Annotated in this window: 102 protein-coding genes and 6 pseudogenes (2 of these 108 cut by a window edge); 60 read left to right on the top strand and 48 right to left on the bottom strand. The window is 41.0% G+C overall.

Annotated features, from left to right (window positions below; all coding sequences use genetic code 11):
- Window positions 1-627, top strand: the 3' portion of a protein-coding gene (locus ANSO36C_RS31485) for an IS630 family transposase (RefSeq protein WP_251957257.1). The gene continues 486 nt to the left of window position 1, outside the view; 627 of the gene's 1,113 nt are visible here — the last part of the coding sequence; its start codon lies off the left edge, out of view; the stop codon is at window positions 625-627.
- Between the two features lie 648 nt (window positions 628-1,275).
- Here the strand turns inward: ANSO36C_RS31485 and ANSO36C_RS31480 are convergent.
- Window positions 1,276-2,169, bottom strand: a complete 894-nt coding sequence (locus tag ANSO36C_RS31480; RefSeq protein ID WP_251960530.1) for a tyrosine-type recombinase/integrase — start codon at window positions 2,167-2,169, stop codon at window positions 1,276-1,278.
- A gap of 87 nt (window positions 2,170-2,256) precedes the next feature.
- Between ANSO36C_RS31480 and ANSO36C_RS31475 the strand changes: the two genes are divergently transcribed.
- The gene (locus ANSO36C_RS31475) at window positions 2,257-2,724 is read left to right on the top strand and encodes a double zinc ribbon domain-containing protein (RefSeq protein ID WP_012412872.1); all 468 of its coding nucleotides are present in this window, start codon (window positions 2,257-2,259) and stop codon (window positions 2,722-2,724) included.
- A 23-nt stretch (window positions 2,725-2,747) separates the two neighbouring features.
- Window positions 2,748-4,751 (top strand): Tn3 family transposase, encoded by a 2,004-nt coding sequence (locus ANSO36C_RS31470; protein ID WP_251960529.1) that lies wholly within the window; start codon window positions 2,748-2,750, stop codon window positions 4,749-4,751.
- A gap of 157 nt (window positions 4,752-4,908) precedes the next feature.
- Here ANSO36C_RS31470 and ANSO36C_RS31465 read toward each other — a convergent pair whose 3' ends face one another.
- The 4 genes from ANSO36C_RS31465 to ANSO36C_RS31450 form a co-directional block, all read right to left on the bottom strand.
- Entirely contained in the window at window positions 4,909-5,859 is a 951-nt protein-coding gene (locus tag ANSO36C_RS31465; RefSeq protein ID WP_251960528.1) for an RpoD/SigA family RNA polymerase sigma factor, read from the bottom strand.
- A gap of 92 nt (window positions 5,860-5,951) precedes the next feature.
- Window positions 5,952-8,195, bottom strand: a complete 2,244-nt coding sequence (gene recD2, locus ANSO36C_RS31460; protein ID WP_251960527.1) for an SF1B family DNA helicase RecD2 — start codon at window positions 8,193-8,195, stop codon at window positions 5,952-5,954.
- Window positions 8,196-8,525: 330 nt separating this feature from the next.
- Window positions 8,526-9,689, bottom strand: a complete 1,164-nt coding sequence (locus ANSO36C_RS31455) for a ParB/RepB/Spo0J family partition protein (RefSeq protein ID WP_251960526.1) — start codon at window positions 9,687-9,689, stop codon at window positions 8,526-8,528.
- On the bottom strand, window positions 9,689-10,552 hold the full coding sequence (locus ANSO36C_RS31450) for a ParA family protein (RefSeq protein WP_094331605.1): 864 nt from the start codon (window positions 10,550-10,552) through the stop codon (window positions 9,689-9,691). Before ANSO36C_RS31450 ends, ANSO36C_RS31455 begins: the two co-directional genes overlap by 1 nt.
- Window positions 10,553-11,398: 846 nt before the next feature.
- On the opposite strand from ANSO36C_RS31450, the gene ANSO36C_RS31445 reads away from it, so the two are divergent.
- Together ANSO36C_RS31445 and ANSO36C_RS31440 are read left to right on the top strand one after the other, a co-directional pair.
- Window positions 11,399-12,361, top strand: a complete 963-nt coding sequence (locus ANSO36C_RS31445; protein WP_251960525.1) for a ParM/StbA family protein — start codon at window positions 11,399-11,401, stop codon at window positions 12,359-12,361.
- A gap of 2 nt (window positions 12,362-12,363) precedes the next feature.
- Complete coding sequence (locus ANSO36C_RS31440; RefSeq protein ID WP_251960524.1) at window positions 12,364-12,654, top strand: hypothetical protein; 291 nt, start codon at window positions 12,364-12,366, stop codon at window positions 12,652-12,654.
- A gap of 407 nt (window positions 12,655-13,061) precedes the next feature.
- Here the strand turns inward: ANSO36C_RS31440 and ANSO36C_RS31435 are convergent.
- A pseudogene (locus ANSO36C_RS31435) lies at window positions 13,062-13,661 on the bottom strand (cryptochrome/photolyase family protein); the annotation flags it as partial.
- Between ANSO36C_RS31435 and ANSO36C_RS31430 the strand changes: the two are divergent.
- Together ANSO36C_RS31430 and ANSO36C_RS31425 are read left to right on the top strand one after the other, a co-directional pair.
- Window positions 13,654-14,268: an FAD-binding domain-containing protein gene (locus ANSO36C_RS31430; protein ID WP_323374634.1), complete on the top strand. Its 615-nt coding sequence runs from the start codon at window positions 13,654-13,656 to the stop codon at window positions 14,266-14,268. The pseudogene ANSO36C_RS31435 and the gene ANSO36C_RS31430 overlap by 8 nt on opposite strands.
- 88 nt (window positions 14,269-14,356) lie before the next feature.
- Entirely contained in the window at window positions 14,357-15,253 is an 897-nt protein-coding gene (locus ANSO36C_RS31425) for an alpha/beta fold hydrolase (protein ID WP_251960522.1), read from the top strand.
- A 173-nt stretch (window positions 15,254-15,426) separates the two neighbouring features.
- Here ANSO36C_RS31425 and ANSO36C_RS31420 read toward each other — a convergent pair whose 3' ends face one another.
- On the bottom strand, window positions 15,427-16,623 hold the full coding sequence (locus tag ANSO36C_RS31420) for an acyl-CoA dehydrogenase family protein (RefSeq protein WP_251960521.1): 1,197 nt from the start codon (window positions 16,621-16,623) through the stop codon (window positions 15,427-15,429).
- A 581-nt stretch (window positions 16,624-17,204) separates the two neighbouring features.
- On the opposite strand from ANSO36C_RS31420, the gene ANSO36C_RS31415 reads away from it, so the two are divergent.
- Window positions 17,205-17,468, top strand: coding sequence for a hypothetical protein (locus tag ANSO36C_RS31415; protein WP_251960520.1), 264 nt, complete (start codon window positions 17,205-17,207; stop codon window positions 17,466-17,468).
- Window positions 17,426-17,839 carry a hypothetical protein gene (locus ANSO36C_RS31410; protein WP_323374626.1) on the top strand — a complete coding sequence of 138 codons (414 nt, stop codon included), beginning with the start codon at window positions 17,426-17,428 and terminating at the stop codon, window positions 17,837-17,839. The genes ANSO36C_RS31415 and ANSO36C_RS31410 overlap by 43 nt, the downstream gene beginning before the upstream one ends.
- Before the next feature lie 15 nt (window positions 17,840-17,854).
- Here the strand turns inward: ANSO36C_RS31410 and ANSO36C_RS31405 are convergent, their stop codons facing one another.
- Both ANSO36C_RS31405 and ANSO36C_RS31400 read right to left on the bottom strand, forming a co-directional pair.
- Window positions 17,855-18,187, bottom strand: a complete 333-nt coding sequence (locus ANSO36C_RS31405; protein WP_251960519.1) for a hypothetical protein — start codon at window positions 18,185-18,187, stop codon at window positions 17,855-17,857.
- Between the two features lie 174 nt (window positions 18,188-18,361).
- A pseudogene (locus tag ANSO36C_RS31400) lies at window positions 18,362-18,526 on the bottom strand (HU family DNA-binding protein); the annotation flags it as partial.
- 52 nt (window positions 18,527-18,578) lie between these two features.
- Here ANSO36C_RS31400 and ANSO36C_RS31395 point away from each other — a divergent pair.
- Entirely contained in the window at window positions 18,579-19,088 is a 510-nt protein-coding gene (locus tag ANSO36C_RS31395) for a thiol-disulfide oxidoreductase DCC family protein (RefSeq protein ID WP_190937919.1), read from the top strand.
- 48 nt (window positions 19,089-19,136) lie between these two features.
- A complete protein-coding gene (locus ANSO36C_RS31390; protein WP_251960518.1) occupies window positions 19,137-19,304 on the top strand; it encodes a hypothetical protein in 168 nt (55 codons plus the stop codon).
- A gap of 59 nt (window positions 19,305-19,363) precedes the next feature.
- On the opposite strand, the gene ANSO36C_RS31385 is transcribed toward ANSO36C_RS31390, so the two are convergent.
- The 4 genes from ANSO36C_RS31385 to ANSO36C_RS31370 form a co-directional block, all read right to left on the bottom strand.
- The gene (locus ANSO36C_RS31385) at window positions 19,364-20,410 is read right to left on the bottom strand and encodes a mevalonate kinase family protein (protein ID WP_251960517.1); all 1,047 of its coding nucleotides are present in this window, start codon (window positions 20,408-20,410) and stop codon (window positions 19,364-19,366) included.
- Between the two features lie 562 nt (window positions 20,411-20,972).
- Complete coding sequence (gene infC / locus ANSO36C_RS31380; RefSeq protein ID WP_251960516.1) at window positions 20,973-21,323, bottom strand: translation initiation factor IF-3; 351 nt, start codon at window positions 21,321-21,323, stop codon at window positions 20,973-20,975.
- Window positions 21,316-22,370 (bottom strand): IS630 family transposase gene (locus ANSO36C_RS31375; RefSeq protein WP_251955754.1). Its coding sequence is split into 2 segments (ribosomal slippage): window positions 21,316-21,975 and window positions 21,978-22,370, totalling 1,053 coding nucleotides; the frame shifts between segments, so codons are not numbered across the junction. The genes infC and ANSO36C_RS31375 overlap by 8 nt, the downstream gene beginning before the upstream one ends.
- 76 nt (window positions 22,371-22,446) lie before the next feature.
- Window positions 22,447-22,602 carry a hypothetical protein gene (locus tag ANSO36C_RS31370; protein ID WP_267145381.1) on the bottom strand — a complete coding sequence of 52 codons (156 nt, stop codon included), beginning with the start codon at window positions 22,600-22,602 and terminating at the stop codon, window positions 22,447-22,449.
- Between the two features lie 309 nt (window positions 22,603-22,911).
- Between ANSO36C_RS31370 and ANSO36C_RS31365 the strand changes: the two genes are divergently transcribed.
- Together ANSO36C_RS31365 and ANSO36C_RS31360 are read left to right on the top strand one after the other, a co-directional pair.
- Entirely contained in the window at window positions 22,912-23,100 is a 189-nt protein-coding gene (locus ANSO36C_RS31365; protein ID WP_251960514.1) for a hypothetical protein, read from the top strand.
- 172 nt (window positions 23,101-23,272) lie between these two features.
- The gene (locus tag ANSO36C_RS31360; protein ID WP_251960513.1) at window positions 23,273-23,779 is read left to right on the top strand and encodes a hypothetical protein; all 507 of its coding nucleotides are present in this window, start codon (window positions 23,273-23,275) and stop codon (window positions 23,777-23,779) included.
- Window positions 23,780-23,824: 45 nt separating this feature from the next.
- Here the strand turns inward: ANSO36C_RS31360 and ANSO36C_RS31355 are convergent.
- The 3 genes and pseudogenes from ANSO36C_RS31355 to ANSO36C_RS31345 form a co-directional block, all read right to left on the bottom strand.
- A pseudogene (locus tag ANSO36C_RS31355) lies at window positions 23,825-25,020 on the bottom strand (family 10 glycosylhydrolase).
- A 795-nt stretch (window positions 25,021-25,815) separates the two neighbouring features.
- Window positions 25,816-28,398 carry a polynucleotide kinase-phosphatase gene (locus ANSO36C_RS31350; RefSeq protein WP_251960512.1) on the bottom strand — a complete coding sequence of 861 codons (2,583 nt, stop codon included), beginning with the start codon at window positions 28,396-28,398 and terminating at the stop codon, window positions 25,816-25,818.
- Between the two features lie 62 nt (window positions 28,399-28,460).
- Complete coding sequence (locus tag ANSO36C_RS31345; RefSeq protein WP_251960511.1) at window positions 28,461-29,849, bottom strand: 3' terminal RNA ribose 2'-O-methyltransferase Hen1; 1,389 nt, start codon at window positions 29,847-29,849, stop codon at window positions 28,461-28,463.
- A 433-nt stretch (window positions 29,850-30,282) separates the two neighbouring features.
- Here ANSO36C_RS31345 and ANSO36C_RS31340 point away from each other — a divergent pair, with 433 nt between their 5' ends.
- On the top strand, window positions 30,283-30,759 hold the full coding sequence (locus ANSO36C_RS31340) for an allene oxide cyclase barrel-like domain-containing protein (protein WP_251960510.1): 477 nt from the start codon (window positions 30,283-30,285) through the stop codon (window positions 30,757-30,759).
- Between the two features lie 15 nt (window positions 30,760-30,774).
- Here the strand turns inward: ANSO36C_RS31340 and ANSO36C_RS31335 are convergent, their stop codons facing one another.
- Window positions 30,775-31,170 carry a hypothetical protein gene (locus ANSO36C_RS31335; protein ID WP_251960509.1) on the bottom strand — a complete coding sequence of 132 codons (396 nt, stop codon included), beginning with the start codon at window positions 31,168-31,170 and terminating at the stop codon, window positions 30,775-30,777.
- A 358-nt stretch (window positions 31,171-31,528) separates the two neighbouring features.
- Here ANSO36C_RS31335 and ANSO36C_RS31330 point away from each other — a divergent pair.
- Window positions 31,529-33,121 (top strand): annotated as a pseudogene (locus ANSO36C_RS31330) (alkaline phosphatase D family protein).
- 1,028 nt (window positions 33,122-34,149) lie between these two features.
- Here the strand turns inward: ANSO36C_RS31330 and ANSO36C_RS31325 are convergent.
- Window positions 34,150-35,115 carry a hypothetical protein gene (locus ANSO36C_RS31325; protein WP_251960508.1) on the bottom strand — a complete coding sequence of 322 codons (966 nt, stop codon included), beginning with the start codon at window positions 35,113-35,115 and terminating at the stop codon, window positions 34,150-34,152.
- A 109-nt stretch (window positions 35,116-35,224) separates the two neighbouring features.
- The gene (locus ANSO36C_RS31320) at window positions 35,225-35,470 is read right to left on the bottom strand and encodes a helix-turn-helix domain-containing protein (protein WP_179076365.1); all 246 of its coding nucleotides are present in this window, start codon (window positions 35,468-35,470) and stop codon (window positions 35,225-35,227) included.
- A gap of 183 nt (window positions 35,471-35,653) precedes the next feature.
- Between ANSO36C_RS31320 and ANSO36C_RS31315 the strand changes: the two genes are divergently transcribed.
- From ANSO36C_RS31315 to ANSO36C_RS31270, 10 genes are all read left to right on the top strand, one after another.
- Complete coding sequence (locus ANSO36C_RS31315; RefSeq protein WP_251960748.1) at window positions 35,654-36,454, top strand: hypothetical protein; 801 nt, start codon at window positions 35,654-35,656, stop codon at window positions 36,452-36,454.
- Window positions 36,455-36,617: 163 nt separating this feature from the next.
- Window positions 36,618-36,944: a hypothetical protein gene (locus ANSO36C_RS31310; protein WP_251960747.1), complete on the top strand. Its 327-nt coding sequence runs from the start codon at window positions 36,618-36,620 to the stop codon at window positions 36,942-36,944.
- Window positions 36,937-37,140: a hypothetical protein gene (locus ANSO36C_RS31305; RefSeq protein WP_251960746.1), complete on the top strand. Its 204-nt coding sequence runs from the start codon at window positions 36,937-36,939 to the stop codon at window positions 37,138-37,140. The genes ANSO36C_RS31310 and ANSO36C_RS31305 overlap by 8 nt, the downstream gene beginning before the upstream one ends.
- A 27-nt stretch (window positions 37,141-37,167) precedes the next feature.
- Window positions 37,168-37,548, top strand: coding sequence for a hypothetical protein (locus tag ANSO36C_RS31300; RefSeq protein ID WP_251960745.1), 381 nt, complete (start codon window positions 37,168-37,170; stop codon window positions 37,546-37,548).
- The gene (locus tag ANSO36C_RS31295; RefSeq protein ID WP_251960744.1) at window positions 37,538-38,380 is read left to right on the top strand and encodes a hypothetical protein; all 843 of its coding nucleotides are present in this window, start codon (window positions 37,538-37,540) and stop codon (window positions 38,378-38,380) included. Before ANSO36C_RS31300 ends, ANSO36C_RS31295 begins: the two co-directional genes overlap by 11 nt.
- 66 nt (window positions 38,381-38,446) lie before the next feature.
- Entirely contained in the window at window positions 38,447-38,668 is a 222-nt protein-coding gene (locus tag ANSO36C_RS31290) for a hypothetical protein (RefSeq protein ID WP_251960743.1), read from the top strand.
- Window positions 38,661-39,119, top strand: coding sequence for a DUF1392 domain-containing protein (locus ANSO36C_RS31285; RefSeq protein ID WP_251960742.1), 459 nt, complete (start codon window positions 38,661-38,663; stop codon window positions 39,117-39,119). Before ANSO36C_RS31290 ends, ANSO36C_RS31285 begins: the two co-directional genes overlap by 8 nt.
- A gap of 43 nt (window positions 39,120-39,162) precedes the next feature.
- Entirely contained in the window at window positions 39,163-39,744 is a 582-nt protein-coding gene (locus ANSO36C_RS31280) for a hypothetical protein (RefSeq protein WP_251960741.1), read from the top strand.
- Window positions 39,734-39,961: an alpha-ketoglutarate-dependent dioxygenase AlkB gene (locus ANSO36C_RS31275; RefSeq protein ID WP_251960740.1), complete on the top strand. Its 228-nt coding sequence runs from the start codon at window positions 39,734-39,736 to the stop codon at window positions 39,959-39,961. The genes ANSO36C_RS31280 and ANSO36C_RS31275 overlap by 11 nt, the downstream gene beginning before the upstream one ends.
- A 227-nt stretch (window positions 39,962-40,188) precedes the next feature.
- Window positions 40,189-42,798, top strand: coding sequence for a plasmid replication protein, CyRepA1 family (locus ANSO36C_RS31270; protein ID WP_251960739.1), 2,610 nt, complete (start codon window positions 40,189-40,191; stop codon window positions 42,796-42,798).
- Here ANSO36C_RS31270 and ANSO36C_RS31265 read toward each other — a convergent pair.
- The gene (locus ANSO36C_RS31265) at window positions 42,706-44,547 is read right to left on the bottom strand and encodes a lipoxygenase family protein (protein ID WP_251960738.1); all 1,842 of its coding nucleotides are present in this window, start codon (window positions 44,545-44,547) and stop codon (window positions 42,706-42,708) included. The genes ANSO36C_RS31270 and ANSO36C_RS31265 overlap by 93 nt on opposite strands.
- A 405-nt stretch (window positions 44,548-44,952) precedes the next feature.
- Between ANSO36C_RS31265 and ANSO36C_RS31260 the strand changes: the two genes are divergently transcribed.
- Complete coding sequence (locus ANSO36C_RS31260; protein WP_251960737.1) at window positions 44,953-45,180, top strand: hypothetical protein; 228 nt, start codon at window positions 44,953-44,955, stop codon at window positions 45,178-45,180.
- Between the two features lie 219 nt (window positions 45,181-45,399).
- The gene (locus ANSO36C_RS31255) at window positions 45,400-45,810 is read left to right on the top strand and encodes a hypothetical protein (protein ID WP_251960736.1); all 411 of its coding nucleotides are present in this window, start codon (window positions 45,400-45,402) and stop codon (window positions 45,808-45,810) included.
- Window positions 45,811-45,939: 129 nt separating this feature from the next.
- Here the strand turns inward: ANSO36C_RS31255 and ANSO36C_RS31250 are convergent, their stop codons facing one another.
- Window positions 45,940-46,719 (bottom strand): hypothetical protein, encoded by a 780-nt coding sequence (locus ANSO36C_RS31250; RefSeq protein ID WP_251960735.1) that lies wholly within the window; start codon window positions 46,717-46,719, stop codon window positions 45,940-45,942.
- Window positions 46,720-46,789: 70 nt separating this feature from the next.
- Here ANSO36C_RS31250 and ANSO36C_RS31245 point away from each other — a divergent pair, with 70 nt between their 5' ends.
- The 3 genes from ANSO36C_RS31245 (at window position 46,790) to ANSO36C_RS31235 (ending at window position 51,979) form a co-directional block, all read left to right on the top strand.
- Window positions 46,790-46,939, top strand: a complete 150-nt coding sequence (locus tag ANSO36C_RS31245) for a hypothetical protein (RefSeq protein ID WP_251960734.1) — start codon at window positions 46,790-46,792, stop codon at window positions 46,937-46,939.
- Window positions 46,940-47,139: 200 nt separating this feature from the next.
- Window positions 47,140-47,625 (top strand): hypothetical protein, encoded by a 486-nt coding sequence (locus ANSO36C_RS31240; protein ID WP_251960733.1) that lies wholly within the window; start codon window positions 47,140-47,142, stop codon window positions 47,623-47,625.
- 106 nt (window positions 47,626-47,731) lie between these two features.
- Window positions 47,732-51,979, top strand: a complete 4,248-nt coding sequence (locus ANSO36C_RS31235) for a strawberry notch-like NTP hydrolase domain-containing protein (protein WP_251960732.1) — start codon at window positions 47,732-47,734, stop codon at window positions 51,977-51,979.
- A 63-nt stretch (window positions 51,980-52,042) separates the two neighbouring features.
- On the opposite strand, the gene ANSO36C_RS31230 is transcribed toward ANSO36C_RS31235, so the two are convergent.
- A complete protein-coding gene (locus tag ANSO36C_RS31230; protein ID WP_251960731.1) occupies window positions 52,043-56,830 on the bottom strand; it encodes a hypothetical protein in 4,788 nt (1,595 codons plus the stop codon).
- 46 nt (window positions 56,831-56,876) lie between these two features.
- Between ANSO36C_RS31230 and ANSO36C_RS31225 the strand changes: the two genes are divergently transcribed.
- The gene (locus ANSO36C_RS31225) at window positions 56,877-57,407 is read left to right on the top strand and encodes a hypothetical protein (protein WP_251960730.1); all 531 of its coding nucleotides are present in this window, start codon (window positions 56,877-56,879) and stop codon (window positions 57,405-57,407) included.
- Window positions 57,408-57,486: 79 nt separating this feature from the next.
- Here the strand turns inward: ANSO36C_RS31225 and ANSO36C_RS31220 are convergent, their stop codons facing one another.
- Both ANSO36C_RS31220 and ANSO36C_RS31215 read right to left on the bottom strand, forming a co-directional pair.
- The gene (locus tag ANSO36C_RS31220; protein ID WP_251960729.1) at window positions 57,487-57,846 is read right to left on the bottom strand and encodes a hypothetical protein; all 360 of its coding nucleotides are present in this window, start codon (window positions 57,844-57,846) and stop codon (window positions 57,487-57,489) included.
- A gap of 430 nt (window positions 57,847-58,276) precedes the next feature.
- Window positions 58,277-58,696 (bottom strand): hypothetical protein, encoded by a 420-nt coding sequence (locus tag ANSO36C_RS31215; RefSeq protein ID WP_251960728.1) that lies wholly within the window; start codon window positions 58,694-58,696, stop codon window positions 58,277-58,279.
- An 83-nt stretch (window positions 58,697-58,779) separates the two neighbouring features.
- On the opposite strand from ANSO36C_RS31215, the gene ANSO36C_RS31210 reads away from it, so the two are divergent.
- The gene (locus ANSO36C_RS31210) at window positions 58,780-59,586 is read left to right on the top strand and encodes a P63C domain-containing protein (protein ID WP_251960727.1); all 807 of its coding nucleotides are present in this window, start codon (window positions 58,780-58,782) and stop codon (window positions 59,584-59,586) included.
- Between the two features lie 67 nt (window positions 59,587-59,653).
- On the opposite strand, the gene ANSO36C_RS31205 is transcribed toward ANSO36C_RS31210, so the two are convergent.
- Window positions 59,654-60,898: a ParM/StbA family protein gene (locus ANSO36C_RS31205; protein WP_251960726.1), complete on the bottom strand. Its 1,245-nt coding sequence runs from the start codon at window positions 60,896-60,898 to the stop codon at window positions 59,654-59,656.
- 7 nt (window positions 60,899-60,905) lie between these two features.
- Window positions 60,906-61,400 carry a hypothetical protein gene (locus ANSO36C_RS31200; RefSeq protein WP_251960725.1) on the bottom strand — a complete coding sequence of 165 codons (495 nt, stop codon included), beginning with the start codon at window positions 61,398-61,400 and terminating at the stop codon, window positions 60,906-60,908.
- Window positions 61,401-61,587: 187 nt separating this feature from the next.
- Here ANSO36C_RS31200 and ANSO36C_RS31195 point away from each other — a divergent pair, with 187 nt between their 5' ends.
- From ANSO36C_RS31195 to ANSO36C_RS31110, 18 genes are all read left to right on the top strand, one after another.
- The gene (locus ANSO36C_RS31195; protein ID WP_251960724.1) at window positions 61,588-61,728 is read left to right on the top strand and encodes a hypothetical protein; all 141 of its coding nucleotides are present in this window, start codon (window positions 61,588-61,590) and stop codon (window positions 61,726-61,728) included.
- Between the two features lie 135 nt (window positions 61,729-61,863).
- A complete protein-coding gene (gene mobV / locus ANSO36C_RS31190; RefSeq protein ID WP_251960723.1) occupies window positions 61,864-63,588 on the top strand; it encodes a MobV family relaxase in 1,725 nt (574 codons plus the stop codon).
- 125 nt (window positions 63,589-63,713) lie between these two features.
- Window positions 63,714-65,462: an ATP-binding protein gene (locus tag ANSO36C_RS31185; RefSeq protein WP_251960722.1), complete on the top strand. Its 1,749-nt coding sequence runs from the start codon at window positions 63,714-63,716 to the stop codon at window positions 65,460-65,462.
- Between the two features lie 4 nt (window positions 65,463-65,466).
- On the top strand, window positions 65,467-65,982 hold the full coding sequence (locus ANSO36C_RS31180; protein ID WP_251960721.1) for a DUF192 domain-containing protein: 516 nt from the start codon (window positions 65,467-65,469) through the stop codon (window positions 65,980-65,982).
- A gap of 92 nt (window positions 65,983-66,074) precedes the next feature.
- The gene (locus ANSO36C_RS31175; RefSeq protein WP_251960720.1) at window positions 66,075-66,689 is read left to right on the top strand and encodes a hypothetical protein; all 615 of its coding nucleotides are present in this window, start codon (window positions 66,075-66,077) and stop codon (window positions 66,687-66,689) included.
- Between the two features lie 97 nt (window positions 66,690-66,786).
- Window positions 66,787-67,065, top strand: a complete 279-nt coding sequence (locus ANSO36C_RS31170) for a hypothetical protein (protein WP_251960719.1) — start codon at window positions 66,787-66,789, stop codon at window positions 67,063-67,065.
- Window positions 67,065-69,854 carry a hypothetical protein gene (locus ANSO36C_RS31165; RefSeq protein WP_251960718.1) on the top strand — a complete coding sequence of 930 codons (2,790 nt, stop codon included), beginning with the start codon at window positions 67,065-67,067 and terminating at the stop codon, window positions 69,852-69,854. Before ANSO36C_RS31170 ends, ANSO36C_RS31165 begins: the two co-directional genes overlap by 1 nt.
- Before the next feature lie 268 nt (window positions 69,855-70,122).
- Window positions 70,123-70,845, top strand: a complete 723-nt coding sequence (locus ANSO36C_RS31160; protein ID WP_251960717.1) for a hypothetical protein — start codon at window positions 70,123-70,125, stop codon at window positions 70,843-70,845.
- 45 nt (window positions 70,846-70,890) lie between these two features.
- Complete coding sequence (locus ANSO36C_RS31155; RefSeq protein WP_251960716.1) at window positions 70,891-71,991, top strand: hypothetical protein; 1,101 nt, start codon at window positions 70,891-70,893, stop codon at window positions 71,989-71,991.
- A 5-nt stretch (window positions 71,992-71,996) separates the two neighbouring features.
- Entirely contained in the window at window positions 71,997-72,764 is a 768-nt protein-coding gene (locus tag ANSO36C_RS31150; protein ID WP_251960715.1) for a hypothetical protein, read from the top strand.
- Between the two features lie 122 nt (window positions 72,765-72,886).
- Window positions 72,887-74,455, top strand: coding sequence for a TrbI/VirB10 family protein (locus ANSO36C_RS31145; RefSeq protein ID WP_251960714.1), 1,569 nt, complete (start codon window positions 72,887-72,889; stop codon window positions 74,453-74,455).
- On the top strand, window positions 74,452-75,204 hold the full coding sequence (locus tag ANSO36C_RS31140; RefSeq protein WP_251960713.1) for a hypothetical protein: 753 nt from the start codon (window positions 74,452-74,454) through the stop codon (window positions 75,202-75,204). The genes ANSO36C_RS31145 and ANSO36C_RS31140 overlap by 4 nt, the downstream gene beginning before the upstream one ends.
- The gene (locus tag ANSO36C_RS31135; RefSeq protein WP_251960712.1) at window positions 75,201-76,415 is read left to right on the top strand and encodes a hypothetical protein; all 1,215 of its coding nucleotides are present in this window, start codon (window positions 75,201-75,203) and stop codon (window positions 76,413-76,415) included. Before ANSO36C_RS31140 ends, ANSO36C_RS31135 begins: the two co-directional genes overlap by 4 nt.
- A gap of 165 nt (window positions 76,416-76,580) precedes the next feature.
- Window positions 76,581-78,407, top strand: coding sequence for a type IV secretory system conjugative DNA transfer family protein (locus tag ANSO36C_RS31130; protein ID WP_251960711.1), 1,827 nt, complete (start codon window positions 76,581-76,583; stop codon window positions 78,405-78,407).
- A gap of 40 nt (window positions 78,408-78,447) precedes the next feature.
- The gene (locus ANSO36C_RS31125) at window positions 78,448-78,969 is read left to right on the top strand and encodes a relaxase/mobilization nuclease domain-containing protein (RefSeq protein ID WP_251960710.1); all 522 of its coding nucleotides are present in this window, start codon (window positions 78,448-78,450) and stop codon (window positions 78,967-78,969) included.
- A gap of 25 nt (window positions 78,970-78,994) precedes the next feature.
- Entirely contained in the window at window positions 78,995-79,405 is a 411-nt protein-coding gene (locus ANSO36C_RS31120) for a hypothetical protein (RefSeq protein ID WP_251960709.1), read from the top strand.
- Window position 79,406: 1 nt separating this feature from the next.
- Window positions 79,407-82,031 carry a DUF3854 domain-containing protein gene (locus tag ANSO36C_RS31115; protein WP_251960708.1) on the top strand — a complete coding sequence of 875 codons (2,625 nt, stop codon included), beginning with the start codon at window positions 79,407-79,409 and terminating at the stop codon, window positions 82,029-82,031.
- Between the two features lie 2 nt (window positions 82,032-82,033).
- The gene (locus ANSO36C_RS31110) at window positions 82,034-82,849 is read left to right on the top strand and encodes a hypothetical protein (RefSeq protein ID WP_251960707.1); all 816 of its coding nucleotides are present in this window, start codon (window positions 82,034-82,036) and stop codon (window positions 82,847-82,849) included.
- Window positions 82,850-83,072: 223 nt separating this feature from the next.
- On the opposite strand, the gene ANSO36C_RS31105 is transcribed toward ANSO36C_RS31110, so the two are convergent.
- Window positions 83,073-83,846 (bottom strand): sensor histidine kinase, encoded by a 774-nt coding sequence (locus tag ANSO36C_RS31105; RefSeq protein WP_251960706.1) that lies wholly within the window; start codon window positions 83,844-83,846, stop codon window positions 83,073-83,075.
- Window positions 83,847-84,109: 263 nt separating this feature from the next.
- Between ANSO36C_RS31105 and ANSO36C_RS31100 the strand changes: the two genes are divergently transcribed.
- On the top strand, window positions 84,110-84,793 hold the full coding sequence (locus tag ANSO36C_RS31100) for a response regulator transcription factor (RefSeq protein ID WP_251960705.1): 684 nt from the start codon (window positions 84,110-84,112) through the stop codon (window positions 84,791-84,793).
- A 4-nt stretch (window positions 84,794-84,797) separates the two neighbouring features.
- On the opposite strand, the gene ANSO36C_RS31095 is transcribed toward ANSO36C_RS31100, so the two are convergent.
- The 4 genes from ANSO36C_RS31095 to ANSO36C_RS31080 are packed head-to-tail and all read right to left on the bottom strand — an operon-like array spanning window position 84,798 to window position 87,990.
- A complete protein-coding gene (locus ANSO36C_RS31095; protein ID WP_251960704.1) occupies window positions 84,798-85,442 on the bottom strand; it encodes a DUF6753 family protein in 645 nt (214 codons plus the stop codon).
- Window positions 85,408-86,151 carry a hypothetical protein gene (locus ANSO36C_RS31090; RefSeq protein ID WP_251960703.1) on the bottom strand — a complete coding sequence of 248 codons (744 nt, stop codon included), beginning with the start codon at window positions 86,149-86,151 and terminating at the stop codon, window positions 85,408-85,410. The genes ANSO36C_RS31095 and ANSO36C_RS31090 overlap by 35 nt, the downstream gene beginning before the upstream one ends.
- Window positions 86,135-87,115, bottom strand: a complete 981-nt coding sequence (locus ANSO36C_RS31085; RefSeq protein ID WP_251960702.1) for a nucleotide-binding protein — start codon at window positions 87,113-87,115, stop codon at window positions 86,135-86,137. Before ANSO36C_RS31085 ends, ANSO36C_RS31090 begins: the two co-directional genes overlap by 17 nt.
- 41 nt (window positions 87,116-87,156) lie before the next feature.
- Window positions 87,157-87,990, bottom strand: a complete 834-nt coding sequence (locus ANSO36C_RS31080; protein WP_251960701.1) for a hypothetical protein — start codon at window positions 87,988-87,990, stop codon at window positions 87,157-87,159.
- A 493-nt stretch (window positions 87,991-88,483) separates the two neighbouring features.
- Here ANSO36C_RS31080 and ANSO36C_RS31075 point away from each other — a divergent pair, with 493 nt between their 5' ends.
- From ANSO36C_RS31075 to ANSO36C_RS31065, 3 genes are all read left to right on the top strand, one after another.
- The gene (locus ANSO36C_RS31075) at window positions 88,484-89,137 is read left to right on the top strand and encodes a hypothetical protein (protein WP_251960700.1); all 654 of its coding nucleotides are present in this window, start codon (window positions 88,484-88,486) and stop codon (window positions 89,135-89,137) included.
- A 522-nt stretch (window positions 89,138-89,659) separates the two neighbouring features.
- The gene (recD2, locus tag ANSO36C_RS31070; RefSeq protein ID WP_251960699.1) at window positions 89,660-91,786 is read left to right on the top strand and encodes an SF1B family DNA helicase RecD2; all 2,127 of its coding nucleotides are present in this window, start codon (window positions 89,660-89,662) and stop codon (window positions 91,784-91,786) included.
- Between the two features lie 607 nt (window positions 91,787-92,393).
- Window positions 92,394-93,323 carry a tyrosine-type recombinase/integrase gene (locus ANSO36C_RS31065; RefSeq protein ID WP_251960698.1) on the top strand — a complete coding sequence of 310 codons (930 nt, stop codon included), beginning with the start codon at window positions 92,394-92,396 and terminating at the stop codon, window positions 93,321-93,323.
- 110 nt (window positions 93,324-93,433) lie between these two features.
- On the opposite strand, the gene ANSO36C_RS31060 is transcribed toward ANSO36C_RS31065, so the two are convergent.
- Complete coding sequence (locus ANSO36C_RS31060) at window positions 93,434-96,868, bottom strand: plasmid replication protein, CyRepA1 family (protein WP_251960697.1); 3,435 nt, start codon at window positions 96,866-96,868, stop codon at window positions 93,434-93,436.
- Window positions 96,865-97,041 (bottom strand): hypothetical protein, encoded by a 177-nt coding sequence (locus ANSO36C_RS31055; RefSeq protein ID WP_251960696.1) that lies wholly within the window; start codon window positions 97,039-97,041, stop codon window positions 96,865-96,867. Before ANSO36C_RS31055 ends, ANSO36C_RS31060 begins: the two co-directional genes overlap by 4 nt.
- Before the next feature lie 918 nt (window positions 97,042-97,959).
- Here ANSO36C_RS31055 and ANSO36C_RS31050 point away from each other — a divergent pair.
- The 4 genes from ANSO36C_RS31050 to ANSO36C_RS31035 all read left to right on the top strand — a co-directional run bounded on the left by ANSO36C_RS31050 (window position 97,960) and on the right by ANSO36C_RS31035 (window position 102,395).
- The gene (locus tag ANSO36C_RS31050) at window positions 97,960-98,349 is read left to right on the top strand and encodes a hypothetical protein (protein ID WP_251960695.1); all 390 of its coding nucleotides are present in this window, start codon (window positions 97,960-97,962) and stop codon (window positions 98,347-98,349) included.
- A complete protein-coding gene (locus ANSO36C_RS31045; RefSeq protein ID WP_251960694.1) occupies window positions 98,312-99,391 on the top strand; it encodes an NB-ARC domain-containing protein in 1,080 nt (359 codons plus the stop codon). The genes ANSO36C_RS31050 and ANSO36C_RS31045 overlap by 38 nt, the downstream gene beginning before the upstream one ends.
- On the top strand, window positions 99,388-101,274 hold the full coding sequence (locus ANSO36C_RS31040; RefSeq protein WP_251960693.1) for a protein kinase domain-containing protein: 1,887 nt from the start codon (window positions 99,388-99,390) through the stop codon (window positions 101,272-101,274). The genes ANSO36C_RS31045 and ANSO36C_RS31040 overlap by 4 nt, the downstream gene beginning before the upstream one ends.
- Window positions 101,275-101,369: 95 nt before the next feature.
- Window positions 101,370-102,395, top strand: a complete 1,026-nt coding sequence (locus ANSO36C_RS31035) for a hypothetical protein (protein ID WP_251960692.1) — start codon at window positions 101,370-101,372, stop codon at window positions 102,393-102,395.
- A 97-nt stretch (window positions 102,396-102,492) separates the two neighbouring features.
- On the opposite strand, the gene ANSO36C_RS31030 is transcribed toward ANSO36C_RS31035, so the two are convergent.
- The 3 genes from ANSO36C_RS31030 to ANSO36C_RS31020 form a co-directional block, all read right to left on the bottom strand.
- Window positions 102,493-104,955 carry a CHAT domain-containing protein gene (locus ANSO36C_RS31030; RefSeq protein WP_251960691.1) on the bottom strand — a complete coding sequence of 821 codons (2,463 nt, stop codon included), beginning with the start codon at window positions 104,953-104,955 and terminating at the stop codon, window positions 102,493-102,495.
- A gap of 43 nt (window positions 104,956-104,998) precedes the next feature.
- Window positions 104,999-106,783 carry an autotransporter outer membrane beta-barrel domain-containing protein gene (locus ANSO36C_RS31025; protein WP_251960690.1) on the bottom strand — a complete coding sequence of 595 codons (1,785 nt, stop codon included), beginning with the start codon at window positions 106,781-106,783 and terminating at the stop codon, window positions 104,999-105,001.
- Window positions 106,784-107,294: 511 nt separating this feature from the next.
- Window positions 107,295-107,768, bottom strand: a complete 474-nt coding sequence (locus ANSO36C_RS31020; protein WP_251960689.1) for a hypothetical protein — start codon at window positions 107,766-107,768, stop codon at window positions 107,295-107,297.
- Here ANSO36C_RS31020 and ANSO36C_RS31015 point away from each other — a divergent pair.
- Window positions 107,768-108,817 carry a hypothetical protein gene (locus ANSO36C_RS31015; protein ID WP_323374633.1) on the top strand — a complete coding sequence of 350 codons (1,050 nt, stop codon included), beginning with the start codon at window positions 107,768-107,770 and terminating at the stop codon, window positions 108,815-108,817. The two genes, ANSO36C_RS31020 and ANSO36C_RS31015, sit on opposite strands and share 1 nt — an antisense overlap.
- Before the next feature lie 41 nt (window positions 108,818-108,858).
- On the opposite strand, the gene ANSO36C_RS31010 is transcribed toward ANSO36C_RS31015, so the two are convergent.
- The 8 genes from ANSO36C_RS31010 to ANSO36C_RS30975 all read right to left on the bottom strand — a co-directional run bounded on the left by ANSO36C_RS31010 (window position 108,859) and on the right by ANSO36C_RS30975 (window position 113,815).
- Window positions 108,859-109,227, bottom strand: a complete 369-nt coding sequence (locus tag ANSO36C_RS31010; protein ID WP_251960688.1) for a DUF2839 domain-containing protein — start codon at window positions 109,225-109,227, stop codon at window positions 108,859-108,861.
- 312 nt (window positions 109,228-109,539) lie between these two features.
- Window positions 109,540-110,229 carry a hypothetical protein gene (locus tag ANSO36C_RS31005; protein WP_251960687.1) on the bottom strand — a complete coding sequence of 230 codons (690 nt, stop codon included), beginning with the start codon at window positions 110,227-110,229 and terminating at the stop codon, window positions 109,540-109,542.
- Window positions 110,230-110,231: 2 nt separating this feature from the next.
- Window positions 110,232-110,699: a hypothetical protein gene (locus ANSO36C_RS31000; protein WP_251960686.1), complete on the bottom strand. Its 468-nt coding sequence runs from the start codon at window positions 110,697-110,699 to the stop codon at window positions 110,232-110,234.
- Between the two features lie 2 nt (window positions 110,700-110,701).
- Window positions 110,702-111,715 carry a tyrosine-type recombinase/integrase gene (locus ANSO36C_RS30995; RefSeq protein ID WP_251960685.1) on the bottom strand — a complete coding sequence of 338 codons (1,014 nt, stop codon included), beginning with the start codon at window positions 111,713-111,715 and terminating at the stop codon, window positions 110,702-110,704.
- Window positions 111,716-111,769: 54 nt separating this feature from the next.
- Entirely contained in the window at window positions 111,770-112,084 is a 315-nt protein-coding gene (locus ANSO36C_RS30990; RefSeq protein ID WP_251960684.1) for a hypothetical protein, read from the bottom strand.
- A gap of 152 nt (window positions 112,085-112,236) precedes the next feature.
- Window positions 112,237-112,572 (bottom strand): XisI protein, encoded by a 336-nt coding sequence (locus tag ANSO36C_RS30985; protein WP_251960683.1) that lies wholly within the window; start codon window positions 112,570-112,572, stop codon window positions 112,237-112,239.
- Window positions 112,573-112,639: 67 nt separating this feature from the next.
- Complete coding sequence (locus ANSO36C_RS30980) at window positions 112,640-113,095, bottom strand: four helix bundle protein (protein ID WP_251960682.1); 456 nt, start codon at window positions 113,093-113,095, stop codon at window positions 112,640-112,642.
- Between the two features lie 429 nt (window positions 113,096-113,524).
- The gene (locus ANSO36C_RS30975; RefSeq protein ID WP_251960681.1) at window positions 113,525-113,815 is read right to left on the bottom strand and encodes a hypothetical protein; all 291 of its coding nucleotides are present in this window, start codon (window positions 113,813-113,815) and stop codon (window positions 113,525-113,527) included.
- 102 nt (window positions 113,816-113,917) lie between these two features.
- Between ANSO36C_RS30975 and ANSO36C_RS34035 the strand changes: the two genes are divergently transcribed.
- Window positions 113,918-114,049, top strand: coding sequence for a hypothetical protein (locus tag ANSO36C_RS34035; RefSeq protein WP_267145379.1), 132 nt, complete (start codon window positions 113,918-113,920; stop codon window positions 114,047-114,049).
- Window positions 114,050-114,354: 305 nt separating this feature from the next.
- Here the strand turns inward: ANSO36C_RS34035 and ANSO36C_RS35360 are convergent.
- The 4 genes and pseudogenes from ANSO36C_RS35360 to ANSO36C_RS30955 form a co-directional block, all read right to left on the bottom strand.
- Window positions 114,355-114,561: pseudogene (locus ANSO36C_RS35360) on the bottom strand (transposase); the annotation flags it as partial.
- A pseudogene (locus tag ANSO36C_RS30965) lies at window positions 114,552-114,812 on the bottom strand (alcohol dehydrogenase catalytic domain-containing protein); the annotation flags it as partial. The pseudogenes ANSO36C_RS30965 and ANSO36C_RS35360, both read right to left, overlap by 10 nt.
- Window positions 114,813-115,030: 218 nt before the next feature.
- Window positions 115,031-115,210, bottom strand: a complete 180-nt coding sequence (locus ANSO36C_RS30960; protein ID WP_251960680.1) for a hypothetical protein — start codon at window positions 115,208-115,210, stop codon at window positions 115,031-115,033.
- A protein-coding gene (locus ANSO36C_RS30955) for an SDR family oxidoreductase (RefSeq protein WP_251960679.1) crosses the window boundary here: on the bottom strand, window positions 115,191-115,343 show its 3' end. Its footprint extends 888 nt past the window's final position; the window shows 153 of its 1,041 coding nt (coding positions 889-1,041); its start codon lies off the right edge, out of view — the gene reads right to left on this strand; the stop codon is at window positions 115,191-115,193. Before ANSO36C_RS30955 ends, ANSO36C_RS30960 begins: the two co-directional genes overlap by 20 nt.

Raw genomic sequence — 115,343 nt, 5'->3', positions numbered from 1 at the left:
AAAGAAAAGTTTCAAAATTATTTATCAATAGTAAAAGAGAACCCAAAGCTTTATCAGATATGGTTTTGGGATGAGAGTGGTTTTAGTTTACGAGTGTTAAGAAGGAAAACTTGGGGTAAAAAAGGAAAAAGAAAAAAAGTTACTGGGAAACGTAGTAGAGGTCGAGTAAACATGATGGGAGGTTTAAGGCTATCTGATAAAAAGCGGATATGTTATTTTGTTGAAAGAGGAAATTCAGAAACTTTTTATGAGCAGCTCAAACAACTACACGAATTTGTACTAAAAGAATGGTTGTCTTTAGGGAATAGTCAAGAATGCTTTCACGAACATGGTCCAAAAATAATTATATTTTTAGATAATGCAAGTTACCATAAACGTAAAGATATATGCACCCAAATAGAAAAGAATCTACCGAATATTATTCTTGAATATCTCTCTGCTTATAGCCCTGACTTTAATCTAATTGAATTAGTTTGGCATTCATGTAAAGAATATATAGCTCATCGACTATTTCAATCAGTATGTGAACTAAAATCTACGTTAAATAAACTCTTAAATGATGGAGAGCTTATTATTAAATGGGGAAGAAAAATAAAAAATAAGGGAAATGCTGTTTGTGCAAATTAAAAGCACAACAGCTTAGATATACCTATAAATCCATAAATTTAATGATTCATCAAATAATAAATCCACAACATGACCACGCCAAAAATAGCTTTTGGTCGGAATCCGATTCGGAGTGTGAGGTAAAATCATTATTCAAAATTCCTCTTTTGCAACTTTCCTGATTCTTTTCAAATTTGCGAAATGCTCAGTTTGGCGAGTGCCATTCGCATACTCGATCAAACAATAAGGCAGATTTGCCGTGGTGTATTCAATGATTATGCAGGTCTGGTTTATTTTTTCGTTTAAATACATAATTCCTTTTTCGTAACTTGGCTAGTTTTGAGATTTAACAAACTCTTTGCAACACTCATAGCTATCTGAAATCAAAATAACGCTGTCATGACTGGTAACACTTCTTTTTATCTTGTATAAAAAGCATCTTAATTGATGGCAATATGTTTCAACTACGTAATATTCCATAATTCCCTTATCGTCACTTGATGGATAATCTTGTTTTATTGTTTTTCAGTGCGATGGCTGATGCTTTGTCTGAATGGTTAATTACCCTTATTTTGTTGGTGCAGAGTAGTATGTATTCCCTGCACCAACATGGTACGTTTTTACAAAAGTATTTTTTTATTATCACACTTAGTGAGTTATATGCTGAAATTATTCAGAAAAATTTGGTAGGTTTTTTAACGCCAATTGTGCCACAACTTCTGCACGTTGTGACGTTACTTTCTGATACCGTAATGTTGTCTGAATGCTTTCATGCCCCATGAGCGCCCTGAGTTCTTCAATCCCCATTAATCCCACTCGCTCTGTAGCAAAAGTGTGCCGTAGGTCATGAATACGAATTTCTTGGAGTTCAGGACTATCTCTGATGAGCTGAAACCAGGATTTATGCGCCATGCGGTAAGAAAGGCGGGATACTTCCAAAGTCTTTGGCTGTTGAGCAGTAAACAGGGCTGGATGCTTAGGATGTCTATAATATTCAATGTAGTGATTTAGACTCTTGAGTGCTACTTCACTGTAAAAACACCACCGTTGCTTGTTGCCTTTCCCAACAACCTGAAATTTCCGAGCTTCGAGGTCTATGTCATCTAAATTTAGAGCTAGCACTTCAGCAATCCTAGCGCCACTGGTATGCAACAAACGCACCAATGCAGACAAACGAACATCTTTTTTGATGGCACCATACAGGATACTTAATTGGTATGGAGTAAGGTAACGCACTGCCTCATCAGTAGCGTGTTCTCCTTGTTCTCGACTGGGTTTACGTCTTGTGAGCCCCGCAACCGGATTGGATTTGAGATATCCTATATCAACAGCAAAACTGAACAAAGCCGTGATTACAGCTTGATGACGGTGGTGGGTCGTATAGGAAACATCAGTTAAATGATTGAGATATTCCATCAAAACCTGTCTGTCGATGATTTCTATTGACCATCGACCGTACTCCTTGAGCAAGGGGATAATCGTAGACTGATATGAACGCAGAGTACTTTTGGCTAGTCCTGGACGTTCTAAAAACTTGGTGGCTAAAGCTGCTAAAGTCATCATCACTTTAGAAGAGCTTTTTACAATTTATTTAAATAAAGGTTTAGATATTAACTTATCATTAACAAATATATTTTCAGATATATTTTGATGATTGTAACAGAACATTCAACGCGACCATTGGGAGAAGAAGGGCTTGCTAATTACGTCCAGAGATTGCGAGGTCAGCTTTCTTTAACCCAAAAAGAGTTGAGTTTCAAAGCGGGAATACATATCCAGACCATCCGCAAAATTGAGGGTGGACAAACGAATAGACTCAATCAAAAGGCTAAAGGTGGTCTAGCTGCTGCGTTGGGAATACCACCGGAGTACCTAGATGCGGCAGCGAAGAAAGTCTCCCCAGAAACAATAACTACGTTAAAATTTTGTCCTAAATGTTGGACTCCAGGAACTACTCCTGACCAAATGTGGACAGACTTACGGTCGAAGTATTGCTTTGCTTGTGGTACAGCTTTACGGAATCGCTGTGTTAGTTGCAATGAACCAATTATGTCATTGAAATTTAAATTCTGCCCTTACTGTGGCGCGAATTATAAACAAAATCAAACTACTTCTTAAAAACTGAATATCCAGGTATCTAATTGGCAACGCGCGAACTTTTATCTCCGACACAACGACTTCAATTTACTGAAATCCCCGATTCTATCACGACAAGAGATATAGCTCGCTACTATACTTTTAGTAATGACGAACTCAAAGTTATCAAAGAGCGTCGTAGACCACACAATCGTCTTGGGTTCGCCGTACAGTTATCTTACCTACGCTTCCCCGGTCGTGTTTGGAGTCTAGGAGAAATAGTACCAGAATCTGTACTGTTTTATATTGCATCTCAATTAAAACTTGACCCGACAATCATTACCGAATATTCCCAAAGGGATACAACTCGACGCGAACATCTGGCAGAAATTCAAAATAATTTCGGATTTCATACTTTTAATATATCTACATACAAGCAATTCTCAAAATGGTTATTACCTTTTGCAATATCGTCAGATAAAGGGATGGCGCTTGTGGGAGCGTTGATTGATGAGATGCGCTTGCGCCAAATTATTATTCCAGCTATTTCTACGGTAGAACGTTTAGCCTGGGAGGTCAAACATCGCGCTCAAAAATTAGTATGTCTTGAGTTGACCAAAAGTTTGACAACATTACAAAAGACGGCGCTAGATAAGTTATTAATTGTAGAGCCTGATAAAAAACTGACTGATTTAATTTGGCTACGTCAACCACCAGGTCAGGCTAATCCAAGAAACTTTTTAAAGGTGGTGGAACGACTGGAGTTTATTCGCCATCTCAATCTCGACTCTGGATGCTTGAAACGAGTACACCAAAATCGTCTGCTGCAATTTACTCGAACTGGTGCGAAGTCTACACCTGCTCACCTATCTAGGTTGGATGAATTGAGACGCTATGCTATTTTAGTTGCTTTTCTCATTGAATGGAGTGCTTCATTGGTCGATTATGCTATTGGAATGCACGATAAAATGATGGGTAAATTGTTTAACAAGAGTGAGCATCAGCACGGCGATAAGTTTCAACGCGATGGTAAAGCAATTAATGAAAAAGTCCGATTGTATGCTCAAGTGGGCAAGGCATTAATTGCAGCTAGAGATGAGTCAAATGATGCCTATCAAGCGATTGAATCTGTATTGGATTGGGAGAAATTTATCAGTACTGTTGCTGAAGCTGAAAAACTAGCCAGACCCGCAGATTTTGATTATCTTGAACTGCTTGATAACCGTTATTCACAGTTACGACGGTATACGCCTAAATTGTTGGAAACCTTTGAATTTAAAGCTACATCTGCCAGTTTAGCAGTGATAAAAGCTTTGGAGGTCATTAAAGAATTAAATATATCAGGAGGTCGAAAAGTGCCGGAATCTACGGACACTAGTTTCGTTAAACCTCGTTGGTTAAAACACGTAATTAAGGACGATACTATTGACCGTCACTACTATGAGATGTGTGCTTTAGCTGAGTTACGTAGTGGTTTGCGTTCTAATGTGAAATTAATTCAGGAATCTTGGGATGAAATTCTACGCCTTGCTAGTTCAATTCGGACGGGGACGGTGACTGCTTCTTTGATGTTAAGGAAATTAGCTTCTTATCCTCGGCAGAATCGTTTAGCTTTAGCTTTGCGGGAGTTGGGAAGGATTGAGCGAACTGTGTTTACCTTGGAATGGTTGCAGAGTCCAGAACTGCGGCGACGGGCGACGGCTGGTCTAAACAAGGGTGAGGCGAAACATACTCTGAAAAGAGCGGTGTTTTTTAATCGGCTGGGGGAATTGCGCGTTCGCCCTTGGCGTTGGCGCAGCCATCGCTCTTATGAAGACCAGTTCTATCGGGCCAGTGGGTTAAATTTAGTGATTGCTGCTATTGTTCTGTGGAATACAGTGTACTTAGAAAAAGCCGTTGATTATTTGCAGAAACAGGGGATGGATATTCCTGAAGAATATTTGCAACATTTGTCACCGTTGGGTTGGGAGCATATCAATCTCACTGGCGATTATGTGTGGAATTTGAAGCAGGCGACCAGTTTTGACCAGTTGCGTCCTTTACGGGTTAAAGAAAATAAGTATCGCTGAAATGCTTATCTGATATAAGTTTCAGCCTTAGCGTACAATTTTCCCGTTTTGGCACGGTGATGCCTACTTGGTACTCCAACTCAGTGTGGGTAGTTCACTATAGTTTTTCGTCTTAGTTCTACAAGATCCGTGCATCATCTGACAAAAGTAATTCTACTTAATCAAATAAATACTCTTGCATGTCGTTTTGTCGATGGCGGAGAATACTTATAGCTTTTACCTGGATTTGACGAATCCGCTCTCGACTGAGGTTTAGCTGTTGGCCAATCTGAGCTAGATTGAAATGCTGCTCGTTCTCTAGCCCAAAGCTTAAAGTCAACACTTGACGTTGAATCGGTGTCAATGGTTCTAAGAATTTAGCTACGTCTTGCGATAGAAGTTCTTGGGTAAGCAGTTTTTCTGGTGAAGCGGCATCGCTGGCTAAAATTTCACCCAACTCTGTCTCTTTCTCATCTCCGACTTGTTTATTTAAAGAGATGGCTGTGCGAGAAGCGGTGAGATATTCTCGAAGTTTATCTGTGCTTATGTTTAATGAGGCAGCTATTTCTTCAGCTGTGGCATGACGACCGAGTTTTTGAAAGCTTTCTCGCTGCACCTTCTTAATTTTATTAAGTATTTCAGTGAGATGAATAGGTAATCGAATCGTGCGTGATTGTTCTGCGATCGCGCGCGTGATTTCCTGACGAATCCACCAGTATGCGTAAGTAGATAATTTATAGCCCCGGTTCGGGTCAAACTTTTCTATGCCCCTTTGTAAACCGATTGCTCCTTCTTGGATCAAATCGAGAAATTCTAAATTGCGGTTTTGGTATTTCTTGGCAACAGAAACTACCAGCCGCAAGTTAGCTGTCACCATTTTTTGTTTAGCTTTTTGACCAAGGTGTAGCGCTGCTCGGACTTGTGTTTCATTTTTTTCAACAGCATTAGCTAATTCTGTCATTGTTGGTTCCCGGTCTAGCTGTTGAGTAAGTTCATTTTTAGATTGCTCAATCGCAATCATTTGTTGTACCTGTCTACCATAAGCGATTTCTTCCTCTGGCTTTAATAAAGGATACTGACCAATTTCTTGTAAATAGATGCGAACCATGTCTGAACTGAGGCTGGACATACAAACTTTTCGGCTTTTTTAAAAATCAAGGAGTTCACAAGTATAAATCAAATAGTTCATTGAAGTTTTCTATTTTTAATAGCCAAGATATATCAATGCAGTCCGGCGTGAAGTAACCTCTGCTGCAACCGTGTGTAGCGCTGTTGGTCATCAGTAGAACGTACCGCCAGAGATATCGCTTTTTTTGCTCCAACCACGATCGCTAACTTCTTGGCACGAGTTATACCTGTGTAAAACAGGTTTCGGGTTAACATCATATAGTGCTGCATATAGATTGGCAGAACTATCACCGGATATTCTGAGCCTTGGCTTTTATGAATAGAAATGCTCCAGGCAAGGGCAATTTCATTCAGGTCAGCGTAATCGTAAACTACAGTCCGCTCACCATACAGTACTGTAACTTCCTGCTCGACAGTATCAATGGTGAGGATTATTCCTAAGTCGCCGTTGAAGACTTCTCGGTTGTAGTCGTTGGTTAGCTGAATAATCCGATCGCCCTCGCGTAATAAATTCCCACCTCTGTTAATCTCCACCTTGTCGGGGGTGGGTGGATTAATCAACTGCTGTAACACGGTGTTAAGATTGCGAGTACCCACAACTCCCCGTGTCATCGGGCAAAGCACTTGGACATCAGTGGCAGGATTAAAACCTAAGCCGGGAAGCAAGTCTGTAATCAATTCGCAGATTGCCTGTACACCATGTTCGGGCTGATGTCCGCCGCCATGCCAAATACAATCGGACATGGGATTATCAGATATAGGCTCAATTGTGGGATAAATTCCTCGATTAATTTGGTGAGCAGCAGTGATAATTGCACTTGTTTGAGCTTGGCGGAATACCTGAGTTAACCGCACTACTGGCACGCAACCAGAATTAATCAGATCAGCAAGTATTTGACCTGGCCCCACAGATGGTAACTGGTCAATGTCACCTACCAATAATAGTAGAGCGCCAGCTAATACTGCTTTAACCAAGGAGTAAGCCAGAAACAAATCAAGCATTGATGCTTCATCAGCGATAATTGCTGTGTAGGGTAAAGGATTTTCGCTATCGCGCTTGAAACCCCTTGAACGGGGGTCAAATTCTAACAATCGATGTATGGTTTTGGCTTCTAGCCCAGTCATTTCACCTAAGCGTTGAGCAGCCCGTCCCGTAGGTGCAGCCAGGGCAATAGATTTCCCCATCGCTTTCCACAAACTGACAATTGTGTGAGTTGTAAAGGTCTTTCCAACGCCAGGGCCACCAGTGAGGATCATGATTTTGGAATAGGCTGCTGTTTCTACTGCTTGGCGTTGCTGTTCTGAAAGCTGGATTTTCCGGCTAGCGGTAAAACGGTCAATCCAATCACGCACACGCTCAATGTCAGTACCAACAGGCTTTTCTAACCGTTGGCGTATCAGTTGAGCTAAATTCTGTTCTGTATGAAAGTAAGTCGGCTTATAACAAAGTAAGGTTTTTTCCTCATCCCACTCTTTAATCAGTTCATCTGTTAAAGCCATGTCTTTGATGATTTGTGCAATTGCTTCTTCAGTAGGCTGATGAGATTCAGTAGTCAGCAGTTTAATTACTGACTCAATCAGTTCGCTTTGTGGCAGGTAACAATGACCATCTTCGGCAGCTTCACTTAAACAGTGGATAATTCCTGCACGATAACGAAATTCTGAGTCTGGGGCAATTCCTATATTCCTCGCAATCTTGTCAGCAGTTAAAAAACCAATCCCGTAGATGTCGGCTGCTAGCTGATAAGGGTTTTTAGTGACTGTAGCGATTGCCTCATCCTTATATTGCTTGTAAATCTTCACAGCATAAGTGGTAGAAACGCCATGTCCTTGGAGAAACACCATCACTTCTTTGATAGCTTTTTGGGTTGACCAAGCGTTTTTGATTAAAGTAATCCGTTTTTTAGCGATACCTTGAACTTCAATCAGTCGCTCAATCTGGTTTTCGATAATGTCCAGGGTTTCTAGCCCGAAGTGGGCAACAATCCGTCTTGCTGTGACTGGGCCAACACCTTTTATGAGTCCACTGCCCAAATATTTCTCAATCCCTGTAAGAGTAGCTGGTTTGGTTTCTTTGTAGTTGACTACTTGGAATTGTGGCCCAAACTGAGGATGGTCACGCCAGAAACCAGTTAGCTGTAAAGTTTGCCCTGGCTGGATGTTAACAAAGCTGCCAACAATTGTTGTGAGTTCGGTGCTTCGGGGGCGCGTCAGCCTTGCCACAGTGTAACCCGATTCAGCAGAGTAAAAAGTTAAACGTTCTACGACTCCGGTGATTGTTTCGTGTTGAGGAAAAGCAGTTACTTGTTGAGGGGAAAGATTAGGGGGAGTGGACATTGCCTGTTAGAATATGCCGCACATGATTATAAGCCTAAAAGTTCATTGATTATAGTACATAAATACTATATAGTACACCCAGCATTAGTGTCATCTAAAACTCACCCTAATTTCCCTTCATCACTCCTATATGTCATAGCTCTAGGCTTCCTTTTCTTAAGTGGGACTACCGATCTTTTGGCTGCTTGAGGAGGGCGGTAGCTTTCGCAGTAAAGCGATGCTGGTTATACCTATTATCAACGAGGTGAGCAAAAACGTTTAGAACAAAGTAGATGACACCTTGACTTGGTAACTCACTTTGTCCGGGATATATATTACAAAAACTGCTTACTACATCAGGGTTTTAATCTCATCGAGCTTTTCCTGAAGGACTTGGCGTAGTTTAATAAGTCGTGTCTGTTCCAATATTTTTAAATTTATTGACTGGATATCCTTAATAGTTTTGTCCATCTGTTTGTTCTGCTTGGCTTCAGAATTAGAAGCACTATACTGCTCTAGGGTTTGCTTAACTAGTGTTTTAGTTTGGCTCAATGATAGTTTTTCTTCGATGACTCGATGAGTTACCTGAGTACGAATCATCAGAGCTTTAGATTCATCAATCTTCATCTGTTCAGAGGATAACTTATTGAGTTCTCTTACTTTGCTGGTTTCTAACCCTTCAGAGCGAATGACATTTTTGAGGTCTTCTGTCACTTTAAGAAGAGGAAAGATATTGTTATTAATCGATACCGGATTGAGTTGTAGTCCTAACAAAACTGAGACAATCTCATGTTCCTCATGTTCCTTGAAATCAGATGTTTCTAGCCATTCTTGTTGTGTCATCAAATCAGAATCTTTAATCAGTGCGAGATATTGAAGCTTCTTGCTACGGACTAGCCGGTTAATGAAAGCATTCAAAAACTTTGGAATCTCGTCTTCTCTTCCGATCAGATCGGGATATTTATAAATAATTAATCGAATAAGGGCAGTTGCTAAGTCAAGGTCATGAAGTTTTTGTGAGTGAATACTACTTACCAGTTGACCCTCAAAAACTACGACTTCATCTGAAGTTTCTTCTTTAGGTAGAAAGACAGCTTTCAGTTTTGTCATTCCAGCAAGTGGAGCCGACCTCCATCTGAGTTCTCCATCAAATATTTTGTAGCGTCCATCAATTTGTGGAATAAGCACTATTGGGTTTTGCTGACCTTGCCGACGCAGACTCTCTGCTCGTTCTTGGATTACTAATTGAGGAAACGTTTGTCTCGGTTGAGCCGGATCGGGATCTATAAGATTTACTGCAATTTCATGTATCCCTCCTTGAGTAGCCAGTTGATTAGTGAGCTGCTCAATTTGTTGCTCTAATGTAATTTTTTCTTCTGAACTAAATACATTTGTTCGCAGCTGTATAATTTCTACTTCGAGTTTCTCTATCTGACTTTTAAGTTGGTGAATTTGCTGAGACTGACCTGCTTGGCCAAACAGTTGACTAATTTCTACAGGTTTTTTACTTGGCATTACAGTTCCTCTGTCATCAATTTAATTAAGCTAGTCACAATAGGTTTAAAGTCTTCACTAGCATCATAACCAGGTCGATATAAATTTAAGGGTAATCCAGAACCACTAGCTTTAAGGTAGTAATTAGATTCTCGAATGTAGGGAAAGCATCGGATTCCCATCTGTTTAATTAGAAAGGGAAGAGTTCTCTCAGGCTCAATATCAGTTCTGAGGTTGCCCTTTTTGTCTAAACCTAAAATATCTCGATGTGCCCCAACGCCATATAAATCTACTCGTGTAGGTACAAACCCTAATATTTCAGGTTGAGGTTTCAATCTCAAATCGTCTACTTTACTATAGAACCAATCTAAAAAACCTGCGAAAGCTCCTGTATCTTTATATTCTGGTTTGATAGGAACAAGCACATGTGTAGAAGCTGCTAGTGCAATCAAACCCATAGGCTCTAAGGAAGCAGGAGTATCAAAGATAATCAAATCGCTATTTAAGGGAAAATCTTCTAATCTATCTTTCAGTGTGTAGTGACGGCGATTATAGTTATATATTTCTGCAATGCTTTCTTCGAGAAATTTTCCTCCTTGAATAGCCGTAACCGTGGAAAGATGTTCTGTCCAAAGTGGAACAAGTGGGTAGTCACCTGTAAATGTTTTTTTGAAGACAGCAGCTAGAGACTGCTCCATTGATGCTGGTGCAAGCCTTGCAAAAATACATAGTGAGCCGTTTTGATCGAGTTCTATTAGGGTAACTTTGTAACCTTTGGCACCGACAGCATATGCTAAATGGGTTGCTACCGTGGTTTTACCTGACCCACCTGCATTACTAGCAATTGTTAGCCGGATCTGCTTTTTAACTGTTTTCTTTTTCATTACAATGTCTTTTAATACTCACATCATTCTTGATTTTAGTTATTACCAACAACTGAGTTAATTGAAAAAATCGTGATTTCAGAAAAAGGTTGTTTGATATAACAAGACTCCTCAAATCTTTGATAGTGGCAACTTGAGACATAAAATACAGGTCGATCATGAAACTAACATTAGTTTCACAACCTTGTATATGACTCAGGTTAATTTATTCTGCTCTAATATTCGCTAATTAATGCTGTTTTAGCACCTACCAGTAGCACATGAATAACCTCTTTTAGGTGTAAATGTAGATATCAGAAGGAAAAGGAACATAGCATTGGACTAGCAAATTACAAAGGTTAAATTTTTCCGCTGCCATTTGTAGATTAATTGCCCTTTCTTGAATCAAATCCAGCAGTTACAGGTTACTCCAGCGATATCTTTTAGCTACTGCAACCACTAACCGGAGATTGGTCGGTAGTCATTTTTATTTTAGCCAGTTGTCCAAGCTTTTAAATTTGGGTTAATTCTGCTTCTGTTTTATTTACCGATGATCTAATTTAATTTCTACTAGGTTGATAAAAAAATTTCAAAAATTCTTATTGGGGGCTGTATGGGGGTTATATATACCCCAACAATAGCTCAGGACTTTGGGGATGTTTTGACCCCTATATAGGGTATATATAGGTGCTAAGTAGGGTATATTTGACTGATTCATATTTTGTACCCCACTTAGCCCCCAAGGGGTTATGATAAACTCTTGAGTCTGGAAAGAAAGGGGTGGTTATTTTATTCTTCTCTTCCCTGCTCTCGCAAATAACCTGAACAGATAACTTTCACAAATCAAAGCGTATTGACTCGTCCCCTATGTCAAACATTCACACGTTACAAAAAATTTTTCCTGCGGGTTTCGATAATGGTTACGGAAGTCTCAAACTTTTAGTCGATGGCTTTGAAGTAGTTCGTGTGCCGAGCTATATAACCAATGCCGAGATGGAAGATGTGCCAGGGCGTGTAGTTTTTAACGGTAGTGCTTACACAGTCGGAGAATCAGCTTACCGTACAGGAAATTATTTTGACCGCAACACAGACAATAATGAAAATAAAGTCAACAACGCATTATTGACTTTATTGGGCGCATTGGCACATCTCCCCCACCGTAAGGCTTGGCACTTAAAATTAGTCGTCAGCTTACATGATGTCGGTCTGGCTAACGAATTGCAAAAAGTACTAAGTGGAGAATATCAGCCGATACTTGCTGGCAAGCAATCAGACGTAAAAGTAGAAGTGCTGAAAGTTGTACTAGAGGGGATGGGTGCATTGTTTGGGCATCCACTACCAAAAAAGCTAACAATTTTAGACTTTGGCAATGGTACAACCCTGTATTCTCGTTACAACCGGGGTCAACGAGAAGTTCACACCGCTTACCCCATTGGTGTAGAAGTTCTCATCGATGATATTTCCCAAAAAATGAAACATTTGAATGGTGGAAAAATCGGAGATCCATCCAAAATCCGATTTTGTCTGGAAATGGGGCATACCCGATACAGCCGTGACATCGATATCAAAGATATATACAGTGCTTGTTTGAAAGATTGGTATGAAAAATACTTGAAGAAAGTGGTGAATCTGACATTGGATGCCAAGCACCAGGGGGATGAAATCTGGGCGATTGGTGGAGGCTGCCTCTTACCAGGATTTAAGAAGCTGTTGGAGAAAAACGGCTTCAAAATCCTGGACAATCCAGTAGAAGCCAATGTCTTTGGGCTTTTAGAGATGGCAAAAAGTATCACTAGCAAAAATCCAACAAGCACATCTGGGAAACTATAGCAATGGCGGATAAACAAGACTTAGCACCGGAAAAAGTTCGCCTCAAGGATAATTACCGAGAGCGCATATTTGCAGAATCACAAAAACTAGATAAAAGTTACCTGGACACGCTTTACTTTATAGTTGATTGCTATTTTGTTTTCATCAAGGCCGGATTACCTGCACAACTTATGGCAAACACACCAACTAATACTGAGTCGAACAAACTCCCGTCAATGGCTCCAACTCCATTTGTAGAGGAAGAAGAAGAGGATTCTTCAGGGGAAACATTCAGCCTTGATTTTGATTTATAACGAAGATGTATTGGCACGCAGTTATTCTGTTGGGGCCAATCTTCGTAATAAAATGTCCCGCCTGATCAAACCTGAGTTCGATATAAGAAATTAGCTTGAAAATCTTGTCTGATAAGCTTTCAGACTAAATGATATAGGTGCTTTCTCACAGCAATTATTGAGAATTAGAGGTATTTGTTGAGAATAGAATGTTTATTATCATTATAGGAGCCTTGTTGAGAACAAAGACCGAGTGTGTTTTTCAGCGAAAAGCTTTAGAGATAAAGCTTTTGGGCATTTTCTTACGTCGAACTCAGGTGATCAAATATATTTTGGGTTTACCCAAGGAGTGGTGAGCATTACGCCCATAGAGAAAACGCTCTTGTCAGGACATTTTATTTTCTGGAGATTCCTTAGACGACGAATAGCTAAATGGTTGTGGCTTGTGTGGTATGCCAATTATCAGCTAGAGTGCGAATTGTCTGAAGTTCTAATGGTGAAATACGTTCCAGGTTACGCAAAATTTGAGTCATACGTGGCTGTTTTTTAAGCTTATCGTAATGACGAGCCAAGAAATCCCAGTAAAAGAAGTTGAAAAGACAAGCATTTTCGGCAGTGCGCTCACGATGGTTATAAGCACAGTTTTTACAATAGTCGCTCATATTGTTGATGTAGTTAGCAGAGGCAGCATAAGGTTTAGATGCAACCATTCCACCATCAGCAAACTGCCCCATACCCATTACATTGGTTTGCATCACCCAATCGTAGCCATCAATAAATGCGGCATGAAACCAGTCTTTGAGTTCTTAAGGCGAAATTCCGGCAATCAAAGCAAAGTTGTTCAGTACCATCAAGCGCTGAATATGGTGAGCATAACCTATTTGTTTAACCTGATTTAAAATCTGGTGCAGACAATTCATCTTTGTATCACCACTCCAATAAAAAGCAGGCAGTGGATGAGTGTGATTAAACCAATTACTTGATGAATAATTTTGTTCTAGGTAAACATAAACCCCATGCATATACTCTGAACTGTTTGAGGCGTGGCAACAAGGAATGACAGGCTTTCCATTAGTAGATGCCAGTATGCGACAACTAAAAACAATGGGTTGGATGAACTTTCGCATGAGGGCAATGTGTGCCACATTTTTAACTATCAATTGTGGTATTTCCTGGCATCACGGCGCTAGACATTATATGAACTATTTAGTAGATGGAGATTTAGCAATTAATAATTGGCAATGGCAGATGCAGGCTGGTGCAACTAATCCACTTAGCGATACTTTTCGCATCTATAACCCGTCAAAGAATATTGCCGAAAAAGACCCTCAAGGAGACTTTATTTACCACTGGATACCGGAACTGCGAGGCTACAGTTTACTAGAAATTGAACAGGCGAAATACATTGACATTAGTAACTATCCTAAAGCGATTCTAGATTGGTCAAAGACGCGTAAAGTTAATGGTAAGGTTGTTTCTGACTTACGAAAACAAACCAAACAGCGATTGTTAAGCCAAGGTGGAGATGAATACGATAGTGCAAACGCTGCTAAAGAAACAGTTGAGAAATACTGGCAGCATAAAGACAGAGAGTACAAAGAATATCAACAAAAGCTTACTGAGTTGCAGGAGTAAAGCTGACAAACAAAAAGAAATTAATGTGTAATTTCTTCTTGCAGTTAAATAATCTATCGCTTTCAAAACGTCTTATTATATTGCTTTAATGTTTCCTAATTTTCTGCCATTACAAGTTAATCAACTAACAGACCCAGAGGCGATCGCTTTCGTCCAAAGTATCGAGAAAGTTAGCCTTGCTACCTCTTTAAGTGATCAACCAGTCCCCACAACCTATATTCAGAAAGGTTATGGAGTCACACCAATTCTGCTGCTTCATGGCTTCGACAGTTCCATCCTTGAATTCCGTCTTCTGTTACCATTACTTGCTGCTCAAAATGAAACATGGGCAGTAGATTTGTTAGGTTTTGGCTTTACACAAAGACAAAAACAAATAAATTACAGCCCAGCTACAATCAAAATTCACCTTTACAATTTTTGGAAAACTTTAATCAATAGACCAATCGTACTAGTAGGCGCATCAATGGGAGGTGCAACTGCAATCGATTTTACTCTCACTTATCCTCAAATTGTAAAATCGCTAGTATTGATTAATAGTTTAGGTTACACTAGCTCTCCTGCTTTTAGCAAATATTTATTTCCTCCTTTTGACTTTTTGGCTGTTGAATACCTGCGTCAGCGCCACATACTGGCATTAAACTTATGTAGTGTTTTACCTAATTTTGATCCCAAAATAGTTTTGGCAATTCAGTGCGCCATGCTACATCAACAAATGCCACTTTGGTATGATGCTATGATTGATTATGTCAAAACTGGAGGTTATACCAACTTGGCAGATAGAATTGCCAAAATTGACAAATCAACACTGATTTTATGGGGAGAAGCTGATGATATGCTCCCACTCGGGGATGCAGAAAAATTTCAGCGCTCCATTGCAAATTCTCAATTAATAAAACTTAAAAATTGTGGTCATGCCCCTCAAATTGAACAACCCCAAATTACATCTCAACATATTTTGCAATTTCTGAATAAGTGTAATTTTTAATTGATTTAAGGGGATTTTTAAAATATTAGTTAAAATTCCATCTGTCAGGTTTATTTGTTGTTCAACTCGTCAAATATAACGAAAAAGCCTTTTCTTAAACCCAACGGGCAACTTGGTATAAGATATTGTCCTGGCACGCCAGCTATTGGAAATAACTAGCTACTCTTAATCTCTTACAAAAAGTTCACGATCCCCAGACGCAAGATTTCTCGCGTAAAGTCACACGAATACCCGATAGTTGCATCAGCAAGAAACTTGCCAGCCAAACATTCTTTTGTTACCCCATAGCCCCCAAGAATTTCAACTGCTGTTTGTGCGTTTTTGATTGCAACATCCACTGCAAAAGTCTTGGCAGCTGGTGCTTTGATTGTGGCGGCAAGTTGGGGAGAAGTTTCTGCTGTAACTGCTGCATCCCATACCATCAGTCTTGCAGCTTGAGTGTTAATCATCATGTCCGCTAATTTTAAAGCCACTGACTGATGTTCGATAATCGGACGACCCCAACTGACTCTTCGCTTGGCATAATTCAAAGCATACTCATAAGCAGCACGAGCCAAACCAACATAAGAAGCTGCCAGCCCAATAGCTACTTCTGGAAGCAACATCAGTAGTTTTGCGGCTCCACCTTCAAGTCCAATCAGATTTTCCATAGCGATTGGGACGTTATCCAGATAAATCTCAGCATGATGAGAAGCTTTCCAACCAATCATCTGTGTCTTTTTGCCAAACTTAATCCCTGGTGTATCTCCTGGAACGTAGAAAATAGACAAACTTTCGTGTAATGGTTTATCCATCGCTGTACGTGCAATGATAAAGTAGCTATCCGCAATTCCAGCATTTGTAACTAACGAAGATTTTGTTCCATTGAGAATGTATCCATTGCCATCCCGTGCTGCAAAGGTCTTCATCCCAATATTAGAGTCTGGCAAGGGGCAGAACATATCTGAGGTGGCGACATTAGGTTCACTCTCTGCGGCACTGAATAGATAGGGTTTTCCAGAATTGATAAAAGATAGTATTCGTTTTTGCTGTTCTTGGGTTGCAGCTCTGCTGACAAACAGTGACATAGCTGCGGTGAGATTGAAGTAGCTACAAGCAATGCTGACATCAACAGCACCTATTTCTTCTAACACTACAGCCAAGTCTATGCACTTTCCACCTACACCTCCTAGCTCTTTTGGAACCATTAAGGATGTAAATCCCAATTCCGACCCCTTATAAAACACATTTTTGCAGAAATCCCAAGGTTCCATCTCTGAATTGTTAGACTCTTCAATTATCTGAACAATAGGACTAATCTCGTTTTGAGCAAATTCACGCGCAAGAGACTGCAACATCTCTTGTTCTTGAGTGAGGCTAAAGTCAATCATTTTTTATTTTCTCTTTATTTCTACAGTAAAAATATACAACTTTCTTTCATCTACTATCGCCTTATAATCAGTATCAAAATATCGGTTTTGTAACCAGATTTTCTTATTTAAATGCTGTGTACAAGCAGAAAAGTGTTTATATATCCTAGCTTTAGGATATGCACGTCTCTTTCAACAAGTAAGTATAAAAGAAAAATAAGTCAAAAATACCTATAAAAAAATCAATTGCTATAGCCTATTAGAAGATATCTACTAAATTAGTTAAGCTTATACTATATTTTTAGACAGGCTATATGAACTGATTTTAATTATCTAAAGAATTATAGGCAAGATTCAGTTTGCTGACTGACTCTTATAATAAGCGTTGTTCATTAGCATTTCTTGGTAACACCAGTTGGTGTTCAATACCTATTGAGCTAATGATACACGGAAGTCCAAAAACAATTTTACTGCCAAGTTAACTAAGGAAAAGAATTGTGCTTTCTTAATATTGTGACAACAGAGTTAGCAACATGAAGCCATTGTGGAGAACTGCCATAATCTTAACTGCGTAGTTTACCGCCGCAGGCATCGCTGGAGCTATGATCACCGCTATCTTGATTTTTCAAAGGACTAACCAGCCATCTATCGCTCTTACCGAAGAATGGACAGCTACCCAAGTGGCAGATGAGGACAGCATCACAGTTCGTCAAACCGATGGTAGCCAAATGTCAGTTGAGCTTTGTGGTATCGATGCCCCTGTTCTAGTTCAGGGTAAAGCCCCAGGACAGCCATTGGCTAATGAAGCAATGCACCTCACAAAATGGGAACGATCGCTGTTTTGTGGCAGTACACTGGTACTATGAAGATTCCCGACTGCGTAGGCGTAGCCCGCCTTCGACATCGCTGTCTCTTTAATCGCCACAATCCTCACATAGTCTGTGTCCTTCACCCAGCAGGGCCACAGGGGGATAGTTGTTTGGACTTTCGACTTGACCCCAACGCCGAACCAGCAGAACTATGGGAACTGGAAGAGGCCAGTTATTACAACTATTACAACGGTGAATTAATACTGCAACCACAACAGAGGTGGACGCGACAGCAAAAGCTGGAGTTACTTGATTGGCATCCAATGTTTACTGGCAAGTGCCCCCAGTGCGGTGCATCCTTTGACCGAGACTACACCTCAAGAGTGCATTGGGATTGTGAATGCGGCTTTCTAGATGATTCAATTTAGAGCGTTCGCTCTTTCTTACTTCCTTGCGCTTAATGCCTGTTGACTCAATTGCATCACAACATCTTGGGGCAATGGGTCTATGACAGCATCAGTCGGCAGAGATTTAATAAAAGCTGTTACCTCTTCCCCAGTTTTGTATTTCCCTTCACTCCAAGCCGAAGCCATCTGTTTAGCCACTCTACCAGCATCCTCTCGCTGATTATGGGCAGTAATGCACTGTATATCATGACCAGTAAATGATATCCAAGTCTGCCAAAGTTTAGTAACTGGGTGCTGCACAATACCTGTAGTCAGTTCATTGTCCTCAAGTACCGATTTTTTCTGACGGCGACCAAATCCTTTAAACATGGCAATATTGAGTAAACGCTATTTTAAAATACCCAAAATGCAAAGCGCGATCGCGCTTGTGTAATATCTGCAACTCAACACTTCCGTTTCCCCTAACATTGCCATATCCTGTGTTGAGAACAGCGATTGCTACAGCTTTGCGGTGATTGAATTGCTAGTGGTAAAGCAATTGATCTATGGCGCTACTTTTTCTTTAAACTGTTTCCCAGCAGAAAACGCAGGCACAATGGTTGCTGGAATAGTCATTGGCTCATTGGTTTTCGGATTACGCCCTTCACGCTAGTAGCGATGCCTACGGCGGCAAGCTACGCGTTGCTCGAATGGGCCAAACCCTATAATTCCAGAGGCGTTACGCTTGATGTAAGGAAATAAACCTAGTTAAGATCCCAAAATGTCCTCACCACAAATCCAATCCCACGGTTGTAACAACTCTTTAGACCAGCCTTTATCCACTCTGCCGTCGTGGAAAATCAAACTGCTGTATGACGGACAATGTCCCTTGTGTCTGCGTGAGGTTAACTTTTTGAAAAAGCGGGACGCGGGTCGAGGGCTGGTGGCGTTTGTAGATATTGCAGCTGATGACTACAATCCCCAAGCAGATGGCGGTGTTGACTATGAAACTGCAATGGGGCGTATTCATGCTGTGTTGCCAGACGGAACGCTAGTTAAAAATGTTGAAGTTTTCCATCGCATTTACGAAATTCTGGGGATGGGTTGGGTCTATGCTGCAACTTCCTTACCAGTTATCGGTGCTATTGCCGACTTCCTATATGGAATTTGGGCTGATTGGCGACTTTTTCTAACAGGACGACCAGATTTAGCGACTATTGTACGAGAGCGTTCTTCTCGACTTGCTTGCAAGACCCAAAGCCGTTGTCGCCTAATGGATGAAGATGACTAAGCCCAGTTTCACAATAAACGATGTCTTACTGCACACTTAATTGAAATTGTGACTCGTGAAGGAGCAAAAACAGTGGAAGCTTTACTACAAAAAACTTGTGTTCTTTATAGTGGTGATTTGCCGTCAGTAACTGAGACTGAAATTACTGAACTTCAGCCTCAGATACGTAATTGGAAGATGATTGAGGAGAATGGTGAGTCATCCTCCACTCATTGAGGTATTAAAGAAACTCAACTTTCGTCCCTGAGCATAACTTGCTCCCATCATGGGAGTTGTTAGCTTGAGATAGTTAACTGTAACGCTTGCATTTGAGGAAAATCACGCTTAATAATTTCGATAGTTTTTCTTTGACTCTCTTGATTTTTAACTATCAGTTGTGCAGTGCCATCCCCCTGAGAACCTACGCCTTTTCCTCCAAAGATATAAGGCTTAAGTGGCTCATGAGCGAGAAGCAGATGTAGATTTTTTGCAGTTAATTGATCGGGACAAGCCGGAACTACGTATCGGTCAAATTCCGCTTGGGCTTTTGTCATTAAAGCTCCAAGAAGTTGGGCATCTCCGAGTTGTATTGCTTCAACTGCTGCCTGGGTAATTTCAGAGCTAATAGAACCAAAATATTTTTGGACATTTTGCTCTATTGAATTAGTAGCGAAAGGATAACACTGATTCAATCGTCTTAGTATTTCTTGTGTGTTTTTGCTCCCGCCGAGATCGACAATCACAAAAAACAAATCCTCACTCACTTTCAATTCGAGTAAGTCGATTTTTTCACCATCAAATATCATCAATATTGGGCGATTTCCATAAGCACAAGCCTGATCCATACGACCACAAAGGCTAGGAGTGGTTCTTTCTCCCAGATAGGCAAACTCCATTTCTGAACGAATTGTCATCTTCAAGCCATACAGACGATTAAAAGCCCTCGCAATCAGAACGCAAAAGGCAGCACTCGAAGATAATCCCTTTTGGATGGGTAAGTCGGTTAGATAATTATCAACCTCAAGTCCGCCAACATCATAGTGAGTCAGAATTTGATATGCTGTACCAGCAGCATAACTAAAAAAACCACCCTTTGCCGCTATGCATTTCAGGGTATTAGATTCCATAGGTAATCTCAACGGTTCATAACTCCTGCCATCATTGAGAGAAGCACGAATAATTAATTCAGTAGAATTAGGCAAGACATTGGCATAAATTCCTTGATTAGTACCAACAATTAAGGTGTAGCCCTTTTCGAGAAGAGGATTAACACTGCGATATTCTCCTGCCCAGTCAGTGTGTTCTCCAAACAAACAAAGACGGCCTGGAACAAAAATTCTCATTTGAAGTTTCCTGTTCTTAATCGAGGTATATTATCCTGATTAACTTGAATAAACAACACGTTACTCATCACTCCAATAGCCCACATCAGCAGGGCTTTTGGCAATAAGAGAGGGAATCGATTGGGGAGATGATAGACTATGCTCTGCTTGAGCGATGTCTACGACGGGCTGTCCGGTGTCGCTTGATTAAATGCCTTTGCGGAACATGATAGCCATCCCACAATGAAGACTTAGCCAATAGCCAAAAATAGCGTAAAAAAGAAAGTTATAAGAGGTCAATGCTTTCACTATTTGGAGCGGCTCAACAAGAACGTCCAATGAGCCATCAAAGAGACTCACGTAAGCGTTCCAAGCTCGAACATTAAAGCCGAACCTGCGTGTATCGCCATATCTGCGCTCGTATAAATCTACAAGCTCCCATCTCTGACTAGTGCCTAATCCCTGAATTATCTCACTTTTGAACAGATTTTGAACATAGCAATCGCGGCTGGTGTGTACATTCCACAAGTTAATTTTATAATTGAAATAAGTGCCAAATATCAAGCCATGCTTAAAAAGTAATTTAGGCAGGAATGATTAAAGCAATTAGTGAACGCTTATCAAGTGATTGAACTTTTCCTACAGAGTTGAGATCAGTCACAACCCGATCTAATAGTTCTCCAGCTTGCTCACGATATTGATGTTCCCGACCTCGTAAACGAACAGCAAACTTCACCGAATCACCTTTACTCAACCACCCAACTGCTTGTTCAATGCGTAACTTATAATCAGCTACACCTATATTTAAACCAAACCGAACTTCTTTTACTACTGGTCTAGCACTTTGTGCCTGACGCTTTTTCTTTTGATACTGAAGCTTGCCATAAGTAAGTCGGCGGGAAAATTTATAAGTATGTAACGAAAGTTTAACCAAAGGAGTTAAAGTTAAATTTAACACGTTGTGTACTGTAGTTTCCTTTTTCCCCTCTAGCTTGGACACCATCAATTACGGCATAAGCAAGTTCTAGCTCGTCATCAAACATTTTTCCTGCTAGTTCATCTTTTTTCAGGTGTTGCCATTCCAATTCAATTGGGTTCATTTCCGAACAATATTTCGGCAAAAAGAAAATGTACAAACCCATCTGTTCCCACTTTGACCATAATTGCTGCACTTGTTTACATCGATGTATTGGACCGTTGTCCTGTACTATGACTCTGATGCGCCCTATCTTTTGGGCATCAAGGGCTTCAAGCTCCATCATCTGGATATAAGATTTTCTGTCAACACCTCCAATCACCAGACCGTAAATAAAACTGATTATTGGCTGAAGAAACCCAATAATGCTTAATCTACGACCACGACGCTTGCTTTGTTCTAAACGTTTTTGCTCACCTCGTTGGTAATAAGTGTAACTAGGCTCGCTCCATGCACAAAACCCGGATTCGTCCAAATACTTTAGGTCTATTTCTCCAGCAGCAGCAGCTAATTCCAGCATATCTAAGTCCGCTTGCTTTTTTTCCCGTATTACAGGGTCTTGTTTTCCTTTATGACTCTTTCTGGTTCTTTTCCAAATGACCCCCTTTTTTTGAGTACCCGTCTTAATCTGTCGGGACTCAATTTAACTTGGCGATCGCTAGATAGTTTTTGAGCTAGTTGATGACTGTTGTATGTACGAGGTTCTTTTTTGAGGCATTCTTCCAAAAAAACTATGTCTTCTTCTGAGTACTTGGTTTTTCCTCCTCTACCTGGTAATTCCCAAAGCCCTTCTAGACCTAGTTTCTGCCATTTATGTAAGATTTCTCTTACTGTTTGTGGAGTCCAATTAAAATGAGCAGCTATTTTTTCTACGTACCAACCATGTGCATTCAGCCTGATTACCTCTGCTCGGTCTTTCACTTTCTGCGGTGCATCCGTAGTTCTTAGATTTAATAGAGTTTTATCCTGCTCACGAGTCAAAAATACCCTTAAACGAGCGCCCATGTCTTAGCCACCTCGGTAGATACATTCTACGTATTTACTTATCTTTACATACTTTGGTTTTTTCACGCCGACTTACTTAATTCAGAATCTTTGCAACTGGAGCCTCTTTTCCTTCAGACACTAATACTAGGTCTAACTCTAGGCTTTCGGCTAGCTGTAATGCTTCATTGGTATCAGTTAAACCGCGATTATTATTCTCATGGTCAATCAAGAAAACTTGGGGTGACTTGATTTGCGAGTTGATTAGTTGTTTTGGAATTGCGATAACGTTTGACTCCCATGTATTACAAATCTATAGAGTGTTAGCAATGCCGACTATTAATATAACAGCCTTATTGTATAAATTTATCGTAACCTAATCCTTTGATCCTCTTTTTTACAGAACCTGCATAATATGAGCGCTTCTATTAGGAATTTTCTGTATACTTTGGCATTGATTCATCCTATTGTCACCTTTTAAGAGGAACTTGTGTGAAGCTGTAAAAGAATGAAGAATTAAACTTTCTTCTACTAATGAGTTCTAACTTACGTAATTGTAAATATGCCTTCAATTTCCTACAACCGCACCGATAGCCAGCAACCACAAAGCATTACTATTCAAGGTTATGTTGTCCGTCCTGGGTTACACATTCTCACTTACGAGCAACTCAAGTTGCTACGGGAGCATACACAGCATCATTCTCAGCTTGAACATTTAGTTAACCAAGGTGTGATTAAGTCGACTGGTTAATAGTCGCCAGCACAAAAATTCTAACTCGCTACATCTAATTCTACAGTTGCTGGCTGTGTTCTGACTTTACAGCACCCAGTTCCTCAATAAAAGCGTCAATTGCCTTGGCTGCTGACTACTTGCCTGTTTTCAACTTATCAAGAATTTTTCTAACCTTTTTGCTTCGCCTAATGTGAGTAAAATTGTTATTGGTTTAAACTTGTCTAACGTCAACTCTTTTGCAGAGGTAATACAGATGTGGAAATGTTGCAAGTGCCATGAGCAGAATGAAGAGACTTTCTCTTTCTGCTGGAGTTGTGGTACCTCAAACGATGGAATCGAGGACAAGTCATTCCAAGGAGTTGACGAAATTGCTCCTTCTAGCATTAAAGGTCAGCCAGTCTTAGTCACATCAATAGGGCTAGCCGAGTATCCAGATCAACAAGAAATTGAACTTTTGGCGTGTGTTAAATGTGGTTCTGAAAATATAATTCCAAACGTTCGTATCGTTACCCACACAGAAGAGTTTAAAAAGGATCTGCAAGTAGAAATTTACGAAAATCCAAAAGCGCTCATATTTAAAGGAACTCACACTGGGACATTAACAGCATATATTTGTGGTCAGTGCGGTTATACAGAGATGTATATCAGCAATCCACAATACTTGCTCAATCAGTACAGAAAGAATAAGAAAAATTAATTAGCGATGTTTACTTAAGGGGCTGCGCCTACGGGTTCTTACTCTTCAAAGCGAGTTTTTCAAGCTAGAAGCTGTTTTTTCTGGGTTTCCCGAAAACGGAAAAACTAAGATACTTTTAATTTTTGGGTTATCAACTAATTCTTTTAAACGTCCAAGCTGCCGATCTGTAATTGCAACTCCAGCATATTTTTGAGCGTAATTTAATTCTTCAACAAAATTGCTATCATTATAAGCTTGAATAAATACACGATCTACACCCCATTTTTCCCAGTCAGCCGCAAAATATTTTTTAGCCCAATATGGGTTATGATGGCAAATATCAAAACTCACCGATTTATTAGCTTTTTTCATAGAAGTTACCATCTGTTGCACAAATCGGGTTAAATTTTCAGTCCGGTCAAATTTCCCAGGTAATCCAGCATAATAACCTAAATAATCATCCCATTGAACTGCATCAATATTGGGATATTTCTTGACAAACTCTACTAATATATTTTTAAAAAGATTAGCAACTTCAGGAATTTCCACATCCAGTACATAATGATCAATTCCAGAGTAGGTTTTATCCACTCCTGGAACAATCCATTTCCGATTAATAGCTAAATCAAAATCGGGCTATTCTTATCTATTTTAATTCCCTTCTCGAAGTAAGCATGAACTTGCATCCCTTGCTTATGTGCTTCATCTATTAACCAATTTAACCATTGGTCTTGAAACTGGTTTGGACAACTTTTATACCCAAAGCTTTGCTGCATAACTTCACTATTATACATCGTACAACCATTGCCCCAAACTCCGTGAATAATTGTATTAATTCCTTGAGAGCGATAGTAACGAACTCTTTCACGAATCGTTTGTTCGTCAGCATTATTGGTAACTTGATAGCGAGTTAAATAAATTCCTCTCATTACTTTCTTTTCCCAAGGCGTTTGAGGCAATTGGATTTTTTCTTTTAGGATTACTTTTGGGAAAATTTTATTATTGTTAGAAGATGATGTTGAAGTAATTTTTACAGGAACTGACGGAGCTATAGAAGCAGTTGGAGTAATAGTTGGAGAATTAGTTATAGTGGGGTTAAAAATATGTATATTTATCTTCTTACTATTATCTAAAAACTTGCTTATTTCTAAATATCCTCTCTGACTAAACCACCAATAACCACCTCCTAAGATAATTAGGATTATAGAGATCGGAATATTTGAGCATCCACATCCGCTTGGCTCTTTCTTTTGACTCGGCATCTAAAACTCCAATTTAGTTTTTGACAATATACCCCTGACTGTCTTATCGGTATATAAGAATAGATTTGACCCGCATTTCTCACAAGGTGAGGGGCAGAGGGGAAAGAACTTGGTATTTGAACTCTCACCTGCTCCCCTGCTCACCTGCACAAGGCTTAATCGAGATGTGGTGAGAAATCCGGGTTGAAAGCTTGAATCCTAGCAAAATCGTTAATCGATAAGCTTAAATATACTGATTAGACAGCCAGGGAGTGCAGTTTTGGACATTAAGCAGCCAGCCGTTTGGCAGGGTAATCCTGAGACTACTGAGCATTGGTGTTTAGCTCACTATTTACTGGATGGCCACCATAAAATGTATGCCGCAGCGCAGACCAATAAGCCATGATATTCCAATTACTGAGGATTGCCGATAGCGCCTTCAACTGTCCCCTTGAGAGCTTTTCAAGCTGACTTTAGGTAAATTTTGACAGTTTCAGGTTTCATTTGTAAGTCTTAGGCGATCGCCTACGGCGGGTCGTAGGCGATCGCATCTATTAGGAATGGCACTAAGAAAACGTGAAACCTCGCTAGGGCAGGGTGTTGGGGGTAGGGTGTTGGGTGTAGTGTTTTAGACAATTAAACTTTAGTTGCATCAAGGAATTCAACATCTTCTTGATTCCCCAATACCTGCAACCCTACACCCCACACCCAAAAACCAGTTATATCAAGGGTTTGCGCTTAACTTAGTGCCATTCCATCTATTAGTTCCTGCCTAATCACCATACTTTATATTCAGCAATGCCTCATAATCAAAAACTAAAGTCGCGGATCAACAGATTGGCTCTCTAGCGCCAAAATCCCGAAAACACATTCATGCACGCGACGCAGAGGAGTATGAGAGACAAATCGCTCCAATGCTTCAACGCCTAGAGCAAACTCCCGCATTGCTAGAGAACGCTTGAGAGATAACCCACGTTGCCGTAGACGTTGCAAATTCTCCGGCACTGAGTATTCCACACCGTAGATAATTCGCAGATATTCTTGTCCGCGACACTTCACCGCAGGCTGCACAATGCCGCGATTACCTTGGACTACGAATTGCATTGGCTTGACAACCATACCTTCACCACCCGCAGCAGTCAGTTCTTCCCACCAATGAATACCCTCCGCCTGGCTACTGGGGTCAGTCAAATCTATCACTTTATAGGCAGTTGCGAGAAGTAAGGCGGGGTCTAGTTGGCAGATTTTGGCGATTTGCTCCATGTGCCAGCGATGGTCTTTGTCGATGTGAGCGGCTCCCTCTGTTGCCAGGATGTGGAAAGGTGCGAGCTTTAGATCAGAAATATCGGTAACAGACCAGCAGTAGCGACGGTAGGCGATGATGTACTGATGCGCCATTTCTGCACGTTGCTGGTAATGACTGAGTTGGTTGCTGATTTCGACGTTGCGATCGCTTGCTTGTTGCAATAAGTTAACAGCATCATTAAGAGCAAGGCTTGATGCCACTCCCACAGGTGCATACTGTTCACGCAGTAGTCCCTGTGCTTTGGCTGACCAAGGCATTAATTCACAGTCTAGACACACCCAATCAGTATTAAACTCCTCCCAAAAGCCGCTTTGGGAAAGGGCAGCATTTACCCGCGCCAATAGTTCCGCCTCCAATGCTGGATTATCAAAGAAGCGTCTTCCTGTGCGGGTGTAGCAGATACCGATACTTTCATCCACCACGCCAAACCGTTTCTCGGCAGCTACTAAATCCCGACAAATAACTACTACCGCCCGTGAACCCATGTGTTTTTCTTCGCAAACTACTTCAGTGATTTCCCGTTGGTAGTAGGCAAAGGCTTGTGCTGGGTGTTCTAAATATCCCGGTATTGAAGATGTTTCCACAGGGGACATGGTGGGGGGTAAGTAAATCAGCCATTTCGGATTGGCAGCAAAACGGCTCATCACTTCTAGAGCTGCGATCGCATTTTCTTCCCGGATGGTAATGTTGGGCTTAAGTCGCGTGTTGATGAGGCGCTTACCCAATACGTCCTCAATGTGCAGGACATCATCAAGTTCCTGTTGAGATGTGCGGGTAACTGTATTTTGTAACAAAGGTTTCACAGGTTCGCAGTATACACGAGCAGCCGGAATGCTTACTAATTCTTTTTCTGGATAGCGGAGGGCAGTGAGTTTGCCGCCAAAGACGCAGCCTGTATCAATATCAATAGTGTTATTCAGCCATTCTGCTTCTGGTACAGGAGTATGCCCGTAAACTACCATCGCTTCACCCCGATATTCTCCCGCCCAGTTGTAGCGAACAGGTAAGCCAAACTCATCAATCTCGCCAGTGGATTCACCATACAGAGCAAACTCGCGCACCGCACCAGATCCCCGCCCCTGCATTTCTTGTTTCATACCTGCGTGAGCTACCACTAACCGTCCGTCATCTAGGAGGTAGTGACTTACTAAGGAATCCAGAAACTTTTGCAGTTCTTTGGTGAAGGGTTCGCGCACTTCATCGGATAACGCCTCAATCTCATGTAGGGTTTGCTCTAACCCATGATTGACTCGGACATTTTTACCTCGTAGTTTCCGCAATAGCTTGTTTTCATGATTACCAGGAACGCAGATAGCTGTACCTGCCATAACCATGTTTTGCACCAGCTTGACTGTATCTAAGATACGCGGGCCACGGTCTACTAAATCCCCCAAAAAAATAACTTTCCGTCCTTGGGGGTGGTAGTAAGTAGGAGTGTCCCAGAGGGGAGCAGGGGGAGCAGGGGGAGATGAAGAGATTTGGTAGCCTAATTGTTGGAGTAATGTTTCGAGTTCGTCGTAACAGCCATGAATGTCGCCAATGATATCAAAGGGGCCGTGTTCGTGTTTTAGGTTGTTCCAAAGGGGTTGGCGTTCGATTTCAACAGATTCAATTTCTGCTAAAGAGTTGAGAGTATAGACATAACGAAAACCTTCTTTTTCCAAACCACGTAGAGAACGTCGTAACATTTGGCTATGCCGCCGCACTACATGGGAGCCGAACTGACGATCGCTCCTCTGTTGGTTGCGTTCATGGCATAATTCTTCTGGTAAGTCGAGGACGATCGCGATCGCAAAGCAATGGTATTGTCGTGCCATTTGCAGCAGAGGTTTGCGATCTTCCATCTGCACGTTGGTAGCATCAATTACAGTCAGTTTAGCTGCTGCTAGCCGCTTGGCAGTGATGAAGTGCAACACCTCAAAGGCATCTTTGGTGGCGGACTGGCTATTTTCGCTATTAGAAACTAAGCCGCGACAAAAGTCTGAGGAAAGTACCTCGAAGGATTGAAAGTGCTTATGGGCAAAAGTTGATTTACCGGAACCAGAAGCTCCGATAAGGACAATTAGGGATAGTTCAGGAATAGTTATTTTCATAATTTTTTTAACCAACCGCTAAGGATGCCAAAGGCGCAAAGGAACAAATAAATAAAATGAAATTAGGAATTACGGCTAAACACTGCCATCTGTGTGGGTGAACCGACTTCTGCATCCTCTGTGCCTACAGGTTGAAATTCCACAGTATAGCTAAAGCGCTCTGCTACCCGATTTGCCCAGTTTTTAAACTCTGCGCGCGTCCATTCAAAGCGGTGGTCTTGGTGCCGTAGTTTCCCCGCAGGCAAGTTCTCAAATTTGACGTTGTACTCAATATTGGGCGTTGTCACCACCACGGTTTTGGGCTGGGTAAACTCAAACAAGACTCGCTCAAATGACCCCAGACGCGGTAAATCGAGATGCTCAATTACCTCAATCACCGTCGCCGCATCGTAGCCACTGAGCCGTTTATCTTGATAGGTGAGTGCGCTCTGTAATAATTGCAGACGTTCCCATTGATTGCGAGGGAGATGCAGACGGTCTAATCGTTCTTGAGCGACTTCTAGCGCCCTGTAGGAAACATCGACACCCGTAATTTGCTCGAAAAAACCATCTTTAAGCAGGAGTTTCAAGAGATTTCCCTGACCACAGCCTAAATCAATCACCCGCTTTGCAGCTCTTTGCTTTAAAGCAGCAATCACCGCATTCATTCTCTGCTGATTCAGACTAATGGGCTTTTCTACTGCTGCTTCTTCTTCTGCATGGCTTTCCTCAGCACTATCGGGATCGGGATTGTCTTCCTCTGCTAATTGGGCTAAAGCCAGACGAGTTAAGCGATGTTGTCGTTTTAGGTAGCGCTTGGTAATTTGTTCTCGCGCTGGATGTGCAGTTAACCAACCTTCGCCATGACGCAGTAATTTTTCGATTTCTTCATCGCCTACCCAGTAATGTTTATCGTCATCCAATACTGGAATCAAAACGTAGAGGTGACTTAATAAGTCGCTTAAGGGCAAAGTGTGCTGAAGTTCGACGCTAAAGTATTGACTCTGCCCCCATTCAGGGAATTCCTCATCTAAAATGTGACCTTGGGCACTCACACTGTAACCCAAAGGCTCAAACAGTTCCCGCAGAAAATTTTCACCCCCGCGACAGGGTAAGACAGAAAGTTTCGCTGTCAAAGGAATAGGAGTTTCTACTAGTTCTGGGAACTCTTTGCAGCGACCTGCTAAAGCTGTGCTAAATACTTGAGCGATCGCTACACTTAAAAATGAAGAAGCAACATAAGGGCGATCGTTTACATATTGTTCTAGCCTCGCACTACGTCCCCGCACCAATTTCACCGGGTCAACATCCAACAGCAACGCTACTGTGCATCGCTGGGTATTTGCTTCCGGGTAGAAGACGTGCGCCTGTCCAAAAGAAAGAGAAAAAGACTGACAACGGTCAGGGTGTTTATGTAACAGATAGCCTAACTCTGTTGCTGGAAAGTGTGTCGTTGCGATCGTTAGCAGCATGAAACCCAAAAATTACAAATTACGAACTTGTACTGACCGATTTGTGCCGAGCGGGGTCGAGGTAAGCCTAAGTATTACGAATTAAATAAATAGCGCTTTACAATACCTTTGCCAAAATAAGAGCCTAGATCAATTTCGGCAAAACTGGCAAAATTAAGCATACATAAGCGTTTTGATGGAAAGGTAGTTTTAAATCTGAAACCCTTATCCTGCCGTCAATACGAAAAAAAACCTTGTGGGAAACCTTAAAGGAATTTTTAGGACTGATTGTTTTTGCCAAGCATCAGAGAAATGGGAGTTAATGGTTAAAGCATCATCATCTCACCCTCGTAAATTGGCGAAGGTATTGAATTATTAAAACAATTTAATATCCGCCAAATCGTAACTCAAGTTTAATAATATTTATGTAGGAGAGCATAGGAGGAGTAAGGTAGTGGCTGCAACTATATATGATGCATTACTTGGTTACATTACCTCTTTCGAGCCGTTAGTTGGAGATATTACCTCTTTAAAATTAGAGGAAATAGTAACGAATAATTTCCAAAGGATTGATAGAGGACAACCAGGACTTAGTGCTGGGGATGTCCAGACGTTTGAAACGAAATTGATCGACCCTAATACAGATGAAATCGTGGCAACGAAAAACGCTACTGAACGATACGTACAGGGAGCAAACGGCGATATCATTTCGATAATTCAGGAAACGATTGAATTTGAGGATGGCAGTAAATTATACACACTTGGTACATTTAATCAGACTGAACGTCCTGATGTCCTAAATTTTGGAATTGTCAATGGCACTGGGACTTTTAAAGGAGCAAAGGGGATTGAGGAAATTACCTCAGTTTTACCATTTATACCTGGAGATAACCAAGTTGATAGTATCATTGATTTGACATTCATTAGCTAGAAAAGAAAGACTAAATTAAGTAAATTCGAATAGCACACTCATAAAGCTAGATACATTGACCATCCCCGATGGTGCAGTGACTAGTAAGGTAGCGACTAGTGAGTAGCGACTAGGGGTAGATATAGCATGGCTGACACTAGGGGCAACAACCGCGATGGCAACGAGAACACCGCAGGCATCGTACACCGCCCGTTTTGCAACAGCGACTTGTGAAAAATAAAACAGCAAAATTTTTCGCTCATTGCTACCGCTATTTAGTCGTACATCAATCAACTTTTGATGTACCCAAAAGCTTACTAGATAAGCATTTGAATACAGCGCCGGGTTTATTTGATGTATCTGTTTTGGGTATCCGATGTCTTGGAAGAAGCAGTATTTTGAACAGGAAAGCTCGTCTCGACTAATCCTCAACTTGGCATTTCTGTTCAATGAAACTCAAAAGCTCTTCTTCAAACTGGGTCAAATAGGAGCGCTTCAACTCTCCTAAACACTTCAAAACTGCCTCTGCTGGCGCTTCTAGCTTGCCACTGTCCCGCAACCTACTAATACGACACCGAATAGCCTGCCGCAGGCATCGCTCAAGGACTGCATCTGCTCACATTCTTCAGGCAAGTATTCGTAAGACTGATTGTGAATAAATTATTGCAATATTAATAACTTCTTAAGCCCTAATTAAACCCGATTTGGTAATTAATCTTGTTAATAACTAGATGGTTATTATTTAGGTTTTTTATTCCCTTTTATTGTAGAAATCTCAACAAGGACTTTTATGGAGCGTGTACATTTCCAGGGCTTGCTATCCACTACAGCAAAGCGGCGACGCTTTCTGCTCGGTGCCGGCACATTGACCGCAAGCGCTATTGCTAGTCTTTGGACTCATAAAGTTGTTGCACTGTCAAGATTCTCTGCTTATCCCTTCAGCCTGGGTGTTGCTTCTGGCGATCCTTTACCAGATAGTGTAGTGCTATGGACGCGGCTGGCTCCAGATCCCTTAAATGGTGGCGGTATGCCACAGGTGAATGTGCCAGTACGATGGCAAATTGCTTTGGATGAAAACATGAGACAAGTTGTGCTACGGGGCGTGACATTAGCAACTCCCGAATTAGCGCATTCTGTTCATGTGAATGTACGTGGTTTAGAGTCTAACCGTTGGTATTGGTATCAGTTTAAAGTGGGTAATGAAGAGAGTGCCATTGGTCGTACCCGTACTGCTCCAGCGATTGGCACTAGGTTGAATCAGCTCAACTTTGCCTTTGTTACTTGCCAAAAATGGGAGGATGGTTTCTATTCTGCTTATCGTCGCCTAGCTGAAGAAGATTTAGATTTGGTTTTTCACTTGGGTGATTATATTTACGAATACGGCATCCCTGCCACAGGTGGTGTACGCAACGTTTCTTTACCTGAAGAGTTTAGAAAAGAAACGAATACCCTTGAGCAATACCGCCTTCGATATGCTCTATATAAAACTGACCCGGATTTACAAAAAGCTCACGCCTTGTTTCCCTTTACAGTCACCTGGGACGACCACGAAGTTGAAAATGACTATACCGATGACATTTCGGAAAACAACGATCGCGGTCAAAAAGTTTCTCGAAAGGCGTGCTGCTGCTTATCAGGCTTATTATGAGCATCAGCCACTGCGGGAATTTTCCCTACCACAGGGGCCAGATATGCTGATTTACCGTCGGCTGACTTTTGGTAATCTGGCGGAGTTTAGCGTACTTGATAGCCGCCAGTACCGTAGCGACCAGCCATGCGGTGACGGTGAAACACCCCGTTGCCCAGCAGCACTAGATCCATTTAAAACCATGCTTGGTTCTCAGCAGGAGCGCTGGCTGCTGGATGGTCTTGATCGTTCTCAAGCACGTTGGAACATACTTGCTCAACAAGTGCTGATGGCAGAGCTAGATCATAAAATTGGGCCAGGCGAATCTTCTGGAACGACTCATGGGATGGGTATCCACTCGCACGTAATCGTGTTTTAAGCCACATCGCCAGCCGCCCGATTTCTAACCCAGTGGTGATTACTGGGGATTGGCATTCTACATTTGTCAATGACCTCAAGCTGGACTTTAAGGCTTTTAACTCTCCAACTGTGGCTACAGAGTTTGTGACTCCTTCGATTACTAGCAATGGTGATGCCAATGTCTACGGCCCCTACTACGGCCCGAAGATTCCAGAAAACCCACACATTAAGTTCTTTGATGGCGATCGCCGAGGCTACTTCCGAGTCAACCTTAACTATGAACGTTGGCAGGCTGACCTGCGTATTGTTACAACTGTAAGTCGTCCAGATGCCCCTGTATACACCTTTGCTTCCTTTGTTGTTGAGAATAGTCATCCAGGTGCCAAATTAGGCTAGTATTTAAGTTTTTGCGTATTCAAATATTTGAATACGCAAAAGCAAAAAAGTGTAATCCCATTCCATTACTCCCTGATGAAGTAACAGAGTATTCCCGTCGTACCCGCCCAACGTAGTCTCACGCCCCAGTTGAGGCAGGGAATATGATCACTTATAAAAAGAAAATTCAAAAGCTCTTCCTCAAACGCTGTCAAATACGGTCGCTTCAACTCCCGCAGGTACTTCAACATAGCACTTGGGGCATCTTGTGACTTGAAGAAGATTGTGGACAAGTTTTGGAAAGAGAAGTTGGACAAGTTGGAAGCTGAAATATCTATAACTTCGTTAAGGTATTAATCAAGCGATGCCTTCGGCGGCAAGCTACGCAAGTTTGGAAAAAGAAAATGGACATAATAACAGAAATGGAACAAGAACATGGAGGCAAATTCAGATAAATAGTACTCAAATGCCAACTTTTTCCTTAACTAGTAAATTTATCACAAACTTTGCGTAGCTTGCCGCCGAAGGCATCGCTTTCTGCCATAACCATCGCTATTACCAAAACCTTTATTTTGCATACAGGCATAGAGTTTGAGCCGTTTAGTTTTCCTTTATGCTATTTTTTGGATGTTTTTGGAACGTAAACTTGGACATCCCTTTTTGGAAGGTAAAGCTGGACAACGTGTCCAAAATCTTCTTCAAGTCACACATCTTCCAAGTTTTCGTTTTTCCGTAACCTACTGATGCGTAGGCGTAGCCCGCCGCAGGCATCGCTCTTAGAGAAATGCCAGTTATCTACATCCTCTGAGATTCTATTGAGTTTTGTTAATTTCTAGCCAGTTGTAGAGCCTTTACTGAACTCTGTTGAGCGCTGTATGAATCATGTAGAGGGGTTCTACAGCACTCAATTAAACAACTGGCATAGTTGGATGTTAAGAAGCGGGAAGTTTTATCTTTTCCCTCGTACAACTTCTTCACTGTCCCGTTGTGTTGCTAACCCTATTGAAACTGCAACCCGAAAACATTGAATGCCAAATTGCCAAAATTGTTTAGGGTGTTATATCTCTCCTATATTCAGACTCTAGTACATTCAACAATTTCTCTTCGACAGCTGTTAAATAAGCCCGATTCACCTTACCTAACAACTGCAACAGACTTTTGACTGTCTCCTCCAGCGAATCGGAATACACCCGACTAATGCGATCGCATATCTCCCGCATCTGCTCACACTCGGCAGATAAGTAATTGTAAGATTTGAGGTGCTTCAGCCCAACAGTGTACTCACCATCCCACATTCTCACAGTGCAACTAAACTCATTTACTGCGCTGACAATCCCCCAACACCCACCCTTGCCCCTCAGTTCCGGGTTGTCTTTGGCAAGGATTTGGCACACTTCGCCCAAGTGGTAAGTGTTCGGTACTTGGGTGCGTTCCATTATGCGTTGCACCACATCTTTCACGATTCTACCAGTGGGAACTTTCCCGCCAGCAACTTCTACCGCCCGTTGCCACACTTCTTGCTGTTCTTCGGGTTTGAGCTTTGTCATTGGTCGAACTTGCCCCTCGCTGGTAGGCAAGATTTGTCGCTGATCGGAGTAGACTGTCGCAGGATCATCTTCAATTTGATTTTGTGTCCAATTTGGACACATTTTGATTAAATTATCTACAACTCCAGCAGCTTCAATTAATCTGTAAGGATGACGACGCTCAAACCCAAACCTATCCTTGCAATACTCTTCAAACGTTGAATGCGTCGAACGGTAAAGTCGGCGATCGCGCAATTCTGCCAGTGCCTTACCTGCCTCAAAAAACGCTTTTTCTACACGGCGCTCTAAGTGAAGGCGATCGCGCTCCTCCGTTTCGGACAACTCCTCTACTTCAGCAGCAGTAACCGTAATCGTTGCTGTAGCAGGATTTTCTGGATCAAAGGTATCCTCAGCAGAACTAGCGGATGGCTCTGAGTCCCTGGATGTAACAGAGGTGGCTTTTTTGCGCTTAGGTGGTAGTTTATTCATGTTTCCACCTCTTTCAGTTCAGTGGCATTTACTCAAAGTGTGATAGTTAGTTGCGATAATCTCTCCCAAAGTACTCACCAACAAAACCTGTGGATTGACAGTAGCATGATTAAATATCACAATCTTCCTCCAGATTTACACCAAAGGAAACTCCCAAAACTTCTTCGATTTTGCGAAGGTTTTCAATTGAAAGCGCCCCTTTAAGAGTTTCCTTTTCGATGTCGTACCAGTAAGTGCGCGACAAACCAACTTCATCACATATTTGCTCTAGAGACTTACTCGAATCTAATCGAGCTTGCTTAATCCGCTCCCCTAGCCCCTCAATTTCAACTTCCTTGACTTGTCTTATTCGCATTTTTGCACTAATCACACTACCACCTCCTTAGAGTAAAGCGTTAACTATTAGTTTTACTATACACTACTAACTAACAGTTGACACACTGTAAACTAGTAGTGTACTATAAAGATGTAGAGAAAGCGCCCCCGACTACCAATCTAGAGCGCTTCTCTAATCCTAATTTCAAGGAGTTTAACAATCATGACATATCCGACTTATAGCCAACAACAGCTGCAACTAAAATCGATTGCCCGGCTCAAGCAAATCTACAGCGAAATCGCCTGCACAGTCGAAGTAAACGACAAACGCTGTAAAGATTCTTGGATTACTGCGATCGCTGATTACCAAGTCAGCAAGATTCAGAAACTCGCCCCTGCTGCCCCCGACAACCAAGCCCTCGCCCAAGCTGAACTCGACAACTATATCGCAGATCAAGCCCAAGCCATAGCTCCCGAACCCCTCACAATAGTCGAAATCTCGTTTGACCATCACGAATATTACGCTGGTAGTCAACTCATAGCCAGCATCAGCCACGACGATAACCTAACGCAGCCTTGGGTAGTCATGGTGGAGAGTGTAGAGAAATTCCGCGCTAACACTTGGGCTAGATGCCATCGCTTCATCCAATGGCATCACCAAGACAGCACACTTAACGAAACAGCCCCCACTCAACCAGAAACACCCTGCATCTCCGAAAACCGAATCATGGCGCATATTTTCAACGAGTGCCAGAATTACGGCTTTGAAATTCTTGACGATGGGATTTACCACAACGGTGTGAAGCTGGGTCAAGTTGGCTGCACTAATAGTAACTGGTGGGTGATTCTAGGTTCACAAGGTCAGCAGCAGTATTCTAACTCTGTGTTGGATGCTGTGCGTTCGCTGTTGATGGTAGATACATCGTTGGCTACTGAAGCATCTGACGAATACTTGCAATATCGCCCACTGAGGAACTACAGCAGATGCTATCTGCTGAAGCAACCGAATGTGAGCAATTGTTAGACCACCCAGTTGACGAATTGACCTCTAAGGACTGGGAACGGTTACGGGAATATGAGCCGCACTTGGAGTTAGTCACGGCGTAATCACACACAAGGGCGATCGCACTTTCATCTACGACGGGAGCGATCGCCCTAATCCATCCCTTCATTTACTTATCACAACAATGCAACCTACAATATCCATTCCCCAACACTGGGGCTACCCTCGCTTTGATTTAGAGCAGCGCACACAACAGGGCATAATCTTGGGGCTTTATTACTATCCCTCTGGTACAGAACTGGCTGAACAATTTGATGAGGGTTGGCGTTATGTGCTAATGCCTAATAAGAATTCTGACGAAATTTCATACTTGCAAGAGAATCAAATTCAGCCGCTTACCCCAGAAGAATTATTCTCACAGATACGCGCAGAGATTGAGTTTTATCAACAGCAAATAGCAATTCGGCAACAACAGTTAGCAGCCATCGCTGGAGGTGCAAGCAATGATTAAGACGGTTGACAACTATGTGGAACGTACTTCTGCTAGATTACTGCACTCTCTAAGTCGGAGTGGCGGTTCTGCTCCATTACATCGCATTCAGTTTTCGGAAACTATCATCCAATATCTACTCGATAAAAAACTAGTTCAAGTACAGAACACTGGATACGGCTTTTTACTAGAGATTGCTGAAGATTACTTCAGTTAATTGCACTTTATTCTGTTACTAAAGCTGATGAAATTTGAAATTAACCAAATCGTTGAAGTTGTTGATGGTCAGCCTGTTATTCTCTCTACTGAAATTAGAGTATTAACACCATCAGCTGATTTGTATTCCCTAGCTAGAGATTACATGGATGAATACGATGATTACGAATTTGTCCAGCGCAATCAATACTCCGGTTATAAAAGCCAACGCCGCAGATACAGCATAGTCCTCATGCCTCAACAAGACAGATTAATAATCTGTTCACAACTCCAAACAGACGTTGAAAGCAAATTGTTTCCTTACTTATGGGAGACAGCTATCACCAATTTTGAAGAGCTACACGACTTTTTTAAACACTGGCAAGGCAATAACAAAACACAACTTGCAGAGGTAAAACATGGTTACTGAAATCAAACTAGGTTTATGCAATCCTCCCGACCCCATTTATTTATATGTCAATCAGGGGGAAGTAGACGGAGAATCTTACATTTGGTACAAGTTCAATATCAGCCAGGATAAGAAAATTCCAGTTCCCCAAAGGGGGTTAACTGGGTATGTGTCAGAACTGCGATTGACAACTAAGGAATTCAAAGGCAAAGATAACTTGAAGCTGGATATTGTTATCAGTGCTGATGAACTTTACATCATAAGAACTGGTGTTGAAACCAACTTCGCTAAAAGCTTTCTTCTCGCTGCGTCATTAGTTCAAGATTTTGATAAGCCACTGATTATTGTTGCAAATGCTGGCGACGAAAACACGGTTTTCTGTAATCTTTACGATGCTGCAACCAAAACCAAGATTTACAGGGAATGGAGTAGAGATTTGGATTGGGCAACTCTCATCCGTGATATTCAATGTCTTTTAGGTGGAACTTCAAGCTCCGTTTCAGAACCACCACTGGCTCCGCCGAAACTTAGTGTAGTTCCTCAAGCATTACATCCTCAAGATTTGCGAGTTAAAAATATCCGTACTTTGCTTAATTATCCACTTGATTTGGTCAAAGAGTGGTTGGAATTTCAACACGTTGACCGTCCAAGTTTACTTGATATTAGTCAGATTAATGAACTAATCAAAAGTATGTGTTTGGCTTGGGCAGCAGACAAGTGTGAATATCCCAATGAAGCTGAATCTTTGTATCAAAAGCTAGTTATTGATGCGGTTGCTAGTGGTGCGGATGAATTAACAGCAATTAACGCATGGATGCAACAGGTGCAAGCAGCAAAGACTGGAGCAGTGTAAATCAGCATACAGGATTCAGAATTATTCTGACTTCTGAATCCTCAATTAATTAGATAGGAATTAACCATGAGAGTCATCGTTACAGTGGTTGAAAAAATCACCAGCGAAGCGCACATCAATATCCCTGACGGGCTGAATCAATCCGCAATCAAACAGCACATCGTAGATTGCTACAACACTGGAGAAATGCAGACTGAGATGAACATTTTTCAAGTGGACTTTGAATCTATTAGCGCTCGGATTGTTAAAGAACAATCTTCAATACTGTTGGGAGAAAACCATGATTGACCACATTAACGCACTTCAAACAAGCTGGTATCTCTCCCCACCTTGGGGACAAACAATCCCATCTGTTGCAGTTAATTTACTGGAGAGAGTTTTCTTACGAACCACGAGAACGTTCGGCTACTGTTGCGGTATGCAATGGAAACACGAATGTTGGATTTATTCAATTGATTGCGGAAAAGAAATCCTCCATGCCACACAAAACCAAATCATTGGGACTGGAGAGTTAGAAATCATCACTGTGCAAAAACCTGCTTTTGTTCTGGGTGAAAGAGTGATCCTCTGTTCTCACGACAAGGGAACAAAGCAACGGCTGATTTTAGGGATTGCGCTGGTGCATAATTCTTGGTTTTACCTTGTTGAATTGATGTCGCCAACGTTAATTAAGACACCGACTATATCGAATCGTTTCTCACTGGTTGGTGAAAAAAGTTTGCTGCGGGTAAATGTTTAATTCTCTCTAATCACACAACAAAAATTATCACCCAATTAAAGTTATGTCACAAATTGAAATCGCCGAAATTATCGAACAAATATCTCAAGAGATTGAAGTAGACTCCAATGGTCATGGTAAAGCCAGTATCAAAGCCACTGCACGACTAGCTGGAGTTGATGACGAATCTATCAGGAAAGCTTTAAAATCAAGCGCCGACCTAGTACCTTCAAAACTAGCTAAAGAGCTTATGCTGCAAGGGTTTAAAGCAATCGACCTGAACGAATGGAGAACTAATGGTATCCCAGATGTTGCGATCGCAATCATCCTAGAGTACTACGCTTACGAAGCTGGGCGATACTGCACTAAGCAAGCCAGATTGGTATGCCGTTCATTCAACACCATCGGCATTCGGGCATGGATTCAGGACAAATTGGGCTGGACTAAACCCGCCAATCCTTCCGAAACAGCAATGACACAAATACAGTTACTCGCTGCTCTAGCACAACAGATGGCACAGCAAGAACAATATTTACTGGAGCAACAACAGCAACAAACTCAAATCTTGGCGAGACTCAAAGCTGTTGAGCAGTGGACAGGACAGCATCGGCTGGCACACAGACAACGAAGCATCAATGGGATCTAACCCTGCCATCGCATCAGTCAGCCTGGGGTCATGCCGCAAGTTTCAAATCAAACCGAGAAATGGCAAACCTACTGACTTCTGGCTCGAACACGGGAGTTTACTTGTGATGCATCCTGGCTGTCAGTCTACTCATCTGCATCAGGTTCCCAAAACCAACAAAGTTGTTAGCACACGTATTAATCTTACCTTCCGACCGCACACCGGGGAAAGGAGATGATTCTGGCTTGGGCCAGATCATGTAGAATGACAGCTTATTAGTTTGTTTGTACTATTTAGTCCGCTCAAAAAGCAGTCAACAGGACGAAAAAACAACTACCAATACAAGTCCTGTTGATTGCTGAACTGAAAACGACGGTTTTTTAACCCGTAGCTGCGTAACTAACAGCAAAGGCGGTATAGCTCAATACCCCAAGCTTTGCTTTGCTTAAAAATATTGGAGGGGATATGAATTTCCAAACTGATTCTCTTGCAACACATTTACAGGAATGGCTCAACAGTGGAGTTGACGAAGAAATCTTTTACTTGAATGTGCAATCGCTGTCTGGGACTTTGCCCTACGAATATCTGCTTTACAGTCCTAAAATCTCCCGCCGCAACGATGGACGATTGCGCGATCGCGATTTGAAAAAGTACCAGCACATTGAACTCGGCGGCTGGTGGTGCAGTGGCGTTGACCCCCTCAACAACTACGTCTCAATGATGTGGGGCTGTTTCAAACCCGACCACCCTAGACGCGACCGCCAGAAGATCCACAAGTTCATCAAATACGAACACCCATACAGAGAAGAGACGCGCGCCTTCTTCCTTTTAGTCCCGAATCGCATTTGGGTAAAAGTCTCAAATCGCTCTGGTATCCCCATCACAGAATCTGACTTGCAACACCCTGGCGGTTTCTGGTATTGGGTTTGGAAGAATAATGTCCCTGTCACAATTGTCGAAGGGGTCAAAAAAGCGGGGGCGTTACTAACTGCCGGTTATGCTGCGATCGCTATCCCCGGTGTTAACGCAGGATACCGCACACCCCATGATGAGTACGGTAACGCTATTGGTAAGCCCTCTCTGATTCCCGACTTGAAACATTTTGCAACACAAGGGAGACAGGTTAACATTTGCTTCGACCAGGACAACAAACCTGAAACTGTACAACGGGTCAGAACCGCTATCAGTCGTATGGGACGGTTGCTGGTAAATGAGGGCTGTTCGCTGCGAGTGATTGATTTACCGCTAGGGGCAGAGAAAGGGGTTGATGATTTTATCGTCGCCAAGGGTCAACCGGCATTTGATGCACTCTACAACACTGCCGTTGCACTGGAGTTGTGGGAGATTAAGCTGTTTACTCTACTGACTTACCCGCCAGCGATGTCTGCGACGGGCTACGCCTACGCACTCAATCAAAGATTCTTGGGCCAGCTTCTCGTACCCCAAGGTGAAAAACTGATTATCCTCAAGGCTCCCAAAGGTACTGGTAAAACCGAATGGCTTGCAACGGAGGTGGCGAAAGCACACGACCAAGAGAGACGGGTATTAATTATCACCCATCGCATCCAATTAGGGGAGGCACTGTGTAATCGCTTTGGTGTTAACTATGTTACCGAAGTCCGCACAAATGAAACAGGCACATTGTTGGGATATGGGGTGTGTGTTGATTCACTACATCAAGAAAGTCAGGCGCGATTCAACCCCAATGACTGGGCGAATGATGTCATAATTATTGACGAGTGCGACCAAGTATTCTGGCATTTGCTCAACTCTGGTACGGAAGTGCAAAAACGTCGGGTGTCCGTTCTAAAAAACCTCAAACAACTGGTACAGAATGTTTTGTGCAGCAGTCAGGGAAAAATTTATCTGTCTAGTGCCGATGTTTCTGACACAGATGTGAAGTATGTTTTATCACTCGCTGGTGAATATCGAGTTAATCCCTTCGTTATCGTCAACAATTATCGGCACGTAGCCGGAAACTGTTACAACTACTCTGGCAGTAACCCGAAGAATCTTATCGCAGCACTGGACAAAGCCATTGCTAAAATTGGACATCATCTATTGTGCTGTTCTGCTCAAAAGGCTAAGTCTAAGTGGGGAACCCAAGCACTTGAAGAGCGTTTTCGTCGCAAATACCCAGAATTACGAATCCTGCGAATAGACAGCGAATCTGTTGCTGACCCCTCTCATGCGGCGTTTGGCTGTATCGCTCACTTGAACGAGATTCTGACTCAGTATGATTTGGTTATCGCTTCCCCAAGTCTTGAAACTGGAGTCAGCATCGACATTCGAGGGCATTTTGATGGTGTTTGGGGGATTTTCCAGGGAGTGCAGCCGGTTAACTCCGTGCGGCAAATGTTGGCACGGGTTAGGGAAACAGTTGACCGCCACATTTGGGTGAGAGAATGGGGGATGTCGGTTGTGGGCAATGGCTCCACATCCATCGGAGGATTGTTGAGGAGCCAACACGTTGCAACACAAGCGAACATTGTGCTGTTGTCGGCGGCGGACAATGACGATTACAGCTATGTTGACCAGAATTTTCAGCCCGAATCCCTACAGACATGGGGGAAACGTGGCTCTGTGATTAACGTGGAGATGCGGCGCTATAGAGAATCTGTGCTTGCGGGTTTGGTCGAAGATGGTTACACCATTATTGATGCCTCGGATGTTGATGATGATGAAAGTGAGGCTGTAATCGAGTCGGTTAAAGCGGCATCTGTTGAATTGTACGCTGCGGAATGTCAGGCGATCGCTTCTTCTGATGAACTCTCTGGCGTTGAACTCAAGAAGTTGCAAGACAAACGGGCGAAAACAAAAACCGAACGACATCAGCAGCGCAAGGCGGAATTGTCCCGTCGCTACGAAGTTGATGTTACGCCTGAGCTTGTCGAGAAAGATGACGACGGCTGGTATCCTCAACTGCGGATGCACTACTATTTGACGCTGGGGTGGGAGTTTCTGACAAAACATGATGCCAAGTTAACCACTTGTACTGTTAGCCATCCGAGAGGGCAGAAAAGCCGAGTAACATTCAATTCGACGTTTATTGCGTTGTTCGATAACTGTTTCTAAACCTTGGAGACGGTCTTGCAAGCCTTTAAGAACATTAATAGCTCGCCAATCTTGAAAATTATTAACGCCAAAATCTGTAAATGCTTTGGGATCTTGCTTAGTACCAACTGATGCCATGAGGTTGGTCTGAGCAAAAGTTGTCTGAACACCAGGGAGGAAACTAGTTAAGTTCTCTTCCCGTATGATTCCTTTACTTGTGGGAATAGGCTGATAAATTGCTCCAGGCATATTAGGAATAAAAGCCATGTATTGGTATTGAATCCAACCAATAGCTGAGTGCTGTGGCCCGGCAGTAAAAATTATTTGTGTTAGTAAATCAATCAACTGATCGCGCTTGGTTAAATAGCGTGGCAGAGAAACAACACCAAAACCTTGTTCACTAATGGGCTTTTGTAAAGCTTTTATCCAATTTTGCAGTTCAAAATCTTCCCGCACATCTCGGTTAGATTTATAATAAATTCCCACATATTGACTAACATATTCTTCTAAAGCTTTCCAAACTAGCAATCCGTCATCACGATAGGGAAAATCTCGTAATACAGAACGCTCATCCACACCACGCTGGCGTAGATTCGTTGGCAGTGCAAAGTCACTAAAGTTGTGAAAAACTTGGCTTACACCTTGATTGGCCAGTTTCAGTGAGCTTTCCAGCGTACCTCCCCAAATGATATCCACAAATCCCCCAGGATTAATCAGTACTTGATCTGCCAAAGCATTGATTGCCATTGTGAACTCAAAATGGGGTTTTAGTAGCACATTCACAGGATGCCGAGCGGCTAGTTCACGAACAGTAGCCAAAGCAATTGGTTCTAAAACAAGATGGGTCTGCCCTAAGTGACGTACTAACTCATGCACATAAAAATCAGCCATCTGAGCGATCAGTTTCGCCAAAGTCCAGTCCACTCCATCCATCGGTGTCAAAAGCAGACTTATTCCAGGCACTTGTCCTAGTTGGATGGCGATAGGGATTAAACGCGAATCCCTACGGTTGCCATCAGCATAATAGAGTGCGATTGGGGCGGTGAGAAATCGATTTTCTTTTGGGGTAACAGTGTCACTATCAAGTAACGCATAATCGGCAACAAAGAGATTGCCATTTTGAATGGCACTTTTAAGAGTTTCCCTAACGTACCCTCTTCTTTCTCCCCTTCTGAGCACAGTTTGAAAAATCTCATCCGTTACTGAGAGTTTTTGAGTCAGGCTATAATTCAGTGCCAAGACGTTGGTTAATTCCATTGGATTGGGGCCAGATTGCCTCTGTTGCGTGAATTTGGCATCACTTCGGAATATCTTGGCAATATCTGGTAAAGGCAATACTGGAAAAACCGCAGCATAGTCTTCCAGTCTGAGAAATGACTGTGGATTCTTGAAAAATGCTTGTTGATTTGCTGCTATTTTTTCTGATAAACTTGCACGATTCTTGTTATATCCTTCAGAAAAAACCTCTTGAGCAGGTAAAGTTGCCACACGAACAGCAGTCGGTAGCCGCAATGCGATCTGATATTGTTGACGTGTTTGTTCTAACTGCTGTTGACGCTCTTGCTGAGTCGTCAGTTGATCATACTGCGGTAAAGTCGGGATCTGCCCATTACCAGGAGGGCTTGGCTTTGAAGGTTGAGTATCGCTTCGGATTAAGTTTTCCAAACCAGGGGTACAGGCTAAACCTAACAGCGCGAGCATAGTACGGCGCGATATGACGTATTGCTCTATTAATTGTTGGTGTCTTTGCTGTCGAGTCGGTAAGCGCATTACATTATCCTCCTCAAAAACTCTACTTTTCACCTACAAAAATCATACGATGTCTATTTATGTTTGTGTAAAATACGATACTTATCTTTAAACTATTACAAATCGAAAAAACTCTAACTATTACAGTTTAAGTCACTTGTAAATATTAGTCTTTTGTCCTTCCATTCGGGAGCGCGGTCGAGTTCGACCTCCCACCCCCAGTCATCGTTAAAATCGGAGTCATTGAGGATACTTACCCTCAAAAATTTGCTCAACTGGTGACAGATGCGCCCCAGTGGACGGAGTGGATGGTGTGATGTTGGGACTCTTGGGAGCGGGAGCAATTGAGTAATTAATTTAGCGCTTACGAATGTATTCGCTTTTGTGTTACAGTGCCAAGTAGTAACTATAAAGATTTTTTTTCAAATGGCATTGCAACCTAAAACTTTTAGAACCTCTGATGATATCATCAAGGCTTTAAAAGATAAGGCAACCGAGTTAGATATATCTGAATCAGACATAATTAATAAAGCCCTGAGATGTTTTCTTGGTTTGGGTATTGATAAGGAATGCGATACTTCCCAAACCGAATTAAACATTCTGAAAAATAGAATTGAGGGATTAATCAGACTAAATAATCTGAAAGAGTCTTAATTATTAAAACTGAACGCCAAAAATTCCAGATAAGAAAATTTGATTAACGAATTATACTAAATAATATTAATAATCAAAAAGTAAGTGGAAACTATAGGACTCATATTTGATTTTTGAAAAAACTCCGTACACTCAAAAAGTCTTTTTTCCTACTCCCCACTCCCTACTCCCCACTCCCAGCCTACGCAAATAATTTCAGTAATCAAACCGGATTCCTATATGACCGACACAAACAACAGTAACGATGAGATGAGAGCGCTACTAGCAGAACTTACCCGTAGTCAATTGCAAACACAAGAACAGATGCGACAAACGCAGCAAGAAATACGAGCTACCCAGGAAGCGGTAAGAGAAACAAACGCTACTGTGCAGGAATTAACTAGTGATATAAATCGTGTTTTAGCTCGGAGTGCTGTGTTTGATGATGTGGTTTTACAACTACAAGAAAATCAGCAACTCATGCAAGCTAATTTCAACGAATTTCAGCGTAGTTTTGCAGAACATCAACGTACTTTGTCAGAACATAGACGTGATTTTATAGGGCATCAACGCACTACTAACGCAGCTTTAAACAGCTTAGAAGCGATCAATTTAAGGTTGATTGAAATAATTGGGAGAGGACAGAATTAATAACCCACATTCTGCACCGATAACTATCACAGAATTACTTATACAAAAAATAAAGGATTGCTCATATTTTCGCCAAAAGCAAGAATACCGAGATCGCAATGTAGCCCATTCTTACTTCTAAAGTATTCTTCAATCTTCCTCACCTTCATCCTCTTCATCTTCCTCTTCATAATCTGCGTAATCTGCATAGTCTTTCCCGTGTTGTTCGTACCACAAACGTTCTTCTTCTTGAGCCGCTTCCCTCTGTATTCTTTTCCGCTCTGCCATCTCTGCTTCTAGGATTTCTTGCTCTAACTTTTCCTTTTCAAACTTTTCTCTCTCCAGCCTTTCTCGTTCTTGGGTTTCTTGATCTACCCTTTCTTTCTCAATTCTGATTAATCGCTGCTCGATTCGCCAACAGTAGAAATCTAAAGCTTTGCCCGTTGCGGCTCCAGTAACTGTACCACCGACTAGAAAAATGAGTCCAGTTTTCCAGCCTCGGATAGGGCCACCACTCCACTCCAAACTTTTTTGATTCAGCCACACCAGCAAAGAATAGACAAAAATTCCAACTACTGTGTTGATAAGAGCGAAAATCCTGGGTGTGATCTCAGTCTGTCGCAGTACCAGCCACTGTCCTAGCCAGAGTATTGCACCAAAAATCACCGCAGCGATCGCACTCATAACCAAATGATCTGGATATCTAAATGGATCTAGCGTCATATTAATGATCAGTGGCACAAATATCAGCGCACAGAGCAAAAACCCGATTAATAAGCCAGCAACACTTATCAAACTCCAGTAGCGACCGAGATAACCCAGGCGGAATTCCAATATCCACTCCTGCACTGGAAGCATTGTGATATAAAATGCCATTGCTGCACTAACGTAATCGAGCATTGGCTCAAGTTGTACCCGTGTGTTTAGCATATTTTACACAAGTTTCTGGGCAATCGCTTTGCGAGAAAGAGAGTGAAAGTTATTGAACTAATAGATCCAAATGAATCCGAAACAATTGGAAGACTCCATTTTTGAAGCTGTTTCTGACACGATTCAAAGAGTTTGGACAATTGAAGAAAAAGAGTTGATTGCGAATAATTCCGAACTGCAAAGTCACTTAGAAGAATGGCTAAATAAAACATTTAAGTGATACTTCTTGGCATGAAGCTAATTACAAAATAGTCCGAGACTTAAGTAGCCCTTCAAACCTTAGTCTCTCGATGAATTTCTTTGAGGATGAAGAAATTCATATTCCTTTTTAAAACTTCTTGTATGCGTCTGTTACTTGATTACGAGACTGTTAGCGCTTCGCGTGACCTTTGTGAACATTAAAGATTTTGGAGAAATACAATGGATATTCAATCTCTGCTTACCCAAGCTATTGAAGTTATTGTGATGAGCTTTGTTGCTCTGATGATTTTCGATTTTATTGACAGACTTTATGTTGTGCCATTACCATCTATTGCAATTGCACAATTCAATTCCGGTTCTGAATCCGCAATAACAGCAACTCAATTTGAGCCACTATCTAACACTGAACAAGTAGAAGTCGAACCTCAACAAATTCCCTTCGTTACATCAGAGTTTGAGGAAATTTCTGATCCCTGGACATTAGAATTAGAGTCTCACAACAGTTCTACCGAAACTCAGCCAGTTGTACTCCCATTCCCCTCATTAAGACTGCTACCACCAGCCGCAAAAGTACAACCGAAATCTAAGGCTAAAACCGCCAAGCCCAAGTCTACCAAAACTACCAAAACTATTGGCACTACTGCAAAGGCTACATCTACCAAAGCTCCACGAAAACCCGCAAGACCACGCAAGCAGTCGGCTTAATTAAACGAGCGATCGCTATTCTGAAAACGCGATCACTGTACGAATCTGACTGTGCAGTATCGGCTACGCCAAGTTTTTGTGAAATCAATACTCCATATATACAGTCATGGTTAATGCAATCCAAGGCTCACTGTTTGATGTGCAAACAGTTTTAGACTACGGGCAATCCATTGTCAGCGCCGGACATGAACTTGCCAAATTATTGATTAAGAATCAACCTTTGGCAAACAGAGCAATCCAATCGCAGATGAATCGTTATTTTAACGGAACTGCGGCATCAGGGGCGTGGCAGTGGAAAGATGCTTACGAAGCTGTTGAGGTTGCATTAATTCTCTATCTGCGGCAACAAGGATTATCTGATAATCCCTTAGAAGAAATGCGACGGCTTGAGTTACTCTGCCCCACACATACCCGCCGCAGCGAGGAGCAACTAAAACTTCAGCAGTTCTCGACTCCGCTACCCCTAGCGTACCTAGTAGCATTGGCAGGACAAATCACAAACAACGACCTGATTCTTGAACCATCTGCTGGTACTGGGATTTTAGCCCAGTTCGCCAAACTTCAAGGTGCAAGTCTTATGCTCAACGAACTAGCCGACGACAGAGCAAAGATTCTACGGCGATTGTTCCCTAGCACACCACTATTCTCTGTGAATGCCGAGCAGATTAACGATTATTTAGCTGGTAAGACTCAGCCTTCGGTTGTTTTGATGAATCCACCCTTTTCATCATCTCCCAAGATCAGCGATCGCAATCCCGACGCAACAAAGAACCACATCAACTCGGCATTGCAAAGGTTATGCAACGGTGGGCGGCTGGTAACAATCACAGCCAATTGGTTCTCTCCGGCTAACCCAAGCTGGCTAGAGACTTTCCTTAAGTGGCAAGAAAAAGCGCGAATTGTGCTTTCAGTGGGGGTCATTGGGAAAGCTTATGCCTTGCATGGGACAACGATGGAAACCCGGATTACTGTCATTGATAAAGTCCCGGCTGATAATCCCGGCGAAATTCCTTGCATTACTGAAACTTTAAATCTGCCTGAAATACTGGCACTGGTTCAGCAGTTGCCACAGCGATCTCCGTGGGAAGGCTCAGATGTCAAAGCTGCTGTGGCGAAGGCAAAAGTCGTTCAATTGCCAAAACGCTCTGTGGTAACTCAAGCAGAAACACTTTCTTCAATTCCAGATGTAGTTATTCTGGAATACGAAGTCGTTGAGTGGTCTGCTACAGAAGGACTCAAAGATACTTTATATGAAACCTATCGCCCACAACGAATCCGAATTAAAGATGCTTTACCTCATCCCTCGCTGCTTTGTGAGAGTGCAGCCCTAGCACTTGTTTCGCCACCAGCACCAACTTATAAACCGCATCTTCCCAGCAACATTATCACACAAGCCTTGTTGTCAGAGGCACAACTTGAAAGCGTGATTTACGCAGGTCAGGCGCACTGTGAATTTCTGTCTGGGTCTTATATTGTGGATGATTCTTGGGATAATGTGACTGTAGCAGCAACTAGCTCAGAAAACGCTGTTAGATTTCGGCGTGGCTGGTTTCTTGGCGATGGGACGGGTGCCGGTAAGGGTAGACAATGTGCGGGAATCATCCTCGACAACTGGTGTCAGGGGCGGCGAAAAGCAATTTGGGTATCTAAAAGTTCCGCCTTAATTGAAGATGCTCGTAGAGACTGGTGTGCTTTAGGAGGTGCTGAAAAAGACATTATCGACCTGAGCAACATCAAACTTGGCGACCTCATCCCTTTCACCCAAGGCATTCTATTCTGTACGTACTCAACTCTACGTTCTCAAAAGAATGGTAAAAGTCGGCTTAAGCAAATTGTTGAGTGGGCTGGCATTGATTTTGAGGGAGCGATCGCCTTTGACGAATGCCACGCAATGGGTAACGCAATGGCACAAGAAGGTAAACTCGGTATGGTTGCAGCATCCCAGCAAGGCATTGTTGGGCTGAGGTTGCAAAACGCATTACCGCAGGCACGGGTTATCTACGTATCAGCAACTGGAGCGACAAAGGTATCCAACCTCTCCTACGCAAATCGTCTGGGACTTTGGCAGACTGGAGATTTCCCGTTTACCTCCCGTGAGGATTTTGTGGAATCCATAGAGGGCGGTGGTATCGCCGCGATGGAAGTCGTTGCTCGGGATTTGAAGGCGCTAGGTCTGTATCTTTCGCGGAGTCTCAGTTTTGAAGGTGTTGAATATCACACATTGGAAATTGATTTAACTCCTACCCAAGAAAGAATCTATAACAGTTACTCAGAAGCTTTTCAAATTATCCACAATAACTTATACAAGGCGTTAGAAGCGTGTAATATCTCCGGCGCGAAAACATACAACCGTATGGCTAAAATGTCCGCCATGTCACAGTTTGAATCCCACAAACAACGATTTTTTAACCATTTGCTGACCGGGATGAAATGCCCAAAATTGATTCAAGCCATTGAGCAGGATCTAGCCCTTGGTCATGCTGTTGTAATCCAAATAGTTTCGACTAATGAGGAATTACTCAAGCGCCGACTCTATGGGATTCCGGTAGATGAGTGGAAGGACTTAAACCTTGATTTAACTCCACGGGAATATGTCATGGATTATTTGATGAGCGCTTTTCCGATTCATCTCCATGAGATACATTCCTCCTCAGATGGTGAAGAACGCTCCGAACCAGCCTTTGATGCTGATGGTTCGCCCATCATCTCACAAGAAGCTGTGGCTTTGCGTTCGGCGCTAGTTGACCGATTAGCAAGCCTTGACCCAATCCCTGGAGCATTAGAACAATTGCTGTGGCATTTTGGTCACAAGCAAGTGGCTGAAGTCACAGGTCGTAGCAAGCGAGTTTTGAAAGATGATTCAGGGCGTTTGTTCGTTGATTCACGGGGTAGTGGGGCGAATATTGCGGAAACTAACGCTTTTATGCAGGGTGACAAACAAATCCTCATCTTCAGTGACGCTGGCGGCACAGGCAGAAGTTACCATGCAGATTTGAACGCCGTCAACCGGAAACGGCGATCGCACTACTTACTTGAAGCTGGTTGGAGGGCAGATAACGCGATTCAAGGTCTGGGGCGCTCACACCGGACAAATCAAGCATCAGCACCCGTGTTCAGACCTGTTACCACTAACGTTATAGGTGAACGCCGCTTTATCTCAACCATTGCCCGAAGGCTGGATAGCTTGGGCGCTCTTACTCGCGGTCAACGGCAGACGGGTGGCAATGGGATATTCTCAGCACAAGACAACCTAGAGTCACAGTACGCAGAGTACGCACTGTATGAGTTATTCAAGCAGATATTCCAAGGTCGATTTTACGAAGTGCCTTTAGGAAAATTTGAGCAAATGACCGGATTATCACTGACCTCTCATGAGGGCGGAATGAAAATTGACCTCCCACCTTTGCGTCAATTCCTCAATCGGCTGCTAGCTTTGAGAATTGGGATGCAGAATATCATTTTTGAGAGGTTCGAGTTATTGTTAAGCCAACAAATCGAAGCAGCGATCGCGGCAGGTATCTTTGAGGCTGGTGTTGAAACGCTCAGGGCTGAACGGTTTACCATCGAAAGCCAGGAAGCAGTTTATACACACCCTGCAACAAATAGCACAACCAACTACTTGAAAATTGAGCGTGTTCAAAAGAACAACATTCAAACTGCTCTTGAAGCTGTGGATTCAGCTAGCAAGTACCAGGGACAGCTTTTGGTTAATGAGAAATCTGGTCAAGCCGCAGTATCTATTCCTACTCACAGTATTTTCGACTCGGAGGGTGGAGTAGTACCAAGGGTTTTGCTGGTGCGACCACAGAAGGAAACTCGTGTCCCAGTTGATAAGTTGGAGTCGTCAACCTGGAAGCAGGTTTCAACAGAGGCGTTCGTCGCGGCGTGGTCAAAAGAAGTATCCCAACTGGCTAAGTTTACTACTGATTACATTCATTTGGTAACAGGAATACTTCTACCGATTTGGAAAACTCTACCGATTCAGAATAGTCGAGTATTTCGACTGCAATTGAGTGATGGAGAGAAAGTACTCGGTCGTGTAATCAGCGCGGAGAATATTCGTGCTGTCGCTGAACAATTGGGATTAAAAAACAAGCTATTAAGTTCAGAAGAATTAGTTTCTTTGGTACTTAACGAACGTTATTCAGAACAGTTACCTGGAGGAGTAACTTTGAGAAGCTCATTGGTTGCAAATGAGCGGCGGATTGAATTGGTCAATGCTTTGTCATTGGCTGACAGGCTTGTGGCTGTTGGATGCTTTACCGAAATTATTCAGTGGAAAAAGCGAGTATTCATTCCAGCTAACTCGAAAGCACCGTCAATATTGAAAGCTGTGATTGAGATTTTAGGTTAATTGTGCAAAGCGATGTGGTTTTACCCGTCGCTTTGTTTTTTCTCTTTCTGATCGCGCCAAATGTTATCTTTGTAGTTCCACGTCTTGTCCAATAGATTTGGCTAAAATTTTATCAATTTGAGTATTAGCGTCCTCAAAAGTTTGCAATATCTGTGGAGTTAGTTTATTAGTCTGCACTTGACCCGATTGCAAATTCAAAATTACCTCGCCATTTTTCTGCGAAATAGTTAAATCCCTCTGCTGGGTACTAAAGGTTAAATCATAAATTTTTCCTAAAACTTGAGTACCATTTTCATTAGACTTACCCCAAACCATGCCAATCCTTTGAGCAATTTGAGTCAGCCGACTAATGGCTTCAAGCTCAGATGTATCTTTATTCATTACTGTCAAGGCTTGGGCTGATAATTGCTCACCAGACTTAAACCCATTTGCGACTTCCACAATCCGTTTTTTGTAATTCTCCGGCTTCCCTAACTTATCGGCGGCATTGTACCAATTTCTCAAGTCATCAATAGTAATTGTCGAGGGCTTCTCTACACCTAAAGGTTCGGTTTTCACGCTATTACTAATGTCTGCTGTAGAAGGAGTACTGGAGAGTAATGGAGTTATAGATTGGTTAGGTGGGGATTGTGCTGTTTGTTCTGGCGGTTTTAAAAATTGCGGTCGTGTGGCAAGGGAGCTAACGAGTTGCTGATATTCAGTACTTGATTCAATCACAGCCCCAAATTTCTTGGTCATACTCTCCAAAGTTTTAGGAATAATTGAACTATTAACCAAGTTAAATACTGCTAATCCCTTTTTAGTTTCTTTGAGTACATCCTCTGCTGGGACGGGAGCAAAGCCCACATTTTGGTCAGCTAACCACTTGGTGACAGTATCTACTTTGTGGTTGTCTACTACCAGTTGTGTTAAACCCAGCATTTTGTCTTCTGGGGTAGCAAAGAGGAATGTAGGACGTTCTTTAATTTTGTGTAGAATTTTAGCACTACTATCAATCATCTGCTGTTGTTGGTGGTTAACCGATTGAGTCCCAAAAACTTGAAATTCCTTTGTCCAGATAGTAGGATATTCAACAGTACTAGGGTCAATTTTGGCGCACACTAGTGAAAAATTACTTTGAATAATAGCGGGCGCGGGTGTAAGTTGTCCGCTTTTGAGTAGTCCAAGCTGTCTGAGCGCATCCTTATCTTTTTTGAAGTGCAGCACTCCCAAGGGTTCACCATTCAAAAATACGGCATCCCTAGTTTTTAAAGGTGGCGTTTCTATAGTCAGTTTTCGGTAATCTTGGTCATTAAATGTCTGACCAGAAAAATCGTAAAAGTTAATCTTATTAATTTTCAGGAGATTGCCATTGGGAGACTCACCCAGCACAAACGCAAGACTACCAGTTTCGGAGATAGAAGTGAGTTTTAATTCCAAGGGATTACCATTTTTTAGGTAATCAACTTGTTTTAACTGTTCGACAGAATCACTGTCTAACTCCCCCAAAGTTTTACTATCAATTTTGATCTTGACAGTTTTATCAGGCACCGGCACAGTACCAAATTCTAAATTTACGGGTTGGTCGTTAAAAACAAGTCCTGCGTAGGAGAAATTTTTAAGTTCGCGGATAGTTATCTCAATGGGTTCATTTCCAGGTAAACCAATAGTGGCCTTAGCAGTCGCAGGTTCCACGCCAACGAAATTAGCTTGCGCCTTTGTGCCAATGGGCAGTATTCCGGTTCTGGGTTCGAGCATGGCGAATTCCTTATATTCGCCGTCAATATCTTGTACAAACAATAGTCTGGAAACGTGGCGTTCATGTCCCGGTGGGTGGTGAGAGGCTCTGATTTCTATCGGGTGCAATTCGAGTGGGTTCCATTTTCTGCCCAAAAACTGATTTGCTTCATTATTTAATGTGACTAACTTGGGTTCGGTAAATTGCAGTTCGTTTAAGCGGGAGATAATTTCATTGGGGAAAGCAGCGAAGGCAAAATTGGAGACTTTTTTAGCGTAAGCGGACGGGTCGGTGTTTTCTTTTCTTGCAACTTCGAGTTCATCTTGGCGGGATGCAGAGATGTTCCAGGCAGCCGCAGCAGCAGCAAGTTTGTCTTCGGCTGGGATATTCGCGTAAAAAGCAAGAGCGGCACCATTTGCCAAGGCAAAGAGTAATTTAGTTTGACTCCGAGTAAGTTCTGGCTTGAATTCCAGTATCTTAGCTCCCTGCGTGGTCATCCCCGGTTTGAGATTGTGGTCATTCACTGACTGCTGGCTAATTGTCCCAAGATGACGGTATGCGGGTTTTCCATCTTTATCGATTTCTCCATTAATCTGGGCGACTGCTAGTAATTTGTGGGGGCGTTCTTTAGTTCGCCATTTCTCTGGTATTTCATCTAGGCGAATATTCAACGTCTCGGCTTTCCAGATTAAAGGATGCCCCTCACGGGTGAGATTGCTAATTTCGAGTTGCACCCCCTGTGGAGTTTGGATGATTGCTGATGGGCCTTTCTCTGTTTCACGCCGTTGGGACATCCGAACCGCAGCGTTGAATTTTTGGTCAAACTCGTACTTGGCAGCGATCGCACTGAATCTCTGCTGTGGTGTGAATTCTACTCCTTTGAATAAGTCTTTAAACTGGACGATGGGACGCGATTCTAACTGTGATTCTTGGAAATATTTATTAGTTTGGCTAATCAATAATTCTACTGGTGAGTAGCCCTTTGGTGTTATACCTGTGTTTAAATAAACTGAACGAGATTTTTTATCTTTAATATAGTTAACATCACGATATAAGTAGCGGCTGTTTTCCCTGATTTTATCCATCTCAGGTTTTTTAGCACTTTTGAATAAATCCACCGCTATTTGGTTTTGATAACATCCCTCCTCAATCATACTCCGATACATCAAGCGGTTAAGATCCATCGCTTGATGCATATTTTCTGGGGTTCTTTCAGAATGAGCAAGTTCAACAAACCCTTGCATATAAGGCTTGTATTCCTCTCGAATTAACTTTGGCTCTTTGCGCTGTTCTTGCTCAAACAGGGTTTCGTAATGGTTAGAAACTTGGTCTAGATAATTTGATTTCTGCTCAAAAGTACCGTAAGTTTTAAGTACTTCAATTTCCGATTCTAATGCCTCCAGTGCAGTAACTTGATTGTTGATTACTCCCACACTAATGCTATCGCTCATGTGAATAGCGATTTTTTCAAAAGGGGGCTGACTTCCATCGGTGGGATTGTAGAATGATTGCTTTTTGAGCTTAACTGTCGGAGCATAAGCATTCTGGGGTTGGTTTCTGTACTCGGCTTCGGCTGTTAAATTGGGATACAAGCTGGCTCGTGCCACACCAATGCAGTCACCATCAAAATCTCGTGCTTGGCGTTCTGATTCGGTTTCGGCTGGGTCGATAAAATCAACATCAATACCTTGCGCTTCTAACTGTGCAATTCTCTGCTGTATGCGCTTGTGGTCTTCATCACTAACTACAATTACGCCTTCTAAGGGTTCACCGTCTGGCCCTAGTTGATCTTCAACATATTTATTATTAGAAACACACAAACCATTAGAATTAAGAAAAGGAGAACGGAAGTTAAGAATTTTTTCTTGTTCATCAAGCCAAGGAACACAAATTTCGCCATTCTTGAGTTCCTTGGATGGAATAATCATCCCTCGGTCAAAAGTAAGTGTTTTCCCCAGAGCGATATCTCGCCATTGGCTCTGTACAAACCGACTTAATTCTTGTTTAACTTTTTCCGTTTCTAATAACTGCTGATGACCAAGTAAGTCACCTTTGATGAGCTTGTACATAAACAAGTCATCTTTAGTACTCTCGTCATCTAATTCCTCATCTGTATCTAAACCGTCATTTGCTCCTAAGTTTTTGACATCACTTTCAAGATTTGCGACTTCTCCTGTTTTTAATTTACTTTGGTTCAATGATTCTTTGCGTTTTTCGTATTTTTCACAATAGTAAGCAGCAACACTTCTAGGATCATCTTGAATAGAGGTTAATCTTTGAGCTTGTAGCTCTAATTCTTCGGCAAAATCTTTAATTCCTTGGGGGAAAGATGCTAGCAGTTGGGAAATTGACATCTGACCTTGCTGAGATTGTCCTTTTTCAGCCAACCAAATATTTTGCTGATATAATCCTGGCTTAATTTGAGGTTTAGTTGCCCCTGCTGGTCTATCCTTATCTGTTCCTTTGAAACTACTTACAGGGAGAATTATATCGATTTTGGGTTCATTATTTGAGTCTGCGTACTTTATCTCATCTAGTTTGTATGGTCGCAGTGTTCCTTTACCAAAGCGATATTTAGTAGTATCTGCTCCGTCTCCTTCTACCCAACCGAATCGATGCTGGATAACACGGTAGCTTTTATCTTGCTGTGATTCTCTTAAAGTGAGCAAGTCATAAAGTTGGGTTGAAATCTGTCCATAACAATCGCCAACTAGTTTATATGCTAAATCATTTGATAATATTCCTCCGTTTTCACCTCTATTATCAGTAGAATCATCTACTACCAGAATGTTTAGCTTTTCGTGAATCGCATTTTTACAAGCTCCAAGGAATATCGAACCATAAGCCCCACGGTCTTTACTATCTGGACAAATTTTTTGAATTGTTTCTAAGCATTCTTTTTCTCCATAAAGTAAGCGAGTTTTAGAAGATAATAATAAGATATGTCCATTTGGATGATTCCTCAAATCTTCGTCTGTACTGTATTCATCTGAGTGCCCAAATGAAAATTCTTTATCAGGAAAGTAAGATTCAAGTAGAGTATTATTGAGCTTTTCGGTTAAAATTGTTTTACGCTCATCTGTATAAATCCATTGATTAAGCCTGGGATCAAAATGTTTTAGTTCCAGTGTCATGATTTAAGAAGTTAATGAAAATTAGTTAATATTTGGGGAGGTTTATATGTCAAGAATTAAGCGTTGGATAAATATGCATAAAAAAGAATTCAATGCAGATGGAAATTTAAAAGACGAAGCCCGACAAGAAATGTTATCTAAAGGTGAAGATCCGGGAGCAATAGATAGTTATGCTCGTAGAGTAAAAGTAGGATATGACGAGTGGAAACACCTGGACGAGACTGACCCAGAGCCGTGGAGAGTTTATACAGCTTATGATTTCTTCACTGAACAAGAGAAAAGGGAATTTAACCCTGATGGTTCTCTCAAACCTGAATATTTAGAATACGCTCGAAAAATTGGGATCAGTGAAAGTGCGCTGGAAGAACAAGAACGTCGCAAGAAAATAGAAGTTGATGGTTACAACAAAGTGTCTGCTAAATACGCACAGCAGGGTATTAATTTTGGTGCATGGCAGATGAGGGGAAGGATTGAAGATAGCAGAACTTACGTTCAACGTCGGCAGCAGATGGAGCAAGACCTGCAAAACTTTGAGCCGGAAGATAGCTTGCCTTTCGACAGAGACACGGCATATTAAGCTCACCGAAGCAAAGCGAGTGATAACATAAGCTGAAAGCATTCTCAACTAAAGCTTTCAGCTTTTTAGTGAAATCCTTTTAATGAGCTTGAACAGCAGGTGGGTTAGCAGCTGCCGATGGTTTAACAGAGCGAAATGCCCCGTTAAAAAAGGCAATCATTCCTAAGATGGCGAAGGCTGTAATGATTACTCTTTGCAGTGAATTGAATGCCGAGCGTTCTTTGATTACTTCAGCCCACATTACTTGCAGTTGGTCTTGTGTTGTTTGCTTTGAAGCTAAATAATAGAGAGCTTCAATACAGGGGGATATATCTTCCCCTTGTTGAACTTTCTGATACAACAGATTTTCTAGTCGCTCTTTCTGTTGAGGAATAGTAAATGAGTCTGTTGACTTTTGAGGGTGTGTACCGTTGTTCTGGGTTGGTAATTGTAGTGTCATAGCTTTAGTTCAAAGTTGGAAAAAGGTGTAGAACAAATATTTAGAAGAAGGGAAAAGGGGAAAGGCGAATGGCACTAAGTTAAGCGCAAAGCCATGATATAGCTGGCTTTTGGGTGTGGGGTGTGGGGAATTAAGAAGATTTTGAACTCCTTGACGCAACTAAAATTTAATTGTCTTAAAACTACACCCTACACCCTACCCCCTACACCCTGCCCTGAGAAGGTTTCAGCTTTTCTTAGTGCCATTCGGGGAAAGGCTAAAGGGAAAATTTCATCCCTTTCTCCCTAACCCTTTTTCCTTTCCCCCTGAATCTTCTTCATAAGAGCTACACCTTTAGAGCATGTGAAACGCTAACGAATAAGCCAAAGTTTAGGTCTTCTACTCCCAAAAAATCAATAACCAGGAGTCTACAAAAAAATCGTACTTTTGGCTAAATTTGGATCTCCATGTCTTCATCTTCTTCACTAGAGAATTGAGGCTGGCTTTGTTGGGAGGCAAATACTGATGGTTGATTGGATTGAAACGGACTTGTCCCGTCATTGAAAATTTCTTGTGCAAGTGTGCGTCCATCCCCGTCAGTATCACTCTCCAAGATATATCCCGCAACGTGTTTAGGCATTCCTGCTGTTATGGCTTGTGCTAGTAGAGCTTTAGTAAATTCTGGTGATGCTTCACTCTCACCCAAGACTTGCAATACACACTTAGCGTCAGCAGTAGTCATTTTGGTAATGTCTTTAACTCCGGCTTCTTGCCAAACGTCATCAAAAAATTCCACTGAACGTTCATCAAAACTTTGAGATGCAGCAAATTGAGCTAGCTGTTGGGTGTAAAGTTCTTGGTCGTTATTCATATATTTATGAGTCGTGATGGAGCAATTTAATAGTTGAATTCAGCGCTGCGCGAAGAATTGATGAAAATCTCGCACAGCTAATCATGGCTAAGAAAAATTTTGCCGCAGCCCAAGCAGTTGAGGTGTACATCGGCAACTATCGGTTTGACGCAATCAGAATTGTTGAGACGAAAGAGTACCGGATGTCTCAAAATCAAATTCTTTCAATTATAGGTATAAATCGTAACTGGTTAATCATGTTACCTTTGAAGTCACCTAAACTGAATGAAAAGCTTACACAGCAAGGCTTAAATCATGTTACACTCCCTGCGGAATATACTGTTAATGGTGTAGGAACTCGTGCTGAAACGATATCAATAAATGATGTTAGAATCATTTGGCGGTATTTCGACACGAAAGGAAACCTACAAGCTCAAAGGTTGATTGATGCACTTGCTGAGGACTCACTCACGAGTAGATTCGAGCAAGTCTGGGGTGAGCAACGCACAGTTGAGCAACGCCGGATAGATGATTGCCGCATTCTCTCTACACCTTGCCCGTGGACAAAGATGTTTGAGGCTGAGTTTGAAGAGAATTTGGCTCGGATCAGTAAGCTGCACAAAAAGCACATTAAAAATGGCTTGTACTATTGGGAATTCATTTATAGTTGGATGACACCAGAGGAAAAAGCCAAGCTCGACACTGTTAATCCCGTTCTTGCAAGTGGGCGAAGGAAGTACAAAATACATCAAATGCTTTCTCATGAAACAAAGGAGAGATTATCCCCACATGTCACATCAGTGCTGATTTTAATGAAGTCAGCCAATTCGGTAGCAGAACTGAGGCGGCTGGTGCAGCGACAGTATGGGGTAGATCAACCGAATCTGTTTGATGGCTGGGATATTAAATAGTTAGCTTGAATCATGCGATCGCTCTTGTGGTACAAAACCATATCTGAGCGATCGCACTTCAAATTTTTCAACTGTTTAAAGGTTGTTCAGCCTCACGTTTTTTGGCATATTCACGGAGTTGGGCAAGACCAGAGGTAGGGATAGAGGGGCGTGGTTTATTGGGGTCAGGGACTAAATCTTGTTTGCGGTCATAAGCAAAGTTCTTGTCTAGCATCAATATATAAGTAATGTGCGCCGTCCAAACATCAGCAACGCGCTCACCAAGACCCTTAGTATCAAGAGGAGCAGGGAATTGTACACCGCCATTCCAAACAATGGGAGTAGCTTCTTTGTGGAAGTGGTCAGTTAATTCTTTTTTGACATACTCAGCAGTCCCGCCACAAATGAGAATTTCATCTAGGACAGCAATATTTCTAATCCAGCGAACAAGAGCGCGGCAGTACTCATCACGAATTGAGGGGAGAACTTTTTGAAATAAATTTAAATCAAATTGGACACCTTCAGGTGTGGCTTTGCGGGACAAGGGACGAAAAGCATCAAAGTTGCCCTTGGCTGCTGCGAGGATTGCTGTGACTAAACGTGAATCATTTTTCGACAAACCAACAGCAGTACGCTCAACAAATGAATTGATTACCCAACTCATGCCTAAATCAGTAGATTCGCTCTTAGCTGGATTACCTTGAGCAGAAAGAGCAAAACTAGCATTGCGATAGCCCAACATAAGGATTCCAACATTTTTTTGAATATAGGTTTTGCCAAGAGTACGGCTACGATAGGTGAGAATGCCACTACCTTCAGCAGCAACACAAAAATTGCGTAACTTGCCCTTCAAACGACCATTAGGTGTGAGTACTCCAAGTTTGAGAATTTGTTTTAAGGAAGTTGTCAGATTACGAGCATCATTGACTTCCCCAGGCGGTAACAAGATTTGAATAAAAACATCAACATGATTATGGTTTATACCAAACTTTTGGTAAGCCATTGATAAAATACCAGCAATCTTGGGAATGGCATAGTGATATTTGTTATCTCTAAGTGCAGCACTACCAGCGAAGACTTCTTTGGCAATTGTACCTAAGACATAATATTCATCACCTACGCCAACCCAGGTACTAATGTTTTGAAAAGTTTGTACAGAAAAGCTGTTAATCGAGTCAATTGATACATCTGCAATTTCCGGCGACATCGCCAGTACACAGGGAATGCCATCAGGGTAAATTTGAGCAATCGCTTTGACTTGGCTACCACCCAAATCACAGGACAAAACTAACTTAATCCCAGGTTTGACTTGGGAGGAATTGGGAATGTTCATTTTTTTCCTAAATTTGTGCTGGTTCGACACTAAAGGCTTTATTGGCTTGGATCATCTCTTCGGTCAATTCCAAATCCATCAATTGCTCGTCTTCATCTTCAGTTGGCATTTCGGTTTCAACTTGGGATGAGTACGAATCCTCATTGGATAGAGAAACTGGGGCTGCGTCTATTACAGGTGTTGTCTGTGGGGGAGCAACTGGGACAGTAGTAGGCAGTTGCGTAGAAATAGGAGAAACAACAGAACCTAAACTGCAAATCTCACGGATGGCAGAGGCTTGGGCTTCTAATTCATTGATTGCCCAAATAGCAACCTGCCTTAATTCTTCTCCCACTACCCCTTGGGAATATAAAGCTAATGGTAGCCAATGTTTAAGGAGTGTGGAAGTAATTAGTTCTGGATGCTCTTTATCTAAATAGAGGGGATTCGACTTGAGGTAATTAATTACTTTACCTTCCAAACTATCATTAGAGCGTCTAATGGAAACTCTTGTCTCGCTCATGTTGGTTGTAAAAACTTTTAATTGCTTTGGAATTCGTTCGTCGAATATCCTATTCACTAATTATCTAATATTTAGCTGAATAATCACTAAAGAACAAGTCTTTCTAATTTCTATTTAAGTACAGAAAATGTATACTTAAAAACGTGGTCTTGATGACGGCACTATTGACGGCACTGTTGACGGCTTTATGCCGTCAAAATCGCGTTCTGAACAATTCATTAGCAAATTTGAAAGTGGTTGTCATGACGGCACTATTGACGGCACTGTTGACGGCTTCCACGCTAGGGGTAAATTAGCAAATCAGCCGCCTCTAAATAAACGTACCTAGTACGTTTATTTTTGCTATTCTTGATTTGGGAAAAATGCCATTTTAAAGCCTGAGTAAAAATACTCAGTGAGCCTAAAAAATAATTTTAGTTATCAGGTGAAATATTGTTGATGGGAGAAAAAAAGGTGGGCGGGAATGGCGTATGCGATCGCTCGTTTAAAAAAATTAAAGCAGAAGGATATAGGGAGTAGCGCATCTCACACATCTCGTGAGAGGGAGACACCGAACGCTGATTTGTCGGTAGAAAATATTAGGTTTATAGGCAGCAACGATCCCGAATCAAGGTTAGAAGATTTGGTGATGGCAAAGATAAATGAGGCTCCGCAACACAGGAAGATAAGGACTGACGGGGTTTATTGCGTGGAGATGTTGCTGAGTGCATCGCCAAGTTACTTTCGTGCTTCATGTCCAAATCAGGCAGGGTATTATGAGCAGAATAAGTTAGATGTTTGGCTAGAAGCGACGCACCAATGGTTGTCTGAGGAATACGGTTCGCGGATAGTCAGGGCAGAATTACATTTAGATGAAGTCACGCCACATATTCATGCTTACTTTGTGCCAGTGGATGACCGGGGTCAGCTACGGTGTAATCACTTTTTCAATGGGCGGCAGAAAATCCAGGCATTTCAGGACTCGTACTATGAAACGATGCGGCTGATTGGCTTGGAGAGGGGGTTGAAGGGTTCCAGAGCCAAGCACGAGGATATAAAGGATTTTTACCGGATAGTAGAAACGGGACGGAACCTGGAAGTCTCAGAGTTGAGTTTGGAGCAAATCAAAGCCAAAGCCGCAGATCGAGACAGGGCAGCCCGACAACTTCAAGAAATGGAAGCAACAGCTACTTCCCTGGCTCAAGCTAATGAACTGCTTCAACAACGCCTTGCCCAATTAGAGAAAGAGAAAGAAAAATATCGACAACAAACTCAGCAGTTGCGTGACTTAGCCTTGGAGGATGTAGCTTGGGAGTTGGGTTTAGACTTAGAATCCAGCCAATCTAACTCTTGGGTAGGTCATGGCCACATCATTAATATAAATGGGGATAAATTTCAGTCCGCCTCCCCAGGAGTAGAAAAGGGGGGTGGGGCAATTGACTTAGTAATTCAGGTGAACAATTACAATTTGCGGCAGGGTTTGGCGTGGCTGAATGAGAGATTTGGACTTCAGGGGGCAGAACGAGCAGCGATCGCAGCAGTCAAGAAACAAACAGCAGATATTCTTCAAACCGAACCAACCCCCAAGTTTGTCCCACCAGTTGAGGATAAAAGCAAGTGGCTTGGAGTACATGATTACTTGACTCACTTGTGCGGGCTACCATCAAACTTTGTACACGGATTTCATCAATCGGGGTTGATTTACGCTGACTCTAAGCAAAATGCAGTGTTTGTAATGCGAGATTTAAACCAACAAGTTAAAGGGGCTTACCTTGAGGGAAGTGAATTTAAGGGCTTGGCAATTGGAAGCGATCGCACAAACAGTTGGTTCCATTTCCAGTTGGGGGAGCGAGGAACGAGCAAAGTAGAAAAAGTGGTACTTTGTTCCTCAACGATTGATGCTTTCTCATACGCAATGTTGGAATATTCCAAAACTGGGTCAATACCAAAACAGCGAACACTGTACATGGCACTTGCTGACCCCAAAAGTACACCAGTGGAGCGATTAGAGGATATTTCTCAAATCAAAACAGCGTTCAACTCCGATGAATTCGGGGAAGCCACGGCACTAGCTGTTAAGAAATTACTGCCCCAGGTTAGACGCGCTAGACCCAAAACAGTCTCTTGGAATCAGGATCTGTTACTTGAAAAGTCCCTACAGCAACAACAGCAACAACAGCGTAAGTCAGAGGCAGATTTGAGTCTTTAGTGGCAATTGCTGCCTGAGTGCGAATAAAAAATAATGGCCAAAAGTATGAGAGATTTGGGTACTTCAGACTGTCAGTAGAAAGTGAGTCAGCCTTTATTATCAGTTTGATGCTCAATAATTTACCTATGAGTTCAGAACTGATAAAAAGAATATTTTCTTTACGCGAACAAAATAATCCCTTAATAGCAGTGGAATCTCCATTGCAGGAGAGGATAAGCTTACTCGAAAACTTAACTAAAGAATGCATTAATCTTGGGATTAATTGTTATATCTGGATGTTAGAGGATGACAAATTGTACCAGTTATTAATGAGTAATTCGGGATTGGCATTCTCAGAAATTAAAAAGTACAAAAGAATCGCTTTTAAAGTTGTACGCGAAGATTCCTTTGAAATTTTGCGGTTTTGGAAGACAACCCAGTTGCAAGGGATGTTGATTTTGGAAGGGATATACCCGTGGCTAGGGCAAGGGGCGACGGATGCAGATTTCTTCCTGACAGCAGAATGGATTAAGTCAGCCCTGATTAACATTAAGCTTTACAATGATAACTCCGGTAAAACAGCTTTGTTGCTGGGGTCAAACGCAAGCCTCAAGTCAGATATAGCAGGTCTAATACCGACAATTACTCAAGAGCTACCCACAGTTGAGGAAATTAGCGATTATTTGCCAAAAATATTACCCGACTCAATTACACAAGCCCAAATTAATCAAATAGCGAATACTTGTGTAGGGATGTATTTGGCAGATACTGAAACAGGGGTAAAAAGTGCGCTAGCAATTGACAAAGCCCCTTTGGGGCAGGGTGTGGGGTGCGGGGTGTGGGGTGTAGAGAAAGCTCAAACAACCATCTTCGTACAAGCCCCGTCTTCACTACACCCAAGACCCTACCCCCAACACCCTATTTTTGACAACAGTGAATTAGTCAAAAAAGTTTCTGCTTATAAAATCGAGTTATTCAAACGAGTTTACAATGTGGAATTTCTGCAACCGATGACAATTTCAGTGGGGGGACTGGAATTAATGCAGTCAGCATTTAAGAGATACAAACGGCTCTTGACACCGTTGGCGAAGTCTTACAACTTGCGGCTACCAAAAGGTGTTTTACTGATTGGCCCACCCGGAACAGGTAAATCTCACTCAGCCAAGGCTTGTTCTCAAATACTGGGATTACCCTTAGTAATCGTGGAGTGGGGTAATTTCCGCAGTTATGGAAATATGGCAGAATACAAGCTTAAACAGTTATTAGCACTAGTAGACCGAATAAACCGTATAATCTTATACCTAGATGACTTTGATAAAGGATTTGCAGGTGATGATGATTTATCACGAAGACTAGGGGGGATGTTGCTAACCTGGATGCAGGAAAGAACAAGTGATGTATTAATAATTGCTTCAGCCAACAATATCCAATGGCTACCACCAGAGTTAACCAGAAGTGGGCGATTTGATGAAATATTCAAAATAGACTTACCAAATAACGGTGAGAGACATGAAATATTTAGGATTCATTTAGCCAGATTTGACAAGCGGTTTTGTAACGGTGAAGATGCCTTTACCCCAGAAGAATGGCAGAGATTATTGAAGGTGACACATCGTTGTGTCGGTGCAGAAATTCAGGCAATTGTCGAAAAGGCAGCAATCTCAATATTCTGTCAATTGTTTGGTGAAGATACTCCAGCACTAGAGGATTTGCCGCCATTAGAAATTACCCTAACTGCACTATTAGAATCAAGAAAAAACGTAAATCCCCTGGCAATACGTGAAGCTGACCGAATAGAAAGTATGCGTAATATTGCAGATTTGCAAGGATTACCATCTAGCCCCGTGGATTCATCAATATATAGCGTGGGCGATGTCGATATTTTTGGTAACTAATTTTATGCAAATACCGAAATTTCAATCGAAAGTCGATTGGTATGTTGCTGGCTTTAAGATGCTAAACATTGCTGGCCCACTTGCTGGGATGTCAGTAATCTTGTTCACAGCAGTAGTATCTTATATAGAAACTCGCCCTCAAAAATTGCCCCTTCAGTATAAACTTACGATCAATAACCAGACTTTTTATTTAGAAGCGGCAAATAAACCACAAGAACTAGAGAAAGGACTCAAATGGAGAAATAATCTAGAGAGCGATCGCGGAATGTTGTTTAACTTAGGTCGAGAGTATAATAATGTACCCTTTTGGATGCACCAAGTCAAAGTGCCCTTAGACATCATATACCTTAAAAATAATCTGGTGACAACAATAATTCGCAATGCACCACCATGCATGAAAAATCCTTGTCCAATCTATTACGGTGTCGCTGCGACACAGGTTTTAGAACTAAAAGCGGGTGCTAGTAATATTCAAGTTGGGCAGAAATTGATGATAGAGCCTATACCTAAAAAGCTGTAATAAATATTCTCTGTAGCCAAAAGAACTAGTTTTTTTGTACTAGAGTCTGTAGGATTTTAAAAGTGAGTTGTGAATAATGTGGATAAGATTTCATGCGTTCACAAATTATGCAAATATCAGACTACGAAAATCCCAACATAACAAGCTTTGAGACAAGACAAACAGCAGCCTTACCATCAAGAAAAAAGAAAGTCCTTGAAGGTAGCACAATTGGGCTGATGGGAGTAACAGGAGCATTAATGATTCTGGAGATGTCAGTCCACAACATAATGCTTGGAGGATTGATGATTGCAGGAGCAATAGCAGTTGCAATTCCAAAACAAACACAGGCATTGCTAACAAACTTTGAAAAGCTACAGCGGAAATGGGGAGTAAATTTATATGCAATATTATTTGCATTTCTGTCGGTAATATTTCTCTTGGATTTTGCTTCTTCGCCAGCCGAAGCACAGTTTTTCAACAATGCTCAAACCTGGATGACTGGTGCTTTCGGCAATGCTGGTAACGGACAAACACAAGCAGTTATACAATTGTTCTTCAACGTATTGAGAGGTTTATTCCTACTCTATATAGGTATCAGTTTGGTAAGTATTGCTCAAGCAGCCCGAAATGATGAAGATTGGCAGACATTAGCCAGAACTCCATTAATTATTGTGCTTTCAGTCTTTGTAGGAGACTTAGTTACCGGCTTAATTACTGGAGCATAACTGTTAAAAACTACACCCATTTATTCGCAGCATTTCTGGAATGAGAAAAAGTGCCCTGATTCCAGAAATGCTTCATATTAACAAGCAATAAAAAAAGATGAGAGATGAAAATAAATTTAGAAGTGTAAATAGAATCTTGGGAGATAGACCCCGATTAGGCCCATTTCCCGCCGATCAGATTTTCCCTTGGTCGGTTATAGCAATATTAAATGTATTCGTTTTCAACTATATATTGAAAACAAGTTGGTTAGGCACAGGATTAAGCATCGCTTGGGGATGGGCTACATGGTGGTTACTTTCATCAAATCAAGAATTTTTTGGCAAGTTTGTGGCAGTGCCTCGAATTAGCAGAGGATACAAGAGGAATAATTCGTAATGGTCACAAAAAAGACAGATAAGATCAAGAAACAAAGGTTAGAAACCGAGCAAGTTAATGTAGTAAAAACTCTTACCCCCTTTGAAGACATTATCCATTTAGCTGGGGTTTGCGATGTTGCTTTGGGAGGGAGAAAAGGCATAGGAGCATTAATTCTCAAAAATGGGGAATCGATTCAAATCAAATTCTGTTTTGATTGTGTAGGAATTCATTCTAACTTAGCCTCAGAGCAAATCCTCCCAATCTTTGAGAGCATAGAGGCAGGTTTAAAAGAGATCCCATCAGGAGAGTCATTAACCATACATTTGGGTTCCTTTACAGACGATTATTCGCGGCAATCAGAATTAGAATCTATCGAAACCAATTGTGATATTGAGCAATTGAAATTACTAATTAGGAGTGAAAGGTTACGAATCAAAGAACTAACCCACTCGGGAGTCAGGAAGAACAAGTTTTTAAGATTATGGTGTACTTATACAGCGTTAGCTGAGTCAGAGAGAAGCCAAGACATTGTAGAGTCGGCAATCCGAAAGTTAGAGAAAATTTGGTTTAAATTCACCGGAGAAATTCACGCTTTTAACAATAGCAGGATTGAAAATATTCTCAAGAATTCATTTAGTGATGGTTTTTTGCAATGGGAATCATTGCTGAGTAACAAAATGAAACTAGGGATCAGAGTTTTGAGCGCTGAGGATATTTGGAAAGTCTTATGGCATCAATTTAATCTGACATCACCGACACCAATTCCTAATCCCTTAGTGATTAGTCAAACTCAAGGATTAGTAGAAACTCAAACAAGTGATTTTCACATTCGGCATCATCTGTTGGAGAATGAAGAATCTGTTCCATTCTTAGATCGGCAATGGGTAAAGATTCAAGATAAATATATTGGAGTGATGAACTTCAGCCAAAAGCCGGGGGGCTGGATAGATGAACGCTCTCAATTACGATACCTTTGGGAATTAATTTCTAAAGAAAGTATTTCAGATACAGAAATTATCTGTCAAATCACTAAAGCTAATCAAGCGATTACCAAAACTAATTTACAACGCCTTACTAAACAGTCAATTACATCAACAGCCTTATCAACAAGTAAAGGAAACATCGATGTTAAAGCTGGAATAAATATTGAAGAATCTGTAGAGGCGCAACGAACCATTTATAAAGGAAGCGTTGTCGTTTATACCGGAGTAGCTTTTCTTGTCCATAGAAAATCGACAAGAGAACTCAATGAGGCTTGCAAATACTTAGCTTCCTACTTTTTAAGGCCAGCAGCAGTAGATCGAGAAAAAGAATACGCCTGGAAGACATGGTTGCAATGTTGTCCATTTGTTTGGGAGCCACTGCTGGCAAAACCTTTTAACCGCAGATTACCTTATTTCAGTTCCGAAGCACCAGGGCTGATGCCTTTGATTCGTACAGCTACAGGAGATCGGGCTGGCTTTGAGTTAATTGCCGAAGAAGGAGGTACACCAGTACACCTGGATTTGTACAAACAGCATAAAAATATAGCAGTTTTTGGTGCAACTCGTTCGGGGAAATCAGTACTGGTGGCAGGAATTTTAACACCTGCACTTGCTCAAGATATACCAGTAGTAGCCTTAGATTACCCCAAACCAGACGGGACATCGACATTTAGTGACTATACGAATTTGCTAGGTAAAGATGGTGCATACTTCGATATTTCCAAAGAGTCAAATAATTTGTTTGAACTACCTAATTTGAGGGGGATGGATCAAGAAACCATTAATGAAAGATTGAATGATTTTAAGGAATTCTTGAAATCAGTCTTAATGACAATGGTGATTGGAACTAGCGTGATTGGCGTTAGCCCTTCCATGATTACTAATATTGAATCAATCATTGCCCTAGCCTTGAAAACGTTTTTTAATGATGATGAAATCAAAGTCCGGTATAAGTTGGCATTAGCCGCAGGAGTTGGCACTAAAGCTTGGTTGGACACTCCCACATTACAAGATTTTTTGAATTATTGTTCGCCAGCATTTCTCAAGATAGATTCTATAGCCAGCAATAGCCAGGAAATCTTATCAGCTTTAGAGCAAATCAGGTTGAGATTAAAGTACTGGCTCTCAACGAGAGTTGGAGAATCAATTAGTCGTCCCTCAACTTTCCGAACTGATGCTAAGTTGCTAGTATTTGCACTGCGGAATTTATCAAGTGAGGCAGATGCAGCTATCTTAGCTTTATCAGCTTATGCCGCAGCCCTTCGACGTGCTTTGTCTTCTAAAGCTAGTATCTTTTTCTTGGATGAAGCGCCGATTTTATTCCAATTTGATGCGATCGCCGAGTTAATAGGAAGGCTTTGTGCCAATGGTGCAAAAGCAGGGATACGGGTGATTCTCTCGGCTCAAGAACCAGAAAGTATTTACCAAAGCAAAACCGCAGCGAAAATCTTCGCCAATATTACAACCCGATTGATCGGCAGAATCCAATCATCGGCAGTAGATCCCTTTGTTGATAGATTTAAATATCCTTACGAAATCATTCAAACCAATAGTACAGAGGCTTTCTATCCAACAAAATCCGGCATTTACTCACAGTGGTTATTGGATGATTCAGGCAAACTTACATTCTGTCGTTATTATCCAGCACACTGTTTATTGTCCGCAGTCGCTAACAATCCTTATGAACAAGAATTACGAACTCTATTCTTGAAAAAATATCAAGATAATCCAATACTTGGACAAGTCAAGTTTTCTGAAGATTATATCAGAATGGTTCGGGGAGAGCCGTTATCTTCAACAGCCCAAGAATTGCTTAGGGGGTAAACCCGGATTTCTCACCAATGCTCAAAGCCTGTACTTGTTCCGGGAAGAAGTAATGAGTAATAAGTAATAAGTAATAAGTAATGAGTAAGAAGTGATCTTGTCTTTCTCTTTACTCCTTACTCATTACTCCTTACTCATTACTCCTCCTCTGCTCCACCAAATGCTTGAATAAGAGTGAGAAATGCGGTTGAACTTCTAAAATCTTAGTAGTCACATCAATTTAGAATCCTTCTTCATCAATTCAAGGTAAAAAAGGGAGTATTTCAGTATGAAGGGACTTAAAAAGATTAGTCTAGCTGTCATTATATCTAGTGGAGTTACGAGTCTATTAATTGCTGCACCGAGTTATGGAATATCACTAGACCTAAATACTTTTTTGGCTTCAATTAGGAATCAGATTCAGAGCGAAATGAGCCAAATTAGCAGTATAGCTTCAGATAAAATTAATAATTTATGGGCAGCAGCCCAAGAGGATGCTAATTCTGCAATTAATGGGGCTACTGGTGTAATGGGTGCGCCAGATCCAGTTGAAAGTGGTCAGCGTTTGAAAGTATCCTTAGCATCGGACTCTGATTGGGCAGGTGCATCAACGCAAGCACAATACTTACAGCGAGAAATTACAAAAGCATCAGTCTCTGGTGTATTAGGGCAACAAGGTCAGCAAGATACTGCCAACAAAATTGATCAAACTACACAAACGGCTCAAGATGCTTCAAACCTGGGGCAGGAAGCGCAAGATATGAATGCCTCACAGAATATCTTAAAAGTAATAGCAGCCCAAAATGGTCTGGTGGTTTCGATGCTGGCACAACAGCGCACTGATTCATTGCAATCACGCTCTGATACCGCACAGTCTAATATGATGCTGACGCAGATTGCAGAACAATTAACAGCAAATCGTCAAAAAGAAGATATTCGAGAAGAAGGATTGATTTCCCTCAATCTCGAAGTTGTAGGTATGTCTGTGCTAGATCCTACTTATTTACCTTAATGGTGCAAGGGTGTGTTCGCAATTCGTAAAAGAAAGGATTCTTGTATGTATTTATTAGCGCAACAAGTGCTTGGTGGTGAGCTAGTCAAAAAAGCTGCTGAAACTTCTGCATCAATATCAGTAGGGTTTAATGATTTGTGGGGTAAGACTTTAACCGGGGAACTGTACAACAATATATGTACAGTCGGGGCGTTATTTGCGGTTGCGACATTAACCTTTTTCATGATTGAGTGGACAAAGCAAATGATCAATGGTGATGAGCAACGAGCTTTCACTGATTTTATCTGGCCTTTGATTGTGGTGGTGTTGTTGTCAAATCATGGCAAAGTGCTAGGAAACTCGACGTTAGGGATTAGGAACTACATCAACAATGTAAATAATATGGTGTTGGTACAAACGGCTGAAGGGCTAGATTTAAGAGTCGCATTTCAAAAAGCAGCAGGGGTATCAGCTGCTCGTAGTGCTATCGGATTAGCAATTGAAAGATGTCGCAGTTCTTCATTACAGCCGAATGAATCAATTGCTTGTTTACAACAGGCTAAAGAAGATTTAAGCCAAAAATACCCGTCAGCTTTTGATCAAAATAGTGGCCCCTTCAAATGGCTGATGGATGGGATAGATAAAGTCATTGAAGCTCCGATTGATGCAATAAAAAACAAAAGAAATCCACTTCAGATATTATTTTCTTCCATTAGTGGTTTTATTGGTTCCGGTGTGACTTCAACAATTTCATTGGTGATGCTGTCGATGAATGGCTCATATCAATGGGCAATTGAATTAACAATGTTAGTTACAGCATTTCTCGGCCCGCTTGCTGTTGGAGGTTCTTTATTACCTTATGGAGCAAAATCAATTTACACTTGGCTGATTGGTTATTTCAGTATTGGAATATGTAAACTCTCTTTTAACATGATTGTTGGTTTTGCTGGACAATTAATTTCTGATTCTCAAGCAGATCAACCAATGTTCTTCCTGTTTACAATTGGCATTTGCGCTCCCTTCTTGGCTACGGGATTAGCCGCAGGTGGTGGTTTAGCACTGTTGCAACAAATTAATAAAGCCTCAGAAACTTATGGTGCGATTGCCGCAGAAGCTGGCATTGCAATAATCACTAAAGGCTTTAGTTTGGCGAAGTCTAGGAAATAAGAGATATGGTCAACACGAAAAACCGAAAATTAGAGCCATTACAACTACTGCAATTTAATAAATCTGTCCCGACAAGAATTGGAATAATTTCATTAGTAGGATTTTCTTGTGCAGTATTTTCATTACTATTGCAATTTCTCAATTATGGAGCAATCCGAGGATTAAGCAAAAAGCAATTAGCTTTAGTACAGTTAGATGATGGCAAAACTATTACTGCTAAATCAGTAAACGAAAATCAACGTTCGCCAGAAGTAATTAAGAAGTTTGTTGGCGATACGTTCACTAGAATGTTTAGCTGGGATGGGTTAGTGAAAATTTACAACGACAAGGGAGAAGTAATTACCAAGCAAGACAAAGGAATAGATATTGACGCAGCAAGTGGAAAAAAGAAAGTTACAACTAAGGCTTATGAAGCTGCTTTTGCAATTAGTGAAAATCAGAACTTTCGAGCAGCCTTTTTACAAAAGCTGGCACAACTCACCCCCAGGAAAATATTTGAAGGAAATATGCAAGCATCTTTAATTCCTCGTTATATTGGAGAGCCGCGATTAATTAGAGATGGGGTCTGGCAAGTAGATATCGTCGCAACTATTGTGACTTTTACAACTTCTGATAATACGGGACAGGGAATTACCTTCAATAAGACTGTAACTGTAGAAGCAGTAAATACGCCACAAGAAATTACTGCTCAAATCACTGAACTTTCTCGGAAAATCTATGAAGTTCGTAGCGCTGGTTTAGAAATTACACAAATCAATGATTTAAAACCTTAACTAAGTTTGGGGGTTTAAGTCCCCTGTCTCTATAGACAGCAGGTTTTGTGTCGGGGTTAAATCCCCCTTACAAAACGTAATTGCGAATTGCGAATTGCGAATTGCGAATTGGTTTAATAATTATGTCACTAAAAAATGAATCCCAGAATTTGACTATAGATCAAATCTTGAGATTTTCAGAGGATACAAATGATGGACAAAGGAGAGAAAAGCCGGAGCCGGAAGACTCCGAAGAATTTTCATCGATTACTAGGCACACTGTCAGTACTTCTCCTTGGTCAAGATTGGGGATAATCGCTATTCCTTTTGGCTTAGGGTTTTTAGTAATTTTTTATTTTCTCAATGGCATTTTCAATCCTGGTAGAAGTCCTGAAGCGATAACTGCTAAAGCTGATAAAACATCCCCAGCTTTGGAGAAAGTCGAGCAAAAAGATGGTGATGTCTATGCCAAATTAGCCTTGAATAAACAAGAAGAGGAATTGAATAAAATTAATCAGAGTAAGGAAGAAGTTAAAGTTAATAGTAAGCCTGCAAGTGTTGCAGCTTCACCACCACCACCATCAACAGCTAGACCTGTAGCACAAACACAAAGTCCTAGCCCTAGACGATATTACGTTCCGAGTAGAACTAACTCGACTATTTCATCACCACCTCGTAATCAAATATTGCCAAGAATTAGTAATCCTGTTAGGACTGTTACGCCGAAAACAGAAACGCCAACAGACGTGATAGCTGAATTTAATCGACTTCGCAGCTTAGGATCTTACGGAAAAATCGCTTATACACCTACTTCAAATAACCAGCAGATATCAACAGATGTAACATCCTTTCAAACGCCGAATACAACACGAGTTCAAGTACAGCCACCCAATAGTGCTTATACAAAACAGCAAACACGCCCTAACGTTTCTAACAGTACACCCACACAAATTGAGAAGATTCGCCCTCGTTGGTCAGCCGATTCTAAATCTGATAAACAAATAGCAGATGGTAATTACTTGCCTCAAGAAAACCAAATTCTGCAACAGCGTAAAACTCGCTATTTAGTTGTTGGGGAATTCGCAAATGGTGTTTTAGTGACTTCAGTTGTCAAGCAGCAAAGCGAAAATCGCTTCCAACAACAGCAAAATTCAGATGATAGTAAACGCTATGTTGCTAGATTAACGGCTGATTTGCATGACAACTATGGAAATGTGGCAATTCATAAAGGCACAATATTTACCGTTGAACCCCTACAGGTTAATGATGGCTCTTATGTAAGTGTGCAAGTCACCAGCATTATCAAAGATAACACTGAGTACCCAATTAGTAGCGGTGCAATTTCTGTATTAGGAGAAGGCGGGAAACCGTTGTTTGCTAAACAGTTCCAAGATAATAAAGGGGGAGGTTCTGACTTGACTGTGGCATTAGTCAGTGGTTTGGGTCAAGTAGGAGCAATCCTGAATCAATCTGATTCTACGAGCAGTGTAGTTGATTCCGCTACAGGGACATTTAGCTCTAGCACGACTTCAAACAGCCAGCGCAATATTGGCGGGGCATTCTTGCAAGGTGCTTTTGGCAAGCTTAGTGACACCATTACACGTCGTGCAGAAACTTCTAACCAACAAATCACCCCTCGCTCTAATGTTTGGTATATCCCACAAGGGACGAAGATTACCTTTTTGGTGAACCGTTCTCTGGAGTTGCCATGAAGAAGTTAAAACTCGTGACAGCGTTCCACCTTGGAGTTGCTGCTTTTTTGGCAGTGTGTCTAGTTCCAGTCAAAACCTATGCTCAAAGTACAGTCCGCACCATAAAGCAATCTCAAGTTAGCGGTATTACTGCCAAACTACAAAAAATTAAAGTCTGGAATGGCTCAGGCGTATCAATTTCGTTTTATGAAGTCAATGAAATGGTAAAGCGGGTATGGATTGACGATCCCTCGCAGGTTTTGATTGACGCTGATGGTTGTTTAGAGGGAATCGACCAGAACTGTCAAAACAGTAGTGCCGGATTACTTCACTTACGCCGGATTAAAAAGCTTCCGGTTCCAGGACTGCCGCAAACAAGTGCAACTTTGCTTACAGTTATTACTCAAACTGCTTCTGGCGAACGCAAAGTTTACCACTTTCAAGTTACCCCATCCAATTCCCGTCCTGAATACAGTCAAGTGTCAATTATCTCGGATAAGCCATCTTCAAGAGTTACTCGACCCTTATTATCGCCATTAGTACAAACCACCAGAATTACAAAACAAATCAGAGCAGGGATGAGCGTAGCAATTAGTAATGGTTTGCTCTCCTCATCTGATGAACTTCACAATCGCATTGAGCAATTCTTGACTCATTTTCAAGCTGGAGAGCAAATGCCTACTGCTGCTCTTCAGGCTGGTGTCTCACTTAATTTAGTTAACAAATTAATCGAGCTTGGACAAAAAAACGGGACAGAGGGACAAATATGAAATCATCAAAGCGTTCGCCCAAAATTACTTTTGATATGGTTCGCTATTTAATATTATTTGGATTGCTCGGAGGATTGTTCATTCACAGTTTTTGGAAGTATGGAATTATGAATCAGGTAATTGGATTCCTACTGCCCAAAGCCTCAGCACAAATCCCATTTGTCAGTAGCAACAATGGCTTGATTCCAGACTGGTCAAAAATGAAGTTTCAAGACATGATTGTATCTGAATCTGGTAATGTGACTTACCCATCCTTGAGAGGGAATCAGATTAGAACTTGGCAAGCTGGACAAAGTATTGGCGATTTTATGGAGCTTGGAGATTTTGAAGATGCCAATCTGAATATTGAAAAGCTTACTCTAAGGGCGATATCTCAGGCATTAGCTATTGATTTAGATGGTTTAAAGCTTGACGATTTTGGAGTCATCAAAACTCAAACCCTTAGCGATTTAGTCAAAGCTATACCTGAATTAGCTAATCAATCAGCCAGGAATGTAGCACCAATAGCTGACTTTTTTCGCCAAATGGGTATCAGCACTAATCAAAGAATTGGGAATGCCGCTAATTATTACAACTTAGACAATATCCCTCTCGGCAGTGAAATTGATTTATCTAAATACAAGCTGACATCGATTCCGGGAATTGAAAACTCATCATTTGATGAATTTGCTAATTGGCAAGATACTCTCATTTCAGACATTCCCGGATTGAAGGATTTATCTTGGAATAATTTTCCTACTGTACCAGAGCCGGATTTGTCTTTTGTTGGGCAAGTAGATTTGCCTTTGGGAGATATAGAAGCTAACCGGATTCGCAGCATTTCTGGCAGTTATCAAGAAGGTTTTAATGTCCCTTGCAATCAAAATAATTGCGTCCACTTTGAAGCTTCAGGTCTTGGTCAGACCACTGGAACGCAATGGATTTCGGGTAAAGTCCAGAAAGTTAAAGGTGGCTATGGAATTTTAGCTGTAGCTAATGGTGGTCTTGAGCCAACTGGTCGTCATCCCTTTGGTAAATCATTTAAACAAGTTGTTTGGGATATAGATGAATCAAGCGGTTCCGTTAACACTGCTATGTTTTTCCGTTTCTGCAAGAATATTCCCTTTGTTGGTCGCACTTGTACCCCCTATTTTATCGGGCCAGTACCATTCATTACTTACCATGAAAAAGACCCAATTATTTTTGGTAGTCCTTCTACTGTTCCTAATTAACTATTCTTACCAAAAAGGGAGAAAGGGTAAAGGGTAAAGGAAAAACTAAAAACCAATTAAGAATACTTACAAATCTAACTCTTTCCCTACATCCTGCCCGTCACAATGGTTTTACGCTTACAAGCGTGCTATTCCCCATTCCCCATTCCCCTTCTTCTTCATGTAATGAGCAATAATTTGACTACTTCTACAAACAACCAACCATTTCATTTTGAACAGTTACAAAATCCACATAGCAACATTGGCAAGTACACTCATCATTTATTTACACCCAGTGGATTAGCAATTATAAGTATGTTGGGTGCTTACATTTTAATGAGAGTATTTTTTGGCGATGGCAGTAATAAAAAGAAGATTGCTACTAGCTATTGGGGAGGAAGAAAGGAGAATAATACAGCTAAGAAAAAAGCCTTGCAACAGATACAATCTCCTCGGTGTGATAGTGTGGCTTTGTATATTGGCAAACATCAATTCAAAGGTACAAAAAAACAAAGTGGTAATGGAGGTGTGCCGATTTATGTACCAGAAGTGCAAAGGGGAACTGCTGCTATTGGCGCACCCGGAAGTGGGAAAACTTTTAGTGCCATTAACCCCATGTTATTTTCCGCAATTGACCAAGGTTTTCCTATTTTACTATATGACTTTAAGTACCCATCTCAGGCGAAAATCGCTGCTTATGCTAAAGTTCTTGGCTACGATGTTCATATTTTTGCCCCTGGTTTTCCCGAATCAGAAGTTTGTAATCCTCTAGATTTTTTAAGAGATTCTTCTGACGCTGAAAACGCTCGGCAGATTGCGACGGTCATCAATAAAAACTTCCGCATTCTAAATAATTCTAATGAAGATGGATTTTTCGGCCCGTCTGGGGATCAGTTAACCCAAGCTGTATTGATGTTAACCAAAGAGTTTGGAGATAGAGCTGATGTCATGACCAGTGCTGCCATCTTGTCTAGTGAGCAGATGATTGCGCGGTTAATGTCTGCTAATCTCAACCCTTGGGTCAAGATTGCCTTTGGTCAGTTGTTCAGTTCCGCCGCAAGTGAGAAAACTGTTGCCGGGATTGTTGCCACAGCTAGTATCATGTTTACCCGCTTCATGGCTAAGAACACACTCGGTTGCTTTATTGGTAAAACGACTTTACCACTCTCAATCAAGGGTAAACAAATGATTATCTTTGGTTTAGACAGAGAGCGCCGCGATGCTGTTGCACCCTTGATGACTAGCGTTCTCCACATGACCATCGCCCGAAATATAGCAAAAAAAAGGCAAGACCCTTTGATAGTTGCATTGGATGAATTGCCTTCCTTGTATCTGCCCGATTTATTCAGATGGCTTAATGAATCCCGAAGTGAGGGTTTTTGCGGCATCCTCGGCTGGCAGAACATGGGGCAACTTGAGAAGAATTATGGACGCGAAGTTGCTAAGACTATCCTTGGTGCTTGTAGTACAAAATTTATTTTTAACCCAGGGGAGAACGAATCAGCACAACTGTTTTCTTCCTTTCTGGGAGATGAAGAAATTAGGTACAAACACAAAAGCCGTTCTACTGGTGGTGGAAAGAGCAATAATACCATTAGCGATCAAGAAAAAACTAAAAAGCTCTTTGAGTCCGCCCAGTTTTTGAAGCTCCCAGCCGGAAAGTGTGTTTTTATCAATCCTGCATACTCCAATACAAAAGAGGGGTCTGTTCCTCAGTTAAAAAGCATCAATATTCCTCAATCTCTCCGCGATATCGACAGATACAACGAAAAAAAATGGAAGCCAGTTGTCAGTAGATTAGCTCGCAGAAGTACCCAAAGATATCCGACTCAGCACGACTTAGATTTGAGAGTGGATGATGTCAATAAACGTTTCCCTTTACCTGTCAAACAAGACAACAATCCTAACAATAAAGTTTTAAGTGTTGGAGAAATTAAATCAATTCTAGACAAAGATACTCAGATCCCAATTCCAAGGATAGTAAGCAATGAGAATAAGGATAGTAAGCAATGAGAATAAGGATAGTAAGCAATGAGAATAAGGATAGTAAGCAATGAGAATGATGATTAAAGAATATGCTCTTTCTGATTTTGAGATAATTAACCAATTCATGCAGACATTGACCATTCACTCCGGTCATCTTGTTAACATTCATGCTCCCGCTTGGATAATTAATAGTTATCAAGTTTTTAGTAAGCAAAGACCAAGATTGAAAAAGGTCGGAATTTATGTTCATATTACTTTGAAAAGTTTCCCAATTACTCTATCCTCAGATGTTTCTGAACAAATTCTCACTGAATATATCCAAGGTATCGGCTGGGATGATTTGCAATATGTCACTTTTCTCAAATTTCATCAAGACTTTTTAGAATTCCATCTTATCTTTAATCGCGTGATGCCATCAGGGGAAGTAATTGACTTAAATTGTCTCGGTGCTAAACCACAGCAGTATGACGTTTTACAAAAATCTTTAATAAATATTATCAAATCAGGCATGAGGCAGGAGGTAGAAGTCAGAAGTCAGAATGGACTAAACGCCCATTCTGACTCCAGCAAGAACTGCATCCTTCAATAAAACAACATGGGAACTGAGGTGAAATATGTTTGACGAACGGCATTTGCAACTGGTTTCTAATTATGCTAAAAGCAGCGATTATTTTGCCAGAAATGTCATAGCACCTTTAATAAAATATGTTTGCGCCGACACTGTAGAACAGTGGAATAAAAGAGCAAGAATTGAACTAGGAAAAGATACTTATGCTCTTAAACTTGATGGAGGTGGAGGTTATTCTTGGACAAAAGTTGATCCGAAAACTAATAACTTTGTAACAGTAGACGCAGAAGAAGCTAAAGAAGTTGAAAAAATTGTCGAACAATCTTTAGCAAATACAAACGCTCCTCAGCATTCGCCAGCTTCTACAGAATCATTATCAACGAATACATCTATAACCGACTCCAGGACAAACAATTCTTTAAGTTATGGTAATTCTCGCTCCGAAATAGAGTTTTAATATGGATGAATTCGTTAATTTACGCCCAAATCATATCGAGCCTAAACACTGGCATGAACTGGTAGTTGATAGCGCCATTCATCCGATTATTGCCTCTGCCAATTTTAAGTCTTTATATTATGATTCCATAGAGCAATCCCATGAATCTTGGGAATACTTAATGTATAGTGACCAGATTGAGCGTAAAAATGCTGGTCGCTTAGGTGATAAAACTCTCCAACTTTACGCATATCTTGATTCTACTGATGGTTGGTGGTGTGATGCTGGAGTTGACCCCCGCACTTTCTGTGATTTACAACCTGGGGATAAACCAAAAGAGAAACTTTGGGGCTGTTACAAGCCTGATTCTCCTAGACCAGATCCTCAAAAACCTGGGAAATTTATCAAATATGAACATCCCTACAAAGTTGAACTTAGTATCTTCTTATTAGAAGTACCAAAAGAAATTGCTGAACTGATTTACTTCAAAGCTGGCGTTAATCCAAGCCTAAGCGATCGCCAATCAGGTTTCTGGTTTTCTGTATGGAAACACAATATACCAGTAACCATTGCTGAAGGGGCTAAGAAAGCAGCTAGTATTTTAACTCAAGGAGATGCTGCCATCGGCTTGCCAGGGGTTAATGCTGCATATCGCTCCAAAGATGACCAAGGTAATCCAATTGAGAGCAAATTACGCTCAGAAATTGCGATGTTTGCGACTCCAGACAGAGAAATGAGAATCTGCTTTGACCATGATTCCAAAAGTAAAACTCAAGTCAACGTCGGCAAAGCTTTGATTAAAACTAGTCAACTTTTGGTCAATCATGGGGCTAAAGTCATTGTCATCACTTTACCCGGGCCAGAAAAAGGTGTTGACGATTTGATTGCAGCGCTTGGGGCTGCTGCTTATGAAAAGCTCAAAGCCTTGGCGGTTTCTTTTGAAGATTGGCAGCAAAATAACCCTTTACCTGATAGAAAGCAAAGTATTTTTCTCAAAAATGGCCAGGAGTTAAAGCTTAAAAGTGTGGGAAGTGAGATTCTCCTCACACCTACTACACCTACTACAACTCCCACCGAAGCCTCTCTAACTCGCCTGCCTCCTCTATCTGCCTTACATCCCCTATCTCCCCTACCTCTTTTATCCCCTACTCACCCTTTGTATGCTGCTATCAAATCACTAGGAATAAAACATGTATTGTCAACACAGCAGCCAGAGGGTAAAACTGTTTCTCAATCACAAACTAGTTCTCAAATAGATAATCAAGTAATTATTCCCGAAGCCCCTCAATCTCAAGTTAGTCCGCCTTCAGAACCCTTCAGCACTCAGAACTCACAAAACACGGAATCAATCGATGAATTAGATGAATTAGACGTATTGAAACGCCGTCGTCGCCAATCCGAAATTATTTCTGACACCATAGAGGATAACAAAACTTTTGTTGAAAAACCCTCTAGTGTTAACAAGGATTCTTTTGAATCTAGCAGCATACCTACTGCTAACAGTTGGGTCAATATCAAACAGGTAACAGTTTATAAACAAACAATCCCTCGAAGGTTTTTAGAAGCTAAACAAAATCAAGACATTGCTTTTGCTGCTAGAGAGCTTATCAAGAACTATGGCGTTCAACAAGATGATGGCTCTATAGTTTATCGTGCCGATGCTTTTCTTATTAAAAAGAATAAATCTACTTATAGTATTCATCGTCGTCAAGCGACAAACTTAGATAATCCAATTATGGAGTTTGAAGCCTCACAATATCATATTAATATTACTCAAAAACCTTTAGATAAGTTTTTGCCTATAGAACGCCAGGAGTTTTTAACGGTTGCAAATACCTTAAAGCAAGGTAAAGAGCTACCCTCCGAGGGTGAAGACCCCAGGAAAATTGCTAACAGTCTAAGCTCCCTTTCTCCTGATGGCACTCATAAAATACTTGAAAGTTTTAAATCTTTAGAAGTCTTAAAAATACTTACAAGTACCCTAGAAGCCTTTAACTCTCACGATTTAGAATTAGGTAATTATCGCATTACTTATACTCCTAATGATGAAAATGGTGGTGATATCAAGCTTTTAAAAACTGAACATAACGGAACTACAAGAGTTGCTGTACACCTAGAATTGAGCCGTACTGATGAACAAATGAGTCATCAAGTTCACTCTATGGCTATTAACTCATTAGAAATTGACAAACTCAGGCTGATGGCAACTAAACTTCAAATCCCAACAATTAATTCTGCTGCTAATGCTCATGCTACTCGTGATATCCCTTTGCCACTTCATCCTGCATTAGCTGAAATTTGGAACTTACTGGAAACTTCTACCAGATGGACATCTGGAGCAAACCAAGGTAACGAAGGTTTTCGTGAGCGATTTCAAAAAGACCCCAATGCTAAACTAACTTTAGGTGAGCAGTCACAACTTTATTTTAAATTTTTAATTCAAACTAAAGAAGAGATTATTCTTTATGGGAAAACTGATATTATTTTGCCACCACTTAGCAAAATCACAGGGTATTTAAAATTGTTACGCGAACAATCCATTAATAATTTTTATAGCCCGAAGATTTCCCAAAATGCCGAAACACAGAAACCAACTCAGGAAGAACCTCACAATCCAGAACCTCAATTGAACAACTTGGAAGTTTAATTATGCAATCCACAGATGTTAGAGAAACTATCGCCTCCATTAATCGTGGGAGTGGAATCTCGAATAATATGATGGCTTATCGACTGGCTCTCATGATGGAGAGAGTGCCACAGAGTACAGTGCAATCACCCATTGAATTAGATTCCCAATCACGTCACAATCTTGAAGATAATCTCAGAGGTATTTTGACCAAAAGCACTCAAAATATTGAAGATTATAGGCAACAACTTAAAAATCAATATCTCGCTGAATATTCTCAAAAGTTTGGTGTTTCTCAACCCGAAAAAGCTGTGACTGAGCAGCCTAATAATTTCTCTAGAGTTGAAAATCTAATTACCCAAAGAAAGCATATATTCCTCCAACAAATGATGGGTCAAGGGGAACCAAACGCTAATTTAACTCCCTCCACACCAGCAAATCAAGAGGTTAATAAACAACATCAAGGCGATGATTTTAGCAAAAAGTCCCTGATTCCTGCCGTTGTTCAAACTATCATTGCTAAAGGTCAAGATACTAAAAATGAAGGCCGCGTTTATGAAGGCGTTCTTTATAGACTTCAATTGCTGATTAAAGAAGGTATACAGTTTATCAATATTAACCGCAAAACTCAATCCAACCAAAAAGCTTTTGCTGCATATAAAGACCACACTAATGAGTTTACAATTATCTCAAATAACCTCTCAACTGAAGAAGCACAAAAAATAGTTGCTTTTAATCAGCAACGGATTACAAAACAACAAGCTCAACCTCCTATTCAAACTGATAAAAATCAGGAATTTTCTTTTGATAAAGATGATAATCCCGATCTTGGAGATTAGGCATATTCAACTAAAATACCCCATCACTAATCCAAATATAAATCCACTGATTAAGAGATACCGTCTTAATGTTGGATTTATTTTCACAAAAGGAGCAATTATTGTTGCAAGAAATATGTAAAATGTGGCTTCAAATATATCAGTGCTGAATGTGATAACGGCAGCAATAAACAGCCCACCAAATATCAAACATCCAACTACATACTCTATCTTGTCCCATAGCTTAGTGTCGTCCAGGTAGCGCATGAGTTAATCTCGACTTTTTCGGGATTGTAGCATCTACTCCATAAGAATTGTTTACTTGATAGGGAAATTTTATTGTAAATATCGTTCCCTTACCGACAACAGAATCTACTGACAGTTTCAGCCCATGAGAATAAGCTACCATCATTGCAATATACAATCCTAACCCGGAACCAGGTGAAGAAATAGTCCCACGATAAAAAGGTAGAAAAATATTTGCCAAATCCTCTGGTTCAATACCAACGCCTGTGTCTTCAATTAAAACTACCAAGTCATCACCCTGGTTTAACAATCGCAAGAATATATCACCTGTCTCTGTATATGAGAGGGCATTTTGAAGTAGATTTGAACACATTCTATAAAGATGTATCGCATCTCCTCTCACCCTGGTTCCATGCAGATATCCTGTACAAGTCTCGTAGTGCAATCTTAAGCCCCGATTAATAACTTTTGGCGTATACTCTTGATATAAATTATTCAGTAAGTCGCCAAAATCAAATTCATTAATCAAGGATGGATTCAACCCGATAACTCTATCTCTTGACTGATGACTTTGATACCTATCTATCAACTGAATTACTTGATTATTTGTCTGCCATAAGGATATCAAAATTGTTTTTATCTCTTGTAAAGTACTCCCGTACTCTCCATCCATCATTTGCTTTAAAACAACTGATTCATTGACAACCGCGTTTGATACGTCATGCAATAATGTAGAAATATTAATTCTATTTATGAATTTTGCTTGGGACATATAGCCACTCCTAAACGAAATTTATTTTTGTTCTCAACTGATTTTTTGCAAAGATTTTTATTTTTAAGTATAACTAACTTTTCGCAATATATGTTCTACTTAAAACCTGCCTCTGAAATTAGTTTGCAAATATTTATATTCTAATTATCGGGAAAATAACTAATACTTGTTTTTAAATTATACTGTTTTCATTCAAATATTTATGCTATAAAAAGAGAAGATGTTAAAAATTAACTTCCGGTGCAAATATTCTCGGTGCAAATATGACTATCAAGATGATTCGGGTAGTAGTAATTGAAGACCAAGAACTATGTAGACTTGGCATTAGAACAGCGATCGCACAAGAATCAGACATGGAACTGTGCGGTGAGGCTAGCTGTGGATTGGAGGGATTAGAGTTAGTCAACTCAACAAATCCTGATATTGTCTTGCTTGATATTGGACTACCAGATATCAACGGACTGGAAATCACAACCAGGATTAAGAAGCACACTCTATCCAAAGTTATTATCCTCAGTGCTTATTCTAGTCAAAATATGATTAACGAAGCTTTTGCCTGTGGTGCTGATTCATATTTCTTAAAGACAACCAAGATCGACTCCATTAAAAACGCTATCCGTTGTATCTATCAAAATGAAGAATATCTTGACCAAGCGATTATCAAGAGATTTCTGGAATTGAACCATCGTCAGAGTACAAAAATTAAAGGCAAAAGGTACAATGAGTTGCCTACAACTCAAGAAATTGAAATTCTCAAATTAATTGCCAGTGGCTACTCCAATAAAGAAATCGCTAATCAACTTTTCATCAGTATTAGCACAGTCAAATCCCACACTGGCAACCTTTTTCTTAAGCTGGGAGCTAGAGATCGGGTCAATGCCATTATTAAAGCTCAAAGTTTTGGCTACCTAGAACCTTCGCCGCAAGACTGGAGAGCTATTGGGTAGTTCATTATTTCTTGTTCTTTTGCATTTGAATCAAGCAATATCCTTTCAAGCGATTTTCTTCTTGACAAGCAGCCAGAGTTTGTTGATTATCAACAAAGAGCTTATAAGTTTGCTTACCTTCGCTAGATTTTACCCATTGTAAAATCTTCAGATCGTTGTTTGACAACATGACTGATTGATTTTGTCCCAAGTTAGTCATCACGTTCCAAGTTGTAAATGAAGCAAGCATCGCACCAGCTGCTGTCACTCCTCCTACCAGAGCGCAGATAGACCAAAAATGCATCTGAAAATTCCCTGGAGATAATCGCATCTCTTTTGGTGGCGATGATGCAGATGATGTCGATGATTGTATCAGAAGAGGCATTTGTTCAGTTAAGACATCACGCACAGCATTACTGACTACAGTGTTGTTCATCGATTGGGCTGTTTTAGAAGTATTCGCCACTTTCTCTTCGATTGTTAGTACCCAAGCTTCAATCATTGCCTCCATTCGTGCTTGCAATGAAATCATTGTCTCTTCATATCTGCCAAGTGTTGCCATGACTTGAAACATCGGGTCATCTTCTGCTAACCCTATTTGCTGTGCTGTTTCAACAATCCTCTGTTGTTCGGCTTCAGAATACCCCTGCAATATTTCTGATGTTCTCACTTGCTGATACTCCTAAGTAAATACTAGCGACTTGATTATTTTTTACAGCATCAAAGAAATTTTTTAGCCAGTGATAAATATATGAGCGATATAGCACATATAGGGATTGCTCATGAAAACATTGTGAGTAAGGTTTGCTTAAATCCTCCATTCCTTGATAGTGATCTCTGTGCAAGGCTGTTAATCTAATTTCTATGCCCCCAATCAATGGCAATTTTTGCTGTACTAATTGGTTGTACTCTTTAAACCTCGTATCAAAATGTTGATTTTTTACTATGACATAATTAGCATTGTCCGTTGCAAAATCTAATAGCTGCAAGAAATATTCCATGCAATCACTTCTATGGGAAATTGGCTGTAAGAATGTTAATTTCCAGTTGAGTTCAGCCAAAACAGTAAAAAAATCAGCCTCATATATGTAGTTACAGGTTTCTTGGATATATTGTCCCGGCATATCCACAAAAATCGCATCTAATGAGTCATTAAGTAAATCGTCTAACACTAAATCCGGGTTGTCAGTGAAAAAATTTAAGCTTTCTACTGGCACTATACCTTCATAAGCTTTGAATTTATTACGGTTGTCATGGTTATAAATCTTAACAGTTTGATGTTGACTAAGGAATAGTTCAATTAATAACTTGATAACCGTAGACTTTCCCACACGCGAGTCACCTACAGTCATCACTAAACGTCTACAAATGGGGGACATCGTTTAATCCTAAAATGCTTCTTGCCAACCCAACTTGTTCCTTGAATTTGCTAATCCAAGTACTTACCCTTCCTTTAACTGATGGTTTTTCTTTTTGCTCTATTCCTTGATTAAACGTCAAGCTATTCTTATCTAAATAATCATAAGCGTGTTCTATTAAATCTGGCATCGTTATTTCCAGAAAGGGAATCTCCCTTTCTTTTAATAAATCCTTAATTGTTGTTACGTCTGAAGACTCTTTATATCTGACAAAGTTTTCTGGCGAACCGAAGAACAAATTCTTCACTACGACATAATCTACTTGGTCTTGACAAAAATCATATAGAGTTGTCAACTGCCTGACTGAATCCATTACTCGGCTAATTACAACTACGATTGTTACTCGCATATCATATAATTCTTCAACTGTAGACAAGAACTTCATTTGTTCTACAACATCTCTTAAGATTCTCATGGACTGTGGTGGTAATTCCAGTAAGAATAAAGACTTTCCGGGCACAACCTCCCCTTTTGTGCCTAGACTATCCTCTATTAACTCTTTCAAATCATCTAGAAAAATGTCTACATTCCCTTCTGTAAAAAAATCTAGTTTTCTTACCAGACATTGATCCCCGTAAAATCTGTTTAAATGAGAATTAGATATGTCCGCATCAAAAGCCAAAAATTCTTTTTTCATATCCAAATATGTTTGCGCTAATCCTCTGGCGAAAGTACTTTTCCCTACTCCTCCTTTATCTCCTGTCACTATCACTAATCTCCGACTCCACTGTTTTTTATTGGTGACTGCGATTTTTGTTTGTGGCAGGACTGTATTTTCTGCTTCTGTTTTTTCACCTGTAGTTACTGCTTCTGGCATCTGATGTACATCTTCTGTCCTTTCTGCTTCTGTTGTTTCATCTGTTCCCAAGAGTAATTCTTCTACTCCGTTAAGGATCTCCGCCTCATCATTTAAAATAGCTGTCATCTGATTTTCTCCTCTATTTCATGTTTAACTAGTTTCGTGGTTTAGTCCAGTGCTAGCATCTCTGCTGAAAAGTAGTCTAATAGGTTTAAATACATTGGTTTTAAATCCTTGAAATTGTCAATTGATTTATTAACCATTGTTCCCAAAGCTTGTAATATTAATCCTTGTTCTATTACCTGATTTAAATCCGACTCATTTATTTTTTTTAAATGGTAATAAACTAACAAATCTAATGATTGAGCTATCAATAAATTTGCCGACCTTACAACTAAATCTTCATAAACATATTCATAACTGCTGACTGATCTTAGTACTGTCTTCAATACTTGAAAATATCTCCTTCTCAAGTCAATCCCATTTAAATCAATAGTCTGAGGACAGCTAGCTGGCAATGGAAGCTTTTTAAAAATAAACTTTAAATATAAATCAATACTATTTAATGACCAAGAATCACTATTTTGAAAATACAAATACTTAATCAAAGAATCTTTCTGAGAGTAATCTATTTCTTGAAATAAGTATTTGGGTTGCTCGACTGCAATCATCGTCACATCATTTTTAAACACTGGCATCACATTTGTTCTTACCCATTGCATAAATTGCCTGACTACATTGTGTTCTACTACAGTTGGTAGTGATATTAATGAGTGAATCGATAGAGCGCTGAGTGTCGATACCAAACTCACTTGATTATTCTCCATCATCACTAATCGTTTCTGAACTTCAATTGACCTCACGAAATCATCATTTAAAATTGGAGCTACTATTTGCAATACATCCACTGCAAATAACTCTAGCCCTGTTGGTGTTGCTATCACTCTTACCACAAAACTTGATGGATGCTCAAATTCCCAATATCGCCAAACTTCTACCATTTCTCCACTAACTTTTTTGTTCTTTTTCCTCCTCTTATTGCAAAAGCTAACTTTTTACCATAAGAAGATACGTTAGATACATCAGAATTCACTCAGTCAGTTTTAATCAGAATTCACTTTGCCAGAATGAGTGTAGCCCACGCTGAATTCTTACTTAGACACTATGGCATATTCCCCCACTCTAAAGGAATCGCTCGAAGTCTAAAAAAATATCGTGCTTCTGGCTATTGCTTTTTGTTGACATCCTGTTATAGAATTAGCCATTTTGCCTGATTCAAAGGAAAGTCATCGCAAAAGTTCAAGTTTTTTAATAGTTAATTGCTGGTTTTAGCTTGCTATTTGAAATCGAATTATTATATATTATTTAGGATGAAATTTAGCTCTCATTGATTTCATAAATACATCAATTTAGTTTTTCAAATCGAGCTAAATTTAGCTTTTTTACTATCCAATTTTTCCGAGAATAAATAGTTAGCTATTAAACGAGAATAATATGCTTTTCAAAACTTCACAAATCGCCATCACTTTAGCTTTGCTCGTCGGTGGTGGTATCATCTCTTGTCAGAGTAAAACGCCTGAACAGATTGCACGCGTTGCAGAACTTGAGTTGATTGCAGCAAAGGAGAAAGCAGAAGCAGTTGAAGTCAAAAAGTTTGTTGATACTACTCCCGATCTGTATAGAGTTAATTGGAAAGTTTGTAGTGAAGGGTTTCTCGATCAAGACAACAACGGCTGTAAAGAAAGTCGAGATGTCGCATCTAAAGGTTTTCCTGAAGCCGTCCTTGTTTGGGGGCCTGTTCAAGAGGTGAAGTTTGTCACTAAGCGTCATTTCAGTCCCAATATGCAAAGTGTTGGTTTGTTTGTCAAATCTAAAGGTTGCCTGAAATTGGGTAAACCCGAAGCGGGAGATCAGTTTTACAAAATACACGAATTTTCACTTACAAAAGGTTCTGCCCTTCCAAATCCTGACAGCGCTAAAATTGATAAACTTTCTCCTGAAGATAAAACCAAAGCTATACGAGTAGCCACCAATAATGCCGAAGACGAAATTGCTTCTTTAAACAATTTCGGTGTTTCTTCCTCTGGATTTATACCGAGTACTGCCTTACAACCTTGTCTCACCCTTGAAAAATGGAAAAACTTATGATATTAGAGAGATTAAGAATAAAATTTTGAATGAATTATCGCGGGGTCATCGTACCGGGCGATTCCATAGAGTTCCTGAGCAAATTGGATTTTATACCTGGGACTACAATTTAGTTGACAATGGCTGATAATTTTTAGCTTTACCCCTACTCCAGGTCAAACGCATCTAAATTACTCTTGATCACAACCAATGTAAATACCTGTTTACGTAATTATAACTAGCATGGGCATCGCTATGCAGGAAAACTTTCTGCATTATGCTCATCTAGGTAAATAGGCCAAATGAACGCAATGCTAGACTATATACTAACCTAGACAAGTATCATGATGCAGCACGAGCGATGTTAAAGTTGGATTTTTAACTGTGTAATTTCTGACATCAAAAACTAATTTGCCATTCGCTAAAGTCCCTTCCGTCATCAGTGAGCATCTTGGCGTTCGTAAATAGAATTCAATAAAGTAAAATGGCACATCAAGTTGGGATAATCTCTTTTAGTCGTAAATATTTTTACCCCTGATCAAGATGCCAGCGCCTTTAAAAGTTAACCTGTCACCAATAGAAGATCAAGCCCTACTAGCACTCACTCAAGCAAAAGGTATACCACCAAGAACTCAAAGTCGTGCCACTGTACTACGCTTATCAGCTGCTGGATGGACAGTGCTAAAGATCGCACAATACTTAAAATGGCATCCACAGACTGTACGCGACACAATTCATCGCTGGTACTGGGGCAAACTCGATAGTTTGTGGGATTGTTCGCGTCCGGGTCGCCGTCGCCGATGGCATAACCCAAATATGAAGTCTCTGCTTCAATTCAAAATATCTTTATTTAGCTATCAACTTATTTTTATTTTATTTTCTTACATCTCTTACATCTATTTAATCCTATTTCTCCACAGTCATGGCGTTTCTACTACTTATGCAGTCAAAATTTACAGGCAGTACAAGGATGAAGCACTCGCTACTCTCACCAGCAATCCCTACCAGTTAGCTGCTGACATTTACGGTATTGGTTTTCTGAGAACTGATAAAATTGCCTTTTATTTAGGAGTTGCGCCTGATAGTCAGTTCCGTTACCGTGCTGGTTTAATTCATGTTTTGAACGAAGCTGCTGCCGATGGGCATTGCTATTTACCCCAGCCTCTACTCATTGAGAATGTTATCAAACTGCTGACTACAGCAGATCACACACCCGAAGAAGATGCCCTCGCTGATATTATCAAAGACATGGCACTCAATGATGACTTAATCCGCGAGAAAAGCTCAGACCAAACGCTGCTATGTTATCTACCAACGTACTTTCACACCGAACAGAACCTTGCTCAATTAATACAGTCTAGATTTTGCCAACCAGTTGCACAAGATATGCCTCGTGTTCGCGCCTGGATTGAGCGCTTCACCAAGAGTCGTAAAATCAAACTTTCACCACAGCAACGGCTAGCGGTAGAAATGGCTGCATATTCAAGGGTAATGATTCTTACTGGTGGCCCCGGTTGCGGTAAAACTTTCACCACCGAGATCATAGTCTCTCTGTGGAAAGCAATGGGCAAATCTATCGCCTTAGCTGCGCCAACTGGACGCGCTGCTCAACGCCTGAGTCAAATCACACAACTCGAAGCCAAGACGATACACTCCTTGTTGGAATTTGACCCAAAGACAATGGGCTTCAAACGCGATAATCAAAACCCTTTACCCCATACCGCAATTGTCGCGCTAGAAGCTAGTATGCTTGATTTGTTTCTGGCATCTTCTTTGGTAAAGGCGATACAATACGGTTCCCAACTACTGCTAGTGGGTGACATTGACCAGTTACCCTCTGTGGGTCCGGGTCAATTCCTTGCTGACTTGATTAATTCTGGTCACGTTCCGGTGGTGCGGTTGACCAAGGTATTTAGGCAAGCCCAACAGAGCGCAATTATCATCGCTGCTCACCAAATTAACCGAAGCCAGTTTCCCACAATTGAACCGATTTCCGATAATCCCGTGTCTGAGTGTCTGTGGCACGGCGGCGGTCATCACCCCAAACATGGTGTTAAAGCAATATCCGAAATCGTTACAGACTTGATTCCCCGCCTCGGTTACAATCGAGCTACTGATGTGCAAGTGCTTTGCCCCATGTCGCGCGGTTTGCTTGGGACTCGTAACCTCAATACCGTATTGCAGCAGTTGATTAATCCGCCCAGTCCCGACAAAGTAGAGATTACCAGGGGCGGGAATTTATTACGAGAAGGCGATCGGATCATTCAACTGACTAATGATTATAATCACGAAATTTTTAATGGCGACTTCGGAATTATCAAGGCTATTGATCTTGAAGAGATAGAAGTTACTGTACAGTATGGTAAGCATACTGTCGTTAGAACCAGAGCAGACTTAAATCAAATTGCCCTCGCCTGGAGCTTCACCATTCATCAAAACCAGGGTTCAGAATATCCGGTAGTAATTCTGCCAATTTATACGCAGCCTTATATGATGTTGTCTCGTAAACAGTTGTACACAGCATTAACTTGTGCCAAGCAGTTAGCGATTGTCGTTGGTTCTAAGAAAGCGATATCCAAGGCTTTGCGTTCTAGTGACGACCAACTGCGATATACGCGATTACAGCACCGCTTGGAAAGCGCTTTTTTGCACCCGACGATTGCAATTTAGAAATGTTCAACTTAACAATTTCACCCGGCTTGCGGTTGTTGCTCTCAATCAAGAGGCGCAATTTTGGGGAAAGCGAACTACTAGCTGTGCTTTCGCCCCCTGTCTTGTAAGCGACGGCGGGGCATTTCATTACTGCTAAGTGCCTTGGCACTTCTTGAGAAACTACTTCTTTAGCTCCCGTTTGCGGTTCTAGAAAAAAAGTGTCTTAAACACAAACCAATCAAACCACTCTCAAAAAATAAACTAAAAATGACTCTATAGTTTTATGGCGTGATAGCGCTTAAAAAGCACTACAATGCGGCGTAAATAAACTTTGGAGTCCGCTCTTTGACCTCTTATATCATTTATTAACTATAAAGTCATTTTTAGTTTATTTTTTTTCACCTACTTTTAGGTTTTTCAAAATAAATACCCTGCTGAACAATTGCATAACAGTATTGTGTTTGTCACGCTCCTCAGTATTAGAGGTGTACTATACGCAAAAATCGAGAAATTTTCATTCGCTTGAGGGTGAGTTGAAACGCCCATTTTAAAGGACAATAAAAATAAGACACTATAAAATCAGACGAAACTACGCTTGTGTCTGATTATTAAGGGAGTAATAAAAATGACGCTCTCTCTAGTACACATAACAGCCCATAGAAAGGCGATCGCTTCGTTGCCAGTAGCCCAGGCAGAGGCGAAGTTGATTGGGCTGTGGTTGGAAGGAAAAGCAGAGTCATCTATCATCTCTTACCGACGCTACATTCGGCGATTTCTGGATTTTCTGGACAAGCCGCTCAAAAAAGTGACTTATGAAGACTTGGTAGAATACGCTAGTTCTTTTGGGGGCAATGCCGAAAGCACAAAGCGGATATACATAGCTTGTGCCAAAAGCTTGATTAGTTTCGCTCATAAAATTGGATATCTCCCTTTTAATGTGGGTATGGCACTAAAACTGGGTGAATTACCAGATGTAATCAACGAACGCTATCTTGATGAAGCTGATATAAAATTGTTGGTACGGGCAGCTTCTAAGCATTTAGCTGATGCTAAAACTCCTAAGCGCCAGTACACAGCCAAAAGAAATTTGTTAATTATCAAACTCCTGTATCAGGCAGGGTTACGGGCAAGTGAAATCTGTGATCTGACTTGGGGAGATTTAACACCCCGTGGTGAGAGTGGTCAAGTGTACGTGCGAAAAGCCAAAGGCAGTAAAAATCGGACAATTCTCATCAAGCAGAAACTCTGGACGGAATTAATGGAGTTCAAAGATAATGCTCACGCCAATCAAGCAGTGTTTCCAAGTCAAAAGGGGGGACACCTCGACCGTCAAAACTTGCACCCGATTGTTAAAGCGATCGCACTTGAAGCCGGATTAAGCGAACTGGTTTCGGCTCACTGGTTACGTCATGCCCACGGTTCTCATGCGATTGAGCGCGGGACTAATCCAGTGCTGGTGAAAGAAACTTTGGGTCATGCCAATTTAGCCATCACCGATCGCTATCTCAAAGCTAGACCTAATGACAGCAGTGCTATGAACTTGATGGATATTTGAGATTTACGCACATGACTTTTGAAAATCCAGCAGAAATTGGAACCAGTAATATTAATTGCTACTGGCAACGAAACTAGAAACAACTTTCAAATGTTAATGAGATTTTTTATCTAGCTAGCCCCCTCCATCTGCAACACCTCCTCATTAAGCCACTGATAAAAATCAGGCACAGATTGCTCCAAGTTACGTAGCTCATTTGCCGCGATCGCTTCAAGTTCCAGCACCGTCTCCCAGCGCAAATCACTCCTCCATCGCTTAAGGATGCCTTTAATCGCGTCAACCCCCTGCTTAATACCAGAGCGAAGTATTTCTACGCAGTGGAGTAGCGTAATGCGATCGGTCGGAGGCGGTTCAGAATCGGTAGTATCCTCCCCTTGCCAAGGGGGGTTCCCTATAGCATTAAGGGGGGGGGCGGATACGGGCGGCTGAAGAGGGTTTAGGCTATACACAGCAGGGGTTTGTGTAGCAAAAGAGGTGCGCTTTGCCACCCGATGAGCAATTACCTCTTGAGCAAATTCCAATTCCTTTTTAGATAAAGAGAAAATTTTCACCTGTTCACCGCGCTTACCCTGTTTGCGGAAGGTTAACTTTAACCCCAGCTGCTCTACTATTGTGGCCAGCAACCAAATAGGCTTACAGTCACGCGGGATAGTAAACCCAAGAATTGCTTTGACGTGAGCAGCGCAATTAATGGCGATCGCTGTCATCTTAACTAATTGAGTATCCGAGGCAGTAACTTCATCACCCTTCACTAAAGAAGTGAGAATTTGATGTAGCCCCAGGTTAAACCGTGCTAGCCACCGCGCCGAGTAATTGCCCCAGTCGATGCACAAAGGTAAATTGTCCCGCTCATTGCGGTCTTTTTGAGCGACAATTGTTGGTGGCGTGGGATAACTTCGCCCAGTTTTCGGGTCAACAATTGATTCATCGGCTGGGGCTAAAATTGCCTCAAGTCCAGCGATCGCTCCTATTAATCGACCACCTTTATCCATTTCTACGAGTGATTCTGTGACTTCGATGCCGTAAGAGTCAAAAATGCGAAACTTCTCATTTTCAAAAATTTCCTTTTGTGATAAGTAATCTTTGCTTTGACGGGCGCGGTACTCACTGGCTGTAATATCCCCCGCTTTGGCAACAGCCGAATAATGGGCAGTGTCCAAAGCAGCCGCAGCATTTTTCATGCGTTCAAGAGATTGGTCATCGTCATCACTGCCCATGCATATAAATGTATTGCCCATTTCAGTGAGGAGCGATCGCAAATCATCACGCAAATTATTGAGAGAATAGTGGCGGTTAGCCATAATTTGGCAGTAAGCCTCAAGCGCCCAATCTTTCTCGGCTCCCCGTTTACCTGTTTGACGGTCAATCCGCAACAGAAAAGCAGTCATTTCATTGGTTTGGAGCAAGCGTTCTTTTATCTTGGAAGCGTTTGTATCTTGGTAGCCGAAGGGAGGACGCGGGGCCACCCAAATATGAAAGGGGACTTTCGGGCGATAGCGGTAAAGCTGTTGGGCGCATTCGGTAGCAGTTTGGGAAACTCCATGAAAAACACCGAACACCAAATCGAAATGATACTCCGAAATATCGACACCAGTTCCCAGGCTGGGAGAGGTGAACAAGGCATCAAAGTTTTTGACGGCGTTGGTGATATCTTTAATGAAAGCGACGTTTTCTTCACTGCCGGAATTATCGGAGTGGACAGACCAGATGCGCCATTTTTGTGGTGTATTTGATTGGTCAGAGTTAGGTTTTTCGTACTTGATAGTAAAAGACTTTTCGAGTTTTTTGATGAAACGCTTACTGTCACTTGCAACCATGACTTTCAGACCTTGCATCAGCGCCGCCGAGATTTGGGCAACTAGGGCGCTTGAATTACTGCCTTCGTACCAATATATAGTGCGTGAGCCATTTCTCCATTCATTTTTGACGATGTAAGGTACTTCACCTACTGGTCGCATTGCAAGAAAGAAGTTGACAGTAAGATCATCCATGTGTGCGTCGGCAAGGACAACCAGGGGGGCGTTGTATACTATATATTCCAGTACCTCCAAGATTGCTGCACGGTGCTGTTTACACGTATTACTGTGTAATAGGTGGGTAAGGTATTGGCAAGCTTCATCTATAAATATGCAGCCATAAATCAGCGCTTGCGTATTGAGTTTGTGCAAGCTGTCAATGGTAATACTAAGGGCTTGGGCTTGGGCTAAACCTGTGTAACCCAAGTCTGAATACATCGCAGTTCTCAGGCGATCGCTTAAATTCTTCAGCAGGTTGACGCGATGCCCGTTGTTGAGGAACCGAGCGTCGGGGTTTTGGTCACGCCACCAGCGCATTAACTCGGTTTTCCCAGTGCCCATGTCGCTCCACAGTACAACCAGTCCTGATTTTGGGAAATTGAAGGTAGGGGCCCCCTTCGATTTGAATGAATCAACTCCGCCAGAATCCGTAGACTCCTTGTTTCTTTGATGTCCTTTTATAGATGGTGTGAAAAGTTGTTCCTTTTCAAGATCATAAAGCTCAGGCAAATTGCATTTTTCTTCAAGTTCAGGAATGCACAAAGCCTCAGAGAGATACTTAACATTAATAGTGACATCTGGTTTGTATTTGCTAAGTCCCCATTTCTTAGCCCGATACGAGCGCTGGTAATCGGCAAGTGATTTGGCATCATCTATAATTGCAGTTAGCAGGGCATTGGCATCTTCGCCTCTGTCCACTACAAAATCATCAACACCTTTCTCTGGGCCTGGCAACAATGCAACTTCGCATTCACAACCTACTGCCTCAATTGCTTTTGCTGTACGAACAGTAGCTTGAAAAACCGACCACCTGGTTTTAGCTTTCGTTTCGTAGTCAAAAAGAATTATGAACTTGCGCCCCGGTTGTGCCAAGGGCATTAAGTCTGGGTGCAGTCGTTCATCGAAATCTTGTCTTCCGACCCGCCCGTTCCAAATTCCTGGCAGTGCGATCGCTACAAACCCCAATGAAAGCAAGCAAGCGGCTTTCTTCTCGCCCTCGCATAAGATAATCGGAATCTCTGGATGCTGCTTTACCCACTCCCAAAATATTAGTGGATTGAGTTGATCCAGTAAGCGTAGCGCTAAAAGGGAATGATAACGCTTAATTAAATAACGCTTTGCAACTTTGTCCCAGACGGGGTTAGCGACATCGAAATAGGTAACGCGGTTGGGGGTTTTGGGCGGTGACTCGTATTTAACTGGTTTACCTGTTTGCCAATCAAAGCGCGGGAAGTTGGGCTTAATCCTTCCCCATTCCATCGGTTGCCAGTTTTTAAATGGGTCAAGTGACTGAATCCACGTCCCACCCAGTAATAGATGCTGATACATTTTGATGTATCCATCTGTTACCCGACCCGCATTCTTGCGTGGGATTTTATCAGAGATGAACAGGTAGTCATAAACTGATTCTCCCTCGATGTGGAAGAAGTTGGGCTTAATCAACGCCGGATGAATGGCGCTACCAGCTAACAACTCATGGTACTCGGCAGCCGTGAGATTGTTCGGGTATTCAGTTGTCACTGTGTTCATCGGTTCTCCCCTTGGAATTCGTTGGGGAGAACTCTTTCAAGCTGCGAAACTCTTGCTCTAACCTGGATATTCCGAAAATTCCTCTTCGCCACAGCATAAAGTTGCCGTGCGAAAGTTGCACTCGACCCCATGCGCTCTACTACTGCGCTTTTAGGGCGTTCTCTGTTTGTCATGATTTTCCCCTGATAACTCGGTTTACAAGTTCAGAGGGGGTTGCATCAGTTATCAGTCAACAGTTAACAGTTATCAATCTTGGACTCTACTCCTAACTGATAGCTGATAACTGGTAACTGGTAACTGTTATTCGCGCTGCTACTGCTTTGGACTACAAAATTCGGGACATTTCTTAATCAAACTTAACTTTACCTAAAAATGATGAATTTCGACAGCAAAAACATCCCGCAAGGAATGGACTTTCCAAGCGGCAGATCCTATAATGGATCTGACAGCGCGGATTATACTCTTAGACAAATTTAGTAGTCGTCTCTGTAGCCAAACTTCAACGACAACTTATTTTGTTCCTTCGAGATCAACCCCGCTCTAAATCGATATGAAGTTTAAATCACGCACAAAGCGCTACTCCTTAGTGGCGCTTTGTGCGTTAAATGCAGGTATTGTTGTATATTCACCTCATTTTCCACTTTACGTAGGTGATAACCTGATATTACAGAAGTTCTGGTCATCTGTTGTTCTGTGAGATTTTTACTTTTCACTTTTAAGTTCTCCACACTTATGATGTTTGTGCCAGGCATCCTATCCGGGGAGGGGTTTTAACTTAAGTAAACCCGCGCCAGATGTTACAATTAGACCTGATGATCGGTTTTGTCAGTAAGTCTAGCTACCTATGGAAGGTAGTTGCTGGTAGGGGATTGGTCAATTTCAGCTTTAAAATAGCTAACCTATAACTGTGACAATGTATTCACAGGTATTTATTGCTATCTAAGCCATGTAACATTTTAAATCTTATAACTTGAAGCGCAGATTGTAATCCCTATTTTAAGTTAATAATTGTAAAGCGAATAGGGGTTGACAAGATTGGTCATAAGTAAGATGAAATACAGTATTGTTTGTAGTGGTATTACGGCTCAAGCATGAACTCAAGTCAAAATTTAGACATAAGAACAGTACTTGACATACTAGAAGCTCAAGTTCTTAGTTATACTGGAAAACGTTTGACTAAAGCTGAAAGGATTGTAATTGAAGGGTCTTGGCATGGTAAAGACTATAAGGAAATAGCAAGTGATTCTGGATACAGTGGGTATTATTTGCAGCAGGAAGTTGGACCACAGTTATGGACAACACTTTCAAAAGTAATCGGTAATGGGGTGCAGGTAAAAAAAATAACTTTAAAAAATATTTTGCTTAAACTAGGAAAAGAGCATTGTATAAAGCTGGAAGCATCTAAGCTGGACGATGATTGTTTAGTGGGCAAGACAAGAATATATGGAGATCTGCCCAAAGCAGCGTTTTTTTTATGGTAGAAAAAAAGAAATTATTGATTTGAAAAAGCAAATTAATTTTTCTAAAAAATCTTGCATAGCCATAACTGGAATAGGAGGAATAGGTAAAAGTCTATTGGTAGCGAAAGTAATCGAAGAAATACTTTTAGATAAATCAGATGCATATGAATACATAGTTTGGAATACAGTTACTCGTTATTCCTCCATTGATGAAGTAGTCAGTGAATTAATTAGTATTTTTGACCTAGAAGCAGAGGAAGAAACTCTGCTAGGAAAAATTTCTTTGCTATCAAAACATTTTCATCTACATCGTTGTTTACTAGTATTAGATGGGTTTGAAAAAGTGGCGCAAGTAGAGAGTTTTAAAAGAAGATTAGAATATGAAGACTTTTTTGTTGGAATTACAAAAGGTCGTCATAAAAGCTGCATATTAGTAACGAGTCAAGTGCCTTTAAAGGACATTGCTTACGTAACTCAAAGTTTGCCTCTTGAATCTTTACGCTTGGAAGGCTTAGACTCAAATGCTGCAATGCAAATGCTACGTGATAAAGGATTATTTGGGGACGGTTGTATACAATTAATTGAAAATTATCGCGGAAATCCATCAGAGTTAGATACAGTTGCTGAACGAATTAATCGTATTTTCGGAGGAAATGTTCAAAAATTCTTTGATTATGAAACGACGGTAATTGGACCTAGACTTAAAGTAATGCTTAATATGCAATTTGGACAAGCTGGCTTGTTAAGTGATCTCCAAAAAGAAATCATGATTTTTTTAGCAGAAGAGCTATCAAAAGATTCAACTCCAATTCCTTTTTTTAAGCTTATTAGTGGATTAAAAGAGCGATTAGGTTTAAAAGTGTCAGTTTCTGAAGTAATAACAGCAATGGAAGCCTTAGATGAACGTTCATTAATTGAAACTAGTAGAAAATCAAGTAAACAGGAAGTTTGTTATAGTTTGGAACCAGTAGTTAAGAAGTATATTTTGGTCGATGCACTCGGCTTGGTGTACGATAAGACAAGTGCATCACAAACAAGTAATACCGTTCAGGAGCGAATGTGAGCTACTGTATAAATCCTCTTTGTACTCAGCGTCACAATCCTGATGATATTGAAAATTGTTTAGCTTGCGGGAATCCCTTATTAATAAACAAACGTTTTCGTTTGTTACATCCGTTACGTTCTTTAGATAAAGATCCATATACTTATACAGATATTTTTGAGGTTGAAGACGTTGGTATTATCGAGGATGAGGATGATAGCAGAGAATCCTATCCACATCCTCAAAGAAAAGTGATGAAAATCTTAAAATGGATAGACGAGCCTAAATTAGTTGAACTGCTTCGACGCGAATCAATTTTATTGCAAATTCTTGACCATCCTGGAATTCCTAAGTCTAATAGAGGAGATTATTTTGCTTTGAGGCTGAATGACGATCGTTTAGAATTGCATTGCTTAGTAATGCAGAAGTTTGAAGGAGAGGACTTAGGGAAGTGGATAAAATCTCATGGAAAAATTCCTCAGAGCCTAGCACTTGATTGGCTTTCACAATTAATGGATATTCTTGATTTAGTTCACCGTTCTGGTGTGTTTCATAGAGATATTAAGCCAAATAACATTATTTTTCAACCCAACGGCAAATTAGCACTTATTGATTTTGGTGGCGCAAGAGATATTACTAGAACCTACTTAGCGAAAGTTAGTACTAGTGGAGGAACCAGCACAGGATTAGGTAGTGGGCATGACATAACTATCGTTCGGACAGCTTGTTTCTCCCCTTTAGAGCAAATTAATGGGCAAGCTGTACCACAGTCAGACTTTTACGCATTAGGCAGAACTTTTGTTAACTTAGTTACTGGTATTCCTTTAATTCAAATTAAAAGCGACGAAAAAACAGGGAGGCTACTTTGGAGGAATAAAGCACCTCATATCGATAAATCTCTGGCTGATTTTATTGATGATTTGATGGCTCCCTTCCCAGGGCAACGCCCACAAAATACTCAAGTAATTTTGCAGAGGTTAAAAAGCCTTCCTTTGCAAAGCAAACTCAATAGATTAATTAAGTCTAAAAAAACTTTATTTAGTTTATTAGTTACATTAATTGCTTTAGGTTTTTTTGGAGGTTTTAAAGTATTTCTACCAGTAATGGCTAATAATTTAGTACTACAAGGTAAAAAGTCAGAATTAGCAAATGATTCGCAAACTGCACAAAACTATTTTAACCAAGCTATAGAATATAATTTCCAACTTAAACTTTCTGTTTCCCAGTTTTACTTAGAGCAAGCTGCTCGTCATTTTAACAACTTCAAACTAGCGAAGAAATATTATGAGTTAGCCCTTAAATATAATGACAAAGATATAAATGCTTATGATAGTTTAGCTGTAGTTTGTTGGCAGCTTGGAGAAGTCGCTTGTGCCTTAGATAATTATCAGCAGATTTTGAAATTAAAGCCTAATGATTGGGAAGGATATTATAGGTTAGGAAGTTTTTATGATGGAGAAGGAAAAGAAGATTTAGCTCAAGAACAATATAAAATAGCAATTAGAATTAATAAAAAAGCAGTGCCTGCGCTCAATGATTTATCGCGCCTCAGAAATCTCAAAGAAGACTATACCCAGGCTAGCGCATTAGCGTTTGAAGGATTGCGCTTGACTGAAGACCCAAAACTACAAGCTGCTTTATATAAAAATTTGGGTTGGGCAAAGTTCATGCAAAATCAGTATAACGAGGCAGAGAAATATTTACAAAAAGCAAGTGATTTAGACAGCAAGAGAATAGATGCTGTCTGCTTGCTTGCTCAGGTGCAAGAAGCTCTAGGTAAAATTGAGGATGCGAGACTTTCATGGGAAATCTGTATGCTTGCTAGGACTACTCAACAAGATGTTTTCAAGTGGAGACAGGAATTGCTAGACCGCCTCACCAAAAACTCAAAAATCTCTCCATAGAGTGCATTGTGGGAAAGTTATAGACTCTAGATATTTGTTTAGTTATCAAACTTATGTATGCTAATAAAAGGCAAGTAACTACATAAAAACTTTTAATGCAGTTTTTACTCAACCATAGGAAGAAAAAAGTTTCCAAGTTTCAAGTTGCAGCGCTTGTATCGATATTACTATCAATACTACTTTTATCAGATATTAGCAGCGCAGGAAGTCGGACTCAATCAGTAGCAGTAGTAAAAAGTGGGTGTCGCAAGTTTATAGGTCGAGTCTCTAGCTCAGGCGATCTCCACTTGCCAAGTGGAAGGCGACTGTGCCAAGGAGATCGGATTAATCCAGTTAAGGGAGCTACAGTCAAGGTTTTGTGCTACTTAAATGGAGATTTTGTATACCTGAAGCATAGTACCGTGTTCAAGGAGCCAGATACGTGTACAGTGCCGCAAGAGATAGCGGAGCTATGTACGGGGTTAAATCCGAGTAATTGCTATAACCCTAAGGGGGCAGGTGAGGAAAAAGAAGCACCAACCCTAATAAGCCCTTACGGGAGTTCAATGTTAAGTACGCGGCCTCAAATATCTTGGAGTGCTGTCTCGAACGCTACTAATTACACAGTAATTGTAAAGGGTTACGAATTTTATTGGGAAGCAACAGTAGATCAGAAAACGACTACACTGGCATACCCGAAAGAGCAAATAGAATTGCAACTTGGCAACACCTACAAAATTACTGTCATTGCCAACCTGAGAGGTTCTTTGATTAGTTCGGAGCCTTTAGTAATAAGTGTTTTGCCAGAAAAAGACCAAAAAGAAATTGCATATAAAGTAAAGCAGATCAATGAATTAAACTTGCCTCCAGACGAAGCTGCTTTTTTAGATTTAGATGCTGTATTTATGTCCAAAAGCCTTTTGAATGAATCAATTGAGACGCTGAAAGCACGAGTGGCAGCAGGAAGTCAAAACCCCACTCTTTACCGAGTACTGGCAGATCGATATCTAGAAGCATGGTTGCCAAATGAAGCGCTTCGTAATTATCAGGTGGCAAATGAATTGGCGAAACGCACTAGGAACTCAGATGAATTAACTAAAGTGCAACAAGGACTAAAGTTGGTAGAATGGCACAATAGGTAAAAGTTGGCAACGATAGCAACCAGATGTTGGCATTGCCGATTGCCAATATATAATTGTTAAAATTATCGATAACTTATGGTTGTGATTGCACAAAATCTCACAGCCATCCACCAACGAGTAAGAACGAAGCCCAAAAATAAGGGTGGCTGTATTTAGAATTTGACATTAAATTTAATTGTGCTTGACGTAATGCCTCTGCTTTAGGAGTCCCGGACTTCAAGTTTTTGTAAAACTCTTCCATAAGTAAAGCAGTGGAGTCAGCATCTACCTTCCATAAAGTTGCCACTGTACTTCTGGCACCGGCTTGTGCTGCCACACCAGCAATCCCCAATGCTGACCTCTTATTACCCTTAGCGGTTTCACAGGCACTTAAAACTAATAGTTCAATCCCATCTTCATTAGTTTGAGCGTTTAATTTTAGTAAGTTATCAAACTCTAGTACAGTAATTGGTTTGTTCCAAGTAAAAAACATTGTTTTCTGGGCATCAGAACTAAATTGAGCATGAGTAGTTAGATGAAGGATAGAAAAATGATTTGTGCTTAACTGTTGCTCAAGCGCCTGGCTAGTAAACTTTTCATTCAATAAGACTGTTGAAGAAGTAGTTTGTTTTTTAACATCTTCTACCTCCTGTTTTACTCTTAGCAAGGCTTTTAAGCCTTCGGGAGCATTTAGAGCGTTAAAGCTGGGACTAAATTTAGATAGTCCAGCAATTAAGGCTCTTAACTGTTCCTTGGGTAAAAATTTAGGCGGTCTAATCCTAGAACCTAAAGTTTGAGCAATGCTGTAGCGCTTGAGTAAATAATCTTTGCCGTCATGAAGCATACCTATTGGTAAGCTTTGGAAAGATGTATCTAAAGTAAGCACTAGTGTCCCTGATGGAGGTAAGGATGTCTTTATGGGTACAATTAACAAGTCATAAAGTGATTGAGAAGGCAAAATAATTAAATTCTTATTAATAGAACCTAGTCTAGAAGATTGTAAGATTTCTAACAGATTATCGACGCTAGTTTTAACTAGTTTGGAGTCAACAGAATGGTGGTGAAAGGAGCCATCAGGGGACTGGACAATTACTTCTACGTTGTTGTCTAAATCAATAATGTGAACTACTGTTGGAGGGTTTGGCAAGTTTTTAACTTCATTTAAAGGGATGATATCAAGTTTGCCACATTGAAGAAAATTTTCTAATTGAGCGATTTGCAGCCGTTCGTTTACCTGAATTACTCGTTTTAAATTAGGGTTAGGAGATGCCAAGAGCAATCGCATATACTCCCGATATACAGGCTCCACTTTTTCTTGGAAGGAGAATTGTAAATCTGCATTGCTTGGCAAAAGATCATCACGCACTTTAGTTACATTATCAATTGCTGCACTGTAAGCGTGAAGGGCTGTATCGTATTTTCCTTGTTTTTTGTATAAATCCCCTAACTGCTGCTGCCATTGATAAGCAAGATCCGATGATTGGCTTAACTGAGCTTGGCTCAAAGCTGCCTGAAAATATGCAAGTGATTGCTCTGGTTTTAACTTGCCTAGAGTGCCGAAGCTATCTGACTTTAATCGCGGATTATTCAGTCTTTTAGCTGTCTGCAAGGCTTCTTCAGCATATTCGATAGCTAGTGAATGTAATTGTTTGCTTGCAATCTTATTTAAACTTTTAGCAAAATTTAATTTGGCATAAATAGAATTACTAGCTGGGATCTGAGAAAATGCCAAAGAATTATTTATAATTAGAGTCGCTGCTGGCTGAATCTGATGAGTAATTTTAGTACGAATATTTTTTAACTGTATATTGCCTGAATTGGACTCTGCTGCTAACCAATTATCAAAGTCTAATAGTAAGCTCAAACGGTATAATTGAGCTTGCAGTTTTACTCCGGTTGGAGCATTTGGGATATTACTCACCTGTTGATAAACATCAAGGGAGTTAAGTGAATGCTCCTGAATTATATTAACAATTTCTTTTTGAAAAACGGGTTCTTCTGTCTGAAAAAATCTATTTTGCGCTTGCTTGTAAAGAGATTGCTCAACTTTCCCTAAAGATAGCAAAATTCCGCTAATATCAGCCGAAGGGGTTTGCTTGGTAAGTGAGAGCGTTTCTTTTAAAACTATTTTTGATTCATCTAGCTTACCTATTTGGCGTAAGGCTTCTCCTAAATGACGCCATCCTAATAAGTAAACTGGTATTGGTTTTTGCTTCGTAATAGCTGTATAAAGTAGTTGTTTTATAGATTCAGTCGATTGTGCCGGAGCAATAGTACAAATCCCAGCATTGTTATCTAACTTTAAGGCTTTAATGAGCGTATGACATGCACGAAGATTTGCACCTAAAGCTTGTAATGCAATACTCTCATCAATTAAGCTTCCACTAATCTCCTCTTGATTATCTAATTGACGGTAAATGCTCGTAGCTTTTTCCCAAATTTCTAAAGCTTTAATTGCCTGACCAAGATTTAATTGCTTATAACCTTCCTGGGTCAATACTTGCGCTTGATTGTGTTGTTGTGCTTTTTTGTTTGAAGTTTGAGCGGGGGTAATAGAAGGTTGGCTTACAACTATTGACAAAGCTAGAATTCCTAATAACGAGTACTTGAACCAGTATTGGAACTTAATCATTTCTCTGTACTGTTTTTATGGTTGGTGATACTTCTGATGTATAAAATTCCTGACGACATTTTGAGGCAGACAATGCCGAAGCAACGGGGGTGGCTGTATTAGGGTCTGCTATCAGGACAATTTTTCCATTAGAGCCTATTGTCCAGGTGTTAGCTTCTACGATTTCTAGGGTTTGTTCAACTGCTGATGCCTTATGTTCTTCCGAAATGTTTTTCTCAACTAGAACAGAGTTATTCTGCCGTTCATAAATGTTCTCTGGCATTTCGTCAGAGCTAGATGGAAAACCGCCTCTGCTACTGATTACTAATTCACTTGCCGCTACACCTGATCGCCCCTGGCAGTTGGAGTCCATTTCAGGAGTTTCCTGAACGACTTCTGGTGCTGCTTTAATGCCCCTGGAATTAATAGCAAATCCATTGATTTGAACTGTGCCATTGATTCCCAACTCAGAGCTGGCTTCAACTAGGCTATTCTCAGAAAAAAGGAACCCATCACGAACATTTATCCTGATATTTCCGCCGCGTCCTCCAAAAGCGTTAGCTGTGATAGTGCTATTTCCCAAAGAAAACAGAGTATTTGTATCAATTGTCACATTTCCGCCAATGCCAGCACCGTCTGGGGCAAGGTTGTAGGGAAAGTCGATACCTAAAAGACGATAAGCCGCCTCAGGATTACTGGCACTAGCACTGATAATGCTGTCAAATAATTGCACATCGTTTGCGTGTATAAAAATATTTCCTCCGTCTGCCAATGCGGTTGCAGCACTAATGGAAGAATTATTCTTCAGAGAAACTATATTTGCATCAATATCTACGTTCCCCGCTGAACCAGTGCCTAAATTACTTACGGTAATTGAACCTTTAGATAGGGATAATCGTTCAGTTTTTATTTTTATGCTTCTAGCTGCTCCACTTACCTCTGAAGATAGTCCTAAAACTTGTTGTATTAATACAGGAGGGGATACTGCGTATGATGATATTCCAGACAAAAATTCATAAGATAAATCTTTTGTATTGACAGGGGTTGTAATACTTAGAAAACTAGGGGCTTCAATTGTGATATCTCCAGCATTACCGCTGGAAAAAGTATAAGAAGCAATAATGCCTCCGTTGTTTAATCTAATTTCAGGCGAGATGACTTTCAAATTCCCGGAATTTCCAGATTTATAAGCTGCTACAGCTATTTGACTTGGGGAAGAAAGGATAGGATTAAACCCACTCAATTCAACACTACGAGCCGCATTAATGAGCAATTCCCCACCTGTGCCAGTACCAAAAGTTCCAGATGTTATAGTACCTCCACTTAAAGCAGTTAATTGACCTGTATTAATTGCAATATTCCCACTTGTGCCAGCACTAAAAGTATATGAGCCAATGCCACTAGCAATGCTAGCAGTGGTAGGGTTAATAAAAGAAAATCCTTTGACTTCTATAGATTCAGAAGCATCTAGAAGTATATTGCTAGCCCTTGCTTGTGTAAATGTCTTGCTATTTATAGCTGCTCCATCTTCAAAGCTCAAACGCTTAGTTGAAACTACAACATCACCTACACTTCCTCCCAAAGTTTCTATTTCAACTCCACTAGGGATCATTCCATCCGCAGAAGTACCGCTTAATTGAAGTAAATCTAAAGCCTGTATATTTATACCGCTTCCAGTTTGTGCGCCTTGATTTTGAATCAACGCAACCGAGCCTTCAGTCAAAAAAATTTGTTTTCCTACTAGTTTAACGGCACTATTTCCAGAGCCGCTAGCATCTACTAATGCTCGTTTAGACATCTCGATATTTTGAAAGTTTTGTAACCCTTCATATCCGAATACCCAATTGGGTCAGACCAATAACCCCAATGTAAATGGCGACCAAAAGCTAAAAGCGCATCAGCATCTCCTTCAGAAAATTTTTGTGGCAAGCTATCAAAGTAAGCTACACTAACTGAATTATTATTGCCGTCGCTCAAAATTTTTGTCCTTTACGTGAATAAGTACGTAGTCTGAATTTGACTTTCTTCTTCAATAGTTGTAATATTTACCTCTATTTTACGTAGCTCTTGTTAAATAAGGACAGAACAGATATGACCTTATGCAAGCAAAAGATGGAAAATAGCTCAAAAAAAATTTAGTGCTGATATTACAGTGTTATTGAGAATAGTCTGAATTTACAAGATATTGATAGTATACAACAATCAATAACATGTCAATACTCTTGGAAGAAAAAACTACTATTTTGGTAATAATTATCTGCTTGATAAAAACTAATGTAACGGTATAATTAGCTACTATAAAATTATAACTATATTGTATAGTTGAAATTTTTAGTTCCCTTGTAACCTTGGGAAAAGCTAAGAATCACACCAAAGATTACCTCAGCGACAGCACAAAGAATAACATTACGTGGAAAAGTGAATGGATCTACTGCAAATTTAATGATTAGCGTGATAATAATTGGGGCAGAGAGCAAAAAGCTCAGGAGTAAGCTAGCACTAATCGCAAGAAACCAGTAACGACCGAGATAACCCAGGCGAAATTCTAACAACGACTCTTGGACTCCAAACAAAATCATCCAAAATACAATACCCGCCGTCAAATAATCAAGCATTAGCCGTTGTTTTACCCATGTCTTGAAGAGGGTATTTTCTAGAATACGCCCAAACAGTATATTGTTGTGGTGACTCTGGTGTGGTGTTTTTTTGATAATTGGTCTATGAGATTTTTTAATGAGTTTTATATTTGGTAGTGCTTTAAGGCCGCAAAATATAAAAAGCAATGAAAAACCCCATCCTTCGTATTGTTGGGGGGATAGATAAAAAACATATATCCCATGATGACACAATTCAATATTTGTTCAACTGCTGTCAGCCTGGAGGTGGGGCAATGAACAAACCACCATCTAGACGCAAGAAAATTACCCCTGCGACATCTGAGGAAGCAAAGCTAGCAACCGACTCTACAAAGGAAAATAATTCTGGGCAGGATAACCCAGCTTCAGCAACTATCACGGTAACGGCTGTTGAAGTAAAAGAGTTGACCGACCAAGAACAAAGCTTACGCTTGCAATTGGAACGCCGTGTAGAACGTGCATTTTTAGAAGCGGGTCAGGCGCTGATGGAGTTGAGAGACAGACGGCTATACCGTTCCACGCACCGAACTTTTGAGGAATACTGCCGCGAACGGTTTGGTTACAGCCGTGATGCAGCGTACTTGAAGATTTCGGCTACTGCTGTTTACGAGAATCTTCAAAAGTTTTTGCCGACCAATGGTCAGCAAATTCCAATGCCGACCAACGAACGACAACTACGGTTTTTGGCGAAAGCCGAGTTGGAACCGGCTGTGCAAGCGGATGTATGGCAACAAGCAGTAGAGCAAGCTGGGAATAAGATTCCTTCTGGTCGCATAGTGAAAGATGTTGTGGATAAAATACGCGAAAGTCCGAAAGTACCCAATCCTTACCATATTGGTGAAATATGCATCCTTCTGCCCAAAGAGAACCTAGACTTGAGAGGTAAAACAGGTTATTGGGGCGTGGTAACTCATGTTGGCGAATACAGTTGTACATTCCAGACCTGGGACGGCGATTATACCGTGAAGATTGAACACCTGAAATCACTGGAATTCCTTGATGAAGATTGCTTTTTTATGCAGCAGCTATGTGTGAGGTTACAGCAGTTGCATCAAGTGGCCAGCCGTGACTCTTCTGTTGATTGGCTGTTGCAGGGTTTGGGGAAACAAGCTAAACCTTATTTATCTTCGTTGCAGGCAAAATTGCTGGCGACTGTGGAACGGGAGTACAAAATCGAGTGGAGGCAACAGAAATGATGGTCTAGCGAGGAAACAATAATTTAATGCAACAAAGTTTACTAAACTCGTTTAGTTTCAAATATTTCTCGCCACAATTCAAATTCCGGACAATTGCACCAAAGGGTAACGAACCCATCAAAAAGTTTAGTTTCTGAATTTTCAACTCCCCTTGGGAGAACTTGGATCAAGATAGGAATATCCAAATCACATTTCCAATTTTCTATTTCTTTCTGAAGTTGGGCAATAGTGTCCTGATGAAATCCTCGGTCGTTGTTGGAACACTGAACAAGTAAACATCCATTATCAGAATCTTTGACTCGCTTGATCGACAAATTAATCTGCGTCCACATTGATTGGACTTCATTGAAAATATTAGGCAAACCATAGTGATTGCCTAATATTGCCTTTCGGCGTTTCGATTCACCCATAAGTCCCCCTCAGCAATACAAATTTTGACAAAGATGACCCAGAAGATAAGGAATCTCCTGACGACGAGTAAGCTCAATAGCGCTCAGACTAACCCTCTGGGGGTTATTAACTACTAATACTATTATAACGATAAATCAAGGGTTTCAAGTATTTTGCATTTGCAAGGATTGGGGATTTTACCAAACCTTATCTGTCATTATTGCACGCTTTGCTGCTGGCAGCTGTTGAAAGGGAGTACAATCTTATTTGGAAGCAGCAGAAGTGATGAATTTATTGAGTGTCAAAGCAGCTTGAAAGTTCAAAAATTCAAATCAAATCGGGTAGGTGTTAGTAATTGGAGAACTTTTCACCCAAATATTCCGACTGTTATAAAAATCTCCACGTTGTTCTAATGTAAACCCACCAAGCAACAATCCTAACCATACTTCTACCATCGGCATTTGCAACACACGTTGCAGTTTAACTAAAGAAATCTCATCTTTGACATTTATCAGATGGTTAGCGATGGCGCTGTGCCATTTTTGGACATCCTCATCTGATGCCAAATTGCGGACATCTTCTAAAGTTGTCACCTCATCGAGCATTGCCAAAACATTCGCTTTTTCAACAGGTACTGCTACAGAATCACCCAACTCAGTATGAGATGAAAATTGGTGTGGGCCGTGTGGTTTAAAGGTTTGTGGTGTTTGCGGTTCAATTAAATCATCTAAATCTAGATGCATTGTTGTCCGCACTAGACCAGCAAAGAGATCGGTACTAACAATTGGCCCCTTTGGGTTATTGCGATCGCGGGTATCTTGCAACAGCACTTCGGCACGAGACTTGAGAATATCCGCAATTTGAGTGAAGGCAAGCGCTGCGGTTAATAGCTGTGCCTCCAAGGGTAATTTTTCAAGCTCCGCATCTAAACATTCCCACATTGGTGCTAGTGTTGATGTCGCTGGAGATTCGGACAACTCATCAAGCACATCCCAAATTGTTAATTGGCGGTATGTGGTCATCTCTACGATTCTGGATGCAAGGGGCAAGGACGCACTGGGCAGTAGCTTGAGGTAATCTCAAACATATCCTTATATTGATATAGTGAAACACTATATTGAGATGCAAAAGCCTGTAACACCTGATCTGTATAAGTGCGTATTTTACCCGCCGTTAACCCAAAGCAGTGAATTGGTTCTAAGCGGCAAACAGGTTTTTGCCCCAGCCAGAGTTCTGCACCCAACGCGTGTAATGGTTTATCCCCTGGTTCTTTATATAGATACAACACAGCGAAATATGTTGCAGGTGGCTCAACAGCGATCGCATCCAGTTGCGCGGAATTATCATCGGTTCGACGGCGGTAGAAAGAACGGCGATTATGGCAAACTTTAGGATTCCAGCATCCATCCCCATTTGTCCCGTGTAAAACTTTAGCTTTAGCCGTTGGCAACTTGGCGCATAACTGACATTTGGGATCGAGTGGCTTTGGCATATCTACTCCACTTCGTCCTCTCCAATCGCACGATAGTAAGCTGCGATCGCAGCTTGTTGTTCGCCACGAAGTGTATACCGCCTAAAAGCTCTGTCACTCTGATGTCCTGTTAGCTTACGAGCATGAGTCGGGTCAAGACCCAGTAATATTAAATCCGTAGCGTAGGTATGGCGAAAGGAATGAGGATGCAAGTCTTCAATATGAGCTATTTCACCAATTTTTTCCACAGCGAAGTAAATGCCGTAATAACTTAAGCGTTCACCTTTATATGAAGCATGGTGTGAAATCATTAGTGGGCTAAGACTATTTAATACCTCTCCTTGTTGTTCTCGCGTAAGCAAATACTCTGCCAAAACTTCTCGGCTTTCCTTTTTTAGCGGAACTAAGCGTGGTTCGTTGGTTTTGGTATCAGGTAAAAACAGTAGCTTGCCATCAAATGAGCCAACATTTAATTCCACAATTTCTCCAGCCCGCAGTCCATGACTGAGAATGTGAACCAGTGCTGTATCCCGTTGCTTTGTTTCTCCCAATAACTCTAACGCTGACCACACTCGTTCCATTTCTTCAGGAGTCAAACTTTGGGCTGGTGGCAGTGGCACTTTTTCCAGTTTTATCCCCAGTGTAGGATTAGTAGCAATAATTTCAGGATACGTATAGGACATCCATTTGAAAAAGCTTTTAAGTGCCGCAATTCCCGCATTAATGCTGCTTTTGGAAAGCGGTTTGCCGGCATCAGTCCGTATTTCATCTTTTAGGTATTCTTTATATAGCGCAAGGTGACGTGGACGCAGTTCATGATAATGTAGTTCACTCCAAACCAGAAACCTTCTGAGTTCCCGTTCGTAAAGCTTGCGGCTGTTAGGTGCGAGATTGTTGCTGCGTAAAAATTCCAGGACTTTTACCCATCGAATATCTGTGGGTGGTCTTCTAGTTTCTCCCGGCTGTGTGAAATGTAGAGCTTCACGATCAAGGGGAATGAGTTTGATTGGAGGTAAAGAATCTGCGCTGTAGTTCATCCACTTCTGTGTAAATTATTAATTACTAAGTATTAAATATAACTTTCTGTTTATCTACTCGTCTGGTGGTGAGGTAGTCATGACTTCTATGACGGTATGATCATGACCTAACAATGCCTGCTCCCATGTAGAATAACGCTGCATTCTCCCGTGATGAGTCCCGCCTAAAACCATCGTTTCAAAAAGCAACGGGGGATCTCCAAAAGTGAGATCAAATCCCGAAAAACTAGTTGATACTTTGGCATCCCCAACTATAGTTTCGGCAACTAGATGTTGTGCTGAATCTTGTACAGAGTGTAAATAATTTTGCCATTCTGACAATGAATTAATAGCAACAGGGGTATGTCCTACGAGTTTGTAATAAATCATGATTGACAACTTGTGGCTATCAGAACCAAATTTTACTCGATTTTATACACAATAAAGTAGTCCTTTTACTACCTCATAGCTCTCTATTAACTAATACATACTCAAATGGGATTAATTTAATGGGGAATAAGATACTGCGCTCGGTATCATGTTTATTCCACAGCGAACCCCGATAATTGACGCATTTTAGGAGTATGGAAACCAATGACAATATCTTGTTTAGGTACACCCATTTCTATCAGTTCTAAAGCAATATCTACTTCCGTTGTATTTTGTTGAATCCAAATTTTATTATTTTTTATATCTAGGTGCATTATTGGGCCATAGATCCGTTTTTGATTGTTCCATCCAATGCTAATAATTTGATAATGGTCATACTCTATATCAAAAATCTGTTCGACCTCTACATCTCCATAACTAGGCTTGTACTCGATATACTTAGTTAATAACTGCCTAACTTTTGTGCGGTATTCATTTAACTTATCCATTGTTCTATTTCCTCAGTCTCAACGACTAGAAGTCGGAAGTCGGAAGTCGGAAGTAAGAATGTGTAACCTAGCTAGGGGGTATCGCTTTCGAGTTCACAGTACTTGTAAATTCTGAGTGCTTATCTCTTGCAATCACTATCTTTTTACTGCGAAGTTTATTGCCATTTAATCTCTCTTTAATTTTGCGTGTAGAGGCCACGAGTATTTTTACTATCTCATCAGCTTCCTGAAGTAACGAATAAAATTTAGATTTTTCTACAACTTCAGATTCAATTAAAATTTCCAACCAGTATTCAGTTTCGCGCGCTTCCTTTAAAGCGATTTCCATCTTGTGCAAAAAGTCTTTATCAGACTGAGCCGAACGTGACTCTCTTATATTTGCACCAACACTTGTTCCAGAACGCAACAGTTGCTTTGATAGCGTGCGGCAAATACCCGGTTTTTCATCAAGAAAGCTGCAAGCTTTGATGATTCTAATTGCAAACGCCTTACTCCTGTCAGCAATCCCAACATTTTTATCCACAACTGCACCTACTTCACTTCCATATTCTTACTTCCGACTTCCGACTTCCGACTTCCGACTTCCGACTTCCGACCTCCGACCTCCGACTTCAACCATCATACCCCACCCCGAACACAAAATAAGATACCCTTATCTTTTATACGATATAAAATACGATTAAAACTGCTTTTCCCTAGACACAAGACTTTCACCAACATGCGATCGCTCTGGGTGCATGTTGGCAGCGTAATAGTTTCTATTCCGTTGCCGATAAATTTTGTTTGTCTTTGGTATCGCCTTTGATGCGTAATCCAACCGATAACCATTTACAGGGTGCTAACTTTCAGTTAGAGTTAGCCGTAACTTATTATAAGCACAATGCAACTATAGCTTTGACTTGGTGCAAAGATAGTTTACAAAAGTTGCTCAGGCGGTTGCCTTAGTTCCGGCTTAATTCGAGAAGCTATCCACGCGCAGATCCCGCCAGACATCAGAAATCTGCCAGCCGGAATTGCCCACCGATTGTACTGGAGGATTATCAAGAAATGGAATATAGTCAGGAACTCTAGGCTCTGAAATCGCTACTGGTTCCTCCTCAACCACAGGGGCTGAAGAATTCACAGTATTAGCTTCAAGAAGAAGTTGGTCTTCAGCCTCCTCGATTAGCTTCATCTGTCTCAGGGTAAGCTTGTCGGATTTTTTGATGATCTTCTTAGTATCTGTATCATTAGAAGTATTCATTGGCTGTTTCCTCGAAGGCATTGGCTTAAAATTTGTCCCTTGTAAAGTTGGGAAAAGATGAGTATTAATAATTGCACAGAATTAACAAAGTACACCAAATCGATGGGAAATACGAGTCCCTGGTTGAAAAATTTACCAATTGAGTACAAATTTCTTTTTAGTGCAGATGCTTTAGCTGTGGAGGAGGTCAGATGGCTTACAGCGATCGCAATTGGCTCAATGTGGTTAAGTTAAGAAAGTTCCTCTGTGAAGGAAAGAGAACAGAGAGAAAAAAACAGGCTAATCTTAACTGTATTGGTTTATCGCCCAGAGGCACAGGAAAAAATTAGTACAATTTTTGGATACGTTTTCAGCAGGAAAAAAAGGAGTCATTACATACCACTTATAATAAATTACGCAACGATAAAATTAGCTGATAATAAAATTTGATAAAGATTAACATTATTTTGAACTAAACAAGCATGACTGCTATGAGGTAAAGTTATTATCTGAGAATTAGGAAAAATATTATTTAAACGTTGTGCCTCTGCTGATGAAGGTAAAAGATGATGGGATAAGTTGACCATAAAGAATGCCAAGTTAGCAGTATTAGTCACGGCAGCTTGGCTCAGGTTCATAAAATCTTCCAATCCCCAAAACTGTTTAGCATCTCGAAAGTTAAACTCGATTTGAAAGCGCAGTTTGTAGTAGTCGATTATCTTTTCGTATGACAACTTTAGGTCACTAGAAAATAGAATGTCGAGGGAACCACAACGCGATCGCCTATTTTCAAATTCCGTACATTGGAGCCAATCTCTTCAACAATACCAACGCCTTCATGTCCCAGAATTGTACCGGGTTTCATTCCTGTGAATGTTCCACGAATCATGTGTAAATCCGTGCCACAGATTGCACTAGAGGTCAGCCGAATAATGGCATCAGTTAGTTCTTTAATTTTTGGTTCTGGTACGTTATATAATCGAATATCTCCGATTCCGTGAAAAACAACCGCTTTCATGGTGAGTACTCCTAATTCATGAGGTTTACATTTCAGACAAAAATGAGTAGCTTGTGTTTTTAGCTACTAAAAAACACGAGAAAATATATCTGCAATAGAGTCATAAATCTTGTATCCAAATTAAACTTTTTAATAGTTATAGCCGTAGTCATATAGGTTAGGACATAATGACAAGCGTGAATGTCAGGAAGAGTAATGTTTTTACCTCCTGCCTCCTGCTATAATTCTTGTTTTAGTTTCTTTTTATGAGCAGTAGTATTTAGGAATGCGAGTCGTCCCTGGATGAGACGATCGCCGGAAACGTAGTCATTGGTGTAAGTGATTAATTTGATCGCATACAAATTCATGTAGGTTGCTTGCTGTATTGGTAGTTGGGCATTAAGGATTCCCGCTTCCACCCGCCGCGCCGTACACTTGCCCAGTAGCGTAGCTCGACTCCTGTGAAGCAAGAAGCACATAGATGGGGGCAAGTTCCGCTGGCTGCCCGGGACGGCCCATCGGTGTGTCACCGCCGAACTTCTCGATGGTACT

It is taken from the genome of Nostoc cf. commune SO-36 (genome assembly GCF_023734775.1).
GTDB lineage: Bacteria > Cyanobacteriota > Cyanobacteriia > Cyanobacteriales > Nostocaceae > Nostoc > Nostoc commune_A.
This window is presented reverse-complemented; position numbering and strand designations above follow the sequence as displayed.

Bases quoted from the DNA above. Each gene is read 5' to 3' on its own strand.
- ANSO36C_RS31480 (WP_251960530.1), bottom strand. From the start codon at position 2,169: ATGATGACTTTAGCAGCTTTAGCCACCAAGTTTTTAGAACGTCCAGGA.
- ANSO36C_RS31475 (WP_012412872.1), top strand. From the start codon at position 2,257: ATGATTGTAACAGAACATTCAACGCGACCATTGGGAGAAGAAGGGCTT.
- ANSO36C_RS31465 (WP_251960528.1), bottom strand. From the start codon at position 5,859: ATGTCCAGCCTCAGTTCAGACATGGTTCGCATCTATTTACAAGAAATT.
- recD2 (WP_251960527.1), bottom strand. From the start codon at position 8,195: ATGTCCACTCCCCCTAATCTTTCCCCTCAACAAGTAACTGCTTTTCCT.
- ANSO36C_RS31455 (WP_251960526.1), bottom strand. From the start codon at position 9,689: ATGCCAAGTAAAAAACCTGTAGAAATTAGTCAACTGTTTGGCCAAGCA.
- ANSO36C_RS31450 (WP_094331605.1), bottom strand. From the start codon at position 10,552: ATGAAAAAGAAAACAGTTAAAAAGCAGATCCGGCTAACAATTGCTAGT.
- ANSO36C_RS31445 (WP_251960525.1), top strand. From the start codon at position 11,399: ATGTCAAACATTCACACGTTACAAAAAATTTTTCCTGCGGGTTTCGAT.
- ANSO36C_RS31440 (WP_251960524.1), top strand. From the start codon at position 12,364: ATGGCGGATAAACAAGACTTAGCACCGGAAAAAGTTCGCCTCAAGGAT.
- ANSO36C_RS31425 (WP_251960522.1), top strand. From the start codon at position 14,357: ATGTTTCCTAATTTTCTGCCATTACAAGTTAATCAACTAACAGACCCA.
- ANSO36C_RS31420 (WP_251960521.1), bottom strand. From the start codon at position 16,623: ATGATTGACTTTAGCCTCACTCAAGAACAAGAGATGTTGCAGTCTCTT.
- ANSO36C_RS31415 (WP_251960520.1), top strand. From the start codon at position 17,205: ATGATCACCGCTATCTTGATTTTTCAAAGGACTAACCAGCCATCTATC.
- ANSO36C_RS31410 (WP_323374626.1), top strand. From the start codon at position 17,426: ATGGGAACGATCGCTGTTTTGTGGCAGTACACTGGTACTATGAAGATT.
- ANSO36C_RS31405 (WP_251960519.1), bottom strand. From the start codon at position 18,187: ATGTTTAAAGGATTTGGTCGCCGTCAGAAAAAATCGGTACTTGAGGAC.
- ANSO36C_RS31395 (WP_190937919.1), top strand. From the start codon at position 18,579: ATGTCCTCACCACAAATCCAATCCCACGGTTGTAACAACTCTTTAGAC.
- ANSO36C_RS31385 (WP_251960517.1), bottom strand. From the start codon at position 20,410: ATGAGAATTTTTGTTCCAGGCCGTCTTTGTTTGTTTGGAGAACACACT.
- ANSO36C_RS31365 (WP_251960514.1), top strand. From the start codon at position 22,912: ATGCCTTCAATTTCCTACAACCGCACCGATAGCCAGCAACCACAAAGC.
- ANSO36C_RS31350 (WP_251960512.1), bottom strand. From the start codon at position 28,398: ATGAAAATAACTATTCCTGAACTATCCCTAATTGTCCTTATCGGAGCT.
- ANSO36C_RS31345 (WP_251960511.1), bottom strand. From the start codon at position 29,849: ATGCTGCTAACGATCGCAACGACACACTTTCCAGCAACAGAGTTAGGC.
- ANSO36C_RS31325 (WP_251960508.1), bottom strand. From the start codon at position 35,115: ATGAATAAACTACCACCTAAGCGCAAAAAAGCCACCTCTGTTACATCC.
- ANSO36C_RS31320 (WP_179076365.1), bottom strand. From the start codon at position 35,470: ATGCGAATAAGACAAGTCAAGGAAGTTGAAATTGAGGGGCTAGGGGAG.
- ANSO36C_RS31315 (WP_251960748.1), top strand. From the start codon at position 35,654: ATGACATATCCGACTTATAGCCAACAACAGCTGCAACTAAAATCGATT.
- ANSO36C_RS31310 (WP_251960747.1), top strand. From the start codon at position 36,618: ATGCAACCTACAATATCCATTCCCCAACACTGGGGCTACCCTCGCTTT.
- ANSO36C_RS31305 (WP_251960746.1), top strand. From the start codon at position 36,937: ATGATTAAGACGGTTGACAACTATGTGGAACGTACTTCTGCTAGATTA.
- ANSO36C_RS31300 (WP_251960745.1), top strand. From the start codon at position 37,168: ATGAAATTTGAAATTAACCAAATCGTTGAAGTTGTTGATGGTCAGCCT.
- ANSO36C_RS31295 (WP_251960744.1), top strand. From the start codon at position 37,538: ATGGTTACTGAAATCAAACTAGGTTTATGCAATCCTCCCGACCCCATT.
- ANSO36C_RS31290 (WP_251960743.1), top strand. From the start codon at position 38,447: ATGAGAGTCATCGTTACAGTGGTTGAAAAAATCACCAGCGAAGCGCAC.
- ANSO36C_RS31285 (WP_251960742.1), top strand. From the start codon at position 38,661: ATGATTGACCACATTAACGCACTTCAAACAAGCTGGTATCTCTCCCCA.
- ANSO36C_RS31280 (WP_251960741.1), top strand. From the start codon at position 39,163: ATGTCACAAATTGAAATCGCCGAAATTATCGAACAAATATCTCAAGAG.
- ANSO36C_RS31275 (WP_251960740.1), top strand. From the start codon at position 39,734: ATGGGATCTAACCCTGCCATCGCATCAGTCAGCCTGGGGTCATGCCGC.
- ANSO36C_RS31270 (WP_251960739.1), top strand. From the start codon at position 40,189: ATGAATTTCCAAACTGATTCTCTTGCAACACATTTACAGGAATGGCTC.
- ANSO36C_RS31265 (WP_251960738.1), bottom strand. From the start codon at position 44,547: ATGCGCTTACCGACTCGACAGCAAAGACACCAACAATTAATAGAGCAA.
- ANSO36C_RS31260 (WP_251960737.1), top strand. From the start codon at position 44,953: ATGGCATTGCAACCTAAAACTTTTAGAACCTCTGATGATATCATCAAG.
- ANSO36C_RS31255 (WP_251960736.1), top strand. From the start codon at position 45,400: ATGACCGACACAAACAACAGTAACGATGAGATGAGAGCGCTACTAGCA.
- ANSO36C_RS31250 (WP_251960735.1), bottom strand. From the start codon at position 46,719: ATGCTAAACACACGGGTACAACTTGAGCCAATGCTCGATTACGTTAGT.
- ANSO36C_RS31245 (WP_251960734.1), top strand. From the start codon at position 46,790: ATGAATCCGAAACAATTGGAAGACTCCATTTTTGAAGCTGTTTCTGAC.
- ANSO36C_RS31240 (WP_251960733.1), top strand. From the start codon at position 47,140: ATGGATATTCAATCTCTGCTTACCCAAGCTATTGAAGTTATTGTGATG.
- ANSO36C_RS31235 (WP_251960732.1), top strand. From the start codon at position 47,732: ATGGTTAATGCAATCCAAGGCTCACTGTTTGATGTGCAAACAGTTTTA.
- ANSO36C_RS31230 (WP_251960731.1), bottom strand. From the start codon at position 56,830: ATGACACTGGAACTAAAACATTTTGATCCCAGGCTTAATCAATGGATT.
- ANSO36C_RS31225 (WP_251960730.1), top strand. From the start codon at position 56,877: ATGTCAAGAATTAAGCGTTGGATAAATATGCATAAAAAAGAATTCAAT.
- ANSO36C_RS31220 (WP_251960729.1), bottom strand. From the start codon at position 57,846: ATGACACTACAATTACCAACCCAGAACAACGGTACACACCCTCAAAAG.
- ANSO36C_RS31215 (WP_251960728.1), bottom strand. From the start codon at position 58,696: ATGAATAACGACCAAGAACTTTACACCCAACAGCTAGCTCAATTTGCT.
- ANSO36C_RS31210 (WP_251960727.1), top strand. From the start codon at position 58,780: ATGGCTAAGAAAAATTTTGCCGCAGCCCAAGCAGTTGAGGTGTACATC.
- ANSO36C_RS31205 (WP_251960726.1), bottom strand. From the start codon at position 60,898: ATGAACATTCCCAATTCCTCCCAAGTCAAACCTGGGATTAAGTTAGTT.
- ANSO36C_RS31200 (WP_251960725.1), bottom strand. From the start codon at position 61,400: ATGAGCGAGACAAGAGTTTCCATTAGACGCTCTAATGATAGTTTGGAA.
- ANSO36C_RS31195 (WP_251960724.1), top strand. From the start codon at position 61,588: ATGCCGTCAAAATCGCGTTCTGAACAATTCATTAGCAAATTTGAAAGT.
- mobV (WP_251960723.1), top strand. From the start codon at position 61,864: ATGGCGTATGCGATCGCTCGTTTAAAAAAATTAAAGCAGAAGGATATA.
- ANSO36C_RS31185 (WP_251960722.1), top strand. From the start codon at position 63,714: ATGAGTTCAGAACTGATAAAAAGAATATTTTCTTTACGCGAACAAAAT.
- ANSO36C_RS31180 (WP_251960721.1), top strand. From the start codon at position 65,467: ATGCAAATACCGAAATTTCAATCGAAAGTCGATTGGTATGTTGCTGGC.
- ANSO36C_RS31175 (WP_251960720.1), top strand. From the start codon at position 66,075: ATGCGTTCACAAATTATGCAAATATCAGACTACGAAAATCCCAACATA.
- ANSO36C_RS31170 (WP_251960719.1), top strand. From the start codon at position 66,787: ATGAGAGATGAAAATAAATTTAGAAGTGTAAATAGAATCTTGGGAGAT.
- ANSO36C_RS31165 (WP_251960718.1), top strand. From the start codon at position 67,065: ATGGTCACAAAAAAGACAGATAAGATCAAGAAACAAAGGTTAGAAACC.
- ANSO36C_RS31160 (WP_251960717.1), top strand. From the start codon at position 70,123: ATGAAGGGACTTAAAAAGATTAGTCTAGCTGTCATTATATCTAGTGGA.
- ANSO36C_RS31155 (WP_251960716.1), top strand. From the start codon at position 70,891: ATGTATTTATTAGCGCAACAAGTGCTTGGTGGTGAGCTAGTCAAAAAA.
- ANSO36C_RS31150 (WP_251960715.1), top strand. From the start codon at position 71,997: ATGGTCAACACGAAAAACCGAAAATTAGAGCCATTACAACTACTGCAA.
- ANSO36C_RS31145 (WP_251960714.1), top strand. From the start codon at position 72,887: ATGTCACTAAAAAATGAATCCCAGAATTTGACTATAGATCAAATCTTG.
- ANSO36C_RS31140 (WP_251960713.1), top strand. From the start codon at position 74,452: ATGAAGAAGTTAAAACTCGTGACAGCGTTCCACCTTGGAGTTGCTGCT.
- ANSO36C_RS31135 (WP_251960712.1), top strand. From the start codon at position 75,201: ATGAAATCATCAAAGCGTTCGCCCAAAATTACTTTTGATATGGTTCGC.
- ANSO36C_RS31130 (WP_251960711.1), top strand. From the start codon at position 76,581: ATGAGCAATAATTTGACTACTTCTACAAACAACCAACCATTTCATTTT.
- ANSO36C_RS31125 (WP_251960710.1), top strand. From the start codon at position 78,448: ATGAGAATGATGATTAAAGAATATGCTCTTTCTGATTTTGAGATAATT.
- ANSO36C_RS31120 (WP_251960709.1), top strand. From the start codon at position 78,995: ATGTTTGACGAACGGCATTTGCAACTGGTTTCTAATTATGCTAAAAGC.
- ANSO36C_RS31115 (WP_251960708.1), top strand. From the start codon at position 79,407: ATGGATGAATTCGTTAATTTACGCCCAAATCATATCGAGCCTAAACAC.
- ANSO36C_RS31110 (WP_251960707.1), top strand. From the start codon at position 82,034: ATGCAATCCACAGATGTTAGAGAAACTATCGCCTCCATTAATCGTGGG.
- ANSO36C_RS31105 (WP_251960706.1), bottom strand. From the start codon at position 83,846: ATGTCCCAAGCAAAATTCATAAATAGAATTAATATTTCTACATTATTG.
- ANSO36C_RS31100 (WP_251960705.1), top strand. From the start codon at position 84,110: ATGACTATCAAGATGATTCGGGTAGTAGTAATTGAAGACCAAGAACTA.
- ANSO36C_RS31090 (WP_251960703.1), bottom strand. From the start codon at position 86,151: ATGTCCCCCATTTGTAGACGTTTAGTGATGACTGTAGGTGACTCGCGT.
- ANSO36C_RS31085 (WP_251960702.1), bottom strand. From the start codon at position 87,115: ATGACAGCTATTTTAAATGATGAGGCGGAGATCCTTAACGGAGTAGAA.
- ANSO36C_RS31080 (WP_251960701.1), bottom strand. From the start codon at position 87,990: ATGGTAGAAGTTTGGCGATATTGGGAATTTGAGCATCCATCAAGTTTT.
- ANSO36C_RS31075 (WP_251960700.1), top strand. From the start codon at position 88,484: ATGCTTTTCAAAACTTCACAAATCGCCATCACTTTAGCTTTGCTCGTC.
- recD2 (WP_251960699.1), top strand. From the start codon at position 89,660: ATGCCAGCGCCTTTAAAAGTTAACCTGTCACCAATAGAAGATCAAGCC.
- ANSO36C_RS31065 (WP_251960698.1), top strand. From the start codon at position 92,394: ATGACGCTCTCTCTAGTACACATAACAGCCCATAGAAAGGCGATCGCT.
- ANSO36C_RS31060 (WP_251960697.1), bottom strand. From the start codon at position 96,868: ATGAACACAGTGACAACTGAATACCCGAACAATCTCACGGCTGCCGAG.
- ANSO36C_RS31055 (WP_251960696.1), bottom strand. From the start codon at position 97,041: ATGACAAACAGAGAACGCCCTAAAAGCGCAGTAGTAGAGCGCATGGGG.
- ANSO36C_RS31050 (WP_251960695.1), top strand. From the start codon at position 97,960: ATGAACTCAAGTCAAAATTTAGACATAAGAACAGTACTTGACATACTA.
- ANSO36C_RS31045 (WP_251960694.1), top strand. From the start codon at position 98,312: ATGGAGATCTGCCCAAAGCAGCGTTTTTTTTATGGTAGAAAAAAAGAA.
- ANSO36C_RS31035 (WP_251960692.1), top strand. From the start codon at position 101,370: ATGCAGTTTTTACTCAACCATAGGAAGAAAAAAGTTTCCAAGTTTCAA.
- ANSO36C_RS31025 (WP_251960690.1), bottom strand. From the start codon at position 106,783: ATGTCTAAACGAGCATTAGTAGATGCTAGCGGCTCTGGAAATAGTGCC.
- ANSO36C_RS31015 (WP_323374633.1), top strand. From the start codon at position 107,768: ATGAAAAACCCCATCCTTCGTATTGTTGGGGGGATAGATAAAAAACAT.
- ANSO36C_RS31010 (WP_251960688.1), bottom strand. From the start codon at position 109,227: ATGGGTGAATCGAAACGCCGAAAGGCAATATTAGGCAATCACTATGGT.
- ANSO36C_RS31005 (WP_251960687.1), bottom strand. From the start codon at position 110,229: ATGACCACATACCGCCAATTAACAATTTGGGATGTGCTTGATGAGTTG.
- ANSO36C_RS31000 (WP_251960686.1), bottom strand. From the start codon at position 110,699: ATGCCAAAGCCACTCGATCCCAAATGTCAGTTATGCGCCAAGTTGCCA.
- ANSO36C_RS30995 (WP_251960685.1), bottom strand. From the start codon at position 111,715: ATGAACTACAGCGCAGATTCTTTACCTCCAATCAAACTCATTCCCCTT.
- ANSO36C_RS30990 (WP_251960684.1), bottom strand. From the start codon at position 112,084: ATGATTTATTACAAACTCGTAGGACATACCCCTGTTGCTATTAATTCA.
- ANSO36C_RS30985 (WP_251960683.1), bottom strand. From the start codon at position 112,572: ATGGATAAGTTAAATGAATACCGCACAAAAGTTAGGCAGTTATTAACT.
- ANSO36C_RS30975 (WP_251960681.1), bottom strand. From the start codon at position 113,815: ATGAATACTTCTAATGATACAGATACTAAGAAGATCATCAAAAAATCC.
- ANSO36C_RS34035 (WP_267145379.1), top strand. From the start codon at position 113,918: ATGGGAAATACGAGTCCCTGGTTGAAAAATTTACCAATTGAGTACAAA.